The following is a 115,343-nucleotide window of genomic DNA, read 5'->3' as shown; positions in this document are numbered from 1 at the left end:
GGCGGACAGTTTGAGGTAATCCGTCCAGGCTTCAGTGCCAATACCGTAGCGACTGTTTTCTCCGGTGATGTCGTAGTCATAGAAACTGTTCACACCAAGCATCCAGTTACCCGTGAAGCCGCGCACTCCAAGGCCGATATTGGAGGTCGTGCGTTTATCATCCGTATCCCGGCGGATCCCGCCCTGGGTAAAAATCAGGTAATCAGGGGTATCAAGCATCGGGAATAACAGATCGAGATCGCCACCGCCCGGGAAGGATAAATTTACCCGCGCATGCCCGTACTGATTCAGCCAGGTTTCCATACGCTGGTTGGCAATCCCGGCGGCAATTCCGGCGGCGGCACTACGTCCCTGAGCTGCAGGATCATCACTGCCCAAAACCTGCCACAGGCGCGTAGCTGCGGTCTTACCTGAATCAATCATCTGCAACTCAGGATCGGCGACAGAGGAGGTTTTCCCCGCTTCTGGTTCTGAAGCTAAGGCAGGCAATTCCGCAGATTTAGTCGGCTGTGAGGAGAAAAAACCGGATGATTCCTGAGACGTCTTTTTGACATTTAGCTCAACAGAAGAGGAAGACCATATTTTATCGTTCTCTTCCGGAGGGGAGTCGGGGACAGCAGAGAGAAGCGCTGAGTTACGCATGGTGGTCATGGACTGACTGAATTGCTGTTCTGACGGTGAAGCGGCCACAGCCACAGAAACCCATGAGAATGAAAGCAGGACAGGCATGACAATTTGCAGAAATATATTCAGTAACGCAATTGTCTGAATTAAACGTGCGCTAAAGCGCCTGTCCGGCCTGGCATGCATGTTATTAGATACTCGGTAGATTTAGCATTAATAATTCGCCCTATAATATTTTATTTTTAAGGCAAGAAAAATTACTGTGTTAGTCCAAAAATGGAATATTCTATTTATGCAATGGAAAACAGGTATCTATTATTATATTTACAGGGAATCGATAATAAAAATCATTTACTAAAGTAAGGCCGCCATTATCTAAAACGGTTCATAGTTTATGCTGTTCACCTGCATTTTTATTAATTATTGCCTTCCTGATGCTCCTTAGGAGGTAATCGCTTCGTTTGTTCTGGCAAAACTTTGAGCGATATCCTCACCTTGCAAAGATGATCGAGTAAGCCAAATCTGGCAATGTAATAAGATGTAACATTGGTTTGCTATAACTATGGGCAATAAAATCCTATTCAGCAAGCATCTTTATAAAATTTTTCTGACTTTTTAATTCACACATAACTCATTGGAAAAAGACACTATTAGCCTGGACTTCACTCAGCGAGGGCGAAGTTTCAATAAAAAAGAAAGAAAGAAACGGTGCCGAGGTGATCACCTTATATTGGTAATTGACATTTTATGCATTTTAATCATCTTTACCGCGTTGAACAGCGCGAGAAAAACACGCCATGCCAGCTCTTCACTACTGTCAGTACATTTCTGGAGGAGTAAAAGAACAGTTCTGACTAAAAACCGCCCCTCCGGCTCTCTGGCAAACCAGCTCCCTTATCGATAAGGGATCGATAAAAAAGTATTGCCCGAGTGGTTATTTTTCCATTCGAAACAAGAAAAAACCATCTTTTTTAAGTTGTTACCTCAGCAAAATCCAGCAGACAGTGTTCGTTTGGTGTGCCTACGGTGAGAACAATCAAATGCATTAAGTACATTAACCACTTCCTGGCAAAAAACATCACTCATCTTTCGTGATCCGTTTAGTAATCCGAACACGACGTCCATTTTTGGTAAATGGCAACATTTCATTTACAAAAAAGATATATAAAACAAACCAGGAGAAACAAATAAGGAGTATTTATTATAATAACAGCACCACTTTTAATTTGCAGAACAATAATAACAAGAGTAACTAATTTGGTATATTTTTACCAACCAGGAGATGATAATCAATGTGACACCAGTAATATATCACTTCACAGAAACTTATTTCACGGCATTTATTAACGGTTAAAAATAAATACAAAAATCATATCAATCAAGAACTTATAATAATACCGCAAAAAATAAAAAACTCTCATTTAAATCACCAAAATTCCAATAATGGATTAAATAACAAAACAAATTGAACTCAAAATATAGAAATGATTATTCTATTTGCGAGATTTCGTGAGACAGCACAAGCACCAGAAGAAGTATGTCGTATATCTGTGCACGCGGAATTTTAAATAACTACGGTGACTACATGATGTTTATCTGAAGAGATAGATAGGGGATTTTACTATCCGTCCTCTCTGCCCTCTGAATTATATCTCGAATATATAGTGTTGCCGAGAGCATTCTTTTTTGCATAACAGGAGTTTTAGATTGAAAAGTTGTGGCAAGTTCCATAAAACACGAATCGCCCTCGCGTGCTCTTTAGCTGTAGCATTTCAAGCTTCGGCAACAGACATTTCGAATGGCGTATGGGATACCTTCATTTACGATGGTACTTCAGGCGTAACTTATCAGGGATATGCGGACTGGAACGGCGCAGATGCCAATATTTACCCTGTCATCAATAACTCCGTCGTAAACGGTGTTATTTCGACAAATTACCTTGATGCAGATACAGCCAATCCAAATTCACTCTCCATCAGCAATACGACTGTACACGGAATGGTGACGTCTGCTTGCATGACTTCAGGTTGCACTGACGTCGAGCAGAACTATAACGATCCGCTGACATTGACCGTTAATAATTCAACTATTGATGACAGCTTTGAGCATTTTGATTATTACAACACCGATGGTACCTCTGCGGGTTCTTTACCAATCTATAATCTGGGTACAGCAATTACGCTTGATCAAGAAAGCAATATTGCCATTGAAAACAACTCTCACGTTGCTGGTATTACATTAGGCCAGGAAATTCAAGATTACGCCGACAGCGGTAGCACTGACAGCTTTGTAGACAATATTGTTGTCAATGATTCTTCCGTTACCTCTGGAGCCTGGACTGAGCTGGATACGTCAGGTTTCTACGGTCAGTCAGAAAAACCTTCTGATTACACCGGCGCACTGACAATGCAGGCTGATTTCGATGTGAATGGCGATGGTGTCATTAATAGCAATGATCAAACCATCAACATGAATGATGTTGCGATTGCGGCTATCGATAATCCGGATTCAACTGAATCCATGAAAACCAATGCAACATTCAACAATTCAACCTTAACGGGCGATGTGTTGTTCGTCAGTCGTTTCAATAACGGTTTTGCACCTGCAGGTGTTGATACCAATGCAGACGGCGTGATCGATTCTAACCTGGGTTATGCTGATGACAGCCTGAACCAGGACGAAATGAACCTGACGCTTGATAATGGAAGCAAGTGGGTCGGTGCGGCAATCTCTGACGTTGATGCAACAGCAACACTGTACGATATTGCAGCAAACAGCCTGATTCCTTCCTCAACTTATAACGCCGACACGGGATATGTTGATGGTGCAGCCGTCTTCCAGAGTGGGATCTTTAACGTAACGCTGGATCATGGTTCTGAGTGGGATACCCGTAAAGCTTCCGATGTAGATACCTTAACCGTGTCTAATGGCTCGCAGGTGAACGTAGAAAGTTCTGCGCTGCTGGCCGATACCATCAACCTGAATAGCTCTTCATCCATGAACATCGGTGATGATGGTCAGGTAGATACTAATGCCATGAATATTGATGGTAATAGTACGGTGAATCTGACAGAGGAAACGGCAAATTTATATGCTAATACCATTACTGTCAGCAATGGCGCAGCACTAAATATTGGCACGGGTGAAGTCGACACGCATAACCTTGTCCTGACCTCAGGTGGTCAGCTTGATGTGGGTAGCCGCGAATATGTCCTGAACAGTGACATGAACACGGGTTATACCAATGGTAATACCGATAACGCATCTGACTATGGTGTAGTCGATGTGAATTCTGATGGTCATCTGGCAGTCAATGGCGATGTCGCAGGTAACTATAAAGTTAGCGTGAATAATGCCACCGGCAAAGGCTCTGTTGCTGATTATAAAGGTCATGAGCTGATTCGCGTTTATGATGATAACACCGATACGCAGGCTTCCTTTACCGCAGCAAACAAAGCCGATCTGGGCGCTTATCAGTATGAAGCTCAGCAGAGCGGTGATTCTGTTGTACTGAAACAGGATGGCTTAACCGATTATGCCAATATTGCGCTGAGCATCCCGTCTGCTAACACCAATATCTGGAATCTGGAACAAGATGCACTGGCAAATCGTTTGGATAATGGCCGTGTAAATCAAAACAGTCAGGATACTGGCGGTGCATGGGCGACTTACATCGGCGGTCACTTCCAGGGAGATACCGATACACTAAGCTATGATCAAGATACCAGCGGCATCATGGTTGGTTTTGATAAAGCGATTGAAGGTAATGGTGCGAACTGGATTGTCGGTGCCGCTGCCAGCTTCATGAAAGGTGATATCGATGATCAAACCGGCCATGTCGATCAGGATAGCCAGTCTGCTCGTGTTTATACCTCTACGCGCTTTAACAACAATGTCTTCGTTGATAGCACATTGAGCTACAGCCACTTTGATAATGACCTGTCTGCGAGCATGAGCAATGGTAATTCAGTAAGCGGCAACGGTATCTCTTCTGACGCCTGGGGTCTGAATCTGAAAGCTGGTTATGACTGGAAATACAATCAGAATGGCTACGTTACTCCATACGCAAGCATTTCTGGTCTGTTCCAGGATGGTGACGGATACCAGCTCAGCAACAATATGAATGTTGATAGCCAGTCTTATGACAGCATGCGTTATGAAGCAGGCGTCAATACCGGCTATACCTTTAGCTTCGGCGAACAGTCATTCGTTCCGTATGCAAAAATCGCATATGTGTATGATGATTCAGATAATAACAGCGCAGATGTTAATGGCGATGATATTGATAATGGTGTGGGTGGTTCAGCAGTACGCGCCGGGTTGGGTGGTCAATTCAACTTTACTAAAAACTTTAGTGCATATGCCGGCGGTGATTATCTTGGCGGAGCTGATGTCGATCAAGACTGGTCAGCAAATGCTGGTGTGAAATATACCTGGTAATAAGTTAATGCAAAGGCCTGCTACTGCAGGCCTTTAATTATTAGGGGAGCGCTATTCCAATTGCATTAGTAAGATATTAAAAATCTCTTCAAGTATATTTTTGCACATCCCAATAATGCACCAGAATGCCTCCCATCATTAACTTCCGCCAAAAAATCAAGATATTAAAATCAATTCCAGACCATTAAATATCATCATATCAATTAACATCATGGATATTTATTATGAACAAGCAGTGGATGTGCTATTTTGTTGCTCTTATTATTCTCAGTGGTTGTGTTGATGCAACGCATCCAACAAACGATGTGACTAAAAATAAAGCTTCAACGGATGACTCACTTTTCTCAAACAGCGAGTGTATTAATAACTTCAACGTACTACGAAAAGTTGATCCTGATAAGTTTATGCTTTATCAAAAGCAGTTCACTGAAATCAATAAAAGCTATGATTTTTATGATAAAAACTCAACCATTCTGGATAAAGACCATAAAGAATTGATCGCTATGGAGGCCAATTCAAAGCTGCATTTAATCTGCGCTCGAGTTAAAAATGCCGCCTATGCCGGTATCGAAAAAAAAATGTACGCAATCAGCCAATTGTGATTTGAGTATCGACTACCAGCAAGTTCACTGAGTATGTAATAAATGGCATTTACAGCTTCATTCTTCGCCGGATAACGCTTATACGTGTCCGGCCAACAAAGAACATGATGTCCAATCAACTTTCCAATACCACCCTTAATATTTCCAGTAGCCTGACATCTTTCATCGCAACCAACAGCATCTGTTATTTTTCGACACAATTATCGCCGTCAACTTACGCGACACACGTCACTGAATTTGTCGATGTGCCATTGCTATTCTTTCCCCCGAATCAGGAAACATCCTGAATACCTCGATATTCACTGCGTAATAATTGAGCGAAACGGGCACTTTATTTTGTCCAGAAGACTTCAACCTACCAATGGATATTAGGAGAAAACGTGGGCAGGGGCGTTTATCTCTCTGGCGAGCAATGTCTGAGCGTTCGGACGTTATCGCATTTCAGCAAACAGTGTGTTTCCGGTGTATTTATGGCGTACTTATGAGGGATATTTAATGTTTACGTTTAAAAAGTGCCTGATTGCACTTTCTATAAATTTGGCTGTTGTTTCATCAGGCTTTGCTTGTACGACCCTGCTGGTCGGCAATGAAGCGTCGGCGGATGGATCCATGTTGGTAGCCCGCAGTGCAGACAGCGATGCCCTGAAAGCACAGCATTTTGTCATTCATCCGGCAAAACAGAATCAGACCGGTGTGTACAGCACCAAAGCGCATAATGGCGCGAATGATTTTACCTGGCCGCTGCCAAAAAATTCCCTGCGTTACACCACCGTTCCAAACTGGAAAACGCAACTGCATGGCGCAACCGGTTTTAACGAACTGGGCGTCGGCGTGAGCGGTACAGAATCTATTTTTGCTTCGCCAAAAGCGCTGGCCGTCGACCCATATGTTGAAGACAAAGGCATCACCGAAGACGATATTCCGGATATCCTGCTGTCACAGAGCAAAACAGCCCGTGAAGCGGTGGCGTTGCTGGGACATATCGTTGAAACCGCCGGAGCTGGCGAAGGCTTTGGCGTTGCCGTGGTGGACGATAACGAAATCTGGTATCTGGAAACCGGTAGCGGCCACCAGTGGATGGCACAGCGTTTACCGAATAATCAATATTTTGCCACTGGTAATCAGGGACGCTTACAGGATTACGATCCTAAGAACCCTAATATGATGGCGTCAAAAAACCTGGTTGAGTTCGCGACCGAAAAAGGTCTTTACGATCAGGCAAAAGATGGCAAATTCAACTTTTCCAAAGTCTATACTCGTGACGATGAGCGTGACCGCACATATAACGATCCCCGCGTCTGGACTATTCAGAAAGAGTTCAATCCTTCCGTAAAACAGGATATGGCCGCAGGTCGTGAATTCCCGGTATTCATGACGCCAGAGAAGAAAATGACGCTGGACGATGTGAAATCGGTGTTGCGTAACCACTATGAAGGCACCAAACATGACCCTTACACCAACGGCCTGAACGGTAAAGAGCCGTGGCGTCCGGTCAGTGTCTTCCGTACCTACGAAGCGCACGTTATGCAGGTACGTCCGTGGTTGCCAAAAGAGATTGGTGAAACAACTTATATTGGTCTGGGTATGGCCGATCTTACCGCCTTTGTTCCCTACTATAGCGGCCTGAAAGCGTATCCGGCCAACTATACGATGGGCACGAACAACGCTGACGATCAATCCATTTACTGGAAGTATCGCAAATTACAGACGCTGACCATGACGGACTATCCGAAGCTCGCCCCTATCGTCAAAAAAGCCTACAAAGCGTGGGAAGACAAAGTGGCGAAGGAGCAAAAAGAGGTTGAGGCAGAATATCTGAAGATGGCAAAAACCGATAAACCCGCCGCCGATAAGATGCTGAATGACTTCAACCTGCGCATCATGGCCGATGCCGAGAAGCTGACCGAAGACCTGACTAATCAGTTGTTCACCATCCGCACCAAAGACATTCAGTCTGATATTTTCTTTGCTAACGCCAGCAAAAAAGACTGAGTGACCGCAGAGTAGAAAGCCAGGTTAAAGACCTGATGATTCTGGTGCAGAGCAAGAACGTTAGCTCTGCGCCAGCATTTCACACCGCGCCTTCACGGCATCGTGCAATAACCGTACCGCCGTTGAAAGCTGTTTACGATGTGGGCAAATCATATTCAACGGAACTTTTTCCCCCAGATACCCCGGCATCAGCAACTGCAAACGACCGTCACGCACATCTTCGCTCACATCCAGCCACGACTTATACGCAATCCCCTCACCGGCAATCGCCAGACGCCTTATCACTTCGGCATCATCGCTCATAATGGTGCTGTTGACCTGCACGCTACTGATTTCACCATTACGCGTAAACGTCCAGCGATCATGAAGCCGCCCGCGTAATACAAAGGTCATGGCGTTCAGCTGCGCTAAATCGCCAGGGTGTTGCGGCTCACCGTATTGTGCAATCCAGTCCGGAGAAGCCACCAGCACGCGGCGATTACCTGGCGCGACGGGCAACGCGATATAAGACGCGTCTTCGGTATTGCCATACCGAAACGCGACATCGACGGGATCTTTAAATATATCGGTCACCTGGTCGGAGAAAAAGACCCGCAGGCGCAGCGCAGGATAGCGACGACGAAACGACTGAAAGACCGGCAACAACAGATTCCGTCCGAGATCGGACGGCACCGCAATTTGCAGCATGCCTGAAATCTCATCTTCCGGCGTCTGGATTTTTTGCAATCCGGCGTGCATTACATCCAGCATCTGACGGGCATAGGGCAACCAGATCTCACCTTCCGGTGTGAGCCGCAGGCTACGTGTGGAGCGAGCGAACAGGCGAATCGCCAGCGTAGACTCCAGACGCTTGATGGCTGAACTGACCTGGGCGGGCTGGACGCCGACTTCGCGCGCCGCATCACTAAAACTGTTCAGCGCCGCGGCGCGGACAAACAACGTGAGATCTTCAAGCCGGAACATTTTCACTCCCCGAGTATAAGTCCTGTCGCCGTGAGGCTATTTTTCCCGTTCTGATGCCGGTTTACCATCGAATTATTCAACAGATATACCCTAAATAATTCGAGTTGCATGAAGGCGGCAAGGGAGTGAATCTCCTGGAACATAGCGAACTATGTGACTGGAGTGAGCGAGCGTAGCCAACGCACATGCAGCTTGAAGTATGACGGGTATAAATAGATTCCTGTAACCGGAGAGACTATGAAAGCTATCGCCATTACCCACGCCGCAACCAACGGCAGCAATATTGAATTTTTACAAGAAATTGACCTGCCGGTTCCGATCGCTACCGGACATGACCTTTTAGTTGAAGTGAAAGCTATTTCCGTCAACCCCGTCGATACCAAAGTACGCGAAGGTTTCAATGCCGACGTGCCGCGCGTGCTGGGCTGGGATGCGGTTGGCGTGGTGAAATCCGTGGGCGATGCGGTGACGCTGTTCGCGCCTGGCGACGAAGTCTGGTACGCCGGTGCGCTGGGTCGTGCTGGCAGTAACAGTGAATTTCAGCTGGTTGATGAACGCATTGTTGCGCTGAAGCCACAATCACTGGATAACGCTTCAGCGGCAGCCCTGCCGCTGACCGCCATCACTGCGTGGGAAATGCTGTTCGACCGCCTGGGCGTTGAGGAAAATGGCAATGAGAATGATGTTTTATTGATTGTCGGCGCTGCAGGCGGCGTTGGTTCTATCCTGACCCAACTAGCCAGTAAGCTGACCAAAATGACCGTTATCGGTACGGCATCGCGTCCGGAAAGCCAGAAATGGGTGCGTGAAGCGGGCGCTCATCATGTGATTGATCACAGTAAACCGCTGACAGAAGAGCTGGCACGAACAGGCATTAAACAGGTGACCCATGTCGCCAGCCTGAACAATACCGAGCAGCACTATCAGCAGATTATTGCCGCGCTGGCGCCACAGGGAAAACTGGCGCTAATTGACGATCCGCAATCCCTTGATGCGCGTCCGCTGAAAACTAAAAGCATTTCTCTGCACTGGGAATTTATGTTCACACGCTCGATGTTTGAAACACACGACATCATTGCCCAGCATCAGCTACTGACCCGCGTGGCGCAACTGATTGACAGCAAGGTTATCCATACCACGCTGGGCGAACATTTTGGTGCCATCACCGCGGCTAATTTGCAAAAAGCCCATGCCCAAATTGAAACCGGTCGTTCAGTGGGCAAGATTGTTCTGGAGGGATTTTAAATGCCTGACTCTACGGTGATTTCAATCATAGCGGTGCTAAAAGCCAAACCAGGGAAAATCAACGCACTGAAACAAGCGCTGCAAGCCCTTTTGCTACCCACTCGCCGGGAGCCGGGCAATATTGAGTATGCGCTGTTTCAGTTACGCGATACGCCGGATGTATTTTACGTGCGTGAATCCTGGCGAGGCCAGGCAGGTCTGGACGAACATATCGCCTTACCGCATTTCCAGACGTTTATTCTGCAAATGAACGACCTGCTGGCCGAGCCGCTGCGTCTGGATTATCTGACACCGATAGACGCTTAACATTATCCCAGAGCTCCCTGCCTGGCGGGGGGAGCTAAAGACAGTGCATGAGGTATTCCTGCTGTCAGAGTCATCTCTGCTATGATGTCTGCACACAAATAAGACAATACATTATGCAGAGGGAAAGATGAGTTCCACCAGAAGAGGGATGATGAACGTCCTGATAGCCGCCGTATTATGGGGAAGTTCAGGCGTTTGCGCGCAGTACATCATGGAGCAAAGTCAGATGTCGTCGCAGTTTCTGACCATGACACGTCTGATTTTCGCCGGGCTCATTCTGCTGATGCTCTCTTTTGTGCACGGTGACAAAGTCTTCTCCGTTATCAAAAACCGCAAAGACGCCATCAGCCTGCTGATTTTTTCTGTGGTCGGGGCTCTCACCGTACAACTGACCTTTCTGCTTACCATTGAAAAATCCAATGCCGCCACCGCAACGGTACTGCAATTTTTGTCACCGACAATTATCGTGGCGTGGTTTTCGGTGGTACGCAAAGCGCGACCGGGAATATTAGTGCTGACGGCGATCTTCACCTCGCTAATCGGCACATTCCTGCTGGTCACCCACGGCAACCCGACGTCGTTATCCATCTCGCCTGCCGCGCTGTTCTGGGGGATCGCTTCGGCATTTGCTGCCGCGTTCTATACGACATATCCCTCTGTGCTTATCGCGCGTTACGGTACGCTACCGATTGTCGGCTGGAGCATGTTGATAGGCGGCCTGATCCTGCTCCCATTCTATGCCGGGCAGGGAACGAACTTTGTGGTCAATGGCAGTTTGATTCTGGCATTTTTCTATCTGGTGGTGATCGGTACATCACTGACGTTTAGCCTGTACCTGAAAGGTGCGCAGATGATTGGTGGGCCGAAAGCGAGCATTTTGAGCTGTGCAGAGCCACTGAGCAGTGCCTTACTGTCCCTGCTCCTGTTAGGCATTACGTTCACTTTACCGGACTGGCTCGGTACGCTGCTGATCCTCTCTTCAGTGGTGCTGATTTCAATGGATTCCCGCCGCCGCGCCAGAACGGCATAACGCCAACCAGCGCGGTGACGGGCGAATATTACCAGCCCGGTACCGCGCCGCCGTTAAAAATTTTCTCGGCTGCTTTCGCCACTTCCGGTGACTGATAAGATTGCAGGAACTCTTTTACATTCTCTGCATCTTTGTTGTCTTCTCGCGCCACCAGAATATTCACGTACGGTGAGTTTTTGTCTTCAATAAATACGCTGTCATGTACCGGGGAAAGACCGGTTTGCTGAATGTAGGTGGTACTGATAATTGCCACATCCACTTTCTGATCGTCCAGTACACGCGGCAATTGCGCGCCTTCCAGCTCCATAATATTCAGATGGTGTGGGTTATCAGTAATATCCAGCGCCGTCGGCAACAGACCAGTGCCCTCTTTCAAGGTAATCAGTTTTTCTTTTTGCAACAGCAATAGCGCACGTCCGAGATTAGTTGGATCGTTAGGAATCGCAATTGTCGCGCCGTCTTTCAGCTCGGCAACGGTTTTGATTTTTTTCGAATAACCCGCCATCGGGAAGACAAAGGTATTGCCCACCGCCACCAGCTTAAAGTTATGCGCTTTATTATCCTGCTCCAGGAAAGGACGATGCTGGAAGACATTGGCATCCAGTTCACCATGATTGGTTGCATCGTTGGGTAGTAACGAACCGCTGAACCCTACCAGCTCAACATCCAAACCGTACTTCTCTTTGGCCACTTTCTTCGCAACCTCCGCCACATCCTGCTCTGCGCCGTTAATCACGCCGACTTTGATATGTTTCGCATCACTGCTTTGCTGATCGCAACCTGCCAGTAATATTCCCGCCAGCAATAATGCCGCCCCGGCCCCGAAATGAGGTATGTTCAGTTTCACGTTTTTATCCTTTTGAAATAACCGCCTGATGAGTAATGAATTGACTATAGCGGGAAGGCTGCTGCGGTTTAAAAAACGAAAAATTATCAGCAAGAAGAAAAAAGCATAACGAAGGAATATACAAAAAAATGCCCGGTGGCACGACGCTACCGGGCGACACGATTTCTCAACTCTCGGTGGATATTCAGCAAGCCATCCTTCCGGTCATCAAAATGATTTTGATAAATAATGGCGTGCTGCCCCTTTTTCCGGGAAGTCTTCGAGGGTCATTTGTAACTGGTAACCGTTCTTTTGATAAAACGGCAACGCCTGGAAACTCATGGTATCAACCAGCGCATGCAAACACCCTCTCTCGCGCGCAGTCTGTTCTGCCGCCTGCATCAGCTTTGTGCCATGACCGCCTTTACGCAGGGATTCATGCATCCATAAAAACTCAATACACAGCCACTCACCTTTGATTTTACCAATCAGCCCACCCAGTATCTCGTTACGCTCATCGCGCCAGTAGACCGCCAGATCGCCAAAATTGGACGTTTTCAGGAACTGGAGATTGTAAGCACGCAGGCCGGTGAGCAGCGCATTCTGATCATCTTCTGTAACCGTATCCGTAATCTGTATCTGCATTCTATCCTCCTGAAAAACTACAACTTCTGGCTGATTAATTTTTCTACACTAACACAGGCTGATGAGTGAGCCGTATGCCGACTACACTTACTCTTGAAATTATGCGCGTCGACAACAAGGATTATTAACATGAAACGAGCCGTTTTTCCGATCATTGCCATTCTTTTCACGCTGCCGGGTCTGGCGCAGGCCGACTCGGCTTACGGTTCGCTACAGTCAGTTCACGAAAAAAACACTGTGCTGAAGGATTTACGTAAGATTTGTACCCCACAGGGGTCGCCATCGGATGAGGTGTGGGAAAAAACGATTATGGCTGATTCACGTAATCAGCAGCATATTCGCGAAGCCATTTTGGCAATACAAAGAAGTCATCAGGACAACTACTGGGAAGCACTTAGTAAGGTTGAATGTCCGGATATCTAGGCGCGAAGCAGAGTGCTTAACGCCTGATTGATACCGTTACCGCTGAGGAATAATTAAATCTCCGCGCAGCACGTACGAACTCAGCACACTCTGCGTTTTTTCATTTAACCAGCTGACTATACGTGCGGCCATGGCATCCATTGAATATTCAATAGCCGGGATTGTCGGGATACCGGGCAGGTGCAGTGTACCGGCCAGGCTAAAGACCATAATGTCTTCCGGTACGGATTTATTAAATGCCTGCAACTGCGGGATCACACGCTGGGCCTGCTGTTCATCCGCCACCAGCAGCGCGTTAAAATTGAGCGTTGACGCGTTATTTAGCAATTCCTGCAAGGCCACTGATGATGACGTCGCTTCCATAAACACCAGATTGCGGTTAAAGGGCAGGAAATTTTTTTCCAATGCATGTTTGTAACCCAGGAGTACCTGGTCGGAGAAACCCATACCATCCGGGTGGATCAACGCAATCTGGCGGCGATGCTGGCTAATCAGGTAGTTACATGCCGTTTCGGTAGCGAATGCGTGATCAAACTGGATGCTGTTGACATCATCGCCAGACTCCAGGCAATCCACCAGAATGACATTATCCTGACTAATACTTAACGGGAAACGTGCGCCAATAATCAACACGTCATCGCACAAACCGCAGCTTAGCTCATCAAGGGCGCTCATCACTTCCGCTTTGGTATTGGCAAAGCGAAGGAGGAGGTGTTTTTGATGCTGGCTAAGATGCTTTTCCAGCGCGTAGAGATAGCCCGTTGTCTGATTGATGTTGTCCTGTGCGCATATCACGCCAATGCAGCCTGTAGACTGGCTCAGCAGCGACTGTGCAATCACATTCGGACGATAATTGAGTTCATCCACCGCCTTCAACACGGCGAGACGGCTGGCCTCTTTTACGCCACGTGATCCGCTCAACACGCGCGACACAGTAGCTTTAGATACGCCAGCCAAACGCGATACATCGTTGATAGTAGACATCATTCTCCCCTGACAGGACCCGCCTGGCCCTTTCCTTCCTGTATTTAACATTGGCTTAAATAATCGCCACTCGCAGTATATCTGTTTCCGTTTTTCATGGAAACCGATTTTCCATTTGCACTCAAAAAGAGTTCAAACCACCAAATTTCGTGAGCTGGATTCAAATAATCAGCCTTATACGCATCAGATCTTGATGGCCATCACAGTTCCGTTTGCTACGAATGGAAACCGGTTTCCGTATGATATCAAATCAAACTCGCAATATGTTTTTACATTTAAAGGATGGCTAACAATGTTCAGGATTATGCTGTGCTGCTCTGCAGGAATGTCCACCAGTTTACTAGTTCGCAAAATGGTTGAAGAGGCGGACATTCGTGGACTACCGGTGAAGATTGAGGCATACGGTGTTGCCGAATTTGACACACAGTTTCCAAATTACCAGGTGGTGCTACTTGGCCCCCAGGTAAAATATATGCTTAACACACTCTCAGAAAAGGCTGCCACCCAGGGTATACCCGTAAAAGCCATAGATATGATGGATTACGGTATGCAACGTGGTGACAAAGTGCTGGATTATGCTCTGTCGCTGATTGAAGCGGCACACTAGAAAGGTGTCAATATGAGTTCGTTATATCAGTCAATGGTTGCCGTCATTGAACAATCCATCACCCCCCTCGCCGGAAAGCTGGGACAGCAAAAGTATGTGATTGCGATTCGTGACGGTTTTACGGCGGCGCTGCCGTTTATGATCATCGGCTCCTTCATGCTGGTGTTTATTTTTCCTCCGTTCTCTGCCGAAACCACCAACAGCTTTGCCCGTGGCTGGCTTGATTTCTCTGCCACCTATCGCGAACAGTTGATGCTGCCGTTTAACCTCAGCATGGGTGTTATGACGTTCTTCATCTCCGTCGGCATTGGCGCCAGTCTGGGCCGACAGTTTAACCTCGACCCGGTAATGTCCGGTCTGCTGGCCTTTATGGCGTTTTTACTGGTTGCAGCCCCCTATGCCGACGGGAAAATCTCTACGCAATATCTCTCCGGTCAGGGGATCTTTACCGCGCTGATCACTGCTATCTATTCCACCCGCATGTATGCGTGGCTGAAGCAGAATAACGTGACCATTCGCCTGCCTAAAGAGGTGCCGACCGGCGTCGCCCGCTCATTTGAAATCCTGATTCCGGTTCTGGTCGTGATTGCGACCCTGCATCCGCTAAACCTGTTTATCGAAGCACAAACCGGAATGATCATTCCGCAGGCAATAATGCACCTGCTGGAACCGCTGGTTTCCGCTTCTGATTCCCTGCCCGCAATCCTGCTTTCCGTCCTGCTGTGCCAGATTTTCTGGTTCGCCGGGATCCACGGTTCACTGATTGTCACTGGCATTATGAATCCATTCTGGATGGCCAACTTATCTGCCAACCAGGCGGCTCTTGCCGCTGGCGCTGCATTACCACATGTTTATCTACAGGGCTTCTGGGATCACTACCTGCTCATTGGCGGCGTGGGATCGACATTACCACTGGCATTCCTGCTGCTGCGCAGCCGCGTCGCACACCTGCGGACCATCGGCAAAATGGGAATTGTGCCTAGTTTCTTTAACATCAATGAGCCTATTCTGTTTGGTGCGCCGATCATCATGAACCCGATGCTATTCATTCCATTCGTTTGCGTATCGCTGGTTAACGCTGTGCTGGCATATAGCGCCACAAAACTTGGCTGGCTGGCACAGGTTGTTTCACTGACACCGTGGACCACACCAGCACCAATTGGTGCTTCCTGGGCCGCGAACTGGGCATTAAGCCCGGTGGTGATGTGCTTTATCTGTATGGCGATGTCAGCGCTGATGTACCTCCCTTTCCTGCGCGCATACGAACGCTCTTTGATGAAAACTGAAGAGCAAAAAGCCCAGGATGCCGTCTCCGTGGCGAACGCTGCCCGTAGCAACTCATAATCGATCAAGGAGTCAGAACAATGAGATACCGTTTTCCTGAAAACTTCTGGTGGGGCAGTGCCTGTTCAGCGCTGCAAACCGAAGGGGATAGCCTGAACGGTGGCAAAAGCCAGACCACATGGGACGTATGGTTCGACCGTCAGCCAGGCCGTTTCCATCAGGGGGTTGGCCCGGCGAACACCTCGACATTTTATCAGCACTGGAAGCAAGACATCGCGCTGCTGAAGCAACTGAAGCACAACAGCTTCCGAACTTCCCTGAGCTGGTCGCGCCTGATCCCTGACGGTACGGGTGAAGTAAATCCTGAAGCCGTCGATTTCTATAACAATGTGATCAATGAGCTGCTGGCACAAGGCATCACGCCATTTATCACCCTGTTCCACTTTGACATGCCAATGGTGATGCAGGAAAAAGGCGGCTGGGAAAACCGGGAAGTGGTCGAGGCATTTGGTCGCTACGCACAAACATGCTTCGACTTGTTCGGCAATCGGGTTAAGCACTGGTTCACCTTTAATGAACCGATTGTCCCGGTCGAAGGCGGCTATCTGTATGACTTCCATTATCCAAACGTGGTGGATTTCAAACGTGCCGTAACCGTGGCGTACCACACTGTACTGGCACATTCGACGGCAGTTCGCGCGTATCGCGCCGGGAACTATGACGGTGAAATTGGCGTAGTGCTAAATTTAACGCCTTCCTATCCACGCTCACAAAATCCGGCGGATGTGAAAGCCGCACACCATGCGGATCTGCTCTTCAACCGCAGTTTTCTCGACCCGGTACTGAAAGGTGAATATCCTGCGGACCTGGTGGAACTGCTGAAAGAGTACGATCAGCTGCCCACGTGTAAGCCTGGCGATAGCCAGCTGATAGCCGATGGCAAAATCGACCTGTTGGGCATTAACTATTACCAGCCCCGACGGGTGAAATGTCGTGATAGCGCGGTCAATCCTGATGCACCGTTTATGCCTGAATGGTTGTTCGATTATTACGAAATGCCGGGACGCAAAATGAACCCTTACCGTGGCTGGGAAATTTATGAGCCAGGTATTTACGATATTATTACCAACCTGCGAGATAATTACGGTAACCCACGCTGTTATATTTCTGAAAATGGAATGGGGGTAGAAAACGAACAGCGATTCATTCAGCAGGATCAAATCAACGATGACTACCGTATTGAATTCGTTTCTGCACATCTTAAATGGCTGCATAAGGGAATAAGCGAAGGCTGTAATTGTCTTGGCTACCACATGTGGACCTTTATTGATAACTGGTCATGGCTCAACGGATATAAAAACCGCTATGGCTTTGTTCAGTTAGATTTAGAAACGCAAAAACGTACGGTGAAAAAGAGTGGCGAGTGGTTTGCCGATACCGCCGAAAACAATGGTTTTAATTGAGAACAGAAGATCATGATTGCATTAGAAGAAGCAGTAATGGAAATCATCGTTAATGCCGGCCAGTCCCGAAGCCTGTGCTTCGAAGCACTCCACGCTGCACGCGCCGGGAACATTGATGAAGCGAAAAGCCTGCTTCGTGAGGCTGATGGCTACGCACGTCAAGCTCACCACATGCAAACAAAATTGATCGAACAGGACGCCGGGGAAGCCCGGCAGCCTATGACATTAATTATGGTGCATGCGCAGGACCACTTAATGACATCGCTATTAGCCCGCGAACTGTCAGAAGAAATTATTCATCTGTATCAGCGCTAATATGAACTTACACTTTACGAACGGAGAGTTTATTACGATTAAATAAAATATTTCTGTACCCGTTAACAAAATAAACAGATCAACTTGTTTTGGTGATAGCAAATTAACCCAAGACGGGATGGTTATTATCTTAAAATAAATTAATACACACGCTTATTCGGAATGCCTATGGCAACCTGAAGGGTAAAGTGTAAATGAGATAACCATGAATTTAACTAAGAAACTTCCACTAGCCATGGCGGTCGTGGCCGCGCTTTGCCCAGTTTCTGTCCTCGCACAGGAATTTACTCAGGAACAAATCGACGCCATCGTCGCCAAAGCCGTAGATAAAGCACTTACGGAACGTCAGGCGAAAATGGACGCTGCTGTGGCGAAAAAAGCCGATGTGATTAATGAACCACAAAGTGCAGCACAATCCCCGGATATGGCGATTCCGTTCGGCGTGAAATTCAGCGGATATGCGCGCTACGGCGCACATTTCCAGAGCGGTGATCAGAAATACGTCGGCGTTGATGGTTCCTATAACGGTGCGTCGGCCATTGGCCGTCTGGGTAACGAAGGCAACGGCGGCGAATTCCAGCTCTCCAAAGCGTTCAAAAGCGACAACGGCGCCATCTGGGACATCAACGTGATGATCGACCACTGGGGCGACGAAGTTAACCTCAAAAAAGCCTACGCCGGCGTAACTAACGTGCTGGAATCCAATCCTAACGCTTATATCTGGGCGGGCCGCGACTTCCATCAGCGTCCACAACAAGGCATCAACGACTACTTCTGGATGAACCATGACGGTCAGGGAGCCGGGGTTAAAAACTTCGACATTGGCGGCGTGCAGTTTGATGTCGCCACTGTCGCCGCGGTTGAATCGTGCAGCCCGGAAGTGATGGAAGACGAAGCCAACCCATCACGCATTACCTGTACCGGCGGTTCTGGTACGGGCGATAAGGGTAACTACGCAATAACGTCCAAAATCCACAATATGAAGGTCGGTCCGCTGGATCTGGAGATTTACGCCAACTATGGCTTTGACTCTAAAGCCGTCGAGAGCGATGACCGCCTGAAAGCCTGGCAGGGTGCATTTGTGCTGAGTCACACTAACGACAGTGGTGTGAACAAGGTTATCGCCCGTTATTCTGATAATTCAGATAACAGCGTCTATAACAAAACCGACGATCTGACAGCGATATACGCCAGTTTTGAGGGGAACCACAAGTTCACCCAACAGGCGCAGGTCGAATACCTGCTGGCGTTCCATGATTACGACAACAGCACAGACAAGAGCGACAACCGTAAGAACTACGGCGCGATTATACGTCCGATGTATTTCTGGAACGATGTTCACTCCACCTGGCTGGAAGCAGGCTATCAGCGGGTTGATTATGATAACGGCGGGGATAACAACGGCTGGAAGTTAACGCTGTCGCAGAACATGTCGATCGCTATGGGTCCAGAATTCCGCCCAATGCTGCGCTTCTATGTCACCGGCGGCAAAGTTGATAATGACCGCACTGCTCGCGTCAACGGTACGAAGGATGAAACGCTGGATGACTTTAACCTCGGCGCAATGTGGGAGGCGTGGTTCTGATTAGTGAAAGGTGTAATGCCTGATGGCACTGCGTTTATCCGGCCTGTATTGCGATTGTAGGCCGGATGAGGCATTTACAACACCATACGGCAAATAGAACTGGCGATCACTGCATACCCTTTATGCGAACTTTCGCTGCCACCAGAAGCGCCGTCAGCAGCATCAGGCTGCCAGAGAGCATCAGGGGCGACAGCAGTCCGAGGTTATCGAGTGCATAGCCTCCAACCGCAGCCCCACAGGTATTGGCAAGCTGGATCACGGCGACCTGGACGGATCCGGCTTTTTCTGCCTGATCGGCAAGCGAGCGGGTGATCCACGTCGACCAGCCTACCGGTACCAGAGCGAACGCCAGTCCCCAGATAATCGCAATGCCTGCCGCCACAACTTTGTCACTCCCCCACAGGATCAATACCAGCGCACTGAGCGCCAGCACCAGCGGCGCACCTGCCAGTGCCAGTTTGACCGAACGTTTCAGAATCACAGAAGAGAGCGACGTGCCAACAAAGCTGGCAATACCAAAACTCAGCAGTACCAGCGTCAGGCCATCAACATCAAATCCCGCCAGATTCATATACACCGGGCGAATATAGGTAAAGAAGGCGAACTGCCCGGCAAAAGACATAAAGATGGCGATCATGCCGGCCATCACACCAGGACGTTGCAACAGGCTGAACATATTTTGTTTTTGGTGCGATGGCTCGCCAGGCAACGAAGGCAGCGATTTAACAACCCAAATAATACACAGCACCCCCATTACCGCTGCCGCGTTAAAAACGTTGCGCCAGCCGATGATACCGCCAAGGAAGCTGCCCAACGGAGCGGCGATCACCAGCGCGATAGAAACTGCGCCAAAGATAACCGACAGTGCTTTCGGTACCGTGCGGGCGGGCACCAGACGCATGGTCAGCGAGGCCGACATCGCCCAGAAACCGCCGAGCGCCAGCCCAAGGCAGGCACGACCAATCAGCAGCAGCGTAAAAGAGTTAGCAAATGAAACCAGCAGGCAGGAGAGCGTCAGCAGCACGGAGAACAGGATGACGATATAGCGGCGGTCGGTCGCCTGAATAATTTGGGTAATAAACAGGCTGGCAAACATGGCGACAAATGCCGTCACGGTCACCGATTGTCCGGCCACACCTTCTGAAATCCCCAGGTCCTGCGCCATAGGCGTCAACAAACTGACGGGCAGAAACTCAACGGTTATCAGGCAGGCAACACAGAACGCCACGGCGAATACCGCCGACCAGTTTGGTCGGGCATTTACCTCAGCGCGGGATTTTTGTTCAATAACGTCACTCATTTTGTAACCTGCGTGGTATTTCTGTAGAAAAGTCACGCAGTGTAACATTAAAAATGTGACGGATTTAACGTTTAGGCAACTTTCCAGGATTTGCAATAGCGCTGCGCGGCAGATCGCATAATAAAAACGACGCATTGATACGCCAAACAGGATATGACCAATATCAACAACCATGAACCCGCTGGATTTCGCGAGTTAGCCAGGCATTATGCGCTTCTCAACGACGATAAGATTACTGCGCTTGTGAGGCAAAATTATCGGTCGTACCTGGCAGATAGGTTTCCGGCCAGATAATCGCACTGTGTTGAGTCGCTTGTTTCATGATGCACCTCGTCGTGTAAGTGTAACGAGGGCCCCTGTGCGGGAGATAGATATAAATATTATGACGATTAAAAATAATCGTCATAAACAAGCATGATATCAGTGCAGCCAGTGCACCCCATCTTCAGGTTGAAAAAAGGCGTTATAGCGCATCTGAAACGCATTTATTTCCTGCATATCTGGCTCCATTTCTCGCAGAAAACCCAGCGCCAGGCGCACCTGTGCATCGGTAACCGGCGCTGCCAGGCGGACTTTTTGCAACAATCGATGCCACTGCAGCAAGTTCTGTTCACTACCGTCAACAATGACGATTTGCCAGATCAACAGCACCTGGGCGGCATTTTGCAAATGCGATTCGTCAGGCCGATGAAGATACTGTAAAAACGCTTCTCCCTGCACTTTTCCCATCTGATCGATCATCGATTCTACCGGCACGACGTCAATGCTCAACCGTTCGCTCAGGCGACGAATCGCGCGTCGTGATCCAGACGTCAGCACCCGAAAACCCACTACAAAAACAACAACCAACGTGGCCAGCATTATCCAGATCATGAGTTCTCCTGCGTTATCCGCGCTCATGATATCTGGAAACAGACTGCGAATACTAATCCACCAGGATGATTTTCAACGCAAACAGCAATGCCACGGCGACCACACAAAGATTCAGCTCACGCCAGCGCCCGGTAAACACTTTCATGATGCAATACGACATGAAACCCAGCGCAATTCCTTCGGTAATAGAAAAACTAAAGGGCATCATCACCGTCGTGATAAAGGCAGGCACTGACTCGGTTAAATCATCCCAGCTAACGCGCGCCAGGCTTGAGGTCATCAGCACACCCACAAAAATAAGCGCACCTGCTGTCGCATAGGCAGGCACCATACTGACCAGAGGTGAAAAAAACATCACCAGCAAGAATAGCGCACCAACCACCACGGCAGTCAGCCCCGAGCGTCCACCGACCGCCACGCCGGCCGTACTTTCAATGTACGCCGTTACGGAAGATGTGCCGATAAATGCCCCTGCAACAGAGCTGACACTATCCACGTACAACGCCTTATTCATATTGGGAAATTTACCGTCACGATCGATTAATCCGGCTTTATCTGTTACGCCAATTAATGTTCCTGATGAGTCAAAGAGATTAATTAACATAAACGAGAAGATAATACCGGCCAGATTCAACGACAACGCACCGCGTAAATCAACCTCACCAATCACTGCACTGATGTTAGGTGGTGCAGAATATATACCGAGGAACTGAACATCACCAAAAAACAATCCACAACATGACGTCACAACAATAGAAATCAATACTGCCGCATGGAAATTACGCGATGACAGGACCGTAATAATAAAGAACCCAAGAATACCTAACAATACGCTATGTGAGCTTAAATCACCGATCGCCACCAGCGTCTCTTTATTGGCAATAATAACGCCTGAATTTTTTAAACCCATCAACGCAATAAATAAACCGATACCGCTGGTAATGCCAATACGTAAGCTAGCGGGTATGTTTGAAATCATCCAGTAACGAATACGAAAAAGGGTAAGCAGAAATAATCCGACGGCACCCCAAAATATCGCCCCCATCCCCGTTTGCCAACTCACCCCCATCGCCCCCACGACGACAAAAGCAAAAAAGGCATTCAGCCCCATAGCAGGAGCCAGGGCTACCGGCAGATTGGCAATCAGTCCCATCGCAATACTGCCGATGCCCGCAATCAGGCAAGTGGTCACAAACACCACCTTCGGGTCCATTTGCGCAGCGCCCAGTATTTGCGGATTCACAAAAACGATATACACCATCGTTAAAAATGTCGTCATTCCCGCAATCATTTCTGTACGTACTGTGGTCTCGTGCTGTTGCAACTTAAATAATCTCGCAAGCCACCCTGAGCTCTCGTTTACATCATCACTGATTTCATTATTCATTTTTTTCATCCATTGATGAGAGTATAAATCCAGTCTCTTTTTAAAACAGATGGCATACTTAATTCAGTGATAGTTATCACATTGCAAACGCACGTTAATCGATAAACTTTAAATAATCACAGCTATTCTTAAATGATAAATAACAATCAAATTGATAAAATCAAAATGAGAAAAATATGAATAATACGATTAACGATAAATTTCATTACATTAGCCGTCAGCAAAGACAAAATTTGCTAGCTGTTTCTCGCGGTGACGCACCTGCCGATTATATTATTGATAATGTCAAAATTCTCGATCTGATCAACGGTGGAGAAATGCCAGGGCCAATCTTGATTAAAGGACGGCATATCGCCGGTATCGGTCCGGAATATTCTCATGCCAGTGCATTACGGCGTATTGATGCTCACGGCGCAACAGCAGTTCCCGGTTTTATCGACGCTCACCTGCATATTGAATCCAGCATGATGACACCTGTGGCCTTTGAAACCGCGACGCTTCCTCGCGGGCTCACTACCGTCATCTGCGACCCGCACGAAATCGTCAACGTGATGGGGGAAACTGGCCTTGCCTGGTTTATCCGCTGCGCCGAACAGGCAACACAAAATCAATATATTCAAATCAGTTCCTGCGTCCCGGCGCTGGCTGGCTGCGACATCAACGGTGCCAGCTTTACGCTTGAACAAATGCTCACCTGGCGGGATCATCCACACGTTGCCGGTCTGGCGGAGGTAATGGATTACCCTGGCGTCATTGCCGGGCAGGACGCACTTCTTGATAAAATGGATGCCTTTCGACATCTGACGCTGGACGGTCACAGCCCCGGCCTGCAAGGCAAAGCGTTGAACGCTTACATTGCCGCCGGAATTGAAAATTGCCATGAAAGCTACCTGCCAGAAGAAGGACGACGAAAGCTGCAGCTTGGAATGGCGTTGATGATTCGCGAAGGTTCTGCCGCCCGCAACCTCGACGCGCTGGCTCCGCTCATTAACGCGCTAAACAGCCCACAATGCATGCTGTGTACCGACGATCGTAACCCCTGGGAGATCGCCCACGAAGGGCATATTGACGCACTGATTAGACGCCTCATTACACAGCACCACGTACCGCTTCACATCGCTTACCGCGTCGCCAGCTGGTCTGCTGCGCAACATTTTGGCCTGCGCCATCTCGGCCTGCTGGCTCCTGGAAAACAGGCGGATATTGTCCTGCTCAGCGATGCCCACAACGTCACGGTGCAACAGGTCTTTATTAAAGGTGAACCACTCAATGCCGATGCGCTGAAAGCTGACGAATCGTACAGGCTGGCGCGCACAGCGCCTCCATACGGCAACACCGTGGCGCGGCAACTGGTCCGTGCCACGGATTTTCGGTTTCATTTCACCCCTGGAAAATGCTATCGGGTGATTGAAGTCATCCCCAACGAATTAATCACCCCCGCCAGCAAATGCTGTTACACGGAAGACGGCTTTGATCGTGATGATATTTGTTTTATCGCTGTTCTTGAGCGCTATGGCTATCAGCACCCACCTGCCTGTGGTTTATTAGGCGGGTTTGGGCTGAAGGAGGGGGCGCTGGCAGCAACCGTCAGCCACGACAGCCATAACATCGTGGTCATCGGTCACAGCGCTGAAGAGATGACGGTGGCGGTTAATCAGGTGATCGCCGACGGTGGTGGCTTATGCGTGGTTCGTCATGGGGAAGTTCAATGCCATTTAGCGCTACCAGTCGCCGGACTGATGAGCACTGATACGGCAGAATCGCTGGCCGAACAAATCGATTCACTGAAAGCAGCAGGCCGGGCGTGCGGCACGCTCCCCGATGAGCCCTTTATTCAGATGGCATTTCTCTCTTTGCCGGTGATCCCCACGCTAAAGCTCACCAGCCAGGGATTATTTGATGGCGAAGCATTTACGTTTACATCGCTGGAGATTGCTGACTCGCCGTAAGGAACAGCGAATCCGAAGCATAAAAAAAGCCCGCTATGAGAACTTTATTCATTGGGCGTTATCGGCGCAGACAGTTTGAACACGGACAGCGCACAGAAACCGGAATGTACAGATAGTACCTGAGGATTTCGAGCACTGCCCTGGTTCAAAATGACAAGCAAGATAGCCCTGATGAATAAGATTCAGAGGCGGGCAAAAGTTACCAATACACACTTAAGCGGTTTTTAACTGCTGGATCTTTTTCTCACGGCGAATTTTACGTTCTTCAAATACGGCGACGATAGCCATCAGGCAGATACAGCCGATAGCGGCGGTATCCAGCGCGGCGAAAGTCCCCGCCCAGCCGGTCAGACCAAAGACTGGCGTACCATCGGCAATCATCCCCAGACCCAGCTTGGCAAAGCTGTCGCCAATCAGATAAGCGAAAGTGCCTTTAATCCCATCAGCCGCACCGATCGCTTTTTTCGGTACGAAACCAACTGCCGCCACACCAATTAACAATTGCGGGCCAAACACCAGGAAGCCAAGGGCAAACAACGACGCCAGATAAACGTACTGGTTGCTGGCGTGCTGGTAGACACCCAGCGTGGCAATGATTAATGCCAACGCGACACAGGCCACCAGCGCACGACGGCCGTTTGCCAGGTCAGAGAGCCAACCCCACAGCAGCGTACCGACCAGCGCCCCGACTTCAAACAGGGTAAAGCCCTGAATCGCGACTTCTTTGGAGAGTTTCAGCTCCTGGAAGGCGTAGACAGTGGACCACTGATCGATACCGATGCGCACCACGTACAGGAAGATGTTGGAGAAGCACAGCAGCCAGATCACTTTGTTTTTCAGCACGTACTCAACAAAGATCTGCCACTTGGTCATGTCATTTTCTTCAGTCTCTTTGTCCTCTTCGCTGATCTCTTCCCCAAACAACTCTTCGGCTTTACCCAGACCATAAGATTCCGGGGAGTCGCTGCCATAGCGCAAGCCAATAAAGCCCACAATCAGGGCGATAATCGACGGGAAGATAAACATGCCGATCACGTGACCATCGAACAGCACATTAGCACCAAACAACGCCACGCCTGCCGCACCTGCACCACCGAGGTTGTGTGAGATATTCCACATCCCGAGATAAGAGCCACGTTTACGGCGCGGTGTCCATTTGGTGATCGTCGAATAGCTGCACGAGCCACCGGTACTCTGGAAAAAACCACTCAGCGCGTAGAAGGCAATCATCAGGAACAAGCTGGTTGAGCCTGCGCCCATGCTGGCGCTGAAGCCGAGCATACAGATAGCCGAGAGGATCAGCATAAACGGCAGGAACTGCTTGGTGTTTTTGCCATCCGCGTAATAGGAAACCAGCGTTTTACCTACACCGTAGGTGATGGAGAAGCCCAGGCCAATCATCCCCAGCTGTGTCATGCTCAGCCCGTAGGTGGAGATCATGTCGTTCTGCGCGATGTTAAAGTTTTTGCGGATCAGATACATGGTCAGGTAGCCGATGAAAACCACCAGGTAGGACTGCATGAATGGTTTGAACCACATTTTACGCCGCACATCGAGCGGCAAATCCAGGGTCGGCTTGCGCACCTGGTTTAGAAAGGCCAGCATAGGACACTCCCGAGCTAATTTTTATACCTGCGAATGGCAGGCATTGTAAAAATCAGCCCGGAGGCACGCCTGAGACAGCGTCCAGGTGAAACCGGGAAAATTTCTTAGTTTTGCCCCACTCGGGGCAAAAAAGTGAGGTGCATCACGCTTCACTAACTTCGCGCGGAGCCTGAGCATTCAAAAACGGCAGCAACAGCAGAGCAGAAATCCCTGCGGCAATGGCGATTACCACGAAAAAACCGGTCCAGTGCCAGACCTCCATCACCTTCGCCAACGGCCAGCCGGAAAGCGACGCGCCCAGATAAGCGAACAGCCCAACAAACCCGGTTGCCGCGCCCGCAGCATCTTTATGCGAACACTCCGCCGCCGCCATACCGATCAGCATCTGCGGGCCGAAGACAAAGAATCCGGTAGTGAAGAAGCACGCCGCCTGCATCACGTAACTGGCAAACGGCATCAGCCACAATGAACCCACAGAGAGTAATATTCCGGCGGCAAAAATCAGGTTCATCGGGCCACGGTTCCCGTTAAACAGTTTGTCCGAGCCCCACCCCGCAACCAGTGCACCGATAAACCCGCCCAGCTCGAACATGGTCACTGCGGTATTAGCGGTGACCAGGTCAACACCCAGCGTCTCGGACATATACAGATTGCCCCAGTCATTAATCGCAGCACGCACCACGTACACCAGCACATAACACAACGACAACAGCCAGATATACGGATTCAGCAGCACATATTTGGTGAGGATCTCTTTTCGGCTAAGCCCCGCACCTTCCTGCTGTTGGTCTATTTCCAGCTCATCGTGCCGCCAGTCGCCAATCGGCGGCAGACCAATCGCCTGTGGCCTGTCACGCAGTCGCCAGCAGAGGATCACGCCTACGACAATCGCCATCAGCCCGGCAATCATCATTCCCGCACGCCAACCATAGTGCAACGCGGTAGCAGCCATAACGATTGGGATCAGCGCCCCGCCGACGTTATGTGCGGTATTCCACAGCGCCCACCAGCCGCCGCGCTCGGTACGCGAATACCATGCGGTCAGTAATCGGGCGCATACGGGCGAACCCCATCCCTGAAAGAAGGCGTTCAGCGCCCACAGCACGGCAAACGCCCATAGCGAAGTAGAAAAACCAAACAGAATGTTCACTACTCCGGTGGCAATCAGCCCGATGCCCATAAAATAACGGGCATTAGAGCGGTCGCTGACGACACCGGAGACAAACTTTGACAACCCGTAGGTGATATAAAACAGCGTCGCCAGCAGGCCAATATCGCTGCGGGTCAGCACACCGCTGGCAAGGATTTCCGGCACGGCGGCGTTGAAGCTTTTGCGGGTGAAATAGAACAGCGCATAACCAAACCAGATGGTCAGCAGAATATGCCGCCGCCAGTAGCGGTAACGGGCATCGATCTCGTGTTTATCGGTAAGGCGCGGCGCGTTCGCCGGGGCTTTTAAAAACTGAAACATTGTCGCTCCTTACGCATAACGCTGAGGCAAAGACACGCTAACTCGCGTACCGTGCGTACAGGAAATAGCAAGCGAACCTCCGAGGGCAGTGATGCGCTCTCGCATCCCGGTCAGGCCAAATCCCTGCTGATTCACGCCCACCGGCAAGCCGCTGCCATCGTCCTCAATCACCAGCATTAATCGCTCGTCCTGAAGCCACCCCTGCAGCGTTACCGCGCTGGCGTTAGCGTGCTTCACTATGTTATTCAGACCTTCCTGACAGACGCGAAACAGCGTCACCCGCTGACTTTCGCTGAGCACGGCTTCATCTATCCGCCAGTCAAGATGACTGACGATACCGCGACTCTCCAGTTCCATTTCTCGCATCAAGGAGCGGATAGCCTGTTCCAGCGTCAAATCATCCAGTTGACGTGGACGTAAGCGCCCAAGCAGGCGGCGTACCGAATCATAGACACCCAGAGAGAGCTGCTCGATATGCGCCCCGCTCTGCTTGACGCCCGCATTTTCCGGGGCCAGCCGCTGTACGATGCCCGCCTGAGTGCGAATGGCGGTAATAGTCTGGCCGATGTCATCGTGTAGCTCACGCGCTACGTCGCGACGCACGCTCTCTTCGGTTTCCAGCAGGCGTTCTGCCAGGCGATGATTACGCGCCAGTTCGTTTTGCAACGACTGGTTTAATTCACGCAAACGCTGAATGCCTGCACCGAGCAGCAGTCCGGTCAGACTTTGCGCCAACAGTGAGAGCAGCAAATCAACCGGATGATCGTGCCAGGTCTGGCTGGCAATGAGTGCGATAGCGTTCATCAGCGTCGCAATCAACGCCCCCTGCCAGCCGTAGTGCCAGGCGAGCGCTATAATCGGCAGCGCCAGGCAGAACGGCGTAAAGCGTGACAACTCATCCGGCAACCCCAACTGGAGCCACAGGCTGACGCTGAACAGCAGCAGATACCACACCAGGTGCCGCCCGCGCCAGTTCACCGGCTGGGAAATCACCGCCGGACCAAGCGGCAGCCAGGTGGTACTGGTGAGATAGTGCCAGAACACCAGGCAGACAGGAGCCAGCGTCAATCCACCGGTTAACGTCAGCAGCAGGGCGTTCCACGCCTCGCCACCTTGCCCCAGCCACGGAGCTGACTGCAGCAGCGCCGCCGCGGTCAGCGCCGCGCCCTGTAACAGCAGAGTGCGCCAGTCGCGCTGATGGCGATAGCGAGAGATCAGTGCCACAGGGAGCAGCGTCAACAGGCTACCGATCATCAAAAGAGGTAGATGTGCCAGCGCAACTTCCTGCGCCAGCCAGAACAGGAGCAGCCATTCCGCCCCCAACAACACAGGCCAGTAGCCACGCGGACATTGCAGCATCAGTCCCAGACGCAAGCCGAACGGAAATAACAGTACCGCCAACTCAGGACGCTCTACGAGATGCAGGCTGACACTCCACAAACAGAACCATGCGGCGGAGAAGATAAAGAAACAGGCGACAACAGTGATTAAGCGGGAGAAAAAGGTGTTCATTGCCAGCCGTCAAACATCCGTCTCGCCAGTTCAACATCGTTACTGACGCCCAGCTTTTCCATCAGGTTAGCGCGATGTACGTGTACCGTTTTTGGCGACAGGCCCAGTTCGGCGGCAATCTCTTTCACCGCCATGCCCTGCGCCAGTTTTTCCGCCACCTGTCGTTCACGTTTGGTCAGTGGATCCTGACGCCCGGCAGCCAGCTTAACCGCAATATCCGGCGTTAAATAACAACCGCCCGTTGCGACGGTATGTACCGCTGCAATCAACTCGTCGGGACTACAGCGTTTGGAGAGAAAACCTCGCGCACCAGCGTTCAGCGCCTGTTCCACCAGCGCCGGACTGTCGTGAACGGAGAGCATGATGATCGCCATCCCTTTCGGCAACTGACTGAGTAACTCCAGCCCGGAAATATCCGGCATTGAGATATCACAGATGCACACCTGCACACCGCGTCCCGGCAACCCTGCCAGCGCCTCTCGCCCGGAGCCAAATTCGGCAACAACCTGCAAATCGGGTTCAAGCCCCAGCAACTGAGCAAAGCCGGAGCGGACGATAAGGTGATCGTCAATGAGGGCAACGGTGATCATGGTTTTGTCCTGGCGGGTATAAAAAACGCGCTTACCTTAACGATATACACTTCATCCTTCAAGCTGCGTCTTTTCACCCCAGGAGCTTACTGAAGAAAGCGCCTGGGGATTCTCAGTCTTACCGCCTTGATGCAACTTGAATAATTTTGTGTACCAGCGCGTTGCTATTCAAACCTTGAGCGCTCAGACGATACCAGTAGTGACCGTAAATGACCGGGTTTGCTGCGGTTGTACCTCAAGCAAAGTACCGTTTCGCCTGGCAGCCAGGAACCCTTCCGGCCGACAAGTCGCAGGCAGGGCGAATGCTGCCACCTGCTGATCGCCGTTATAAAGGATCCAGCGAGTCACGTAGTTGAGTTCGGAACTGGCAAAACAGGTAACAAACGTGGTGCCATCCGGGGCGATCATCCGGAATTCGGGTTTATCCGTGTATCTGTCCAGCTTGTCAGCAAAGAAGACGATTTCCGGATCGTAAAAGTCAGGTTCATTGAGCGTTGTCAGTGACGCTTCACCTTGTAAGATCCGTTGATTAAACGCCAGCCACTGTTCGGTGGGTTTCACATGTGCCGGAACAGATTCACGCAACTTCAGCGCTTCATCCGGGATATTCTGGCTAAAGGTAGCCTCCGGTACGTACGCATAATTCATGTGGCACATATACTGAAGTGGCATCGCGACAGATGCCAGGTTAGTGACGGCCATCTGAATGTCAAAAAGCGCACTTGCTTTACGCATCACCACCGCAGGCTGCGCCTGATAATGATGACCGAATCCCATCACATACTCACAGCGTCCGGTCACACGCAGGCTATCGCCTTCCAGTTCCAGCCAGGCCTCGTCCATCGCGGCACAGGCCATTTCACCGTGCAACGGGTGAACATCTTCTGGTGACGGACAGCCATTCGCCAGTAACCCGGAATGGAAGGCAAAACAGCCATAAGTCGCGACCACTTCCGTTGCAGGTTTCGGCTGGCTGAACATGTTGTGCATGGTCAGATCGTGACCATCAAACTGAGCATCCCAGATCATCTGCCCCATCCAGGGCAGAATAACCAGGTATCCACGACTGTTCTGGACCTTCAGCCCTTCCACACCGCTGGCATAGCGAAATGCGGTGACAGTGAAATCGCTGTTCTGCATTAGGGTTCGTGGATGTTCGCTAAAGAGCTCCCGCCACAGCGTGATTCGTGTTGTCATGATCGTTCTCCTCAGGATGCAGTTGCTTCAGCCAGACTGCGCACTTTGCTTTCGCGCCAGAAGTAGATCCCCACGTAAACAAAGCACAGCATGGAGACAAGGAAAGAGAGTTGCAGCGAGTGGAACATATCCGCGACATAGCCCTGAATCGCCGGTATCACGGCCGCGCCAACAATGGCCATCACAATCACCGCGCCAGCCATTTCAGTATGTTCGTTATCTACGGTATCCAGCGTGCCGGCATAGATAGTCGCCCAGCAGGGTCCAAACAGCACGCTCACCAGCACCGCAACGTAAACGGCACTAAAGCTCGGTGCCAGGGAGACATAGGCAAGGAACAATGCGCCGATGATAGAGTAAAGAATCAGCACCTTTTCCGGGTTAAAGCGGGTCATCAGAATATTGGCGATAAACTTGCCGATGAAGAAGCAGGCAAAACTGTAGACCATAAAGTTAGAGGCATCACGTTCGTTGATATCGCCCAACTCCAGCGCCAGACGAATAGTGAATGACCATACGGCTACCTGCATCCCCACATACAGGAACTGCGCCACAATGCCACGCCGGAAGCGGGCATTGCTCGCCAGATAGCGCAGCGTGTCCATCGCCGACGGGCGTTTATGGTTCGCGGTTTGCGCCACTTTGCAGGTCGGGAAACGGGTAAGTAGAAACAGCACCATCACGACCACAAGAACCATAATCATATACTTATACGGCTCAAGGGTGTTTTCCAGCATCAGCACTTTGAAGTTATGGATCTGCTCGGCATTCATCCCCGCCATCTGTTTTTCCAGACTATCGCCTTCGGAAAAGACCAGGTATTTACCCAACAAAATGCCGGATGCCGCACCAATCGGGTAAAAGGTCTGGCTGATATTCAGTCGCAACGTGGCATAGGCTTTTGGCCCAATCATCGAACTGTAGGTATTCGCTGCGGTTTCCAGGAAACTCAAACCGATCGCAATCGCGAAGATTGCCGCAAGGAACATGGTGTAGGTTGCCATGTGCGATGCCGGAAAAAAGAGCGTACAGCCAACAATGTATAGCGTCAGGCCAATTAATATCGCCACTTTATAGCTGGTCTTTTTAATCACCAGAGACGCTGGAATCGCAATTAAAAAATAGCCGCCATAAAAGGCGCTCTGAACTAATGCCGAGGCAAAGTTACTGAGTGAAAATACGCTTTTAAATTGCGTAATCAGAATATCATTTAATGCGGCTGCGCATCCCCATAACGGGAATAAACAGGATAACAAAATAAACTGGAACAGAGGGGTCTTATTCAGATACCCATCGGGCATCTGAATGATGTTTTTATCGTTCATAGTGCTACCTTTTACAATGCAGGAGTGTTATTCGTTTAGGGTAAGAAACTCATTAAATTGTTCGATACTCGGATAAGAAGATTGCGTACCTTTTCCGGTGACGCTAAACGCAGCAAAAAGGGCGGCTTTCTTCATGGCGGCTTCGACATCACCACTCTGGACATAATAATGGGCAAAACAACCAATAAAGGCGTCGCCTGCGCCGCTGGTATCGACGGCATTGACGCGAAACGCCGGGACATGTACTTCCTGGTCACGCGTCATCCATAGCGCGCCTTTTTCACCCATTGTCACAATAATATTGTTAAGTCCTTTATCCACCAGGGAACGGGCAGCTGCGCGAATATGGTCATAAGTATCAACCGGCATCCCCGTTAATATTTCAAGTTCGGTTTCATTCGGCACAAAGAAATCACATTTACAAGCGTAGGACATATCTAATTCACGTAATGCTGGTGCGGGATTTAATAACACTTCAATGCCATGCTTTTTACCAAATTCAATCGCGTGATAAACTGTTTCCAGTTGGACTTCCAGTTGCAGGACAATAAGCTGGCATTTTTTTAAATCTTCCGCTGCACGATCGATATCCTCCGGAGAGAGAAATTTGTTCGCCCCTTTAATAATAAGAATGCTGTTACTTGAGTTGGCATTCACAAAGATCGGTGCGACGCCGCTGCTGGTACATGGAACTTTTTCTACATAGGTGGTGTTAATACCCCAGGATTCGAGGTTACGAATGGTGTTATCGGCAAAAATATCATCACCGACTTTCGTCAGCATCAGCACTTTAGAATTGAGTTTCGCGGCCGCAACGGCCTGATTCGCCCCTTTGCCACCACAGCCGATTTTAAACGCCGGTGCTTCCAGGGTTTCCCCTTCTTTCGGCATCTGGTTGGTGTAGGTGATGAGATCCACCATGTTAGAGCCAATAACAGCGATATCCATTTTACTACCTCTCAGAAACAATCACACAACAATGATATTAAAATAACATTATCATGTTACTTTCGTATCATTTGTGATTACGATCGCGATTGGAGGATCATTTTTCTGTTTATTTATTAAACACGAGATTAGCAATTGATTAATCACCCCCTTCTCACAACAATTACAATCTACTGAAATTAAACTGTTTATAATCAAAAAAACGCGAATAAACGCGCTTTTAATTCCCGCCCGTCGGACGTATAGTAATGCAGCAATGTGATGTTCCTTACGACACAAAAATGTTACTAACGGAACATGCACAATATGAATCGCGGAGAAGGTGAATGGAAACCAAGCAAAAAGAACGTATTCGACGCCTGATGGAACTGTTGAAGAAGACCGACCGCATCCATCTGAAAGACGCCGCGCGGATGCTGGAAGTTTCCGTGATGACCATTCGCCGGGATCTCAGCCAGGATGACGAACCGTTACCCCTGACGCTGCTCGGCGGCTATATTGTGATGGTGAACAAACCCGCCACCATCGTTAACGCTCCGCTCCCCGCGCAAAAACCTTATCATCGCGACGATCTACCGGTTGCCATTCTGGCCGCAGGACTGGTGAGTGAAAACGATCTGGTCTTTTTTGATAATGGTGTGGAAATGCCGTTGGTGGTCAGCATGATCCCTGACGATATAACCTTTACCGGGATTTGCTACTCGCACCGGGTGTTTGTGGCGCTGAATGAAAAGCCTAATGCCACAGCGATCCTCTGCGGGGGGACCTATCGGGCGAAAAGTGACGCCTTCTACGACACCAGTAATCCTTCGCCGCTGGACTCACTGAATCCTCGAAAAGTCTTTATCTCCGCCAGCGGTGTACACGAGCACTTCGGCGTCAGTTGGTTTAACCCGGACGACCTCGCCACCAAACGCAAAGCAATGGAGCGCGGGCTCCGTAAAATTTTGCTGACCCGTCACGCCCTTTTTGATGAGGTCGCACCTGCCAGCATTGGTCCGCTTTCCACCTTTGATGTGCTGATCAGCGACCGTCCGTTACCGGCAGATTACGCCACCCACTGCCGGAACGGTTCCGTCAAAGTGATCACCCCCGATTCAGACGGCGACTAAGCTACTCAAAAAAGACGGTAATTTTATTAAACATTGAGGGATCGGACTGGTTACGTGCAACTTTCACTACATCTTCCAGCTTATCTATCTGGCTTATCATCTGTTCCAGACGCTGGTCGTCGTTGACCAATAGCCAGATACGACTCTGATCGCTGCCCTGAATCGGTAGACAGAGAATACCTTCCACGTTAAATGCCCGACGGGCGAACAGGCCGCAAACGTGGGTCATTACGCCGGGGTGGTTACGTACGGTGAGTTCCAGAATTACGTTGTCATGAGTCTGCTGTTGCATGGCTTATTCCCCCACCATTTCTGTGTTTGCCGCACCCGGCGGCACCATCGGGTACACTTTCTCTTCGGCGTCAATGCGCACGTGGATCAGTGCAGGTCCTGGACGATTGATAATCTCCTGCAGCGCCGCCTGTGGGTCTGCTTCGTTGTTCAAATCGCAGGTGTCGAGACCAAAACCGGCGGCAATCTGCATAAAGTTAATCATTCCAGGATAGGTAGCGGCAAAAACCCCCTGTTTGTAGAACAGGCTTTGTTGCTGATACACCAGCCCCAGCGCTTCGTTGTTCATCAGGATAATTTTAATATCCAGCTGATTTTCACTGGCGGTGGCCATTTCCTGAATATTCATCATCAGGCTGCCATCACCAGAGAAACACAGCACTTTTTTATCCGGATTCGCCAGTGCAGCACCAATTGCCGCTGGCAGTCCAAAGCCCATAGTCCCCAGGCCACCGGATGTCAGCCACTGACGCGGACGATTCAGTGGGTAAGCCTGCGCCGCCCACATCTGATGCTGACCCACATCGGTGGTGATGATCGCGCTGTCGTCCACACAGGCAGCAACGGCGTTAATCAGCCCGTAATGGGTGAGTGGGTCGCTTTCCTGCGGAATAGAGCAAGGGAATTCGCGCTGTAAATCGGCCACCATTTGATGCCACTCTTCACGCGGCTGCGCCTCAATCAGAGGGATCAGCTGCGCCAGCACCTCATCGACATCAGCCTGAATCGCCACGTGCGGTTGTTTAATTTTACCCAATTCGGCACGGTCGATATCCACATGAATAATTTTGGCATTCGGACAGAACTGTTCGGTTTTGCCAATCGCCCGGTCATCAAAACGTGCACCAAGAACAATCAACAAATCCGCTTCTTGCAGAATAAAGTTGGTACTGCGCGCACCGTGCATCCCCAGCATACCTAACGACAACGGATGCGCTTTTGGCAGCATGCCGAGCGCCATTAAGGTCATGGTGGTTGGCAACGTCGCTTTTTCTGCCAGCTCGCGCACCCGCGCAGGCGCATTGATGACGCCGCCCCCGAGGTATAACACAGGCCGCTTCGCCGCATTAATCATTGCTGCGGCATCACGGATGCTGTCCGCGTTAAAAGTAGGCGTGGACATTTTTTCGGCCGGTTCAGGCATCTCGTCCAGCTCAATCGTTGCTGTTTGTATGTCCTTAGGAATGTCTATCCACACCGGCCCCGGTCGTCCTGACTGCGCAATGCGGAATGCATCGCTCATAACCTGCGGTAGTTCATTGATATGTCGGACCAGATAGTTGTGTTTAGTGATGGGGATAGAGATGCCGTAGGTGTCGACTTCCTGAAAGGCGTCGGTACCGATCATTGAGGCCGGAACCTGCCCGGTGATACACACCAGCGGGATGGAATCCAGACGCGCATCGGCAATAGCGGTCACCAGGTTGGTTGCGCCTGGCCCACTACAGGCCATACACACAGCGGGTTTACCATCGGTTCTCGCCATTCCCTGGGCGATAAACCCCGCACCCTGCTCGTGGCGCGCCAGGATATGACGGATTTGCGTGCTTTGGCTTAAGGCGTCGTAGACGGGGAGAATCGAACCGCCAGGAATACCGGTGACCACCTTGATACCCTGGCGCTCCAGAAAATGAACGATAAATTCTGCGCCCGTAAAACGCGTACGTTTGGATGTTATGCCCGAACTTGCCATGCTCCAGTCCTTTTTATTCTGGGCCGACTTTACGCGTCGTATTTCAAGTTGCTGGTGCGTTGGCTGCTCGCGTTCCCCTCAGTCACGTACCGATGTACGCTCCTGGAGATTCGCTCACTTGCCGCCTTCCTGCAACCCGAATTACTTAGCGTATCCGGGGAGGTCTCTTAAACGAAAAACCCCGCCCGGTTTGCGCCGGCGGGGTTTTGGAATCGTGTGTTGTTCCGGACCCTACGGCGCATTGCCGACGACCACCACCACACGCACGACGACCGCTGCGCGAGATGGCGCAGTTTTTAGTAGGGTCGCAGTCAGCATGGAAGGGTTCATTAGGGACCTTGTCTGTTTGTTGGTTAACAGGATTCATACAAACACAGCTTTTTCGGCGTGACAATGGAAAATTTTTCATCTGCACAAAAATGCGTCAAAGATCACACTTCACTATATGTGACGCAAAAAACAAAAAACCCCGCCGGAGCGAGGTTTTTTCAGCGTTGTGCGGTTGGTGGCCGCAAAGCACACTGTGTTATGTCAACGGTAAAAGTATACGCGTTCCGCGAAGAACACGCAATTTCGGCACGAATTTTGATGTTTTTGAGTATGGCTTAACGATGGCAGAACGTCCACATAATACTGTTAATTTATACAGTATTTATCTATAATGTCACCGTACGCAATGTGTTATGCGGGGGCCGCATCGTAAACCGGCGCAACAAAGTCCTGGCTGAAACGGGTGGTGCCGTCAGCGCCTGAACCCCGTGTGAGCACACTGTGTTATGTCAACAAAGGTGCTGGTAACAGGCAGCGGCAAGGTACGCCAGCACCGTGCTCCTTGTACCAAAAGGAGAGCGTATGAGCCTCGTGGATATCGCTATTCTTATCCTCAAACTCATTGTTGCAGCACTGCAACTACTTGATGCCGTTCTGAAATACATTAAGTGATTCAGATTCAAGTCGCACCTAAGAGGAGCGGGAAACCGCTCCTCTTTCACTTCTCCCTGGTGCTTGCACCGCGCCAATATGTTACGTTTTTATGACATTCTCAGGGAAGAATACCGCCATGACCCTTTCTGTTTTCTGCATTTTGCTGTTTGCCGCGCTGCTTCATGCCAGCTGGAATGCCATTGTAAAAGCAGGAAACGACAAACTTTACTCAGCCATCAGCGTCAGTGGCTCGGCGGCTGTTATGGCGCTGGTATGTTTACCTTTTGCACCACATCCCTCTGTCGCCAGCCTGCCATATTTAGCGATCTCAACCGCGTTACAGGTGGTGTATACCGTACTGGTTGCTAAAACTTATCAGGTCTCGGACATGAGCCAGACCTATCCCTTAATGCGCGGCACAGCCCCACTGCTGGTCGCTATCATTAGCGTCCTGTTTCTCGGCGATAGCCTGTCGATGCTTGCGTGGGTAGGTATTGCTACGATCTGTCTGGCAATCCTCGGGATGGCATTTAACGGTCGCAGCAGTTCGCAGCGTGGAATTATCCTGGCATTAATCAATGCCTGCTTTATTGCCGGATATACACTGGTGGATGGCACCGGTGTGAGATTATCAGATACCGCGCTGGGCTATACGCTTTGGACGTTCTTTCTGAACGGCTCATGCCTGCTGAGCTGGGCGATGATTGCCCGACGCCGGGAAGCATCGCGCTATCTGGTACAACAGTGGAAAAAAGGGATTCTGGGCGGTATTGGCACCATGGGCTCTTACGGACTGGCGCTGTGGGCGATGACGCAGGCCCCGCTGGCTGTCGTCGCCGCGCTGCGCGAAACGTCTATTCTGTTTGGCGCCCTGCTCGCCTGGCTACTGCTTAAGGAAAAAGTCGCCGGAATACGTCTTATCGCCGCGGGGGGAATTGCTTTGGGGGCAATTTTATTGCGTTTATCCTGATTGCCGGATGGCGGCTACGCCTTACCTATCCTGTCATCGCCATCACCATTCATTCCGGCAACATTTATTGCCGCTTTTTGTTTACATTTCCTGCCGTTCACCTCCCGTTCATTGCAGTTCTGAATATGGTCTTCTTTTTTTAATGTGGTAGATTCCACGCGCATTTACGGGAATTAGCAGCACCTTATTCTTATTTTTTCTGTTTTTGAAAAGTAATCAGCGAAATGAAAAGGCATAGAAGCGTCAATTTGTTGTTGATGTTGGTACTACTGGTGGCGGTCGGACAAATGGCGCAAACCATTTATATCCCCGCTATTGCCGATATGGCGCGTGAACTGAACGTTCGTGAAGGGGCAGTGCAAAGCGTAATGGCCGCTTACCTGCTGACCTACGGCGTGTCACAACTGTTTTACGGCCCTCTTTCTGACCGCGTAGGGCGTCGCCCGGTTATCCTCACCGGGATGTCCATTTTTATGCTGGCAACGCTGGTAGCCATTACAACCCACAGCCTGACGATACTGATTATCGCCAGCGCTATACAGGGAATGGGAACAGGGGTCGGCGGTGTAATGGCGCGAACTTTACCGCGAGATCTGTATGAAGGCACTCAGTTGCGTCATGCCAACAGCTTGTTAAATATGGGGATCCTCGTCAGCCCACTGTTGGCACCGCTGATTGGCGGCATGTTGGATACCCTGTGGAACTGGCGCGCCTGCTATATTTTCCTGTTGATTCTGTGCGCGGGCGTTACCTTTAGCATGGCACGCTGGATGCCTGAAACGCGACCTGCGGGTGCACCTCGCCCACGGCTTATCGCCAGCTACAAAACCTTGTTTGGCAACGGTGCATTCACTTGTTACGTGCTGATGCTGATTGGCGGTCTGGCGGGCGTTGCGGTCTTCGAAGCCTGCTCCGGGGTATTAATGGGCGCTGTTTTAGGCTTAAGCAGCATGGCGGTCAGTATTCTGTTTATTCTGCCTATTCCTGCGGCGTTTTTCGGCGCGTGGTTCGCCGGTCGCCCAAACAAGCGCTTCTCGACGCTGATGTGGCAGTCCGTTACCTGCTGTCTGGTAGCCGGGCTGATGATGTGGATCCCTGGCCTGTTTGACGTGATGAACGTCTGGACACTGCTGGTTCCCGCCGCATTGTTTTTCTTTGGTGCCGGAATGCTGTTCCCGCTGGCAACCAGCGGCGCAATGGAGCCTTTCCCGTTTCTGGCAGGTACAGCCGGAGCGCTGGTCGGCGGTTTACAAAACATTGGTTCCGGCGTGCTGGCATGGCTCTCCGCGATGCTGCCGCAAACCGGACAGGCCAGTCTTGGCCTGCTGATGACCCTTATGGGGCTACTGATTTTTGTGTGCTGGTTGCCGCTGGCATCACGTGTGTCTCATCAGGGGCAGGCGGTTTAAGCGAATGATGGCCCGGTTTATCGCCGGGCTTTTCACACTCCGGCATGATCATCATCTTCATTAACGGTTCCAGCGCCGGACGCCAGGCTCCTTCCTCGCCATCATAAAACTGTGTATTGGTATTGATGGCATAGGGAATTTTCGCTTTCTTCAATTCACATGCCATAAATCTGGCAAACGCGTACTGCGCAGCGGAAGGCGCGTTTTTGATCGTTTCACCGGGTGCCCAGCCACCGACCCAACTGACATGACCCGTTTTCTGCTGCCAGTGAATAGCACTGTTAATTCGGGCACGAATGGCAGCCTTTTCCGCCGTTGTACCCGATGTCCAAGGGTATTTCCCGTTATTTTTTAGCGGCCCCCACGGAAAAATATGCCATTCAGCCAGAACGTAACTCTGACTTTGCGGCGGTAGCTTCAGGTTTGGTAAATCTTCCGGCGCGGCGCGCAGGCGTGGTGCGACAAAAATCATACGCTGCGGGTCGATGGCATGAATCATGCGAATCGTTTTGTCATACACCCGATTGAGGGATGCCTGATTATGATTTAATTTATCGGCAGGTTCATAGATCAGGTCAAAACCCAATAGCGGTGAGCTTTGACCAAAGTAATGCGCCACGGCCACCCACCAGTTAACGACCTCTTTTTCATTTCCGGTAGAAGGGTCTTTTTTGTACTCATCCGCCTGATAAGCAATTATCGGGATCACGCCATATTGCTCACAGGCTTCCACCAGCTTACGCAGATGGATAAGCCTGGCCTCTGTTGGCTCGCCCGCAACGCGAATCCGCACATGAGTTAGCTCCTGCGCCCGAAAATCCCGCACCACCAGCGGATCGAACTCACGGATCCCCCTTTCAGTGCGCGCCCAGTCGACGTCCATTCCTACTCCAAGCTGTTGCGCGTAGTGTTCAGCCGTTAACGGCGGTTCAGCCGCATACACAGCGGCACTGGACAGCAACATGAGAGAAATGAGCGGCTTTAACACGGTTGTCCTCAGGCATTAACCGGGAGTGATATCACGTATTTAGCACAATCTCTGGTATCAGGTGTAGAGCGAAAACGTAATAATTATCATCATACCTGTTCTTGCAGCCAGCCGATAAACGCCTCGATTTTTGGCCACTGTCTGCCTGGCAGCGTGGTGATGTAATAATGCTGGTGACATTTCAGCGCCATATCACCAAAAGGGGCGATCAGCTCACCGCTGTCGAGACGTTTTTGCACCAGCCTCTTTCTCCCCATTGCCACACCAATGTGGTTCATTGCCGCAATCACCGCTAAATCAGAACGATCAAAGCCAATACCAGACGATGTCGGCAAATTCACTGAAAAATGCTGCGCCCAACTGTGCCACTCATCGGTACCCGAGTCGTTGCTCCACGCCTGCCTGTCGTGCAGCAGCGTGCAATGTGGCAGGTTCACCAAAGACCCTGCCAGCTCATAGCGGCGAGCATAGTCCGGGCTGCATACCGGTACTATTGCTTCATCCATCAGAAAATGGTGAGTGAGTTGCGCGGAAGGTGCATCGTCAAAATAGATGGCCAGATCGATCCCGGCTCGTTGCAAATTGACGTTGTCATTCCCGGTCAATATCGTCAGTGAAATCGATGGATAGCGGCGGGTAAAGTCACCGAGAGCCGGAACCAGCCAACACTGGGCAATGGAGGGGCGTGAATAAACGGTGAGCGTCCCTGACAGCTCCTGATTCTTGATATCGAGAATTTCCTGATTGAGTGTATCCAGCGATGATTTCAGCGCCCAGAACACTCGCTTACCTTCATGAGTGAGTTCCACTTTGCGATGTGAACGAACAAACAACTGGATACCCAACTCCTCTTCGAGCTGATTAATACGATGGCTGACGGCGCTCGGGCTTAACGACAGTTCGTCTGCCGCCAGCGCAAAAGACTGATGTCTGGCCGCCACCTCAAAGGTATAGAGTTTTGATAGCTGCCAGCCATTGAGCAGACGATTTCTGACATCACGCAGGGGATCCATATTTACCTCCGTCATCCTGAATTTTTAGCCGGAGTGTAAAAAAACGCGCTGAAAAAATCAGCACAAAGATGATTCAAAGTGAAGCATGTCGCATAAACCAGCCATAATAAGACCTAAATCACCCTTTTGATTCAATTTGGCTCATGTGAAAGGCCAATTTTATCGTTTGTCAGCCCATGCCGTTTTTTTGTCCAATGTAACCTATGTTAATCACAGGGCAAGGTGAGATATGCACTCTCAAATCTGGGTTGTGAGCACGCTGCTGATAAGCATCGTGTTGATCGTTTTGACCATCGTGAAGTTTAAATTCCATCCGTTTCTGGCGCTGCTGTTAGCCAGTTTCTTCGTGGGTACGATGATGGGCATGGGGCCGCTGGATATGGTCAATGCCATTGAGAGTGGCATCGGTGGCACACTGGGATTCCTCGCCGCGGTTATCGGTCTGGGAACCATTCTTGGTAAAATGATGGAGGTTTCTGGCGCAGCGGAACGCATCGGCCTGACGCTTCAACGCTGCCGCTGGCTTTCTGCTGACGTCATTATGGTGCTGGTTGGGCTGATTTGCGGTATTACGCTGTTTGTTGAAGTCGGCGTGGTGCTTCTGATTCCTCTGGCATTTTCAATTGCCAAAAAAACGAATACCTCATTACTGAAGCTGGCTATTCCGCTGTGTACTGCACTGATGGCGGTGCATTGTGTAGTACCGCCACACCCGGCAGCCTTGTTTGTGGCGAATAAACTGGGCGCGGATCTAGGTACTGTTATCGTTTATGGTTTACTTGTTGGACTGATGGCATCCCTGATTGGTGGGCCGCTGTACCTCAAATTCCTCGGTAACCGCCTGCCGTTTAAACCAGTACCAGCCGAGTTTTCCGACCTCAAGGTACGAGACGAAAACACGCTGCCATCACTGAGTGCAACGCTGTTTACCGTACTGCTGCCAATTGGTCTGATGCTGGTGAAAACAGTCGCTGAACTGAACATGGCGAAAGGCAGTACGGTATATACGCTGCTGGAGTTTATCGGTAATCCGATCACAGCAATGTTTATCGCCGTCTTCGTGGCCTATTACATTCTCGGCCTGCGCCAGCATATCGGCATGAGCACACTGCTGACCCATACTGAGAACGGGTTTGGCTCAATTGCCAACATTCTGCTGATTATCGGTGCCGGTGGCGCATTCAACGCTATCCTCAAAAGCAGCGGCCTGGCGGATACCCTGGCACTGATCCTCTCCAACATGCATATGCACCCGATTCTGCTGGCCTGGCTGGTGGCATTGATCCTGCATGCCGCAGTGGGTTCAGCTACGGTAGCGATGATGGGCGCAACGGCGATTGTTGCTCCGATGCTACCGCTCTACCCCAACGTCAGCCCGGAGATCATCACTATTGCCATCGGTTCTGGCGCAATTGGCTGCACAATCGTCACAGATTCTCTCTTCTGGCTGGTGAAGCAGTACTGCGGCGCTACCCTGAATGAGACGTTTAAATACTATACGACCGCGACATTTATCGCGTCGGTGATTGCACTAGCGTGCACATTCCTGCTTTCCTTTATCATCTAAGCGCAAAGAGACGTACTATGGAAAACATGCAAAAACTCATCGCCCAGTATCCTTTAGTGGAGGATCTGGTCGCACTCAAAGAAACGACCTGGTTTAACCCGGGCACCACCTCTCTTGCGGAAGGTTTACCCTACGTGGGTCTGACGGAGCACGATGTGCAGGATGCTCACGCCCGTCTGGCTCGTTTTGCACCGTATTTGGCGAAAGCATTCCCGGAAACCGCTGCAACCGGCGGCATCATCGAGTCTGAGCTAGCCGCTATTCCTGCGATGCAAAAACGTCTGGAAAAAGAGTACGGCCAGAGTATTTGCGGCGAAATACTGCTGAAAAAAGACAGCCACCTGCCAATTTCCGGCTCGATTAAAGCCCGTGGCGGTATTTATGAAGTGCTGACTCACGCCGAAAAACTGGCGCTGGAAGCTGGTCTGCTAACCACCGACGATGATTACAGCATCCTGCTATCTCCTGAGTTCAAACAGTTTTTCAGCCAGTACAGCATCGCGGTAGGCTCAACCGGTAACCTGGGAATGTCGATCGGCATTATGAGCGCCTGCATTGGCTTTAAGGTAACTGTACATATGTCTGCTGACGCCCGTGCATGGAAAAAAGCCAAACTGCGCAGCCACGGAGTAACGGTAGTTGAGTACGAAGAAGATTACGGCGTGGCTGTTGAACAGGGTCGCAAGGCGGCAGAATCCGATCCCAACTGCTTCTTTATCGATGACGAAAACTCCCGCACATTGTTCCTGGGCTATGCGGTTGCCGGACAACGTCTGAAGGCACAGTTTGCACAGCAAGGTCGCGTGGTGGATGCCGAACATCCGTTATTTGTCTATCTACCGTGCGGTGTGGGCGGCGGACCTGGCGGCGTGGCGTTTGGCCTGAAATTAGCGTTCGGCGATAACGTGCACTGCTTCTTTGCTGAGCCAACCCATTCACCGTGCATGCTGCTGGGAGTTTACACCGGGTTGCACGATACGATTTCCGTTCAGGAGATTGGTATCGACAACCTGACCGCGGCAGATGGTCTGGCAGTCGGTCGCGCTTCGGGTTTTGTAGGCCGCGCAATGGAGCGTCTGCTTGATGGCCTGTACACTCTTGATGACCAGACTATGTACGATATGCTGGGCTGGCTGGCACAGGAGGAAGGTATTCGCCTGGAGCCTTCAGCTCTGGCGGGCATGGCCGGTCCTCAGCGCGTATGCAATTCTGCTGACTATCAGCAGATGCACGGATTCAGCGCAGAGCAGCTCAATAACGCCACCCATCTGGTCTGGGCCACCGGCGGCGGTATGGTGCCGGATGAAGAAATGGCGCAGTACCTCGCTAAAGGACGTTAAACGCCGTTGACCTTAACGCAGCATCGCCATCAGTTCCATCGGTGAGCGATGCTGTTTAAGCAAGTCGCGCATGACGCGCATATGCGGGGCGGTGTGGTCAAAGAACGCTTGATAACCTGCGCACAGTCCCCCCTTCCCATCATCACAATATGCCGGGCAATCGCCACGATAGAATTGCAGCAAGGAACATGACTGACAGCGCGTACTCAGCAGCGAAATCGTCTGTCGATCGGCTTGTCCCGTCCGACCACACCACCGATTCAGCGTGTTATCGAACAGTGGAATGGATATTCGAGTAATATCCTCACGAACCCATATATCAAATACCGTATTTAAAAACCGTCCCCAGTCTTCTGAAGAAACAGATTCAGCTGTCAGGTTGCCTTTTTCATCACGTTCAACCAGGGGAATAAACTGCACAGAACGAACGCCGTCTTTCTGTAAGTTTCGATATAAATCAATAGGGTACTGACATTTCTGGTGATCCACCACCACCATCTTAATCCCCCCCTCACTAACATCCATGTCCTCACACCCCGTCATGCAAAATCCCCGATAAATACGATAAGTTGGCGAACGTGTGTTACAGCAAACAATATTGCGAGAGATAACACCGCGAGAGAGATCATAAATTTGTCACGCACCGCACGAGATTCAGAAAAATCGTTATGTGCAACGTCCATCAGATTACGACTGCGGGTATAGCGCCAGAGAATTATCGCCACGATCGCCAGTACACCGAGAGAAACCCAGAAGAGAAATCCCACCTGATGCCAGTTATGCTTCAACGCCAGCGCCATTAATGCGCCGTAGCCAAGAAGAGTTCGAAGCCAGGCAAGCGATGTACGCTCCGGTTGCAGCCCGGGATCGGCAATACGCCGCGATTTACGGCTATCCGGCATACAATACCAGCCCCATCACAATCACCGCGACAAACATCAAAATCAGGCTGATTATCAAAAGGCTATGGGTGTACGGCAAGTCCTCTTTCAGACGCATTGCCTTTTCATTACGCAGCCAGCGCAAGTAACCATAAATCGCCAGACCGCCCGCAAACAAGCACAGCAGCAGAGCCAACAGTTCTCGAATGACCGGCGTGGCGAAATCCGGTGCCAGTTGGTCCAGGCCGACACCCGCGGCCAGAAACCCCAGCGCGGTACGGATCCACGCCAGAAAAGTACGCTCATTTGCCAGCGAGAAACGGTAATCCGGCGCTTCTCCGAGGAGGGAAATCTTCATCACAACTCCTTCAATGTTGTTATCTGGTCGTTATACCGGAACAGTAAAGGAGTATGAACCCGATTCTCAAACGTTAGGCTGCGTAATGTGATTCAGACAAAGGAAAGGCCTACAAAATAGATCTTGTAGGCCTGATAAGAGCAATATCTTCAGTGAGTTAAAATACTTATCCCATTCCCCAGAAAATCACTGCCAGCAGCTGTGGAGTAATAATACGCAGGAACATCACCAGTGGATAAACCGTGGCATAAGAGAGCGCTGCCGCACCGCTGGTAGCATGGAGGTTGTTGGCAAACGCCAGCGCAGGTGGATCGGTCATGGAACCAGCCAGCATTCCGCACAGCGTCAGGTAGTTCATTTTGGCAAAGATACGCGCCAGTATCCCGACGGTAATCAGCGGAATAGCGGTGATAAAGATGCCATAGCCAACCCAACTCAGACCATCTCCCTGCATCAACGTATCGACAAAATCACCACCTGACTTCAGGCCAACTACCGCCAGAAAGAGCACAATACCTAACTCACGCAGCGCCAGGTTGGCGCTCGGCGGCATAAACCAGTACAGCTTGCCGATGCTGCCAATACGTCCAAGTATCAGCGCCATAATCAGCGGACCACCGGCCAGACCTAGCTTTAACGCCACCGGGAAGCCCGGGATAAACAACGGAATGGACCCCAACAAAACCCCAAGCCCGATGCCGATAAACACTGGCAACATCTGCACCTGTTGCAGTTTTTGCTGCGCGTTGCCCACGACATTGGCAACGGCATCGATGGACGAGGGGCGTCCAACCAGATTGAGAATATCCCCAAACTGCAAGCTGGCATCACTGCTGGCGACCAACTCAACGCCCGCACGGTTCAGTCGAGAGATCACCACGTCGTAGCGCTCTTTAAAGTGCAGGTCACGGATCCGTTTACCAAGTACCTGCTCGTTAGTCACCACCACGCGCTCAACGCGCAAATCCGTTCCCCGCGTCGACAGAGAGGTATCCACTTCCTGCCCAATCACGACCTGCGCGTTGTGCAGGTCGGCAGGCTGCCCAACCAGATGTAACAAGTCGCCCAATTGGATAATCGTCCCCGGCGACGGCACCATCAACGTCTCTTCACGTTTCAGGCGTGAGCAGATGATTTTATCGCTATTCAGAATAGGCACATCCTGAATCGCCATATTGTTGAGGTTCGGGTTCTCAACACGAATGTTCATCGTCTGAATCAGCGCATGTCCGTTAGTAAGCGTTGATTCATGCTGCTTAGCCTCTGCCTCAACATTGACGCGAAAAATAAGACGCATCAGCCACATAGTGAGCAAGATACCGCAAATACCGAAAGGATAAGCCATGGCATAGCTCATCCCCATCTGATCTACGATATCAACAGGTGTACCCAAATCGCGCAGAATTTGCTGCCCCGCGCCCAGCGCCGGGGTATTGGTGACCGCACCGGAGAATATTCCCAGCACGACAGGAAGAGGAATGGCAAAAATCTTATGCAGAAGAGCGGTGACCAGCCCCCCCATAATGACGATCAGGACGGCGAAAAGATTCAGGCGTAAGCCCGAAACCCGCAGAGAAGCAAAGAAGCCCGGCCCCACCTGAATTCCGATGGTATACACAAACAGTATCAGGCCAAACTCCTGAATAAAATGCAGCATGTCACCGCTCAGAGTCATCCCTGCCTGATCGACAAAATGCCCGACAATGATACCGCCGAACAGCACGCCCCCGATGCCAAAACCAACACCGCGTATTTTGATGTTGCCGATCCATAACCCGACAACCGCCACCAATGCCAGAACGCTGACCGTCAATGCTATATCACTCATTATCCTGTTCCCTGTGAATAACATCATTAAGTAAATGGATTCTGGCAGAGTACAGGCGCAAAGTATGGGTGGTAAAGCACAAAAAAAGCCCCGTCATTTCTGGCGGGGCAAAGGCAAGGAGCTAATTAGCTATTTAATGCGGGACGTTCGCTAATGGCAATCCGCTGCGGCGGAATAGTTTCTGGCTCATTGCGAATTAAATCGATGTGCAGCAAGCCATTAGTGAAGCTTGCGCCGGAGACTTCCATATTTTCTGCCAGAGTAAAACTCAGGCTAAAGGACTGAGTTACCAGCCCCTGGTGCAGCCATTTGGTCTCTTTATCCGGCTGCTGCGGCGTGCCTTTCACGGTCAGGCGAGTGCCTTCCAGTTGAATATCCAGATCTTCCTGGCGGAAACCAGCTAACGCAAGGGTAATGCGGTAGTGGTTATCATCGCTCTTTTCGATGTTATAGGGTGGGAAGCTCTGGCTTTCACCGCTGTTTTGCAAAGCATTGGCCAGTTTGTCAAAACCAATCCATTGACGCAGCAGTGGGGATAAGTCGTAATTACGCATAGTCATTTCTCCTTCTAAGAAGCGAGTAAGTACCTGCGAATCCAAGGATTCGCATATGCTCCCTGACGGCGAGCATGGGATAGCAGGCCGCCTGACGCGGCCCAACAGAATTAGTTGATTTCGATACGGCGCGGTTTGTTCGCTTCCGGGATCACGCGCTCAAGCTCGATATACAGCAGACCGTTCACCAGGTTTGCACCACGAACATGAATGTTCTCAGCCAACTGGAACTTGCGTTCAAAGTTGCGCTCGGCAATACCCTGATACAGGTAAGTACGTTCTTTTTGCTCGTCCGCATGAGCGCCTTTTACCACCAGCAAATTATCCTGGGCGGTAATCTCCAGCTCGCTTTCAGCAAAGCCCGCAACGGCAATCGCAATGCGATAATGGTTTTCGTCTACCAGCTCAACGTTATACGGAGGGTAGCCACCATTGCTCTGGCTCTGATTGCTTTCCAGAAGGTTAAACAGACGATCAAAACCAATTGCAGAACGGTACAGTGGGGATAAGTCAAAGTTACGCATAATCAATAGCTCCTGAAATCAGCGAGAATGTTAGACCTTCCATCATGGACAGGTCAGGTAGCCAGGACACCCATCAGGCGTGCCCTTCATGTGTCTACATCCTAAAAATGGGTCTTAATACAAACTTTTCAAGCGTATTCATCTGACTTTTTTTGCAGTTTGTTGTCTATTGCATACACTGGGTGGACAGTCGTTGTCGTTAGAGTGCGATAGCCGCCGTAGTGCGACATGATGGTGACGTTATTTTTCGCAATGGATCGCGATAACTCATCAGGCAAATACCGATGATTAACAGATGAATAAATGATGATAAAAAAAATGTTGTTAACAGTGATAATGTACAGCGCGATGGTCTTAGTGAGTGGCTGCTCCAGCGTAATGTCGCATACCGGGGGCAAAGAGGGGACCTATCCTGGCACTCGCGCCAGCGCTACGATGATAAGCGAAAGCGATACAAACTGGGGAACAAAGTCGCTGGCCATTCTGGATATGCCATTTACCGCTGTCCTGGATACGATACTACTCCCGTGGGATCTTTTCCGTTCAGATAACTCAGTCAGATCACGCGTAGAAAGGAGTGAGGAGAGAACGCAAGTCACCAACTCCGTTATCCCCCCGGCGAGTATGCCCGCCCCTTAAGTTACCGCCCGGTTTCCGCCACCCATAGCTGACGGAAACCCTCGACATCCTCCATCCACGCGACCTGTTGACCATCAGGTGAGAACACGATCGCATCTGCGGAAGGTGGATTACCGTGACGCTCGGTTAAATAATCAATTTTTCCGGTCTGCGCATCACAGCAGACAATTCGATTTTCCAGCACAAATCCCAGCCATTTTCCCGACGGATGCCAGTTGAACGCTGACTGAATATCCGTAGTACATCGCGTAAGCTGACGAGGTACACCGCCCTGTGGTGAGATCAGCCACAGCTGCACAACACCGCTATCATCACGCATCAGAAACGCAATTTCAGACGCCTTTGGATTACTGCGCACCCAATGGCGGGGCTGATTCACCAGCCCAGGAAAGGCGCGGTTATGTGTAAACGTCAGGCGACGCTGAGCCACACCAGATGGCGGTGCTGGCATTGTCGATTCAGTCCCTTCCAGAGGCGCATAACCTGGCTGTTTCCAGCCGCCTTCATTCCTCGGTGTATCAACGATGAACAGCTCCGGAACTTTCTCGCCATTTACAGACAACGTGTCACCAATAAACGCCAGCGTATGATTTCCCACCCAACCTTCTTCGTAGGCGCGGTTTATCTCATCGCTGCCCGGCCGTGGCGCAAACGTAGTCTGGCTCACCAGTACGCACCAGTAGCTACCGCTGTACTCACGCGGGTGCTGTGCGGACACATTCACCGGCCCATAAGGTGCAGCCACCCCAACGTTACGTAAATCCAGCGCCGGATCGCGTTCATGCAATACATGGTCGTTGTAGGTGAAGCTGACAAACTCTCCGTTCGGGCTGAAGACATGGACATGACTACCGCCGCGCAACGCTCCTGGCGTGTACGGCGAGGTAATATCCATAGCATCCAGATTAACCACCCCACGCGGTCCAGCAATCACGCCACGGCGATGATGGAAATCGTAACGCCAGTGTTCATCTGGATTCTCAGGCCCATGAATAAAAACATATTTTTCCGATTTTGGATGAACGGTCACTACGCCGACATGCGCCCCCTGCGTAGCGCGATAAACCACCTCAAGCTCGCCGGTTTGAATATTAACGCGTTCAATCGTCTCGCCGGTAAACGATGCGCCGGAAGGACGAACATCAAAAACCAGCCACTGGCTGTCCGGGGTCCAGGTGTTGATATTGGTAAGCTGATGATTACGCGGCGTAAAGGTGATTTGCTTCATGAAGAGCCCTGATACAAGACGATTTAAGCAATCATACTTCACAAGGACTTCACTTTCAGGCTTTAGCGTATCGCTATCTTAATTATTGCGGACAGAAAGATGGAACATTTTGACGTAGCGATTATCGGCTTAGGCCCGGCAGGTGCAACGCTGGCGCGACAGTTGAGCGGAAAAATGCGTGTGATTGCACTGGATAAAAAACGCCAGTGTGGAAATGAAGGATTTACCAAACCTTGCGGTGGTTTGCTTGCTCCTGATGCCCAGAGATCGTTTATCCGCGACGGAATTACGCTACCCGTTGATGTCATCGCCAACCCGCAGATTTTTAGTGTTAAAACGATCGATACAGCGGCATCACTAACGCGCAATTACCAGCGTAGCTACATCAACATTAACCGACATGCTTTTGATTTATGGCTGAAATCTCTTATTCCTGATGATGTGAGAATTTACCACGACAGCCTGTGTCGAAAAATCTGGCACGAGGACGGTAAATGGCATGTGATATTCCGCGCAGACGGTTGGGAACAGCAGATTACAGCCCGTTATCTGGTCGGTGCCGACGGAGCGAATTCACTGGTGCGCCGTCATCTCTACCCACAACATCAAATCCGTAAATATGTCGCCATTCAGCAGTGGTTTGCTGAACAACATCCCGTACCGTTTTACTCGTGTATTTTTGATAACGATGCTACGGACTGTTATTCCTGGAGTATCAGCAAAGACGGATTTTTTATCTTCGGTGGCGCATACCCAATGAAGGATGGTCAGGCACGCTTTGAAGCGCTGAAAACAAAGATGGAGACGTTCCATTTTCAGTTCGGTAAACCGGTAAAAAGCGAGAAATGCACGGTGCTGTTCCCATCACGCTGGTCGGACTTTGTCTGCGGTGAAAAAAACGCATTTCTGATTGGTGAAGCTGCCGGATTTATCAGCGCCAGCTCGCTGGAGGGAATTAGCTATGCGCTGGACAGCGCGGAGATCCTGAAATGCGTACTCCTGCAGGGAGCGCCAGATATCAATAACGCTTACCGCAAAGCCACCCGCAAACTGCGTATCAAGCTGTATGGCAAGATCCTTAAGAGTCGGGCATTAACATCAGCACAAGCACGTAAATGGATAATGCAAAGCGGCGTTGCACATATCCCGTCAGGTCAGGAAGAGCAGCCCACCGTGACACCCGGCGGGCTGATTGAAGAGCATTAACCTACGCGTTTCACATCACCAACCAGCAGGATGTATGACATCGCGCCAATCAGGGCAACAGCGGAGATATAGACCAGCGCGGGCTGTAAATAAAAGTGGCTGACTTATTTCAGCGCAAACTTCTCAATGGCATACGCCACGCCGTCTTCAAGGTTGGATTTCGTCACGAAGTTGGCAATCTCTTTCACAGACGGAATGGCGTTGTCCATTGCAACACCCATACCTGCGTACTCGAGCATCGCGATGTCATTTTCCTGATCGCCTATCGCCATGACCTCTTCGGCTTTGATTCCCAGCGCATCCGCCAGTGATTTTACACCGGTGCCTTTATTGACACGTTTATCCAGAATTTCGAGGAAGTACGGCGCACTTTTCAGCACGGTATACTTTTCTTTCACTTCAGCCGGAATACGCGCTATCGCTTTATCGAGGATCTCTGGCTCGTCAATCATCATCACTTTCAGGAACTGGGTTGCCGGATCCATCTTCTCTGCTTCGCAGAACACCAGCGGAATGGTCGCGACAAAAGATTCATGCACCGTATAGTAACTAATATCGCGGTTAGCCGTATAAAGCGTGTTGCGATCGAGTGCGTGGAAGTGTGACCCCACTTCACGAGACAGCTGTTCCAGGTAACGATAATCATCATAGCTCAGCGCCGTTTGTGCAACGGTACTGCCATCCCCCGCTTTCTGCACCAGCGCACCGTTGTAGGTAATGCAGTAGTCACCGGGTTGTTCCATGTGAAGTTCTTTCAGGTAGCTATGGACGCCGGCATACGGGCGACCCGTGGTCAGCACCACGTTTATACCACGCGCGCGCGCAGCGGCAATCGCCGTTTTGACCGCAGGTGAAATGGTGTGATCGGGCAGCAGAAGTGTGCCATCCATATCGATAGCAATAAGTTTGATAGCCATGAGTTCCCCGGATTAAATGAGTCCATCCTCATGCTAACGCGATTCCGCTCAAAAAACAGCAACGAAAAAGGGATAGGAAGAGGAACCAGGATTCCCCTTTTGTGGGCAAAAAAATACCCGATTGCACAACACAACCGGGTAGATTCATCCAGGATAACGATTAGATATCGATGTTTGCCGCTTTCAGGGCGTTCTCTTCGATAAACGCACGACGCGGTTCAACGGCGTCACCCATCAACGTAGTGAACAACTGGTCAGCAGCAATCGCGTCTTTCACCGTCACGCGCAGCATGCGGCGGCTTTCCGGATCCATGGTGGTTTCCCACAGCTGTTCCGGGTTCATTTCACCCAGACCTTTATAACGCTGAATAGACAAACCACGACGGGACTCTTTCACCAGCCAGTCCAGTGCCTGCTCGAAGCTGGCAACAGGCTGACGACGCTCACCACGTTCGATAAACGCATCGTCTTCGATCAGGCCGCGCAGTTTCTCACCCAACGTGCAAAGACGACGGTATTCACCACCAGTCACAAACTCATGCTCCAGCGGGTAATCGGTATCAACACCGTGAGTACGTACGCGGATCACCGGTTCGAACAGGTTCAGTTCAGCGTCCTTACGCACGATGCTATTCCAGGTGCTACCGTGCATTTCATTTTCATTCAGCACGTTAACCAGCTGAGAAACCCAGGCCGTTACTTTAGCTTCATCAGCCAGATCGGCTTCAGCCAGCGTCGGTTGGTACACCAGTTCCTTCAGCAGTGAGCGAGGATAGCGACGCTCCATGCGACCAATCATTTTCTGCGTAGCATTGTACTCAGAGACCAGTTTTTCCAGTGCTTCACCTGCCAGCGCCGGAGCGTGGGCATTTGTATGCAACGTAGCACCATCAAGGGCGATAGAGATCTGGTATTGATCCATCGCTTCATCATCTTTGATGTACTGTTCCTGCTTCCCTTTCTTCACTTTGTACAGCGGCGGCTGGGCAATGTAGACGTGGCCACGCTCTACGATTTCCGGCATCTGACGATAGAAGAAGGTCAACAGCAGCGTACGGATGTGCGAGCCGTCGACGTCCGCATCGGTCATGATGATAATGCTGTGGTAGCGCAGTTTATCCGGGTTGTACTCGTCGCGACCGATGCCGCAACCGAGCGCAGTAATCAGCGTCGCCACTTCCTGAGAAGAGAGCATCTTGTCGAAGCGTGCCTTCTCAACGTTGAGGATTTTACCTTTCAGCGGCAGAATCGCCTGGTTCTTACGGTTACGCCCCTGCTTCGCAGAGCCGCCCGCGGAGTCCCCTTCCACCAGGTACAGTTCAGAGTGGGCCGGGTCACGCTCCTGACAGTCTGCCAGTTTGCCCGGCAGACCCGCTAAGTCCAGCGCGCCTTTACGGCGAGTCATTTCACGAGCACGACGTGCAGCTTCGCGCGCGCGCGCAGCGTCGATGATTTTGCCAACGACGATTTTCGCGTCCGACGGATTTTCCAGCAGGTATTCGCTCAGCAGTTCGTTCATCTGCTGTTCTACCGCTGATTTAACCTCGGAGGAGACCAGCTTGTCTTTGGTCTGCGAAGAGAATTTCGGATCCGGCACTTTTACGGAAACAACGGCAATCAAACCTTCACGGGCATCGTCACCAGTGGCACTGACTTTCGCTTTTTTGCTGTAGCCTTCTTTGTCCATGTAGGCGTTCAGAGTACGGGTCATCGCCGCACGGAAGCCTGCAAGGTGAGTACCGCCATCACGCTGCGGAATGTTGTTGGTGAAGCAGTAGATGTTTTCCTGGAAACCATCATTCCACTGCAGCGCAACTTCAACGCCGATACCGTCTTTTTCAGTAGAGAAGTAGAAGATATTCGGGTGGATCGGCGTTTTATTTTTGTTGAGGTATTCAACAAACGCCTTAATGCCGCCTTCGTAGTGGAAATGGTCTTCTTTGCCGTCGCGCTTATCACGCAGGCGGATGGATACGCCGGAGTTCAGGAATGACAGCTCGCGCAGGCGTTTCGCCAGAATATCGTATTCAAATTCAACGACATTGGTGAAAGTTTCATGGCTTGGCCAGAAACGTACCTGGGTACCCGTAGCTTCGGTCTCACCGGTTACCGCCAGCGGCGCTTGCGGCACGCCGTGCACGTAAGTTTGCTGATGCACTTTGCCTTCACGACGAATCACCAGCTCCAGTTTCTGCGACAGGGCGTTAACCACGGAAACACCTACGCCGTGCAGACCGCCGGACACTTTATAAGAGTTATCATCGAATTTACCGCCTGCGTGCAGAACGGTCATGATAACTTCTGCCGCCGAAACGCCCTCTTCAGGGTGAATCCCGGTTGGGATACCACGGCCATCATCGGTAACGGACACGGAGTTGTCAGCGTGAATCGTCACGACGATATCTTTACAGTGACCCGCGAGCGCTTCGTCGATAGCGTTATCTACCACCTCGAATACCATGTGGTGCAGACCGGTGCCGTCATCCGTGTCGCCGATATACATACCCGGGCGCTTACGCACCGCATCCAGTCCTTTCAGGACTTTGATACTGGAGGAGTCATAAGAATTCGACATCAACGTTTCTCGCTCATTTTATCTTGGGTTAATCCGTTATTTTACCCTTTTCCACGGTGAACATCTTCGAATTTTTGTCCGACATGTCCAGAACGTGTTCAGCGCTAATTGCGCTGACAAAGACCTGAGATTGCGTGGCTTTTAAGCGACTGGCAAGCAGTCCGCGACGCGCATCATCCAGTTCAGAGGCAAAATCATCTATCAGGTACAGGCAGCGCCGTCCGCTTTCACGGGTCAGGAACTCCCCTTGCGCCAGACGCAAGGCGCACATCAGCAGCTTTAACTGTCCACGAGACAACGTATCTTCCACCGGCGCACCGTCAGCGCGTATACGGAAATCCGCTTTATGCGGACCGTGCGCGGTGTAAGTCAACATGCGGTCACGTTCAAAACTGCGTTCCAGCACCTCTGCGTAATCAGTCTCTTTCTCCCAGCCACGCTGGAAAGAGAAAGAGAGAGAGAACTCGGGAAGAAACTGCTGGCAGGTATCCGCCATATCCTGCGCGATACCGGCGCTGTACTCCGCGCGCCAGGTACTGATTTGTTCCGCCAGCGGGATCAGTTCTTTATCCCACGGACGTAGTTGCTCATAACGACTCACCTGGCGCAGCGCCGCATTGCGCTGCTTGAGCAGACGCTTAAGGTTGCTCCAGGCGGTGAAAAATCCGGCTTCATTGTGAAAGCACCCCCAGTCAAGGAATGCTCTCCTGTATTTGGGGCCGCCGTTGAGTAAAGTAAACCCCTCAGGCGTGATCAACTGCATCGGCATCAAGTGCGCCAGTTCAGCAACCTTGTGACCGTCGGTGCCGTCAATACGCACTTTGCTGTCACCCAGCTTATCTTTTGTCAGGCCAATCGACGTTTCACGCTCCGTACCCTGCAAACGCCCGTGTAATACAAACGACTCCTGCTCGTGACGAATGACACGACCAATCTGCAAACTGCGAAACGCCCGACCGTGGCCCAGCGTATAGATAGCTTCCAGCACGCTGGTTTTGCCGCTGCCGTTAGCTCCTACCAGGAAGTTAAAGCCAGGAGATAAAGCAAGATCCGCGCTTTCAATATTGCGGAAATCTTTAATGAGAAGGCGCGTTAGTGACATATCAGGGTTTCTTCAGGCCAGGGCGATCGGCGCAGCCAGCTTCAACGCGGCCTGCGCACAGCCCCTGGAGCGTACACGAAGTACGTGACAGGGGCGAGCACAGCCCAGGTTGAAAATGGCAAGTAAGATAGCCCGCTATTTTCCACTACAGTCTCATTGGCATAACAACATAGGCAGCCGACTGTGATGCGGCATCTTCAATCTGCACGCTGGAAACAGAGTCGGTCAGCATAATACGGACGTTTTCGCACTTCAGCGCGTTCAGTACATCCAGCACGTAGCTAACGTTGAAGCCGATTTCCATTTCAGTCCCTGGGTAGGTGACGTCGAGGATCTCTTCCGCTTCTTCCTGTTCCGGGTTGTTCGCCGTGATTTTGAGCTGATTCTCACTGACGTACAGACGCACGCCGCGGAACTTCTCATTAGAGAGGATCGCCGCACGGGCAAATGCCTGCTTGAGAATATCGCAGCCTGCTTCCAGGTGTTTGTCCGGGTTCTTCGGTAGCACGCGGCGATAATCCGGGAAACGACCGTCAACCAGCTTGGAAGTGAAAATAAAGTCACCGACGTGTGCTCGGATGTTGTTGCTGCCAATTTGCACTCGCAGCGGGTTGTCGCCGCCGTCAAGCATACGCATCAGCTCAATAACACCTTTACGCGGCACAATCACCGAATGGTTGGGCAGAGATTGTCCAACCGGCATAGAGCAGACTGCCAGACGGTGACCATCGGTCGCCACGGTACGCAACTCTTCACCTTCGGTTTCAAACAGCATGCCGTTTAAGTAATAGCGCACGTCCTGATGAGCCATTGAAAACTGCGTGGCCTCAATCAGGCGCTTCATTGTGGCCTGCGGTAGGGTGAATTCAACTTCGCTCTGCCAGTCATCCAGATTCGGAAAGTCGGCGGCAGGTAGCGTGGAAAGTGAGAAACGGCTGCGGCCAGAACGCACCAGCATGCGGTCGCCTTCCAGTTGAACGGCGATTTCAGCCCCTTCCGGCAGCCCACGACAAATGTCGAAAAATTTACGTGCCGGAACGGTAGTCGCACCTGGTTCATGAGGCTGAATCAGCGCAACGCGTGCCACCATTTCCATTTCAAGATCGGTACCGGTCAGAGAAAGCGTACCATCCGCAACCTGTAGCAACAGATTTCCGAGAATCGGCAGTGTAGGACGACCACCCAGCGGGCCGCTGACCTGCTGAAGCGGTTTTAATAAATGTTCACGTTCAACGGTAAATTTCATAGCGTCACGAAGATAATGTTCTGATTAAATTGGAGAAATCTTCTTTAATATCATGGCTTTCTTCACGCAACTGCTCAATCTTGCGGCAGGCATGAAGCACGGTAGTATGGTCACGCCCACCAAACGCGTCGCCAATTTCCGGCAGACTGTGGTTGGTGAGTTCTTTTGCCAGCGCCATCGCCATCTGACGCGGGCGAGCTACCGAGCGAGATCGACGCTTAGAAAGCAGATCCGCAATTTTGATTTTGTAGTACTCCGCCACCGTCTTTTGGATATTGTCGATGGTGACCAGTTTTTCCTGCAATGCCAGCAGATCGCGCAGCGCTTCACGCACAAAGTCGATAGTGATCGCCCGGCCGGTAAAGTTGGCGTTGGCAATCACTCGGTTCAGTGCGCCTTCCAGTTCACGCACGTTAGAGCGTAGACGCTTGGCAATAAAGAACGCCACCTCGCCCGGCAGACGAATGTCGTTTTCGTCCGCTTTCTTCATCAGGATCGCCACTCGCGTTTCCAGCTCTGGCGGTTCGATCGCGACAGTCAATCCCCAGCCGAAGCGAGATTTCAGACGATCTTCAACACCGTTGATCTCTTTCGGATAGCGATCCGATGTCAGGATGATCTGCTGATTACCTTCCAGTAGGGCATTGAAGGTGTGGAAAAACTCTTCCTGAGATCGTTCTTTGTTGGCAAAGAATTGAATATCGTCAATCAGCAACGCATCAACAGAACGGTAGTAGCGTTTAAACTCTTCGATCGCATTGTTTTGCAGGGCCTTAACCATGTCCTGGACAAAACGCTCGGAGTGCATATACACCACTTTCGCATTCGGCTTGCGTGCCATGATCCCGTTACCGACGGCATGCAACAGGTGGGTTTTACCCAGGCCAGTACCGCCATACAGGAATAAAGGATTGTAGGCACCGCCAGGATTGTCCGCCACCTGACGTGCCGCCGCGCGCGCCAGTTGGTTAGATTTACCTTCAACGAAGTTATCAAACGTATGTTTGACGTTAACGTTAGAGCGATAGGTGTGTTCTGCCGGAGCGGGGACGTTATCCCAGCCCGGGCGCGCCGCCGGTGCGGCACGTTGCGGCTGTACTTGTTGCGCGACATACGCAGGCGCCACAACGTTATTAACCGGCGTCTTCAGCGTTTGCGTGACGGGTTTTGTACCGACTTCAAAACGCAGCTGCGGGGCATCCGCACCACAGAAGCTATTCAGTAATCCATTGATGTTGTTAAGGTATTTATCCCTTACCCAATCGAGCACAAAACGGTTTGGCGCATACAAAGCCAGCGTGTTATCGCTCAGTTCCGCCTGCAACGGGCGTATCCACATACTGAATTCTGTGGCTGGTAACTCATCCTGCAATCGGGCAAGACACTGCTGCCAAAGCGAAAGTGACACGGCGGACTCCACTCGAACAAAAGTCGATAAATGACAAAGGCTGAAACATTCATGATTGTTGGCGCACGTCGAAAAGACCCTGCAAGAGGGTGACGCACGAACCGCTGTCTGCGGTTATATGCCCGATCAGGATCCAATGAAACGATCAGGACCGCGGATCATAGCCTAAACTGCGCGAGAGATCTTCTGTTTCTCACAGATTCTTCCCGATTTATCCACAGGATGATCCAGAATCGGCTAAGTGTAAACGATCCTGGAGAAGTGCTGCAGGTTTTCGCGCGCATATTGAAAAAATTAATGAGCAAAGCGGCTTTTTTGCTTAAACGATCTAATAAAGATCCCGGGCGATCCTTGCGCTTTATCCGCCAGCCCGTATAATTCTTACCCCCAGCGAGTAACGGTCGCCTCACGGCGTCAACGCTGCCTGTTTTATACGCGAAACCATGCGGAAAAAAGCGGGAAATAAGGAAAGAGAATTGACTCCGGAGTGTACAATTATTACAATCCGGCCTCTTTAATCACCCACACTGTGGCGTAAGTCGTTCGATATTCGTTCGGGTATACGCAAAAGTCAGTGAATTTATTCAAGTTTAGGTAGAAATCGCCATGAAACGCACTTTTCAACCGTCTGTACTGAAGCGCAACCGTTCTCACGGCTTCCGTGCTCGTATGGCTAATAAAAATGGTCGTCAGGTTCTGGCACGTCGTCGTGCTAAAGGCCGTTCTCGTCTGACCGTTTCTAAGTAATAAAAGCTAGCCCCTGAGTGGTTAAGCTCGCATTTCCCAGGGAGTTACGTTTGTTAACTCCCACTCATTTCACATTCGTCTTCCAGCAGCCACAACGGGCTGGCACGCCGCAAATCACCATCCTCGGCCGCCTGAATTCGCTGGGGCATCCCCGTATCGGTCTTACAGTCGCCAAGAAAAACGTTCGACGCGCACATGAACGCAATCGGATTAAACGTCTGACGCGTGAAAGTTTTCGTCTTCGTCAGCACGAACTTCCAGCAATGGATTTCGTGGTGGTGGCTAAAAAAGGGGTTGCTGACCTCGATAACCGTGCTCTCTCGGAAGCGTTGGAAAAATTATGGCGTCGCCATTGTCGCCTGGCTCGCGGGTCCTGATAGCCCTCATTCGGGTCTATCAACGCCTTATCAGTCCGCTGCTTGGGCCGCATTGCCGTTTCACTCCAACCTGTTCGAGCTACGGAATTGAGGCATTGCGCAGGTTTGGAGTGATAAAAGGCAGTTGGTTGACGGTGAAACGCGTATTAAAATGCCACCCTTTACACCCTGGTGGTGACGATCCCGTCCCGCCCGGACCATTTGATACCAGAGAACACTAACGATGGATTCGCAACGCAATCTTTTAGTCATCGCTTTGCTGTTCGTGTCTTTCATGATCTGGCAAGCCTGGGAGCAGGATAAAAATCCTCAGCCTCAAGCTCAACAGACCACGCAGACAACGACCACCGCAGCGGGTAGCGCCGCCGACCAGGGCGTACCGGCCAGTGGCCAGGGGAAACTGATTACGGTTAAGACTGACGTGCTTGATCTGACCATCAACACCCGTGGTGGTGATGTGGAACAGGCCTCGCTGCCAGCTTACCCGAAAGAACTCGGTTCTACCGAGCCGTTCCAGTTACTGGAAACCACGCCACAGTTCATCTATCAGGCGCAAAGTGGCCTGACAGGTCGCGATGGCCCGGATAACCCGGCTAACGGCCCGCGTCCGCTGTACAACGTCGAAAAAGACGCCTTTGTACTGGCTGATGGTCAGAACGAACTGCAGATCCCGATGACCTATACTGACGCAGCGGGCAACACATTCACTAAAACGTTTGTCCTCAAGCGTGGTGAATATGCTGTCAACGTTAACTACAGCGTGCAGAACGCCAGCGAGAAACCGCTGGAAGTCTCCACCTTTGGTCAGCTGAAGCAATCCATCAATCTGCCATCTCATCGTGACACTGGTAGCAGCAACTTTGCGCTGCACACCTTCCGTGGCGCAGCGTACTCCACGCCTGATGAGAAGTATGAAAAATACAAGTTCGACACCATTGCTGAAAACGAAAACCTGAACGTCAATGCTAAAGACGGCTGGGTAGCAATGCTGCAACAGTATTTTGCAACGGCATGGGTTCCGCGTAACGACGGCACCAATAACTTCTACACCGCTAATCTGGGTAACGGCATTGCCGCTATCGGCTATAAATCTCAGCCGGTACTGGTACAGCCTGGCCAGACTGGTGCGATGACCAGCACCCTGTGGGTTGGTCCGGAAATTCAGGATAAAATGGCGGCAGTTGCTCCGCACCTGGATCTGACCGTGGATTACGGCTGGCTGTGGTTCATCTCCCAACCTCTGTTCAAACTGCTGAAGTTCATCCACAGCTTCCTGGGTAACTGGGGCTTCTCCATCATCGTTATCACCTTTATCGTTCGTGGCATCATGTACCCGCTGACCAAAGCGCAGTACACCTCCATGGCGAAGATGCGTATGCTGCAGCCGAAGATTCAGGCAATGCGTGAGCGTCTGGGCGATGACAAACAGCGTCAGAGCCAGGAAATGATGGCACTGTACAAAGCTGAGAAGGTTAACCCACTGGGTGGCTGTTTCCCTCTGATCATCCAGATGCCAATCTTCCTGGCGTTGTACTACATGCTGATGGGCTCCATTGAACTGCGTCATGCGCCGTTCGCTCTGTGGATCCATGACCTGTCTGCACAGGACCCGTACTACATCCTGCCGATCCTGATGGGCGTGACGATGTTCTTCATTCAGAAGATGTCGCCGACCACTGTGACCGACCCGATGCAGCAGAAGATCATGACCTTTATGCCGGTCATCTTCACCGTGTTCTTCCTGTGGTTCCCGTCAGGTCTGGTGCTGTACTATATCGTCAGCAACCTGGTAACCATTATTCAGCAGCAGTTGATTTACCGTGGTCTGGAGAAGCGTGGCCTGCATAGCCGCGAGAAGAAAAACTCCTGATTCGGTGAGTTAACGCTAAAATAAGGGCGGTCAGATGACCGCCTTTTTTATTTGTATTCAGCGAGACATATCATGAGCCATAACGACACCATCGTCGCTCAGGCAACCCCACCGGGACGTGGTGGTGTGGGTATTCTGCGTATCTCCGGCCTTAAAGCGCGCGAAGTCGCCGAAACCCTACTGGGCAAACTGCCAAAACCGCGTTATGCAGACTATCTGCCATTTAAAGACGCAGATGGCAGTGCGCTGGATCAGGGGATTGCCCTGTGGTTTCCCGGACCGAACTCCTTTACTGGTGAAGATGTTTTAGAGCTTCAGGGTCACGGCGGACCGGTCATTCTCGATCTGCTGTTAAAACGCATTCTGACGATTCCAGGCCTGCGCATTGCCAGACCCGGCGAGTTCTCTGAGCGTGCATTTCTTAACGATAAGCTTGATTTAGCTCAGGCAGAGGCCATTGCCGACCTGATTGATGCCAGCTCGGAACAAGCTGCACGCTCGGCGCTAAACTCGTTGCAAGGTGCATTTTCTTCCCGCGTGAACCACCTTGTGGAAGCACTCACTCACCTGCGCATCTATGTGGAAGCAGCGATTGATTTCCCGGACGAGGAAATAGACTTTCTTTCCGACGGCAAAATTGAAGCGCAGCTCAATAGCGTCATCAGTGATCTTGATGCTGTTCGTGCCGAAGCGCGTCAGGGCAGCCTGTTGCGTGAAGGGATGAAAGTAGTCATTGCCGGACGTCCTAACGCAGGCAAATCAAGCCTGTTGAACGCACTGGCGGGTCGTGAAGCAGCGATCGTGACCGATATTGCCGGAACCACCCGCGACGTACTGCGCGAGCACATTCATATCGACGGTATGCCGCTGCATATCATCGATACCGCAGGTCTGCGCGATGCAAACGATGAAGTTGAGCGTATTGGTATCGAACGCGCCTGGCAGGAAATAGAACAAGCCGACCGCGTGCTGTTTATGGTTGATGGCACCACCACGAACGCAGTAGATCCAGCAGAAATATGGCCTGACTTTATTGCACGTCTGCCTGCGAAGCTACCGATTACGGTCGTGCGTAACAAAGCGGATATCACTGGCGAAACACTGGGTCTTAGCGAAGTAAATGGCCACTCACTGGTTCGCCTCTCTGCGCGTACCGGCGAAGGCGTGGACGTACTGCGCAACCATCTCAAGCAGAGCATGGGTTTTGAAACAAATATGGAAGGCGGCTTCCTGGCGCGTCGTCGTCATCTGCAAGCCCTGGCTGAAGCGGCAGAGCATCTCCAGCAAGGGAAAGCTCAGTTGCTGGGTGCGTGGGCTGGAGAGTTGCTGGCGGAAGAACTGCGACTGGCGCAACAAAACCTCAGTGAGATAACCGGAGAGTTTACTTCCGACGATCTGCTGGGCAGGATTTTCTCCAGTTTCTGTATTGGTAAGTAAGCGCTAATTTTGGCTTTTAATTTGAGAGAGTGCTTTTGTCGAGAAATTGAAAGCTAGGCGCAAGAAGGTGGAGAACCCATGCTTACCGGGTTCTCCGCCGATCCAAATTATCAGCATTCCATGGCGTCGGGTTCACACTCGTCAGTGAGAGCACGAATTTTATGCTCAGAAATTAACGAGCGCTCACCTGCCAGAAACGATAATTTTTTGTATGACTCAACATCTACTGCAGTTAACGGTGACGGCAATTCAACATTGCGCTCATTCAAGTCATCATTAATTGCACTGGCGATAGTGCCGTCGCTAAAGCCAGCGTGAGTTAATCGGTTGATTTTTTGATAGTTCCACTCACGTAAACCTGCCGCAACAATACCCATAATTAATGCCTCCAAATAATGTGTTAATAAGTTGATGAAGATTTGGCAATACTGCCGGATGTACTGCCGCCAATCACAGCCCCCACAGTTGTTACAACAGCCTTCCCTCCAGCCATACCTAGTCCACCAGAAGCCAAGCTCCCTCCTCCCAACGCAGCGAGCCCCGCTGAAGAGGCTGCGGCACCGCTTAAGGTCCCCCCGGCCACGCCCAATCCCGCAGCACTGACCGCTGCGCCAATAGCCGGGGCCATGGCCGCCGCCGCCCCGCCTGTCGCGAGAGTTGCCGCTACGACAGCAAGAGATTTGAAAGGATTTTCACTAATATAATCAAAGAGATCGCTAAACATACTTATCACCTTTATCAAAGTAACAGGCACATGCCTCGTTGAAATCAATGATATTCAACACATTAAATAAATCAAAATATTAAAAAAAATACATAAATTGATAAAAAAAATAAAATATTATGAAAATAAATCATGACTAAAATCTACTTGATATTTAATCTTCAATTAATATTTTTTGAAGTGGATTTTATTTGATATTTTGATGCATACAAAAGACATAGAAGACTTTTCAATCAGTTCCGGAAAATATCATGATTGAGCTTACCGGGTTCTTTCATTTCCCGGCATGACATTTATAAAATTTCGCAGGTTGATTTTGTGATAGAAATCACAAAAAATGGAGAATCAATGGCCCTTTCCGATCATCAAAAACAGGTTTTCCGCACTTTTCTCTCTGGCGAACGCCACCCGTTCCCGGATATATACGATGCGATAAGCGAGCAAATACTCCTTCTTATTTTTAAAGCTCGCCACCTTTATACGCTTCCCGAATGCCGCCATTGGTTTGAAGAACAACATCGCGTCATCACTGCGCTGCAAGATCAAAGCGCTAAAATCAGTGAGATTTATAAATCAGATAACTATGCCGTGGGTGCTGAAGAAGAAAAAGAGGATCCTCTTCTGAACACTCTCGCGTTTATGAGAACACTGTATGAAGGGTTCGATAAAGGTAACGTAAGCCTGAAAACTTGGGGGGAGATGAATCATCCGCCTGAACAACGCCGAGGGCGCTACCAACATCTGATGTCCCTTCATGAGGAATTTATTCGCGACGATCTGTTTGCCATTTTAACTAGCAGTCAAACAGGTTGCCCAGCTATTCCCGTAGAAAAACGGAAAGGCTACTGCCATCAGGATCTTTCAATAGCACATTCACATGGCGACCTGCTATTAGAAAAATTAGATAAGTATTTTTCTATCAATAGATTAGATATTTTATCCGAGACAGTGTTCCATCTCATCGCGGATTATCGGCAAAAACACAGTGCACTCCCCCAATGGCTGACACCATTCGCGGATACCTTCAGCGGATTCGCCATCAGAGGAATACGTGAAAGTCATGATTTTAAAGCCATCAAGGAAGATCTTGAAAAACAAGGTTGCGAACAACTAATTGACAGCGTGCTCACTCAAGGGTCAGAGCACGATGCTCAGCGTATCCTGAACGTTTATATCGGCGTTTATGCTACTGATATTCACCACTGGCTTTTTGACATCCTGCGTTATCTGAAGACACCTCAATCAACGCCCTATCGCTGGAAATTTACAACAATCTCACCTGATAGAACCCAAAAAAACGAAGAAAAAAAAGAACACGAATCTATCAGTTGGGATAGCGAATTTTGCCAAATAACCATAGATCGCAATAACCTATTGGAACTCATTCAAACACACACCCTTTATGATGCGGTGCTCACGCTTGCCGATCGGCTGCTGCATATCTATCGCCCAGCTGCAGAGCAAGAATTACAGAAAAAAGATAGCGTGGCCTCCCTCACTGAGAATGAACAAAAAATCCACAACTCCAATAGTTTTCTGTTTCCTAAATCAAATAGACGTTCGTATGAAGAAAACGTGGGTAATGTGCAAATGTTTGAGGCCTGGCATCAACGAAATACAGTGCTGCTGATCAGCAAAAATATCAAGCGAACGGAAAAAATCACCGTTGCCGAGCGGATTGCAGGACTAAAGAGCTATGATCTCAAAATTGGCGTCCCCTCCGGCAGCAAAATGAAGGTCAAAGACGGTGTTTACGATAAAGTCAAAAGTTACAGCTTTCTGAAATTACCCGATAAATTAAGCCAGGTTTCACTACAGCGATATCACTCCAAAGCGAAAGCTATCATCAATGCGGAGATCGATATGCTATTGCACGCTCAACAAAATAAAAACGCAGAATTTCCCTTCAACGGTGCGACGCATGCCATTAAACCCCTTTGGGCAAAATGCGATTACGCCAATAATACCGAGAAGAGTGAATTGTAATTGAATCGACAACAGTGTTTTCCTATCAGGAAATCACTGTTGTCCAAATGGCAACTCGCACTACTGAGTCTCTCCCCGTATTCTTAGCGCCACATTCCTCATGAGGTCGCTATGACACGCTTTCTAATCTGCAGCTTTGCCCTTGTTTTACTCTATCCGGCCGGAATTGATATGTATCTGGTGGGATTACCGCGAATTGCCGCCGATCTGAATGCCAGCGAGGCGCAACTGCACATCGCATTCTCCGTTTATCTTGCCGGGATGGCGACAGCAATGTTATTCGCGGGTAAGGTAGCGGACCAGTCAGGGCGAAAACCAGTGGCTATAGTCGGTGCCCTGATATTCATTTTCGCCTCTGCCCTGTGCTCCTTTGCCGAAAGTGGCACGCCATTCCTGGTAGGGCGTTTCATTCAGGGCGTTGGTGCGGGCTGCTGCTATGTAGTGGCGTTTGCGATACTGCGCGATACGCTGGACGATCGCCGTCGGGCGAAGGTGCTGTCATTGTTGAACGGTATCACCTGTATCGTGCCAGTTCTGGCTCCGGTGATGGGGCACCTGATCATGATCAAATACCCCTGGCAGAGCCTGTTCTATACGATGATGGGCATGGGCGTAGTCGTTTGTCTGCTCTCAGTGTTTATCCTGCGGGAATCGCGCCCGGCAACGCATTCAACATCTGCGGAAACCAACCAAATCGCAGAGTCGCTAGTGAACCGCTTTTTCCTCAGCCGACTGGCTATTACCACCCTCAGCGTATCTGTGATCCTGACCTTTGTGAATACTTCTCCGGTGCTACTGATGGAAGTAATGGGCTTCGACCGTGGTGAATACGCCACCACGATGGCAATGACTGCGGGTATCAGTATGGCAGTATCGTTCTCCACACCGTTCGCCCTGAGCCTGTTTAAACCTCGAACTCTGATGCTAACCTCGCAAGGGCTCTTTCTCGCTGCAGGCATCGTGTTAACGCTCGCCAATACGCATGCGCTCACTCTGTTTGGGCTGACTTTAATCTGTGCGGGATTCTCGGTGGGCTTCGGTGTCGCCATGAGCCAGGCGCTGGGGCCATTCTCGCTGCGTGCAGGCGTGGCCAGCTCGACATTAGGCATTGCCCAGGTTTGTGGTTCATCAGTGTGGATTTGGCTGGCCGCTATCCTCGGCCTCGATGCGCTGAATATGCTGATCGGGATTCTGATTGGTTGTAGCATAGTAAGTATCATGCTGATTATCACTGTTGCTCCAGACCGGTCCGCGCCAACTCATGAAGAAATCCCTCAGCAGTCTCGATCTTAATTTACTGCTCTGTCTGCAGCTCCTGATGCAGGAGCGCAGCGTTACCAAAACCGCTAAGCGGATGAGCGTCACGCCCTCGGCGGTCAGTAAATCGTTGTCGAAACTGAGAGCCTGGTTTGACGATCCGTTGTTTGTAAACACCCCACTGGGGCTGACGCCAACGCCGCTGATGGTCAGCATGGAGCAAAACCTGGCGGAGTGGATGCAGATGAGTAACCAACTGCTTGATAAGCCAAACCACGAATCGCCGCGCGGATTGAAGTTTGATCTGGTGGCCGAAACACCGCTGGTGATGATCATGTTCAACACGCTCTCACAGCAGATCTATCAGCGTTATCCACAGGCCACGATCAAAGTGCGCAACTGGGACTACGATTCGCTGGACGCGATTATTCGTGGCGAGGTAGATATCGGTTTTACCGGCCGCGAAAGCCATCCGCGATCGCGCGAACTACTCAGCCTGCTTCCTTTGTCGATCGATTATGAGGTGTTGTTTTCCGATCTCCCGTGCGTCTGGTTGCGCGAGGATCATCCGGCATTGCGGGAAGAGTGGAATCTGGAAACTTTTCTGCGCTATCCCCATATCAGCATTAGCTGGGAGCAGAGCGATACCTGGGCGCTGGACGATGTGCTCCAGGAGATGGGACGCGAACGAAATATCGCATTGTGTCTGCCTGGTTTTGAGCAGTCACTGTTTATGGCCGCGCAACCGGATCACGCGTTGATAGCTACGGCCCCAGTCTACTGTAAGCGCTATAACCAACTTCACCAGTTGCCGCTTGTGGCGCGTCCGATGCCTTTTGATGCTGCGCAGCTTGAGAAGATGCGCGTACCGTTCACCCTCCTTTGGCATAAACGCAACAGCCACAACCCTAAGATCGTCTGGTTAAAAGAGACGATCAAGGCTCTTTATCGCGATATGACCTGACGATCCGCCTCCGATGTTGTTGCAAAATTAACCACGCTGGCTACAGAAATGTAAATGTCGCGTAATGTATTTCGTTTCCGTCTACTTTTTGGGCAGCAAAGCCTGCCTATAAGCCGTGTAAATGTTACTCTGGTAATAATCACGGACCATTAATCACGGAGCGAAAAATGGCGACACATTTTGCCAGAGGGATTCTTACGGAGGGACACCTGGTTTCAGTTCGTCTCCCTTCTCCATGCCACATCGAAGCAAGCAATTTACCGACTCACCGCCGGACACGCTTTCTGGCCTCCAGAAGCCTGCTCGCCGAACTGATGTTTATGCTTTACGGCACAAGCACACTGCCCGACATTGTTATTGAAGCCAAAGGTAAGCCCGTCTTTCGCGATAAAAATCTGCCTGGCTTTTCAATTTCTTATGCCGGAAATATGGTTGGTGTCGCACTGACAACAGAAGGTGCATGTGGTCTGGATATGGAGCTTCAGCGGACGAACAGAGGGTTTAATAATCCACATTCAACCGAAACCTACCATTTCTCCAGTAACGAAAACCTGTGGATCAACAACCAAAGCGATCCGAATGAAGCACGCGCACAACTTATTACTCTGCGCCAGAGCGTACTCAAACTCACCGGTGATGTGTGCAATGACGACCCGCGTGAGCTCCAGCTATTACCCGGTGCCGGGCGTCTGAAATGTGCCCATGCTGCGCAGATCGAAGCCATCTGCGATGCGGAAGATGTATTGGTATGGTCAGTCGCGGTCACGCCGGCCATTGAAAAACTCAAGGTTTGGGAGTTTGATGGTAAACAGGATTGGAAATGTTTGCCTGATATCCAGACTCGCGCTAATGAGCCGACGGGTCGCCTGATCCGGTTTTCACAATTATCCGCAGCAAAGAGCTATACGCTTAACTGATTTAACCTTCATGATGAAACAGGAGTAACCATGTCTGAAACATTGAATGTTGTTACGTTACTGGGGAGCCTGCGCAAAGGTTCATTTAATGGAATGGTTGCCCGTACGCTGCCAAAAATTGCTCCTGCGGGGATGGAAATCAACGCATTACCCTCTATCGGTGATTTTCCTCTGTATGACGCCGATCTGCAGCAAGAAGAGGGTTTTCCAGCAAGCGTAGAAGCACTGGCAGAACAAATCAGGAAAGCCGATGGCGTGGTTATTGTTACGCCGGAATATAACTATTCTGTTCCTGGCGGACTGAAAAATGCCATCGACTGGCTGTCTCGCCTGCCCGATCAACCTCTGGCGGGGAAACCGGTTCTGATTCAGACCAGTTCAATGGGCGGCATCGGCGGTGCACGCTGTCAGTACCATCTGCGCCAGATTCTGGTATTTCTCGACGCTATGGTTATGAACAAGCCGGAATTTATGGGTGGCGTCATTCAGAACAAAGTTGATCCACAAACCGGAGAAGTGGTTGATCAAAGTACGTTGGATCATCTCACCGGCCAGCTGACTGCTTTTAGCGAATATATTCAGAGAGTTAAAGCATAAAAGAGTTCGCATAATATTCGCAGATGATTGTAGATAATCCAGAAAGAGCCTAATCTTTCTGGATTATCTTATTTCCTGTTATTTATGACTCTGCTCCAGAATTATCCCCTCCTCTGTTTTCTCTCCTGGCAATTTATGGCATAGTTATACCAACTGTTACGGTTGTAATAATATTATTTATAAATATATCTACTCTTTTTTTCCCGACATCTTGTCACTCGTGAACAATGGATATGCCATGGACAGGACTTTGTCACATTTGCGGACAGCAGTATGTAGCAGTACACAGCTGGAGAAATCCATGTATGCCTGCCTGCAGGCGATACCAGATTCTATAGAATGTGATGGTATTTTTTTTAACTACTATCGTAGTGACATCCGCTGTATTCAGTTTTTAGCACTGGCGACACATAAAACGGCACGACTGAAACGGGATGTCATCCCTATTCCTGAAAACATTGCCCGACAATTCGATTATTCGGATAATTTCTCCACTCAACTTATTGATAATCTGAGTCAGTGCCCGCTGACTCAATATGTTGTAAATACCTGCTTTCGTAATATCAAATCCCTTATACTGATGCGCATGCATCTGGACGGCGTGCGTTTGGGTGCAATGGGGGTGTTTAGTTACCATACAAATGCCTTTACACCGCAGCATACGGCGTTGTTTGAATCAGTACGAGGAGAGCTCTCCTTGCTTGCCTTCATTGCCCTGTCACGGCATAACCTCTTACTGAAAAATATCCCCCCTCTTATACCAGGACTTCCTGCATCAGAAGAAGATGAGCAATTCGTTGTCAGCCCGTCCAATATCCCACTGTACCAGCTTTATAATTCGTTAGATGAACTGGCAAATAGTAAACAACCCATTCTGATGTTGGGTGAAGAGGGCGTCGGAAAAAAAACCTTTGTAGCTGCTTTACGACAGCGCAATTCTAACGGCATTCATTATTATGGAATACTTGATGCCTCCGCCCGGCAATTGATAATCATAAAAAATGGAAAAGTGGACAAAACGGTGGTTATCGATTTTGCTCTGCCACCGAACATTGCTTTATTTCTGGAATTGCATCAGGGGTCTTTGCAGATAAATGAAATAAGGTTATTACCCGAGCGCTGGCAAAATTTTCTGCTGGGGTTGCATTCAAACTACCGAGAATATTGCCAGATACAGGTTATAGCCATTCAGACCCTACCATTTTCAGCTACTCAAATACCCAGTAACAGTGAAAATCACAGCATTCATCAGCATAATATAACAAGCCAACGGTACGCCAACATTCTCTGTCAGGTTATTACGCTACCTCCGCTCCGTTATCGACATAACGATATTCCGCTTCTGTTGATACACTATCTGAGATACCTGTCGAAACAGCATAAACAGGCCTCCTTACCTGTTTTAGGCGAAGACTCTCTTCGCCTGCTTTGGGAGTACAACTGGCCAGGCAATATTACTGAATTAATTGGTTTGTTAGAAAACGCCTTTTTTCGCGGCACTCTCAATGAGCTCAACATCATGCTGCCTGGCGAGATGAATACCAATGCCATTGCGCCACTTGATGAAGCGATGCGTCAACATATTCAACTGGCGCTGCGCCAGACGCGGGGGAAAATTTCAGGGAAAGGTGGGGCAGCGGAACTGCTTGGTGTGAATAGCAATACCCTGTACAGCAAAATAAAGAAACTCGGTATTGCAGTGAAAGATAAATAGTAGCACTCCCCTTTCATTATGAGGGAAAGGGGAGCAACGCCTTTATTTACGCGTCCTGGTACGATGAAAACCGTCAATCATTCCTTTAATCAGCGCACCTGGCGTATCACCAGTACTGCACAAATACAGATGTATGATGATAAATGCCACCATCGTGACAGCAAGACCATAGTGGAGATATGCAACGACTTGCTTACCCGGCAATGTGAAGAGGGTTTCCGGCGTATAACCGGGGTACATCATCAATAACCCGGTGATAATCAGTAGCGGTAACAACAGAAACATCACGACGATATAACCCAGTTGTTGCAGGATATTAAATTTAGCCGCAGACGAAGCATGTTCCGGGTGAGGTTCTCCGCGGAAAATACTATACAAATAATAACGAGTCTGACGTACCAGGCGCCCAATAATTCCCTGCCAACGAACCCGATAGTGATGTCCGTTACCGCAGCAGGCCAGCAGAATAAAGCCCAACCAGATAACACACAAAAGCACGCCAGTAATATTATGTACATCGACCCAAAGAGAGAATCGAGAACTTACCCAGTGCAATGCGCAACCACTGATAATAAGTACGGCAAAACAAAGTGCATTTAGCCAGTGCCAGCAGCGAACGGGCAACGTATAGAGATAACGTTTTTCTATCTTTCCGCCTGTTGCCTGATGAGATATCACAAGTCGCCCCAAACCATGGCAAATAAGCAGAATAACGAATCCACACAGAACGTATGCAAACAAACGATCGACTCGCCCACTCCCGTTATTGCCGATCATATAGGTATCGGTAAACAGGGCACCATCAACCTGACGAACAACAGGGGCTGAGACCGCGACCGCCGCCAGTTTATTTCTGAGCGCAAGGTCGTCAAATAATCCTTTCCCCAACTTACTGCCAGCAATGGTGTTTTCATCAGGGGCAAACGTTTTGTGGCGAGCACTAAGCAGCGATCCGTCACCATGACACTGCTCACATCCGATCGTTTGTGAGGCCGGTAATATCCGGTGCAACGTTGTATCCGTGACATCAGCATGACAATCAATACACCGCAGGCTACTGAGGTGTTGTGTGGCATAAGGTAGCGCTGAATGCGCCATATCCTGAGATTTAGAAGCCTTTCCCCCGGATAACTGCGAAAATACACCTGCCCGAGAATGGCAATTGGTGCACATCAGATTACCATCTGCGATTTGTTTTTTATCTGGATGATTAATCTCCCTGGCCGTCATCGTGTGCGCATTATGGCAGGAGGTACAGGAAAACAGCCCTTTCGCAATCTTTTGATTATGTACGCTTTGCTGCATGGCATGCACGGTATCGCGCATCACAACGCCGTGGCAGCTCTCACAAACCTTATCGCCAATGGGTTTTAGCACATGCGGGGTGGCTGAAAACCCCTCACTTTCCGGCTGACTCTGATGGCAAGCGATACATGGCACATTGCCATGTACGCTGTCGTGATATTTATCCATTGAGACGAATAAATTAGCCTGCACTTTATCGGTTGATATTCCCTGAATGTCACTGTCAGCATGGCATTCCTGGCAGGGTTGATTGAGCTGCGCTGTCGGGATCGGAGCGGAATACCCCGACAGCGATATCAATCCTGATACCAGACAAAACAAACCTCTCTTTAAGAGCCCACACATAATATCCCTCATGGCTTCATATCCGGATATTTAAAGAGGTGGCAGTTGTTGCAGTAGATAACCGAAGGTTTGTGCTCGTTATGGCAGGCAGTGCAGGGAACATCTTTGCCGTAATGCATCGAATCATGCGGATTAGGCTCGGCATTCTTTTTATGTGGATCTGGCTGCGTTAATCCCGCAATCTGATCCCGCGTTCCATGACAACTCAGGCATGCTTTATCATTTGGAGCGGCGACTGGCGTGCTGGCGCCATGACACAATTGGCATGATGTATCGCGCCCGGTGGCTTCCAGAGAATGATGATAAGGCTTAACAGCCATCGTATTCAGTTGCTGGTGAAAGGCGGCTTCGTTATCTGCTGCAACACCAAGTTGAGAAAAACTGCCAGTCAACAGCAGTAACAAGGCCATGCAAAATTTCGCCATGTTAAATTCCCCCAACATCAAATGAATCATCCGCCGCGGTTGCAGAGGCGGCGCTGAGACCGGCTATACGACCAAAGACCAGACAGTCTGCAACGGCGCAACTACCGAGGCGGCTACCACCATGTGACCCCGCGGTTGCTTCTCCGGCAGCATATAACCCAGCGATCGGTTGACTATCCGCCGCATTGAGTACCTCCGCGCGCATGCTGATTTGTACCCCACCCATGACATAGTGCACTTTGGGCCACACGCGCACCGCGACAAACGGCCCCTTCTCCAGCGGCACAGCACGACTGACATCTTTCTTCATCCGATCACCGCCTTTGCGTGCAACAGCGGCATTGTAGGCATCTACCTCATCCTGCAGCGTGGCGTAAGGGATACCAAAATGAGCCGCAAGTTGTTCCAGCGAGTCAAACTGCCAGGCTACGCCATAGTGCAATGCATGCCCCAGACTCTGGGCCAGTTTTGCACCTTCCAGCGTTGTGAAGCAGATGGGATAAAGTGGATTACCTTTTTCATCTACCTGCGCCAAAATACCCTCTTCACGCTCTTTGCGATCGGCAAGTTCGTTTGTGAAACGGTGACCTGTACGCGGGTTGACCATGATCCCGTTGGGAAAACCGGAGATAGTATTGAACTGCGACACATAGCCGAAGCCTCGTTCGTCCGGCGATGACCAGGGACCTAGCTGGATTAGATCTAGCTGTACGGGTGTTGCGCCAATACGCAGCATGTGTACCAGGCATTCCGCCGTGGCACCAGGATGGTTGGTGGAGTCTACTCGCTCATCCAGCATGGGGTTTTGCAGTTTGCGGAAACGCAAATCATTAGAAAAACCACCAGAACACATCACTACGCCATAACGTGCGCCGTAATGACGAATCTGCCCGGTTTGTTCGTCAGGGAATCGATAGCCATCGCGAACCGTCAGACCAATCACACGCCCTTGCGCGTTTTGCAGGAAAGATTCCAGCTTGCATTGAGAACGGAAAACCACGCCCATTTTCGCGGCGGATTCTTTCAATGGACGGGTGATCCCCGCACCGGAACTCTCCACGGTTTGCAGCGTACGAGGGACTGAATGGCCGCCAAAGTGTTGTACAAACGGTTTGTACTTTACGCCGTGTTTAAGCGTGAATTCATACGCCGCGTTCGTATTCTCAACCAGAATTTTCAGCTGCTCTTTATCATTCAGGCCGCGTCCGGCCTTAAGCATGTCCTTGTACATCAGCTCAGGTGAATCGACGATCCCCTCTTTTCGCTGCGGGGGAGAATCGGCAACGGCGACCGCACCGCCGTTAATCGCCGAGTTACCGCCAAAAACAGGCATTTTATCAATAACCAGAACACTGCGACCGGCCTGCACCGCTTCAAGTGCGGCGGCCAAACCGGCAAAACCACTCCCGACCACGATCACATCGTAAATTTTATGGTAGCGAACACCCTGAACCTGGGCGCAGCTCTCCTGCGCCCATGCCGTTCCCGTCAGCGTCGCCAGTGCGCCGCCTGTCGCCAGGATTGTGCTTTGGGTTAGAAAAGCTCGCCGCGACACATCGCTGTTTTTTTTCATTGCCGTCATTTGCTCCCTGTCTTCATGCTGACCAGTGAGCTGGCAGGGAATGACGCCACCATCGCAGAAGAGTCCGCAATGTTGTCACTGAAAATCCGATCCTGGGTAACAAACGGAACCTTTTCACGATAAGTAGCAAAGAGTTTTCCTGTCAGTTCGCCCAGCTTCAGATCTGGGTTTTTCTGCTTGCGTAAATCGATAGCCTGACTGGCGTGCAACAGCTCCAGACCATAGATATTGCACATATCATCGGCAATTTGACTCAGTCGTTTGGAGGCTCGCAGGTTATTGGTATAAGTATCCTCAATGGTTCCCGCCATCGGTTGACCATCGAGAGAGACCGGGTTAACCAAATCGCGAATATCCGCCAGCAACGCTACCTGAGGTTTCTGGATAGCACCGAAAGCGTGTCCTTTCTGATTGGTATCAGATGCGAGAAAGCGGCTTAGACCGGTGAAATGATCATCAGACAGGTGTAACGTGCGTTGAACGCTGTTATGCGCCAGATGCCCCATTGCTAAAGACAAGTTCTGAATCGCCAGCGCCAGCGGGAGGGGTTCAAAATTAGAGGTAGGGAAAATCGCGCCGCTTATGGTTTCACCGTTAGCATCTTTCGCACTAACAAAGTACTGCTCAACCTGACTGTTCTCCGCCAACGAGTGGTCTGCATCCACAATCACCGCAGGATTATCGTCGGAGCTGTTTAGTTGAATTTCCAGCATCTGCCAGGCTTCGTTCCATTCACGACGCGCTTCATTCAGCACAAATACCGTCGTACGGAAAGAAAGGGGATCCTGCAAAGGGCGCCCGTCCTGATGCTGCCAGAGATAAGATCCGCTTAGCGCATTACGAATGCTTCCCCCGGTATCCTGCACACCGGGGAAAGGTCGCACACTTAAGCTTTGGTACAAGAATGGTGCAACGTTGCCATCCAGCGCTTCCAGAGACAAACCAAACACCGCTGGCGTAATGTTGATAATCTGCCTGGACTCCAGCAACGCTTTGGCTGAATACGCGGCGGAAATTGCATTTGAAGAGAGGATAGAGAGCGCGTCCTTACCGAGCGGTTCGAGTTTCGCGATGCCGGCTTGTTGTAGCGCTTTTGCGGAAGCCATCTCGGTGCCGTTCACACGCACACGCCATTCACCAATCATTACATCACCAATATGGGACGCGAGGGTAATATCAGCTTCACCAACAGAACCGCGCGACGGTATCACAGGGGTGATATGTTTGTTGAGTAGCTGCTGGTACATCCTGGCAACCTGCGGTTGAGCGCCAGTATTCCCCGTCAGCATCGTGTTAAGACGGATCACCATCGCCAGACGCACCAGTTCGTCAGGCATATCAGGACCAACACCTGCAGCATGTGCATGCAGTGCATTGATATTAAATTCACGCGACGCCTGGATAACTTCCGGAGTTAATTTCCCGTGCGCATCAAACAGTGATTTGTCTTTGTTCAAACCAACACCAACGGTTAGCCCATAAACCGGGACACCTTTTCCCGCAGCGATCATCAATAGTTTGTTGGCTTTATCGACGCGATTCATGGCGGTTGACGCAATATCGACTTGTTTTTGTCCCTGTGCGATAGCCCAGGCTTCATCCAGCGTTAACGAGTGCCCATCCAGCGTTACGCTGGATGCCGACGCGAACAATGGAAAAAGCAGAGAAACACAAAGTATCCCAGTGGTCGTCTTTTTCATTTCTGAATTCCTTTTTATAGAGATAAGAAACAGTAACGAAAAAAACGCATGCGAAACTTGAAATGCACCCTGCATTTATCAAGGCTATTTTTGATATTTCAAAAATAATGAAATTTAAACATTTCAATTTATTAACAGAGTGTTTAACTAATTGAAACCGCAACCGAGGCCAGCACCACTGCGTCATAGGATGAACCGTGACGATTTCTGGGAAACGGGTGTGCAATTTTGCTATTTACCTTGTTATGACCAAACAGATATTTAGCCTTGGTTATTATTCATAATTATTTTTAATCAATTACAGTCTATTTTTATTCAGAAAAAGATAATTAGCAGGGGGAGGAATAATGCAGGATAACCAGAGGAGCCGCTTCAGCTTCATAATGTGAAGCTGAAGCGGCTGGTAAATCAATGTGCGTCAATAAACACAATCTTTAGTACAAACAGCAGCGCGACAACAATGACGCACGGGCTGAGGTCACGGAAGCGCCCGGTACCGATTTTCATTACGCAGTAGGAAATAAAGCCCAGCGCAATACCTTCGGTAATGGAGAAGCTAAACGGCATCATTACCGCAGTAATAAACGCCGGAACGGCTTCTGTCAGGTCATCCCACTTCACACGTGACAGGCTGGACGTCATCAGAACACCAACGTAAATCAGCGCACCGGCTGCCGCATATCCCGGAACCATTCCCGCCAACGGCGAAAGGAAGATAACCAGCAGGAACAGCAAACCAACAACAACCGCTGTCAGGCCAGTACGCCCGCCGACCGAAACCCCGGAAGAGGATTCAATATACGCGGTTACAGAAGATGTACCGATAAACGCACCGGTAACAGACGAAACGCTATCCACAAACAGCGCCTGCTTCATGCGCGGGAACTTGCCCTTTGCGTCCGCCAGGCCGGCTTTATCCGTGACGCCAATCAGCGTACCAGAGGAGTCAAACAGGTTGACCAGCATGAAAGAGAAAATAACGCCCGCCAGACCAATGTTAAATGAACCGGCCAGATCAACATGCCCGATGACGGACATAACGCTCGGCGGCGCAGATACAATACCGTTGTAGTGGACATCGCCCAGCAACCAGCCCAACAGAGTGGTAACAATGATCGAGACCAGTACCGCCGCATGAATGTTGCGTGATGCCAGAATCGCGATAATAAAGAAGCCCAGAACGCCCAGCAGCACGCTGTGGGAAGTCAGGTTGCCGATAGAAACCAGCGTATCTTTATTCGCCACGATAACGCCGGCATTTTTCAGCCCCATCATGCCGATAAACAGGCCGATACCGCTGGTGATCCCCACGCGCAGGCTGACCGGAATATTGGCGATCATCCAGTAACGCACACGGAAAATTGTCAGCAGCAGCAGACCAACCGCGCCCCAGAAGATAGCGCCCATACCAATCTGCCATGACAGCCCCATCGCACCGACGACTACAAAGGCAAAAAATGCGTTCAGCCCCATCGCAGGTGCAAGCGCCACCGGCAGGTTGGCAAACAGTCCCATCAGGATGCTACCAAATGCAGCAATCAGACAGGTGGTGACAAAGACTGCACTGGTATCCATACCCGCAACGCCAAGAATTTGCGGGTTAACAAAAACGATATACACCATCGTCAGGAAAGTAGTGAAACCGGCAATCACTTCGGTCCGCGCCGTCGTGCCATGTTCGCGCAGCTTGAACACGCGTTCCAGCATCCCCTGGCCAGAAGCCTGGGTTGTGTGTTGTTGACTCATTATCAATTTCCGAACAAGGAGGGAAAATTCGTCGCTATCCTATACCAAAATGCGACAATAGGGTTGGGTTATGAGCAACTTTTTTCATTGAATTTGCTTATACGGCAACGATTGCGTCACCCCATTATGCATTACGTAAACGTTAAACTTGTTAAAATGGAAATGACATGTCCCAGATAGAAGCCGTATTTTTTGACTGTGACGGTACCCTTGTCGACAGTGAAGTAATTTGTTCTCGCGCGTATGTCAGCATGTTCCAGGCGTTCGGCATTACGCTCGATCTTGAAGAGATTTTTAAGCGCTTCAAGGGGGTAAAGCTCTACGAGATCATCGACATTATCAACGAAGAACACGGTGTCGAACTGGCGAAAGCCGATTTAGAACCCGTTTACCGCGCTGAGGTCGCACGCCTGTTCGATACCGAACTGGAGGTGATTGCAGGGGCTAATTCATTGCTGGACAGCATGGCTGTGCCCATATGCGTGGTGTCTAACGGTCCGGTCAGCAAAATGCAGCATTCTCTGGGTAAGCTGGGTATGTTGCATCATTTCCCTGATTTATTGTTCAGTGGCTATGATATTCAGCGCTGGAAGCCCGATCCGGCCCTGATGTTTCATGCGGCAAAAGCAATGAACGTCAACGCAGAAAACTGCATTCTGGTGGATGATTCCAGTGCAGGTGCGCAGTCGGGAATCGATGCGGGAATGGAGGTTTTCTACTTCTGTGCCGATCCACACAACAAGCCGATCGATCATCCAAAAGTAACGACCTTTACCGATCTGGCGCAGTTACCTGAGTTGTGGAAGGCTCGTGGGTGGAATTTGACGCGCTAATGATGTCGGAATGGTTATTGTATTGTAGGCCGGATAAGCATTAGCGCCATCCGGCGAACTGCCCGGAGGCGCAAGCTTACCGGGCCTGCGGATCACACAACTATTACTCTTTCGGATCTTTACCCGCCAGCAGCTTATCCAGCTCATCGCCGCCCACGTGACGGAAATCCTGCCCCTTCACGAAGTAGAAGATGTATTCGCAAATATTCTGGCAACGGTCACCGATACGCTCGATAGAGCGCGCACAGAACAGCGCGGTAAGTACGCTTGGAATAGTGCGCGGGTCTTCCATCATGTAAGTCATCAGTTGACGCACGATACCTTCATATTCCTGGTCAACTTTCTTGTCTTCACGGTAGATACGTACCGCTTCGTCCAGATCCATACGCGCAAAGGCATCCAGCACATCATGCAGCATTTGCACGGTGTGGCGACCCAGTGATTCCAGGCTTACCAGCAGCGGCTGATGCTGCTGAGAGAATTTTTCCAGCGCGGTGCGGCAAATTTTGTCGGCCACATCACCAATACGTTCCAGTTCAGCGATGGTTTTGATAATCGCCATAACCAGTCGCAGGTCGCTCGCCGTCGGCTGACGCTTGGCGATGATACGCACACAAGCTTCATCAATCGCCACCTCCATCATGTTGACGTTCTTGTCGCCTTCAATGACGCGCTTCGCCAGCTCGCTGTCTTGATTATGCATGGCGGTAATCGCATCAGAAAGCTGCTGTTCTACCATGCCGCCCATGGTCATCACCTGGGTACGAATACTCTCCAGTTCTGCATTGAACTGGCCGGAAATATGTTTATTAAGATTTAAATTGTCCATCATTTCTCCAGATGTCCAAAAGATTTCGAGCGAGAACAAGGCGGCAACTGCGCGAGTCCCCGGGAGCGTAGCCTACTACGTGACTGGGGTGAGCAAAGGCAGCCAACGCGGTTATCGCTTGAAAGCTGAAGGGCATATCAACCGTAGCGACCGGTAATGTAGTCTTCAGTTTGTTTCTTCGCGGGCTTGGTGAACAGATCGTCCGTGTTGCTGAACTCAATCAATTCGCCCAGGTACATAAACGCCGTGTGGTCTGAACAACGTGCAGCCTGCTGCATGTTGTGGGTGACGATAACAACGGTGTAATCCTCTTTAAGCTCGGTGATCAGCTCTTCGATACGCCCGGTGGAGATCGGGTCGAGCGCTGAGCATGGCTCATCCAGCAGCAGTACTTCCGGGCGAATGGCGATACCACGCGCAATGCATAAACGCTGCTGCTGACCACCGGAGAGAGAGTACCCGCTCTGGTGCAGTTTATCTTTGGTTTCGTTCCATAATGCGGCCTTGGTCAACGCCCACTGCACACGCTCATCCATATCCGCACGGGAGAGCTTTTCAAACAGGCGTACACCAAATGCGATGTTGTCATAAATGGACATCGGGAATGGCGTCGGTTTCTGGAACACCATCCCCACTTTGGCACGAAGCAGTGCGATATCCTGGGTGTTGGTAAGTATATTGTCGCCATCCAGCAGGATTTCACCTTCTGCACGCTGCTCCGGGTACAGTTCAAACATTTTGTTAAATGTACGCAGCAACGTTGATTTACCGCAACCTGACGGGCCGATAAACGCAGTTACCTGGTTTTTAGCGATATCCAGGTTGATGTTCTTCAGGGCATGGAATTTGCCGTAGTAGAAGTTCAGGTCACGTACTGAAATTTTACCCGGAGTCGTGTTAACCATACTCATCTCAATCTCTTCCTCATTCAGCGCCGCCGTCGTTGGCCGCGCCGTAAATAATTAACCGTGTTTCTTCTTCGCGAAAATCACGCGCGCCAGAATATTCAGCAACAGTACGCACAGGGTAATAATCAACACCCCGGCCCAGGCCAGTTGCTGCCATTCAGCAAATGGGCTCATCGCAAACTTAAATATCGTTACCGGCAGGTTGGCAATGGGTTGCATCATGTCGGTGCTCCAGAACTGATTGGAGAGCGACGTAAACAACAGCGGGGCGGTTTCACCCGCAATACGCGCAATCGCCAGCAGAACGCCTGTAATAATGCCGGAGACAGACGCTTTCAGGGTGATAGCAGAAATCATCTTCCACTTCGGCGTACCCAGCGCATATGCCGCTTCACGCAGGCTGTCCGGCACCAGTTTGAGCATGTTCTCGGTGGTGCGGATAACGATAGGCACCTGCAGCAGTGCCAGCGCGATAACACCCGCCCAGCCGGAGAAGTGCTCCATCTTCGCCACCACAATGGTGTAAACAAACAGACCAACAACAATTGATGGTGCAGAAAGCAGAATATCGTTGATAAAACGGATCACCTCAGCCAGCCAGGACTTACGCCCGTACTCGGCCAGATAGATGCCCGCCATAATACCGAGCGGTGTACCAAACACGGTCGCCCACAGAATCAACAGTCCGCTACCGGCCAGAGCGTTCGCCAGACCACCACCAGCGGTATTTGGCGGAGGCGTCATTTCGGTGAACAGTGCCAGCGACATGCCATCAATACCACGGGTAACTGTGGACATCAGGATCCAGATAAGCCAGAACAGACCGAATGCCATCGTCGCCATAGAGAGCGTCAGCGCGATGCGGTTTTTCATACGGCGACGCGCCTGCATCTTACGGCGAGATTCCGCCAGCGCGGCTGTGTTTTGCATTTCAAGCGTAGCCATTAGCGTGCCCCCTCGTTTTTCGCAAGGCGCATGATCATGAACTTAGATGCCGCCAGCACGATGAAGGTGATCACAAACAGGATCAGCCCCAGTTCCATCAGCGCAGCAACATGCAAGCCAGATTCCGCTTCGGCAAACTCATTCGCCAGCGCAGAGGTAATGCTGTTGCCCGGCATGTACAGCGACGCACTGTCGAGCTGGTAGGTGTTACCGATAATAAAGGTTACCGCCATGGTTTCACCCAACGCGCGCCCAAGGCCCAGCATCACGCCACCAATCACACCATTTTTGGTGAACGGCAGGACGATACGCCAGATAACTTCCCAGGTAGTGCAACCGATACCATAGGCTGACTCTTTCATCAGCACCGGCGTTTGTTCGAACACATCGCGCATAACGGCTGCAATGTACGGGATGATCATGATGGCAAGGATCACGCCAGCGGCCAGAATACCAATGCCAAATGCCGGACCGGAGAACAGGGCACCAACAAACGGGATATTGGAAAGAATGTTACCGACTGGCTCCTGGAAGTAGGTTGCGAACAGCGGAGCAAAGATAAACAAGCCCCACATGCCGTAAACGATACTCGGGATCGCCGCCAGCAGTTCGATAGCGATACCCAGCGGGCGACGCAGCCAGCCAGGCGCTAATTCCGTCAGAAACAACGCAATGCCGAAGCTCACAGGAACAGCAATCAGCAGTGCAATAAGAGAGGTGACCAACGTACCGTAAATTGGTACCAGCGCACCGTAAATATCGTTTGGCGCATCCCATTCTTTGGTCCACAGGAACGAGAAACCAAATTTCTGGATGCTTGGCCAGGAGGAGATGACCAGAGAGACAATAATGCCACCCAACATCAATAGCACAATCAGCGCAGCCAGTTTTACCAGCGCACTGAATATCATGTCACCCTTTTTACCCGGAGGGTTAAAAGCAGGCTTGGTTGCAGCCATAAATTACTCTTTCCATTAAACACGTTTTACGAAGTTGCCCAAACCGGATGGCGCTACGCTTATCCGGTCTATACATTGGGCCTACAGTCTGAACCGTAGGGCGGATAAGCGTAGCGCCATCCGCCAATTCGTCAAAGATATTCTGTTAATACAGCGCTTTACCACTGCTGTCTTTCACGTTGGTCTTCCATGCAGCACGAATCTGCTCAACCACGCTGTCCGGCAGGCTGGCGTAATCCAGGTCATTGGCCTGCTTGCCGCCATTTTTGTATGCCCAGTCAAAGAATTTCAGCACCTCAGCGCCTTGCTCAGGTTTCTTCTGCTCTTTATGAACCAGAATGAAGGTTGTAGACGTGATTGGCCACGCCTCGTCACCTTTCTGGTTAGTCAGATCCTGGGCAAAAGTTTTGCTCCAGTCAGCGCCTTTAGCCGCATTAGCGAAACTTTCTTCGGTCGGACTTACCGGTTTGCCGTCAGCAGTAACCAGTTTGGTATAGGCCAGGTTGTTCTGCTTAGCATAAGCATATTCAACGTAGCCGATAGAGCCTGGCAGACGCTGTACGAACGCGGCGATACCGTCGTTGCCTTTACCACCCAGACCGGTTGGCCAGTTAACGGTAGAGCCTGAACCAATTTTTGATTTCCACTCTTCATTCACTTTTGCCAGATAGCTGGTGAATACGAAGGAAGTACCGGAACCATCAGCACGACGAACAACTGCGATATTCTGAGAAGGCAGTTTCAGACCCGGGTTCAGTTTGGTGATGGCTTCATCATCCCACTTCTTAATTTTGCCGAGATAGATGTCACCCAGCGTTTTACCGTCAAGCACCAGCTCACCGGATTTCAGGCCTGGGATATTCACCGCCAGCACCACACCGCCGATCACTGTTGGGAACTGGAAAAGACCTTCCTGTGCCAGTTTCTCATCAGACAATGGTGCATCAGATGCACCGAAATCAACGGTATTTGCAGTAATTTGTTTTACACCACCGGAGGAGCCGATACCCTGGTAGTTTACTTTGCTACCGGTCTCTTTCTGATAGGTATCAGCCCATTTGGCATACACCGGCGCAGGAAAAGTTGCACCTGCACCTGTCAGGCTTGCTGCTGCGAATACAGAGAAAGCACTCATCGATAAGGTCGCGGCGACAACAGTTGCGACAGTGGTACGCATAACTTTCATAATGTCTCCTGCACGATTTTCGTAAATCATTGTTAAGTGGCTACGATGAGCAAAATAGGATAAACAGGTGACAGTTAAATGTACGAAATATGACAGTTTTATGACAACGAAATAAATCAGACAAAACAAATAAAAAAAACCAATAAAAACAATCAGTTGAAATAACACATGACGGTAATATTTCGCATAAAATTTCTTTTTATGACACTGAAAACAGTAGCTGAAGATGACGGTTTGTCACATAAAAAAAGCGGGATAGTTGATTAAAAACAGAACAACGCATAAAAAAAGCCCCGCCAAAAGCGGGGCATTTTCACTATGACCGACTTACTCTACAGTAACCGATTTAGCCAGGTTACGCGGCTGATCCACATCGGTGCCTTTAATCAGCGCCACGTGATAAGCCAGCAACTGCAGCGGAACAGTGTAGAAGATCGGTGCAATGACCTCTTCCACATGCGGCATCTCAATGATGTGCATGTTTTCGCTGCTAGTGAACCCAGCATCCTGATCGGCGAAGACGTATAACTGGCCGCCGCGGGCACGAACTTCTTCAATGTTGGATTTCAGTTTTTCCAACAGTTCGTTGTTCGGTGCAACCACGATAACCGGCATATCGGCATCAATCAGCGCCAGCGGGCCGTGTTTCAGTTCGCCAGCGGCATAAGCTTCAGCGTGAATATAAGAGATCTCTTTTAACTTCAGCGCACCTTCCAGCGCAATCGGATACTGATCGCCACGGCCAAGGAACAGCGCATGATGTTTGTCAGAGAAATCTTCCGCCAGAGCTGCGATACGTTTGTCCTGAGACAGCATCTGTTCAATGCGGCTCGGCAATGCCTGCAGACCGTGAACGATCTCCTGTTCGATTGACGCATCCAGGCCTTTCAGACGAGACAGTTTCGCCACCAGCATCAACAGAACTGTCAACTGAGTGGTAAATGCTTTCGTCGAAGCCACGCCTATTTCAGTCCCGGCATTGGTCATTATCGCCAGGTCTGATTCACGCACCAGAGAAGATCCCGGTACGTTACAGATAGCCAGCGATCCCAGATAGCCCAGATCTTTAGACAAGCGCAGACCCGCCAGGGTATCCGCCGTTTCACCAGACTGGGAAAGAGTGATCATCAGGCTGTTACGACGCACAGCTGATTTGCGATAGCGGAACTCGGAAGCGATTTCCACATCACAGGAAATACCTGCCAGCGACTCGAACCAGTAGCGTGATACCATACCTGAGTTGTACGAGGTACCACAGGCGATAATCTGGATATGCTCCACCTGAGACAGCAGCTCGTTGGCATTCGGACCCAGCTCGCTTAAATCCACTTCACCATGGCTGATACGCCCGGTAAGGGTGTTTTTAATCGCGTTCGGCTGTTCGTAAATCTCTTTCTGCATGTAGTGGCGGTAAATACCTTTTTCGCCAGCATCATATTGCAGACTGGATTCGATATCCTGACGTGTCACTTCTTCGCCAGATTTATCGAAAATAGAGACCGAACGGCGGGTCACTTCCGCAATATCGCCTTCTTCAAGGAAGATAAAGCGACGGGTAACCGGCAGCAGCGCCAGCTGATCGGAAGCGATAAAGTTCTCACCCATCCCCAAGCCAATAACCAGCGGGCTACCAGAACGTGCCGCCAGCAGGACTTCCGGGTTACGGGTGTCCATGATCACCGTGCCGTATGCACCGCGCAGTTGCGGGATAGTCCGCAGCACAGCTTCACGTAGGGTTCCGCCCTGTTCCAGCTCCCAATGCACCAGGTGAGCAATCACTTCGGTGTCGGTTTCAGAAACAAAGGTGTAACCACGCGCTTTCAGCATTTCGCGTAGTGGTTCATGGTTTTCGATGATGCCGTTATGCACCACCACAATATGTTCAGAAACATGCGGATGCGCGTTCGCTTCTGAAGGTTCACCATGGGTCGCCCAACGGGTATGAGCAATACCAGTGCCGCCATGCAACGGATGCTCTTCCGCAGCAGCGGTAAGCATCTGTACTTTACCCAGACGACGCAGACGGGTCATGTTGCCTTCAGCATCGACAACTGCCAGACCGGCAGAGTCATAGCCACGATATTCCAGACGACGTAAACCTTCGAGAAGGATTTCAGCTACATCACGCTGCGCGATAGCGCCAACAATTCCACACATATTTTATGATTCCGAATTTAGGCATTATGCCTGTCGTTGTCGGTCAACCTGTTTACCCTTCGTCTTTCACGCCGTTGCTGCGTTGGCTGCACTTGTTCACTCCGGTCACTTACCTCAGTAAGCTCCCGAAGATTCCCAGGTTTGCCGCCTTGCTAAGGCGCGAAATACTTTGGGCAATGCCCGTATTCCGGGCTCCCCGAGCCTTGTAGAGAGTGGGGTTATTTTTATAGTTACTGCTATTGGGAGGGAGATATATATTTACCTCCTCATCCCTCTGTCTGCCTGATGATGGCTACGCCTTATCAGGCCTACAAAACTAAAATTATTTTTTCTTCACCGGACGTTTCCAGCTCTGCTTATGGACCTGCGGCACGCGGCTTAAAACCAGTTCATTATCGGCGATATTTCGCGTAACGGTAGTTCCGGCTGCGATAGTCGCGCCCTTACCCACGGTAACAGGAGCCACCAGCTGAGTGTCTGAACCAACAAAAACATCGTCGCCAATAATGGTTTTAAACTTATTGGCACCATCGTAGTTACAGGTGATCGTACCCGCACCGATATTCACATTATCGCCAATTTCCGCATCGCCCAGATAAGTCAAATGACCGGCTTTAGAGCCTTTACCCAGACGCGCTTTTTTCATTTCGACGAAGTTCCCTACGTGCGCGCCTTCCTGCAGTTCGGCTCCCGGGCGCAGACGCGCGAAAGGTCCGATAGTGCAAGCAGCGTCCAGGCGTGCATCTTCAACCACACTGTACGGACTAAGCTCACAGTCATCACCAATCACGCTGTTTTTGATGATGCACCCTGCGCCTATCTTCACGCGGTTCCCGAGCGTTACGTTACCTTCAATGATAACGTTAGTATCAATTTCAACATCGCGCCCGTGAATAAGCGTACCGCGCAGATCAAAACGAGCCGGATCGCGCAGCATAACCCCCGCCAACAGCAGTTTTTCAGCCTGTTCAGACTGGTACACGCGCTCCAGACGGGATAGTTGTAAGCGGTTATTCACGCCTTCCACTTCACTGAGTCTGTCCGGATGAACGGCAGTGATCTCACGACCTTCCTGCCAGGCAAGCGCTATGATATCGGTGATGTAGTATTCACCCTGCGCATTGTTGTTAGTCAATTTTGACAGCCAGCGCTTCATGTCCGCGCCGTTGGCAATCAGAATACCGGTGTTGATTTCCTGGATCTGACGCTGCTCGTCGGTAGCATCTTTATGCTCTACGATACCGGTGACTTTACCGTCATCACGCGTAATGCGCCCATAACCGGTTGGGTCGTCCAGTTTTACCGTTAATAGGCCGATGCCACCCTGCGGTTTTGCATCACGCAAGCGTTGTAACGTAGTAGTGGAGATTAGCGGGACATCGCCATAGAGCATTAAAATGTCTTCGTCATCACCAAAGAATGGCGCTGCCTGCTGCATCGCATGGCCGGTTCCCAGCTGCTCTGCCTGCAGAACCCAGTTAAGGTTGCCTTCTTTCAGTGTCTGCTTAAGCAAATCACCACCGTGTCCATAGACCAGGTGTACATGAGTTGCCCCTAATTCATTAGCAGCATCAATGACATGCTGGACCATCGCCTTTCCCGCGAGAGTGTGCAGCACTTTAGGGAGATCGGAATACATGCGTGTACCTTTGCCAGCGGCAAGGATCACGACGCTCATAGCACTATTCAACATACACGTCCTGACTTAAATTTGAGAACGAATTTATACCGTTTCACATTGAAATTACTACATTTTTTTCATCGTGAAATGGGCCGAAGATAAAACGTTCAATAGGAGAAAATACCTACCTGTTAATCAACTATTTTCATCTATATCGGCGTCTTTTGTCTCCCCGAAACCAGGAGTCTGTACCTATTAAAGCCTTAGGTTAATGTTTTTGCTATTTTTTTGCCTAATGAATAAAGAATTTAGTACATAGCACGCGATTTTATCGCTCAAATTCAGCCGGCAGCAGCAAAGTACCAGCGAGTCATGATTTCAGACTATGCAGACAAAAATAGATAAGACAACTTGCTGTATTGAAGGGGAAAAGTACGAGAACAGGGAGTGAGACGACTGACGGCGCTTGCTTACAAACCACATTAAGCACAGCGCCACATTGCAGGCAGGGTATTACAGATTGAACATGCCGAAAGAAACGTTCATGTTGCTGAAAAGGGCGATGATTTTGTTGATCAATTTCATGTTGGTATCCTGTTTTTATCTGAGTTAATTATGTGACACTCATCACAAAAACAAGTCTACGCTTCATTTTTTAATCGATCAATATTTACGTGATGCAGATCACATAAATATTAAAATAGCTTTTCAGCTTATATAACTTAAAGCACAGGCATAAAAAAACCAGCCTGAAATCAGACTGGTTTTTGTGTTTTCAAGCCGGTGTTACATCGCTTTTTTGGTCAACTCGATAACGCGCAATTTCGCGATCGCTTTGGCCAGTTCCGCAGATGCCTGAGCGTAATCCACGTCACCGTGAGAGCTCTTAATGTGCTCTTCAGCCTTACGTTTCGCTTCCAGGGCTCTCGCTTCATCGAGATCCTGCCCGCGAATCGCGGTATCAGCCAGTACGGTCACGTTGCCAGGCTGCACTTCAAGAATGCCGCCGGACAGGTAGATAAACTCTTCATGACCGAACTGTTTAACGATGCGGATCATACCAGGCTTAATGGCGGTGAGCAGCGGGGCATGCCCTGGGAAAATACCCAGTTCACCTTCACTACCCGTTACCTGGATTTTTTCGACCAGACCAGAGAACATTTGTTGCTCTGCGCTGACGACGTCCAGGTGGTAAGTCATTGCCATATCACCCTCCGATTAAGGCGTTAAAGTTTTTTGGCTTTTTCCACGGCTTCGTCGATAGAACCAACCATGTAGAACGCCTGCTCTGGCAGGTGATCGTATTCGCCTTCCATGATGCCTTTAAAGCCACGGATGGTGTCTTTCAGGGAAACATATTTACCTGGGGAACCGGTAAATACTTCCGCGACGAAGAACGGCTGGGACAGGAAGCGCTGGATCTTACGCGCACGTGCTACCACCAGTTTATCTTCTTCAGACAATTCATCCATACCCAGGATGGCGATGATGTCTTTCAGTTCCTGATAACGCTGCAGCAGGGACTGTACGCCACGCGCAGTGTCGTAGTGTTCCTGACCAACAACCAGCGGATCCAACTGACGGCTGGTTGAATCCAGCGGGTCAACTGCCGGGTAGATACCCAGAGATGCGATCTGACGGCTCAGTACCACGGTTGCATCCAAGTGAGCAAAGGTGGTTGCTGGGGATGGGTCAGTCAAGTCATCCGCAGGTACGTATACCGCCTGAACGGAGGTGATAGAACCGGTTTTAGTAGAGGTGATACGTTCCTGAAGAACACCCATCTCTTCCGCCAGGGTCGGCTGGTAGCCTACCGCTGAAGGCATACGACCCAGCAGAGCAGATACTTCCGTACCGGCCAGGGTGTAACGATAGATGTTATCAACGAACAACAGAACGTCACGACCTTCGTCACGGAACTTCTCAGCCATAGTCAGACCGGTCAGAGCAACGCGCAGACGGTTTCCCGGCGGCTCGTTCATCTGGCCATAAACCAGGGATACTTTATCCAGAACGTTAGAGTCGGTCATTTCGTGGTAGAAGTCGTTACCCTCACGAGTACGCTCACCAACACCTGCAAACACGGAGTAACCGGAGTGTTCGATCGCGATGTTACGGATCAGCTCCATCATGTTTACGGTTTTACCTACACCCGCACCACCGAACAGACCAACTTTACCGCCCTTCGCGAACGGACACATCAGGTCGATAACTTTGATACCGGTTTCCAGCAGTTCCTGAGAGCTGGACAGCTCTTCATAGGACGGTGCTGCGCGGTGGATAGCCCAACGCTCTTCTTCACCGATATCGCCTTTCATGTCGATCGGGTGACCCAGAACGTTCATGATACGACCCAGGGTTGCTTTACCTACCGGGACTTCGATCGGGTGTTCGAGGTCTTTAACTTCCAGACCACGACGCAGACCGTCGGAAGAACCCATGGCGATGGTACGCACGATACCGCCGCCGAGCTGCTGCTGAACTTCCAGCACCAGGCTCTCATTACCATTCATAACCTCAAGAGCATCGTACACGCGCGGTACGGCATCCTGAGGGAATTCGACGTCAACCACGGCGCCGATTACCTGGACAATTTTTCCAGTAGCCATCTTGAATCCTCTACGAATTAACCTGGTTATACCGCGGATGCACCACCGACGATTTCGGTGAGTTCCTGAGTAATGCTGGCCTGACGAGCTTTGTTGTATACCAACTGCAGCTCTTTAATCAGGCTGCCGCCATTGTCGGTCGCGGCTTTCATCGCCACCATACGTGCGGCCTGCTCGCTGGCCAGGTTTTCTACCACACCCTGATAAACCTGAGATTCAACGTAACGACGCAGCAGAGTATCCAGCAGCGGTTTCGGGTCTGGTTCATACAGGTAATCCCAGGCTTTTTGTTTTAACTCTTCATCTTCTGATGCCGGTAACGGCAACAGTTGGGTAAGAGTTGGCACCTGAGACATGGTGTTAATAAATTTGTTGCTGACAACGTACAGTCTGTCCAGACGGCCTTCATCGTAGGCCTGCAGCATCACTTTAACCGGACCGATCAGTTCGGACAGGGAAGGGTTATCCCCCATACCGGTTACCTGAGCAACCACGTTACCGCCAACGGAGTTAAAGAAAGACACGCCCTTAGAGCCGATCATTGCGATGTCGCACTGAACGCCTTTATCGGACCATGTTTTCATATCTGCCAGCAGTTTTTTGAACAGGTTAATGTTCAAGCCGCCACACAGACCACGATCGGTCGACACCACCAGGTAGCCCACGCGTTTAACGTCGCGTTCTTCCAGGTAAGGGTGCTTATATTCCAGATTACCATTCGCAAGGTGACCAATCACTTTGCGCATGGTCTCTGCATAAGGACGGCTGGCCGCCATGCGATCCTGCGATTTACGCATTTTGGAAGCGGCGACCATCTCCATCGCTTTAGTGATCTTCTGCGTGTTCTGGACGCTTGCGATCTTACTACGTATCTCTTTTGCGCCGGCCATGAGCTTCTCCTCAATGCCTTGCGGTCCGTCCTAGGACAGACCGCCAGACGTTACCAGGACTGGGTTGCTTTGAAGGAATCGAGGATAGCTTTCAGCTTGCCTTCGATTTCATCGTTATAGCCACCGGACTGGTTAATCTCTTGCATCAGCGGAGCGTGGTCACGGTCGACGTAAGCCAGCAGAGCAGCTTCGAAACTACCGATTTTCGCCAGTTCCACATCTTCGAGGTAACCGCGTTCAGCCGCAAACAGCACCACACCCTGCTGTGCTACAGACATTGGGGCATACTGTTTCTGCTTCAGCAGTTCAGTTACTTTCTGACCGTGGCTCAGCTGCTTACGCGTAGCTTCATCCAGGTCGGAAGCGAACTGAGAAAACGCTGCCAGTTCACGATACTGTGCCAGTGCGGTACGAATACCACCGGACAGTTTCTTAATGATCTTGGTCTGCGCTGCGCCACCTACACGAGATACGGAGATACCCGGGTTAACTGCCGGACGAATACCGGAGTTAAACAGGTTGGTTTCCAGGAAGATCTGACCATCGGTAATGGAAATTACGTTGGTCGGAACGAACGCAGAAACGTCACCCGCCTGGGTTTCGATAATCGGCAGAGCGGTCAGGGAGCCGGTTTTACCTTTAACTTCACCATTGGTGAACTTCTCAACGTATTCCGCGTTAACGCGGGATGCGCGTTCCAGCAGACGGGAGTGGAGGTAAAATACGTCGCCCGGGAATGCTTCACGTCCTGGCGGACGACGGAGCAGCAGGGAAACCTGACGGTAAGCAACGGCCTGTTTGGACAGGTCATCATAAACGATCAGTGCATCTTCGCCACGGTCACGGAAGTATTCGCCCATTGCGCAACCGGCATATGGCGCCAGGTATTGCAGTGCAGCGGATTCAGACGCGGTTGCCACAACAACGATGGTGTTGGACAGTGCGCCGTGTTCTTCCAGTTTACGAACCACGTTAGAAATAGTGGACGCTTTCTGGCCAATAGCCACGTACACACATTTGATGCCGGAATCGCGCTGGTTGATGATCGCATCGATTGCCATCGCGGTTTTACCGGTCTGACGGTCACCGATGATCAATTCACGCTGACCACGACCGATTGGGATCATAGCATCAACGGATTTATAACCGGTCTGTACCGGCTGATCGACGGACTGACGTTCGATTACGCCCGGAGCGATAACTTCGATTGGCGAGAAGCCATCGTTATCAACCGGACCTTTACCGTCGATTGGGGAACCCAGAGTGTTCACCACACGACCCAGCAGGCCACGGCCAACCGGAACTTCCAGAATACGACCCGTACACTTAACCTTCATGCCTTCGGCGAGGTCAGCGTATGGACCCATCACAACTGCACCTACGGAGTCGCGCTCCAGGTTCAGTGCGATTGCGTAACGGTTACCCGGCAGGGAAATCATCTCACCCTGCATACAGTCGGCAAGGCCGTGGATGCGGATAACACCGTCACTTACAGAAACAATAGTACCTTCGTTGTGAGCTTCGCTCACAACACTGAACTGAGCAATGCGCTGCTTGATCAGTTCGCTGATTTCGGTGGAATTCAGTTGCATGCTCCAGTCCCCTTAAGACTGCAAGACGTCTGCAAGGCGTTCAAGACGGCCGCGTACGCTGCCATCAATGACCATATCACCCGCACGGATGATTACGCCTGCCATTACAGACTTATCGATTTTGCAATTCAGCTTAACTTTGCGTGACAGACGTTTTTCCATCGCTGCACTAATCTTCGTAAGCTGTTCATCACTCAGTGCATTGGCAGAAGTAACTTCTACCTCAGAGATCGCCTCACTGGCTGCACGCAGGTGAATAAACTGCTCAAGAACATCCGGGAGCGCATTCAGACGGTTATTTTCAGCCATCACCTTAATCAGGTTTTGGCCGTTTTCGTCCAGCTGCTCACCGCAGACTGCGATAAACGACTCAGCGAGCGTTTCCGGCGCCAGCGCGCCAGAGAGAAGCTCTGCCATTTGTTCGTTTTTCGTCACCTCAGCGGCAAACATCAGCATATCTTGCCAACGGTCAACGCTTTGGTGCTCAACGGCAAAGTCAAAAGCTGCTTTGGCGTAGGGGCGAGCTACCGTAATAAATTCAGACATCAGCCCCTCCCTCCTTACAGTTCAGCGACAAGTTTGTCCACGATGTCGCTGTTAGCAGCTTCATCCACGGAACGTTCGATGATCTTCTCGGCGCCAGCAACAGCCAGGATAGCAACTTGCTTACGCAGCTCTTCGCGAGCACGTTTACGCTCGGCTTCAATTTCCGCCTGCGCTTGTGCCACGATTTTAGTACGTTCCTGCTCTGCTTCAGTTTTGGCTTCGTCCAGGATCTGAGCGCGACGTTTGTTCGCCTGCTCGATGATTACCTGAGCTTCCGCTTTAGCCTTTTTCAGCTGGTCGGTCGCGCTGGCCTTTGCAAGGTCAAGATCCTTATGTGCTCGTTCTGCAGAAGCAAGACCGTCAGCAATTTCTTTTTGACGTTTTTCGATGGCAGCCATTAACGGCGGCCATACGTACTTCATGCAGAACAGAACGAACAGGACAAACGCGATGGCCTGGCCGAGGATTGTTGCGTTAAGATTCACAGCACAATGCCTCTATCTAGTTAACGTTCTGATATTGCTTTTAATTCAAGCAACGCTTACTACGCGACAGCGAACATCACGTACAGACCCAGACCTACAGCGATCATCGGGATAGCATCCACCAGACCCATAACGATAAAGAACTGAGTACGCAGCAGAGGAATCAGATCAGGTTGACGCGCTGCGCCTTCCAGGAATTTACCCCCGAGGATGCCGATACCGATCGCAGCACCGATTGCCGCCAGACCCATCATCACAGCGGCAGCCATGTACAGCAGATCCATATTCAGGTTTTCCATGACAGTCTCCAGTTTGTTTCAGTTAAAACGTAGTAGTGTTGGTAAATTAATGCTCTTCAGACGCCATCGACAGATAGACAATCGTCAGAACCATGAAGATGAAGGCTTGCAGCGTGATAATCAGTATGTGGAAAATGGCCCATGGCACATTCAGGATCCACTGTGACCACCACGGCAACAGACCAGCAATCAGAATGAAAATCAGCTCACCAGCGTACATGTTGCCGAACAGTCGCAGACCAAGAGAAACTGGTTTGGACAGCAGGCTTACCCCTTCAAGGATTAAGTTGACAGGAATGAACGCCCAGTGATTGAACGGCTGCAGCGTCAACTCTTTCGTGAAGCCACCGATGCCTTTCATTTTGATGCTGTAGAACAGAATGAGGATAAATACGCCCAGCGCCATAGACAGGGTGATGTTCACGTCAGCAGACGGAACCACACGCAGAGCTGGCAGACCAAAGATATGCTCACCGATGTACGGCAGCAGGTCGATAGGCAGTAAGTCCATCATGTTCATCAGGAATACCCAGACGAAAATCGTCAGGGCCAGCGGAGCAATCAGCTTGCTTTTGCCATGGTACATGTCTTTCACGCTACCATTTACAAAGCCGATTACCAGCTCAATCGCGGTCTGAAATTTACCTGGTACGCCGCTGGTCGCCTTTTTGGCAACGCTACGGAACATAAGCAGGAACAACAGACCCAGAACCACCGAGAAAAACATGGAGTCAATATTGAGCGTCCAGAAGGTGGCTGGGGGGTTGTGCGGATCCACCAGCGAGAATGTACGCAGGTCCAACTGAAGGTTGTTCAGATGGTGTCCTATGTAATCCTGCGGCGTCATATTTTCTGAAGCCATGATGCCTTTACCCTTTGTTGTTAATTACAGCCGGCGCCAGTATCTGAACCACCAGCACCAAAACCCACGTAACGATCAGCGGTAAGAATACCGCCTTCAAAACCGCCAACGCCACCACCAGCAAAACCAGCATCGCTAACACCTTGAAGGCTTCGCCGAAGGCGAACGACCAGGCAACTCGGCCCTTTGCTGGTGTATGCGCCTGGTGACGCCAGGCAAATATCATAAACAACATATTCGGCAGTAACACTGCCAAACCCCCGCATAATGCGGAGATGCCCCAGAAAGGGTCTTTGAGGCTAAACAGCAATCCACTTGCTATTACCGCCAGAAGCTGTGTGAGCAAAAGCTTACGAGCAACGTTTCGACTCAAGAGCGACATAGACATCACGTTTTTACTCCTGCTCCCTTCGAGGTATGCCGCGTGTCGTATAAAACGTTCTTTATGGCTTAGAGTCAAGCATCAAAAAGCGGTCAAATTATACGGTGCGCCTTCGTGATTTCAAACAATAAGTAGCTAAAAAGTGAATAAATGTTTAAATATTTTTCTCTGGGCCTCATTTATTACTTTTCGGCAAACTGTGAACGATCATGCAAAACTGCAAATACCGCGTAAACACTGGCGATAAAGCGTGCACCAGATCACATATCGAACATATTCACCTTCGCATAATTTATTTACGTGGCAAATGATGCCTTTTCATCTTTTTGATATTTAAGCGTAAAAATCGTCACTGTTTTAGAAATAGCGCCTAACAACAAAAAAACCACTCATTGACATTTATAATAAAAAATTAACACAAAACGGTAATTCTTACGTTCTATTTTTAGCAGACTGATATTTTCACAGTTGACTTGTTTCGCATTTAACAAAAAACGGTACGTTATAGTTATGATGCAAAACAGTAAGGCACAGGTGAAATGTAACAACATTTAACCCCACTACACCCTCCAATTTTTAACACCTGAAGCACCGCTTTTTTTCTATTTTTTTTGACAAATATTAAATTTTGTTTGGCTTAATAACCACCAGATGGCGTTCACCGTCCAGCTGTGGAACCCGTAATTTTTCAACAGACTCGACGCTAAATTCAGCAGGTAGAGAGGCTATCTCATCTTCAGGCAACTGTCCCTTTAACGCGTAAAAACGCCCGTTTTGACCGGGTAAATGATGACACCAACTCACCATGTCGTTAAGCGACGCAAAAGCACGGCTTATCACCCCATCAAATGGAGGTTCAGAAGGAAACTCTTCAACCCGGCTCTGTACAGGGGTGATGTTAGTAAGCGCAAGCTCATGTTGCACCTGGCGCAGGAAGCGAACACGTTTCCCCAGGCTATCCAGCAGCGTAAAATGGGCGTCAGGACGAACTATGGAGAGCGGAATGCCCGGCAGACCAGGGCCAGTACCAACGTCAATAAAGCGCTCCCCCTGCAAATGAGGTGCGACTACGATGCTGTCCAGAATATGGCGCACCAGCATTTCATTGGGATCCCGCACCGATGTCAGATTGTACGCTTTGTTCCATTTGTGCAGCATATCGACATACGCAATCAGCTGATTTTTCTGGTGATCGGTAAGCGAAATACCAGCATCAGCCAGCAGACGAGAGAGTTTGTTGAGCACGGCAGTTACCTGTCTATAAAATTTGCCCGGTGGCGTTTTGCTTACCTGGCTAACGAATCGGTAGGGCGGGTAAACAAAACGCACCCGCCAAAATTGGCTTTACGCGCTGCGGCGCAGCATACCTTGTTTTTTCAGCCATACCAGCAGAATGGAGATGGCCGCAGGTGTCACACCAGAAATACGTGATGCCTGACCAATCGACACAGGTTTGTGATCATTAAGCTTGGCAATAACTTCATTCGATAAACCGGAAACCTGGCGATAGTCCAGAGTCGCAGGCAACAAAGTGTTTTCATTACGTTGCTGCCGGTCTATTTCATCCTGCTGACGGGCAATATACCCTTCGTATTTAACCTGAATCTCAACCTGTTCTGCGGCCTGTGCATCGTCAAGACCCGGGGCGAACGCAGACAAAGATGTCAGCTGTGCGTAGGTCATATCCGGGCGACGCAGAAGATCTTCACCACTGGCTTCACGTGACAGAGGAGTCGCAAGGTGAGCGTTCACTTCAGCGGCAGACTCAGCTAACGGGTTCACCCAGGTCGATTTAAGACGTTGACGTTCTTGTTCGATGCGCTCCAGTTTTTCATTGAAACGCGCCCAGCGTTCGTCATCCACCAGACCCAGCTCGCGGCCCATTTCTGTCAGACGGAGATCGGCGTTATCTTCACGCAACATCAAACGATATTCCGCACGTGAGGTAAACATACGGTACGGTTCTTTGGTACCCAGTGTACAAAGATCATCGACTAATACGCCAAGGTATGCCTGAGAACGTGCAGGAGCCCAGCCTTCTTTGTCAGCGGACAGACGGGCAGCGTTCAGGCCAGCAAGCAGACCCTGCGCCGCGGCTTCTTCATAACCTGTCGTGCCGTTGATTTGTCCGGCAAAGAACAATCCCTGGATAAATTTGCTTTCCAGAGTGGGTTTCAGATCGCGTGGGTCGAAGAAGTCATACTCAATAGCATAGCCGGGGCGAACGATTCTCGCGTTTTCCATCCCCTGCATAGAGCGAACAATCTGCATCTGTACATCGAATGGCAGGCTGGTGGAGATGCCGTTCGGGTAAATTTCGTTGGAAGTCAGTCCTTCTGGTTCGAGGAAGATCTGATGTTGGTTACGATCAGCAAAACGCATTACTTTGTCTTCGATCGATGGGCAGTAACGTGGACCAATGCCTTCGATCACACCAGCATACATTGGACTACGATCGAGGTTATTTCGGATCACGTCATGGGTTTTCTCGTTGGTATGCGTGATGTAGCAAGGTACCTGATTGGGATGCTGCGAGGCGCTACCCATAAACGAGAAAACTGGCATTGGGTTATCGCCGTGCTGCTGCGCCAGTACGCTGAAATCGATAGTACGGGCATCAATGCGCGGTGGTGTTCCGGTTTTGAGGCGGCTCACACGCAGCGGGAGTTCACGCAAGCGACGTGACAATGGAATAGACGACGGATCGCCAGCACGGCCACCGCTGTAGTTGTCCAGACCGATATGTATTTTACCATCGAGGAAGGTACCGACGGTCAGAACCACCGCTTTGGCGCGGAACTTCAAACCCATTTGAGTCACAGCACCAACAACACGATCGTTTTCAACAATCAGATCTTCAACCGCCTGCTGGAAGATCATCAGGTTTGGCTGATTCTCCAGCGCAGTGCGTACAGCCTGCCGATAGAGCACACGATCCGCCTGAGCACGGGTCGCTCGGACGGCCGGTCCTTTGCTCGCGTTTAGTATCCTAAACTGAATGCCGGCATGGTCGATCGCTTTGGCCATCAGCCCACCAAGCGCATCCACTTCTTTTACCAGGTGTCCCTTCCCAATGCCGCCAATGGCCGGGTTGCAACTCATCTGCCCCAGCGTGTCGATATTGTGTGTCAAAAGCAGAGTCTGCTGACCCATCCGCGCCGCTGCCATTGCGGCCTCGGTGCCTGCATGACCCCCGCCAATGATGATGACGTCAAAAGGATCCTGATAAAACATGGTAATTGCCTCGCATAACGCGGTGTGAAAATGGATTGAAGCCCGGGCCGTGGATTCTACTCAACTTTAGTCGATGGAGAAAGACCTGGGATCCTGGGTATTAAAAAGAAGATCTTTTTATTTAGAGATCTGTTTTATTGTGATCTCTTATTAGGATCGCGACTTTCTGTGGATAAGGGCGATCCTTTGAATAAGATCAACAGGTTGTTGAGGATCATTAGCTGTGAATGATCGGTGATCCTGGTCCGTATAAGCTGGGATCAGAATGAAGGGTTATACACAACTCAAAAACTGAACAACGGTTGTTCTTTGGATAACTACTGGTTAATCCAAGCTTACTACCAGAGTTATCCACACTCGATCGCACGATCTTTACACATTTTTGAGTAAATTAATCCAGGATCCCAGCCAAACTTCCGCTGGATCCTCCGGAATATCGTGTTCAAGGACATTGATCCTGAGTGTTTCGCCGATCTGTTTTGCACCAGACGATGTCAGTTCAGCCTGTAATTTGTCGATCGCGCCACAGAAGGTGTCATATTCGCGGCTGCCAATACCAATTGCACCGAAACGAACCTGAGAAAGGTCTGTTTTCTGAGACTGAAGATCTTTATAGAAAGGAAGCAGGTTATCCGGGATGTCTCCAGCTCCGTGTGTTGAGCTGATCACCAACCAAATACCAGAGGTAGGGAGCTCCTCTACTTGCGGTCCGTGCAGTGTTTCGGTTGAAAAACCTGCATCTTCCAGCTTTTCAGCCAGATGTTCCGCAACGTATTCGGCACCACCAAGGGTACTACCGCTGATAAGAGTAATGTCCGCCATATGAGCCCATCCTGATAAAGAGGGGCTATTGTACGCTGTGAGTGAGCTGGGATCTACCTGTGGAAAAGCAGGGAATTAAAAAAAACGATCATGGGCGGATTGTACGCATAATCGGGTTCTGCAGGACGATCAAGGTTTCAGTGGACTGAATTTCGTCAATTGTTTGGATCTTGTTGATAAGTACCTGCTGCAAGGCGTCAATGGAGCGGCACATTACCTTAATAAAGATACTGTAGTGGCCGGTGGTGTAATACGCCTCCGTCACTTCATCAAGACTTTCCAGTCTGGCCAGCGCAGACGGGTAGTCTTTCGCACTTTTCAGGATGATGCCGATAAAGCAGCCGACGTCATAACCCAACTGCTTGGGACTGACATCAATACGCGCGCCGGTAATTATCCCGGCTTGCTTCATCTTCTCTACGCGCACATGGATCGTACCGGGGCTGACGCCAAATTGTTTGGCCAGTTCTGCGTATGCGGTGCGGGCGTTTTCCATCAGGGCGTCAAGAATGCCGCGGTCCAGATTGTCGATCTGATAATTTTCCATAGGTTTTTCTTATGTAGATTAATGATTCCATCTATTTTAGCGGTTATTTTTAACGAATCAAAATCGAACGTGGCTTTTTGTTTGTTGATTATTGAATATTGCCCTCATTCTGTTGCTTAATCATAGGCAACAGGACACAGGAGTAAAAATAATGAAAACCGCTTACATTGCCAAACAACGTCAAATTAGCTTCGTGAAATCTCATTTTTCTCGTCAGCTGGAGGAGCGTTTAGGTCTGATCGAAGTACAGGCCCCGATCCTCAGTCGTGTAGGAGATGGCACGCAGGATAACTTGTCGGGCTGTGAAAAAGCGGTGCAGGTAAAAGTAAAAGCATTGCCTGACGCCCAGTTCGAAGTGGTTCATTCACTGGCGAAGTGGAAACGTCAAACACTGGGACAACACGACTTCAGCGCGGGCGAAGGGCTGTACACGCACATGAAAGCCCTGCGCCCCGATGAAGATCGCCTCTCTCCGCTCCATTCTGTTTACGTCGATCAGTGGGACTGGGAGCGCGTAATGGGCGACGGTGAGCGTCAATTCTCCACCCTGAAAAGCACGGTAGAGGCTATTTGGGCGGGAATTAAGGCAACTGAAGCTGCGGTGAGCAAAGAATTTGGTCTGGCACCGTTCCTGCCAGAGCAGATCCACTTTGTTCACAGCCAGGAGCTGTTATCCCGTTATCCGGGGCTTGATGCAAAAGGTCGTGAGCGTGCGATTGCTAAAGAGCTGGGCGCTGTATTCCTGGTGGGGATCGGCGGCAAGCTCAGCGACGGTCATCGCCATGACGTTCGTGCGCCGGACTATGATGACTGGAGCTCAGCTTCCGAACTGGGCTACGCTGGTCTGAACGGTGATATCCTGGTGTGGAACCCGGTGCTGGAAGATGCGTTTGAACTTTCTTCTATGGGGATCCGCGTGGATGCTGATGCGCTTAAGCACCAGCTTGCTCTGACTGGTGATGAAGATCGCCTGAGTCTGGAGTGGCACCAGGCGCTGTTGCGTGGCGAAATGCCGCAGACCATTGGCGGGGGTATTGGTCAGTCACGCCTGACTATGCTGTTGCTGCAGTTGCCGCACATTGGTCAGGTACAGTGCGGCGTATGGCCGACACAGGTACGTGAAAGCGTTGCCTCTCTGCTGTAAGTACTAACGCTGCCAGCGTCTGAGCAGGCGGCTTCGCATCCCGGTATCAAAGCGCCAGATATGATCGAAAATGCGCATGATACCGGGTTTGCCATGGGCAGACATTGCGACCGCATGAAAACGGTGCTGGTGTACCCGCTGTAGCTCTCCCACTTTATTGATGACCTCATCAGGCAATCGCTGAGCGATAAAATCCGAAATAACTACCGCATCGGCATCAAACCATTCTCGCCCCTGCATCCTTTCTATAATGGCGCGAAAACAGCTGGCAATATCTGTGCCGCCGCGAAAACGCTGGCTTAGAAAACGGATCGCTTGCTCAATGCCTTGCGCTCCGGACAGCTCATAGCGCACGACTTCAGTTGAAAATAGCATAATGAAGCAGCGGCGGTTATCGGCGAGGGCAACGCGCATCAGCGCCAGGCAAAAGGCTTTTGCGCACTGTTCGTTAAATCCCCCCATTGACCCTGAGGTATCCACGCAGACAATAAAAGGCCCGCGTGGCTGTTCATCAAAGTCCTGATGTACAACCGGACGCTCTGTCACTTTCTCGCGCCATGCTTCACCATGAAGGCGGTAGGTCAGTAGCTGTTTTTCCACCAGCCGACGGTAGAATTCATATTCCAGTTCAGTGATGCCGAGTGTGGCTAATTCTGGCGGCAACAGGCGCAGAATATCGTCACTTTGCTGAATGCCATCAACCTGTTCGGGGACGGTTGCAGGTTCCCGCACCAGGGTACGGAATGTTTCCATCGGCGCATCTTTTCGCGGTACAGATTTCGCTTCCCTGGAGCGCCCCAGTTGCTCGGCCAGACGCTGGAGTTCGGGTTGTTGTGTCAGGAAATCGCCGTATTTCACAATCAGCTGATAATCGCCACGTTTGATTTGACCTGCGCTCATATCCCACAAACGGCCTGCGGCATTGTCATTTTCCGCCAGCACTGGATCCAGTTGTCCACTGAGAGTCATCCTCTCCTGTACTTCACTGAGCAGTTGTTCGCGCTCTTCTTCCAGTAGTTGCTGATTCAGCGTTGTGGTTTGAATCACCAGGCTTAAGCGCCAGCGCTGTAGAAAAAGCGTGTGCAGCGCGGGCGTAAACGTACTATTGCTATCGACCAGTTGCTGGGCTTGTCCAGCGTAGGGGGAATGTAGCCGGTGTAACAGCGTTAATATTTGCGGTAACTGGACGATAAACTGCGGGGTGGATAGAAGTTGACTTTGTTGGTAACACATCACCTCTTCTGTCAGTTCCGGCGGTACGCGAGTGTCTTTAAGACGGTTGCGTAATGCCTCTCGCCAGCGGGGAAGATCGTTAGCAATGGCTTTCTTTAACCGGGGGAATTTTTCAAAAAATACCGCCAGTTGTGGAGAGGCCAGCAGAGCGAGGATCATCTCTTCGATCATCCCTTCTTCGCTTACTGCCAGCATGATATTTAGCGTATCAAGGGTTAGCATTGTTGCGCCTGTCGGATCTGCTCTCCAACTTCCTGCAGGCTGGCCTCAATACGACCTAACCAGTCACTATGGATAAACAGACATTTTTGCTGTTCGCTAAACCCGCTATGCTGTTGGTGCCACTCGTTATCGAGCGCTTCAAGCTGCTGTTTTATCTCGTTGGGCATACTCTCTTCAGATGACCCAGGCAGCGCCAGACGGGAGCCTTGTAAACTGACGTCGCGAACCACCAGGTGTTGGGCGCTGTCGACCTCCATATTTAGCGTCTGTGCAAACCCGATCCCGTTTAGTTTTCCACGGATCTCACCGCCTTTCGTAAGCCACTGTTCCAGGGCGCTACGTTCAAACGAAATATGGATCACCTCCATATCGTGCAGTTTTAAGGGTTTTTGTAGCAGTAACGTCAATACGGATGCAGTGACTTCTGGGGGAAGATCATAGTGAGGACGACGGCTGAACATTCCACCCTGACGAATGACGGTGAAGGCAGTTTTATCGCTTTGCTGCTGCTGAAGCTGGATTCGACGCTGCATAATAGCCCCAAGGCGCGTCAGCATCGCCTGTTGTTGCCAGGCGTGTCCGGTCATCAAAACTTCCAGCTGTTGCTGCATCAGATTCAGGCTTTGTGCGTCGTACCACAGGCAATCTTTCAACAGAATGAGATCGATAGGAGCGACTGCATCGCGTCCGCTAAAGAAGGCGCTTGCCTGGAGTAAGCGGATCGCTTTCTTCCAGCGACGGTCAGACACGTAAGGGGCGTTTGGTATCGCGTCCAGTTGTTGGCGCAGCGTAAAAATAAGTTCGAATACACGATCAGGAAGCTGGATCGCACCAATGTCTTTTTGCCACTGGTAATACTCTTCATCCGTCACCTGTAACGTCGCTGGGACCGGATTGTCGCTTTCATCTTGTTGGCTTAACAGCATTGAGCGGAAGTTGGCCTTTTCCTGCACCTTATCCAGCCACAAGCGAATCAGCATACGGTCGTACAAGGCTTCCAGACTACTGTCTGCTTCAGGCAGTTCGTTGGAAGCCGCCACCAGCAGACGCATCGGGATTTTTTCTTCGTGCGCACCGTTACGGAAATGGCGTTCGTTAATGGCGGTAAGCAGGGTATTAAGAATGGCCGGGCCTGCTTTCCAGATTTCATCCAGAAAGACGATTTCAGCTTCAGGAAGATAGCCTGCCGTTAAGCGCTCATAGCGTCCTTCATCCTTCAGGGCCTGAATGGACAGGGGACCAAAAACCTCTTCTGGTGTAGAGAAGCGCGTCATCAGGTATTCGAAAGCGCGTGCGTTTTTAAAAGCAAACTTCAATCGGCGAGCTATTAAGCTTTTAGCGATCCCTGGAGGGCCTAATAAGAAAACGCTCTCGCCGCTCAGTGCAGCCAGCAGACAAAGACGGATGGCGTGGCTACGTTCATAAAGTCCCTTTTCCAGCGCATTGCTCAGACGGGAAATTCTTTCCGCTAATAAATGTGGGTGAGCCATAATGAAGTGGCGTCCTTTCGCCAAATGTACTGCGTGAACAGCGAGTATAGCTGTTTCACACCAGGGCAATAATAGACTTAAGGTGCGTTTAATTTTCTTTGAGCCAGATTAATCTGGTCTCATTTAGGGGTACGATTTTGCGATTAATCGTGCATACTGTGCGCCTTTTTGTGGGCCAAGGGACTACGCACACATTTCATATATATATACACTAAATCATTCAGGCTGCATCAAGGCGGCAAAGGAGTGAACCTTCTGAGCTTACATTTGTAAGTTACCGGGGGGAGTGCTGCCAACGCGGAGTAGTTTGAAGGATGACGTGTATAAACGAAAGACTAGTCTATGAGCACTGATAATAAGCAATCATTGTCTGCGATTACTCTCGCAGCCATTGGGGTTGTCTACGGTGATATCGGTACCAGCCCGCTTTATACACTTCGTGAATGTTTGTCCGGCCAGTTCGGCTTTGGTGTTGAACGTGATGCCGTGTTTGGTTTTCTCTCGCTGATTTTCTGGCTACTGATCTTTGTTGTCTCTATTAAGTATCTGACGTTTGTCATGCGTGCGGATAATGCCGGTGAAGGTGGGATCCTGACATTGATGTCGTTGGCCGGGCGCAATACGTCGGCGCGAACAACGTCAATGCTGGTCATTATGGGGTTGATTGGTGGCAGCTTCTTCTATGGTGAGGTGGTGATTACCCCGGCCATTTCGGTGATGTCGGCGATTGAAGGCCTGGAAATCATAGCCCCACAGCTTGATACCTGGATAGTCCCGCTATCCATTATCGTACTTACCCTGCTGTTTTTAATTCAAAAACACGGTACCGGGATGGTGGGTAAGCTGTTTGCTCCCATTATGCTGCTTTGGTTCCTGGTTCTGGCCGTATTAGGCGTGCGCAGTATTATTGCGAACCCGGAAGTACTGCAAGCGCTGAATCCTTACTGGGCAGTGCATTTTTTCCTGGAATTCAAAACGTTGTCATTCATCGCATTGGGCGCTGTGGTTCTGTCAATCACCGGTGTTGAAGCGCTGTATGCCGATATGGGCCACTTTGGTAAGTTGCCTATTCGTCTGGCCTGGTTCTCGGTCGTTTTGCCTTCGCTGGTGCTAAACTATTTTGGTCAGGGAGCGTTGCTGTTAAAACATCCTGAAGCGATCAAAAACCCGTTCTTCCTGTTGGCGCCTGACTGGGCGTTAATTCCACTGTTGATCCTTGCTGCATTGGCAACGGTTATCGCCTCACAGGCGGTCATTTCCGGCGTATTCTCTCTGACACGTCAGGCCGTACGTTTGGGATATTTATCACCTATGCGCATTATCCATACCTCCGAAATGGAATCGGGTCAGATCTATATTCCTTTTGTAAACTGGATGCTCTACTTTGCGGTGGTGATTGTCATTGTGAGCTTTGAGCATTCCAGTAATTTGGCTGCCGCGTACGGTATTGCGGTAACGGGAACGATGGTACTGACTTCTATTCTGTCGACCACCGTGGCGCGTAAAAACTGGCACTGGAATAAATACTTCGTTTTCCTGATTCTGGTGGCGTTCCTGTGCATCGATATTCCGCTGTTCTCTGCGAACCTCGATAAACTGATTTCTGGCGGCTGGCTGCCACTTTCGCTCGGTCTGGTGATGTTCACCATTATGACGACCTGGAAGAGTGAACGCTTCCGTCTGTTACGTCGCATGCATGAACACGGTAACTCTCTGGAAGCGATGATTGCTTCCCTGGAGAAATCACCACCGGTACGTGTGCCGGGAACGGCCGTGTATATGTCGCGAGCGCTAAATGTTATCCCGTTTGCGCTTCTACATAACTTAAAACATAACAAAGTGCTGCATGAGCGTGTGATCCTGCTGACGCTACGAACGGAAGATGCGCCGTATGTTCATAATGTGCGTAGGGTGCAAATTGAGCAGCTGTCGCCCACCTTCTGGCGCGTGGTTGCCAGTTATGGCTGGCGTGAAACGCCTAATGTAGAAGAAGTATTCCATCGCTGTGGTCTGGAAGGACTTAGCTGTCGGATGATGGAAACATCTTTCTTTATGTCGCACGAGTCGCTAATCGTGGGTAAACGGCCTTGGTATTTACGCCTGCGCGGTAAGTTGTATCTTCTGCTGCAACGCAATGCGCTACGCGCACCAGACCAGTTTGAAATCCCGCCGAACCGGGTTATTGAACTCGGTACTCAGGTCGAGATTTAATGCAACTGACCCCCTCTTTCATTATGAAAGAGGGGGTTTTGTTTTCATCATCGCAATTTTCTTTTCGTCAAATGATACGGCTTGCGAAACGTTTCGATGGCGATCACATTTTCGTAACGTCGTGGTGGTTTTCTGTGCATCCTTCAGACTAAAATTATTCTCAGCGAAACGTTTCGCTAGTGGGGAAAGAAAATGAAGAAAGGCGCAGTACTCAACTCTGAAATTTCATCGGTGATCTCCCGTCTGGGGCATACCGATACGCTGGTAGTATGTGATGCAGGTTTACCCATTCCGAACAGCACAACGCGTATTGATATGGCATTAACCCAGGGCGTACCTTCTTTTATGCAGGTACTGGATGTGGTTACTCGTGAAATGCAGGTCGAGGCGGCCATTCTCGCGACGGAAATTAAACAACATAATCCGCAACTCCACGAAACGTTGCTCAACCACATTGAGCAACTGCAACAACACCAGGGAAATACCATTGAAATTCGTTACACCACGCATGAACAATTCAAAAAACAGACCGCAGACAGTCAGGCGGTAATTCGCAGCGGAGAATGTTCTCCGTATGCGAATATCATTCTTTGTGCTGGCGTCACGTTCTGAGGCCATCATGAACGCATTACTGCAACTCAAAGGGATCGATAAAGCGTTCCCGGGCGTCAAAGCGCTATCCGGCGCCGCGTTAAATGTCTACCCAGGCCGCGTCATGGCTCTGGTGGGAGAAAACGGCGCGGGTAAATCCACCATGATGAAAGTCCTGACCGGTATCTATACCCGTGATGCCGGTTCTTTATTATGGCTGGGTAAAGAAACCACCTTTAACGGTCCTAAATCCTCTCAGGAGGCCGGGATTGGCATCATTCACCAGGAGCTAAACCTGATCCCACAACTCACTATTGCTGAGAACATTTTTCTTGGCCGTGAGTTTGTAAATCGCTTTGGCAAAATTGACTGGAAGAAGATGTACGCCGAAGCCGACCTGCTGCTAGCCAAACTCAATCTGCGTTTTAAAAGCGACAGGCTGGTGGGGGAGTTGTCAATTGGCGATCAGCAGATGGTAGAAATTGCCAAAGTGCTGAGCTTTGAATCCAGAGTCATCATTATGGATGAACCGACGGATGCGCTGACCGATACCGAAACTGAGTCTTTGTTCCGCGTGATCCGCGAGCTTAAGTCGCAGGGGCGCGGCATTGTCTATATCTCCCACCGCATGAAAGAGATCTTCGAGATCTGCGATGACGTGACCGTTTTTCGCGATGGACAGTTTATTGCTGAACGTGAAGTTGCAACGCTTACTGAAGACTCGCTGATTGAAATGATGGTGGGGCGTAAGCTGGAAGATCAGTATCCACGTCTGGATAAAGCACCAGGCGATGTGCGTCTGAAGGTCGATAATCTGTGCGGTCCTGGGGTTAATGACGTTTCATTCACTCTGCGTAAAGGAGAGATCCTTGGCGTATCAGGACTGATGGGCGCTGGGCGTACCGAACTGATGAAAGTGCTGTACGGCGCGTTACCTCGCTCCAGCGGTTATGTCACGCTTGACGGACATGAGGTTGTCACCCGTTCTCCGCAGGATGGGCTGGCTAACGGTATCGTCTATATTTCTGAAGACCGTAAGCGCGATGGCTTAGTGCTGGGTATGTCGGTTAAAGAGAACATGTCGCTGACGGCGCTGCGTTATTTCAGTCGCGCGGGCGGAAGCCTGAAACATAAAGATGAGCAGCAGGCGGTGGATGATTTTATCCGTCTGTTCAATGTGAAAACGCCATCAATGGAACAGGCCATTGGTCTGCTCTCCGGCGGCAATCAGCAGAAAGTAGCGATTGCGCGCGGGTTGATGACCCGGCCAAAAGTGCTGATCCTCGATGAACCAACGCGTGGCGTGGATGTCGGGGCTAAGAAAGAGATTTATCAGCTTATCAATCAGTTTAAGGCTGATGGGCTAAGTATCATTCTGGTCTCCTCGGAGATGCCAGAAGTATTGGGCATGAGCGATCGAATTATCGTCATGCATGAAGGGCATCTTGGCGGTGAGTTCACTCGCGAGCAGGCCACTCAGGAAGTATTAATGGCTGCCGCTGTAGGCAAGCTTAATCGCGTGAATCAGGAGTAAAAAAGATGACTACCCAGGCTGTTTCTGGTCGCCGTTATTTCACCAAAGCATGGCTTCTGGAGCAAAAGTCGCTCATCGCTCTGTTGGTGCTGATCGCGATTGTTTCCACTATGAGTCCCAACTTTTTTACCGTAAATAACCTGTTTAACATTCTCCAGCAAACGTCAGTTAACGCCATTATGGCTGTCGGCATGACGTTGGTGATCTTGACGTCGGGTATCGATCTGTCAGTCGGTTCCCTGCTGGCGCTTACCGGTGCGGTTGCTGCTTCCATTGTCGGGATTGAGGTTAACGCGCTGGTGGCTGTTGCGGCTGCTCTGGCGTTAGGTGCTGCTATTGGTGCGGTGACCGGAGTGATTGTCGCGAAAGGCCGCGTACAGGCGTTCATCGCTACGTTGGTGATGATGTTGCTGCTGCGCGGTGTGACCATGGTGTATACCAACGGTAGCCCCGTTAATACCGGATTTACCGATAATGCCGATGTCTTCGGTTGGTTTGGTATTGGCCGTCCTCTGGGGATCCCAACGCCAGTGTGGATTATGGGGATTGTCTTCCTCGCTGCGTGGTACATGCTTCATCATACTCGCCTTGGTCGCTATATCTATGCGCTGGGCGGTAACGAAGCGGCGACGCGCCTGTCAGGCATCAGCGTCAGTAAAATCAAAATTATTGTTTATTCACTTTGTGGGCTGCTGGCATCGCTGGCGGGCATCATCGAAGTTGCGCGTCTTTCATCTGCTCAACCAACGGCAGGAACTGGTTATGAGCTGGATGCTATCGCCGCGGTCGTATTAGGCGGTACCAGCCTGGCTGGCGGTAAAGGACGCATTGTTGGGACGCTGATCGGCGCATTAATTCTTGGCTTCCTCAATAATGGTTTGAATTTGTTAGGTGTTTCCTCCTATTACCAGATGATCGTCAAAGCTGTGGTGATTTTGCTGGCGGTACTGGTAGACAACAAAAAGCAGTAATAACGACTACAGGACATCTTAAATATGAACATGAAAAAACTGGCTACCCTGGTTTCTGCTGTCGCGCTGAGCGCCACTGTGAGTGCGAATGCGATGGCAAAAGATACCATTGCGCTGGTGGTCTCCACGCTCAACAACCCGTTCTTTGTCTCTCTGAAGGATGGGGCGCAAAAAGAAGCGGATAAACTGGGCTACAACCTGGTGATTCTGGATTCGCAGAATAACCCGGCGAAAGAGCTGGCGAACGTTCAGGATTTAACAGTTCGCGGTACTAAAATTCTGCTGATTAACCCGACTGACTCCGATGCCGTCGGTAACGCCGTGAAGATGGCTAACCAGGCGAAAATCCCGGTAATTACCCTGGACCGCGTAGCGTCTAAAGGTGAGGTTGTGAGCCACATTGCGTCAGACAACGTGCTGGGCGGTAAAATTGCTGGCGATTACATCGCGAAAAAAGCGGGTGAAGGCGCGAAAGTTATTGAACTGCAGGGTATTGCCGGAACTTCTGCGGCCCGTGAGCGTGGCGAAGGTTTCCAGCAGGCCGTTGCGGCACACAAATTTAATGTACTGGCCAGCCAGCCGGCAGACTTCGACCGTACCAAAGGTCTGAACGTTATGCAGAACCTGCTGACTGCTCACCCTGATGTGCAGGCTGTATTTGCCCAGAACGATGAAATGGCACTTGGCGCGCTGCGTGCACTGCAAACTGCCGGTAAATCTGATGTGATGGTGGTTGGATTTGACGGCACGCCAGATGGCGAAAAAGCGGTAAATGATGGCAAACTGGCTGCGACTATCGCTCAGTTACCGGATCAGATTGGCGCGAAAGGCGTTGAAACTGCGGATAAAGTACTGAAAGGCGAGAAAGTTCAGGCTAAATATCCGGTTGACCTGAAGCTGGTCATCAAGCAGTAATAGCGATTCAGGTCGCTCTCGGCCTGATGGCGACATAAATACGCCATCCTCATCAATTTGAAGATGAAAGCGTAAAAAGAAAAGCAGGGCACGCGCCACCCTAACCCGGTGGCGCACTTTGACTTGGAATTCCGAACATGAAAACCGCAGGCAACCTCGTTGTTCTTGGCAGTATTAATGCCGATCACATCCTTAACCTTAAATCCTTCCCCACTCCTGGTGAAACCGTAACCGGTAGCCATTATCAGGTGGCATTTGGTGGAAAAGGCGCGAATCAGGCAGTTGCTGCGGGTCGTAGTGGCGCGAATATCGCGTTTATTGCCTGTACAGGTGACGACGATATTGGTGAAAGTGTTCGCAAGCAATTAGCCAGTGATAACATCGATATTGCTCCCATTAGCGTGATTCAGGGGGAATCGACCGGCGTGGCGCTGATTTTTGTTAATGGTGAAGGTGAGAACGTCATCGGTATTCATGCCGGAGCGAATGCTGCGCTTTCGCCTGCGCTGGTGGAAGCTCAGCGTGATCGCATTGCCCAGGCATCGGCACTACTGATGCAATTAGAGTCGCCGATCGAAAGTGTGCTGACCGCAGCAAAGATTGCGCATCAAAACAATACGACGGTAGCGCTTAACCCGGCTCCGGCGCGTGAACTTTCTGACGAGTTGCTGGCGCTGGTGGACATCATTACCCCAAATGAAACCGAGGCTGAAAAGCTGACAGGGATCCGTGTAGAAAATGATGATGATGCGGCTAAAGCAGCGCAGGCGTTGCATGCAAAGGGTATTCACACCGTACTGATTACCTTAGGTAGTCGTGGTGTATGGGCCAGCGTGAACGGTAAAGGTAGTCGAGTTCCCGGTTTCAAAGTGGATGCAGTAGATACCATCGCGGCCGGAGACACTTTTAACGGCGCGTTAATCACAGCCTTACTGGAAGAGACTCCGTTGCCAGAAGCGATTCGCTTTGCGCATGCGGCTGCGGCGATTGCGGTAACGCGTAAAGGCGCACAGCCTTCCGTTCCGTGGCGCGAAGAAATAGAGGCGTTTTTACAGCAGAGGTAACGCTTGGCTACAATGAAGGACGTTGCCCGCCTTGCGGGTGTTTCCACGTCGACGGTTTCTCACGTCATCAATAAAGATCGCTTTGTCAGTGAGGCTATCACCGATAAAGTTGACGCTGCGATTAAAGAGCTTAACTACGCGCCTTCCGCGCTGGCGCGTAGCCTCAAGTTAAATCAGACCCACACCATAGGCATGTTAATCACCGCCAGTACCAATCCCTTTTATTCTGAACTGGTTCGCGGTGTTGAACGCAGCTGTTTTGAGCGGGGCTACAGTCTGGTGTTGTGCAATACCGAAGGTGATGAACAGCGTATGAATCGTAATCTGGAAACGTTGATGCAAAAGCGGGTGGACGGTTTACTGCTGCTCTGCACGGAAACACATCAGCCATCCAGAGAGATCATGCAGCGTTATCCTTCTATTCCTACTGTGATGATGGACTGGTCCCCCTTTGATGGTGAAAGTGACCTGATTCAGGATAATTCCTTGTTGGGCGGGGATTTAGCCACGCAGCATCTTATCGAAAAAGGGTTTACACGCATTGCCTGTATTACCGGACCTCTGGATAAAACACCGGCGCGTTTGCGTCTGGAAGGGTATCGGGCAGCAATGCAGCGAGCAGGATTAGCTATCCCGGAAGGTTATGAGATTACCGGCGATTTCGAGTTTGGCGGTGGATTTTCAGCCATGCAAACGCTGCTGTCGCATAAACAACGACCGCAGGCCGTTTTCACGGGAAATGATGCGATGGCAGTCGGTGCGTATCAGGCCCTGTATCAATCAGGATTGCGTATCCCGCAGGATATGGCGGTGGTGGGTTATGATGATATTGAGCTGGCTCGCTATATGACGCCGCCGCTTACGACGATTCATCAACCTAAAGATGAATTGGGCGAACTGGCCATAGATGTGTTGATCCACCGTATGGCACAGCCCGCATTGCAGCAACAGCGATTGCAGCTTACTCCTGTTCTGATGGCGCGGGGCTCGGCTTAGGCTTATGCCGGTCTTTGATTAAATTGCGACCATCTTTGGCTTTTAGCAGCATAAACATCAGCGCCGAAACCACCGTGATAGCGCCCATGGTAATAAAGGTATAGTGGAACTGTTCGACCGTATTGGTTCCTTCAATGCCTTCATATATACGCAGCACGGCGGCGCTGATTGCCACTCCTAAACTGATCGACAATTGCTGAGTGACGGCTAACACGCTGTTTCCGCTACTGGCATTATCATCGGTCAGGTCCGCGAGGGTAATCGTATTCATCGAGGTAAACTGGGTGGACATCGCCATGCCTAAAATGAACAATGGCAGGATCAGCATCCATACTGGCATTGCTGGGGATTGCAATGAGAACTGCGCAATCATCAGGCCGATAAACACCGTAATGCCGACCAGTGTAGTTCTGTAGCCAAGGCGACGCAGTACCTGCGTCACCATCGATTTAGCCAGAATTGATCCCAGCGCCGTCGGCGCCATCATGCAACCGGCAATCAGCGCCGGATAACCAAATCCTACCTGCAACATCAGCGGCATTAAGAAGGGAACGCATCCTGTACCCAGACGAGTCGCCAGGTTTCCCGCGATACCGACGGAAAAGGTTCGCGTCTTAAAGATTGGCAGCGATATTAGAGGTGTCGGATGACGGCGCGCGTGGCGAATGTAGGCGAGCAGTAACAAAATGCTGCCGAGAATAATACTTAGGGCAATCCAGCTGGCGACCAGCTTCTCACCGAACAGCTCAACGCCGCTGGAAAACAGCACCAGACTCAGGCCAAAGAGAAGGAAACCGGTCATATCAAAACCGCGGCGCGGCGTGGTGAAGTTAGGCATATATTTGCGGGCATAAAAGATACCTGCTATGCCAATGGGAATATTAATCAGGAAGATCCAGTGCCAGCTGGCCCACGTGACCAGCACGCCACCCAGTACTGGACCTAAAATCGGCCCCACAAGTCCAGGCATGGTCACGAAGTTAAGGACGGGAAGAAGTTCACTACGTGGATAGGCACGAAGCAGTGCCAGGCGGGCAACAGGCATCATCATTGCGCCACCAATGCCTTGTATAACACGAAATATCACCAGTTCGGTTAATGAACCAGATAGCGCACAGGCAAGTGAACCCAGGGTAAAGAGACTAACGGCGATCATAAATACGCGCCGGGTGCCGAAGCGGTCTGCCAGCCATCCACTCACTGGGATCAACATCGCAACAGTCAGGGTATAACTGATAATGGCAGACTGCATGGCAAGTGGGGAGCGGTTCAGGCTTTGTGCTATTGCGGGTAAGGCGGTATTGAGGATGGTGGCGTCTAATGCCTGCATAAAAAAGGCCATGGCTGCTATCCATGGCAACCCGGCCATACTGCGCGATTTCTTTTCTGCCATAGATTATTTATCCGGGAGTTCGTTCGGCGCTATCAGTAATGCCTGACAGGCAGTGAAGGCGCGATCGCCATCACTATCCTCTATTGCATCGACAATGGCCTGATGCAAATCCAGCTTTACCACATCGTTATAGGTAATAGAGGTAAAATAGGTCTGGTAGACAGAATGGAACAACGATGCAAAGGATATCAGGAATGGATTCGCACTCATCTCATAGATGTGCTCATGCCAGGCGATATCAACTTCAATCCAGCGTTCACGCTTAAAGTTTCTTTTCAGCTCGACCATCTCTTCCATTAATGTATTCAGATGTGCCTTCTGTTCTGCCGTACCTATGGTTGCAGCTAGTAAACAGGCCTGGGGCTCCAGGCTAATGCGCATCACCAGAAAATGTTTGATGACCTGAGGGAAATTATCTTCCGTCATCCACCAGGTAAGCAGCTCCTGGTCGAGGAAATTCCAGTTTGCCTGCGGCATCACTCGTGTGCCAATCCGGGGGCGTGGTAATACCATACCTTTTGCCGTTAATGTTTTTACCGCTTCTCTTACCGCCGTGCGACTCACGCCAAACTGGTCACCCAGCTCAATTTCGCCTGGTAGGATTGCACCCGGTGCGTACTGACCTTTTAATATTCGTTGAGCCAGCTTTTCAGCCAGAACATAGGAAAGGTTCTTCTGTGCAGCTAACTGTTGGGCATTTAAAGGCATGAATGTTCTTCCTTAAGTCTTTCTCTTATTCATTAGTATGCCATCAGGAAGTGTGATTGCGGTTGCAAAAACGGCAAATTGCTTATTTTATGGCATGTTAATGACGGTTTTGGTGAAAAAACACGCACTCAGAAAGTTATTTTAAATTTCCCCTTGTCAGCCTGAAATAACTCCCTATAATGCGCCTCCACTGACACGGAACAACGGA

105 protein-coding genes, 2 pseudogenes and 1 other annotated feature (1 of these 108 running past the window's edge) are annotated in these 115,343 nt (G+C 50.5%); of the genes and pseudogenes, 43 read left to right on the top strand and 64 right to left on the bottom strand.

Annotated elements, in window-relative coordinates:
- Positions 1 to 810, bottom strand: partial view of an Ig-like domain-containing protein gene (locus tag OGY01_RS09410; protein ID WP_286492956.1) — the 5' portion only. The gene continues 4,614 nt to the left of window position 1, outside the view; only the first 810 of its 5,424 coding nucleotides appear in the window; it begins with the start codon at positions 808 to 810; its stop codon lies off the left edge, out of view.
- A 1,521-nt stretch (positions 811 to 2,331) separates the two neighbouring features.
- On the opposite strand from OGY01_RS09410, the gene OGY01_RS09405 reads away from it, so the two are divergent.
- The 3 genes from OGY01_RS09405 (at position 2,332) to OGY01_RS09395 (ending at position 7,658) form a co-directional block, all read left to right on the top strand.
- Positions 2,332 to 5,064 (top strand): autotransporter YaiT-related protein, encoded by a 2,733-nt coding sequence (locus OGY01_RS09405; RefSeq protein ID WP_048223145.1) that lies wholly within the window; start codon positions 2,332 to 2,334, stop codon positions 5,062 to 5,064.
- Between the two features lie 224 nt (positions 5,065 to 5,288).
- Complete coding sequence (locus OGY01_RS09400; protein ID WP_286492953.1) at positions 5,289 to 5,666, top strand: YuaE family lipoprotein; 378 nt, start codon at positions 5,289 to 5,291, stop codon at positions 5,664 to 5,666.
- A gap of 495 nt (positions 5,667 to 6,161) precedes the next feature.
- Positions 6,162 to 7,658, top strand: coding sequence for a C69 family dipeptidase (locus OGY01_RS09395; RefSeq protein ID WP_225761335.1), 1,497 nt, complete (start codon positions 6,162 to 6,164; stop codon positions 7,656 to 7,658).
- A gap of 60 nt (positions 7,659 to 7,718) precedes the next feature.
- Here OGY01_RS09395 and OGY01_RS09390 read toward each other — a convergent pair whose 3' ends face one another.
- Entirely contained in the window at positions 7,719 to 8,621 is a 903-nt protein-coding gene (locus OGY01_RS09390) for a LysR family transcriptional regulator (protein WP_286492951.1), read from the bottom strand.
- A 237-nt stretch (positions 8,622 to 8,858) separates the two neighbouring features.
- Between OGY01_RS09390 and OGY01_RS09385 the strand changes: the two genes are divergently transcribed.
- The 3 genes from OGY01_RS09385 to OGY01_RS09375 all read left to right on the top strand — a co-directional run bounded on the left by OGY01_RS09385 (position 8,859) and on the right by OGY01_RS09375 (position 11,202).
- On the top strand, positions 8,859 to 9,866 hold the full coding sequence (locus tag OGY01_RS09385) for a zinc-binding alcohol dehydrogenase family protein (RefSeq protein ID WP_286492950.1): 1,008 nt from the start codon (positions 8,859 to 8,861) through the stop codon (positions 9,864 to 9,866).
- Positions 9,867 to 10,172, top strand: coding sequence for a putative quinol monooxygenase (locus OGY01_RS09380; protein WP_045448872.1), 306 nt, complete (start codon positions 9,867 to 9,869; stop codon positions 10,170 to 10,172).
- 127 nt (positions 10,173 to 10,299) lie between these two features.
- On the top strand, positions 10,300 to 11,202 hold the full coding sequence (locus tag OGY01_RS09375) for a carboxylate/amino acid/amine transporter (protein WP_045448874.1): 903 nt from the start codon (positions 10,300 to 10,302) through the stop codon (positions 11,200 to 11,202).
- Positions 11,203 to 11,230: 28 nt separating this feature from the next.
- Here the strand turns inward: OGY01_RS09375 and nlpA are convergent, their stop codons facing one another.
- Together nlpA and OGY01_RS09365 are read right to left on the bottom strand one after the other, a co-directional pair.
- Positions 11,231 to 12,049 carry a lipoprotein NlpA gene (nlpA, locus tag OGY01_RS09370; protein WP_045448875.1) on the bottom strand — a complete coding sequence of 273 codons (819 nt, stop codon included), beginning with the start codon at positions 12,047 to 12,049 and terminating at the stop codon, positions 11,231 to 11,233.
- A 207-nt stretch (positions 12,050 to 12,256) separates the two neighbouring features.
- On the bottom strand, positions 12,257 to 12,673 hold the full coding sequence (locus OGY01_RS09365; RefSeq protein WP_200011156.1) for a GNAT family N-acetyltransferase: 417 nt from the start codon (positions 12,671 to 12,673) through the stop codon (positions 12,257 to 12,259).
- A 129-nt stretch (positions 12,674 to 12,802) separates the two neighbouring features.
- Between OGY01_RS09365 and OGY01_RS09360 the strand changes: the two genes are divergently transcribed.
- On the top strand, positions 12,803 to 13,096 hold the full coding sequence (locus tag OGY01_RS09360; protein WP_045448878.1) for a YicS family protein: 294 nt from the start codon (positions 12,803 to 12,805) through the stop codon (positions 13,094 to 13,096).
- A 36-nt stretch (positions 13,097 to 13,132) separates the two neighbouring features.
- Here OGY01_RS09360 and OGY01_RS09355 read toward each other — a convergent pair whose 3' ends face one another.
- Entirely contained in the window at positions 13,133 to 14,080 is a 948-nt protein-coding gene (locus tag OGY01_RS09355; RefSeq protein WP_045448881.1) for a LacI family DNA-binding transcriptional regulator, read from the bottom strand.
- 292 nt (positions 14,081 to 14,372) lie between these two features.
- Here OGY01_RS09355 and OGY01_RS09350 point away from each other — a divergent pair, with 292 nt between their 5' ends.
- The 5 genes from OGY01_RS09350 (at position 14,373) to OGY01_RS09330 (ending at position 19,334) form a co-directional block, all read left to right on the top strand.
- A complete protein-coding gene (locus OGY01_RS09350) occupies positions 14,373 to 14,687 on the top strand; it encodes a PTS sugar transporter subunit IIB (RefSeq protein WP_045448882.1) in 315 nt (104 codons plus the stop codon).
- A 12-nt stretch (positions 14,688 to 14,699) separates the two neighbouring features.
- Positions 14,700 to 16,031 carry a PTS sugar transporter subunit IIC gene (locus OGY01_RS09345; RefSeq protein WP_286492948.1) on the top strand — a complete coding sequence of 444 codons (1,332 nt, stop codon included), beginning with the start codon at positions 14,700 to 14,702 and terminating at the stop codon, positions 16,029 to 16,031.
- Positions 16,032 to 16,051: 20 nt separating this feature from the next.
- A complete protein-coding gene (gmuD, locus tag OGY01_RS09340) occupies positions 16,052 to 17,434 on the top strand; it encodes a 6-phospho-beta-glucosidase GmuD (protein WP_286492946.1) in 1,383 nt (460 codons plus the stop codon).
- Between the two features lie 12 nt (positions 17,435 to 17,446).
- Positions 17,447 to 17,749 carry a PTS lactose/cellobiose transporter subunit IIA gene (locus OGY01_RS09335; protein ID WP_008786514.1) on the top strand — a complete coding sequence of 101 codons (303 nt, stop codon included), beginning with the start codon at positions 17,447 to 17,449 and terminating at the stop codon, positions 17,747 to 17,749.
- Between the two features lie 205 nt (positions 17,750 to 17,954).
- Positions 17,955 to 19,334 (top strand): carbohydrate porin, encoded by a 1,380-nt coding sequence (locus OGY01_RS09330; RefSeq protein ID WP_286492943.1) that lies wholly within the window; start codon positions 17,955 to 17,957, stop codon positions 19,332 to 19,334.
- A 106-nt stretch (positions 19,335 to 19,440) separates the two neighbouring features.
- On the opposite strand, the gene nepI is transcribed toward OGY01_RS09330, so the two are convergent.
- Positions 19,441 to 20,634, bottom strand: a complete 1,194-nt coding sequence (nepI, locus tag OGY01_RS09325; protein ID WP_048223494.1) for a purine ribonucleoside efflux pump NepI — start codon at positions 20,632 to 20,634, stop codon at positions 19,441 to 19,443.
- Between the two features lie 138 nt (positions 20,635 to 20,772).
- Here nepI and OGY01_RS09320 point away from each other — a divergent pair.
- Positions 20,773 to 20,928 (top strand): annotated as a pseudogene (locus OGY01_RS09320) (hypothetical protein); the annotation flags it as partial.
- Between the two features lie 126 nt (positions 20,929 to 21,054).
- Here the strand turns inward: OGY01_RS09320 and OGY01_RS09315 are convergent.
- Positions 21,055 to 21,507 (bottom strand): DUF1198 family protein, encoded by a 453-nt coding sequence (locus OGY01_RS09315; RefSeq protein WP_045448890.1) that lies wholly within the window; start codon positions 21,505 to 21,507, stop codon positions 21,055 to 21,057.
- Positions 21,508 to 21,559: 52 nt separating this feature from the next.
- The gene (locus OGY01_RS09310; protein WP_286492942.1) at positions 21,560 to 22,894 is read right to left on the bottom strand and encodes an NCS2 family permease; all 1,335 of its coding nucleotides are present in this window, start codon (positions 22,892 to 22,894) and stop codon (positions 21,560 to 21,562) included.
- 176 nt (positions 22,895 to 23,070) lie between these two features.
- On the opposite strand from OGY01_RS09310, the gene adeD reads away from it, so the two are divergent.
- Entirely contained in the window at positions 23,071 to 24,843 is a 1,773-nt protein-coding gene (adeD, locus tag OGY01_RS09305) for an adenine deaminase (RefSeq protein ID WP_286492941.1), read from the top strand.
- Positions 24,844 to 25,056: 213 nt separating this feature from the next.
- Here the strand turns inward: adeD and uhpT are convergent, their stop codons facing one another.
- The 7 genes from uhpT to rbsK (OGY01_RS09270) all read right to left on the bottom strand — a co-directional run bounded on the left by uhpT (position 25,057) and on the right by rbsK (OGY01_RS09270) (position 33,491).
- On the bottom strand, positions 25,057 to 26,448 hold the full coding sequence (gene uhpT / locus OGY01_RS09300; RefSeq protein ID WP_045448895.1) for a hexose-6-phosphate:phosphate antiporter UhpT: 1,392 nt from the start codon (positions 26,446 to 26,448) through the stop codon (positions 25,057 to 25,059).
- A 142-nt stretch (positions 26,449 to 26,590) separates the two neighbouring features.
- Positions 26,591 to 27,919, bottom strand: a complete 1,329-nt coding sequence (locus OGY01_RS09295; RefSeq protein WP_048223172.1) for an MFS transporter — start codon at positions 27,917 to 27,919, stop codon at positions 26,591 to 26,593.
- A 9-nt stretch (positions 27,920 to 27,928) separates the two neighbouring features.
- A complete protein-coding gene (uhpB, locus tag OGY01_RS09290; protein ID WP_286492938.1) occupies positions 27,929 to 29,431 on the bottom strand; it encodes a signal transduction histidine-protein kinase/phosphatase UhpB in 1,503 nt (500 codons plus the stop codon).
- Entirely contained in the window at positions 29,428 to 30,021 is a 594-nt protein-coding gene (gene uhpA / locus OGY01_RS09285) for a response regulator transcription factor UhpA (protein ID WP_045448904.1), read from the bottom strand. The genes uhpB and uhpA overlap by 4 nt, the downstream gene beginning before the upstream one ends.
- A 183-nt stretch (positions 30,022 to 30,204) precedes the next feature.
- Positions 30,205 to 31,218: an aldose 1-epimerase family protein gene (locus OGY01_RS09280; RefSeq protein WP_045448905.1), complete on the bottom strand. Its 1,014-nt coding sequence runs from the start codon at positions 31,216 to 31,218 to the stop codon at positions 30,205 to 30,207.
- Positions 31,219 to 31,229: 11 nt separating this feature from the next.
- Positions 31,230 to 32,543 carry an L-fucose:H+ symporter permease gene (fucP, locus tag OGY01_RS09275; RefSeq protein WP_045448907.1) on the bottom strand — a complete coding sequence of 438 codons (1,314 nt, stop codon included), beginning with the start codon at positions 32,541 to 32,543 and terminating at the stop codon, positions 31,230 to 31,232.
- A gap of 27 nt (positions 32,544 to 32,570) precedes the next feature.
- Positions 32,571 to 33,491, bottom strand: coding sequence for a ribokinase (gene rbsK / locus OGY01_RS09270; RefSeq protein WP_045448909.1), 921 nt, complete (start codon positions 33,489 to 33,491; stop codon positions 32,571 to 32,573).
- 326 nt (positions 33,492 to 33,817) lie between these two features.
- Between rbsK (OGY01_RS09270) and OGY01_RS09265 the strand changes: the two genes are divergently transcribed.
- On the top strand, positions 33,818 to 34,603 hold the full coding sequence (locus OGY01_RS09265; RefSeq protein ID WP_200042392.1) for a DeoR family transcriptional regulator: 786 nt from the start codon (positions 33,818 to 33,820) through the stop codon (positions 34,601 to 34,603).
- A 1-nt stretch (position 34,604) separates the two neighbouring features.
- Here OGY01_RS09265 and ilvN read toward each other — a convergent pair whose 3' ends face one another.
- From ilvN to ivbL, 3 genes are all read right to left on the bottom strand, one after another.
- The gene (gene ilvN / locus OGY01_RS09260; RefSeq protein ID WP_045448917.1) at positions 34,605 to 34,895 is read right to left on the bottom strand and encodes an acetolactate synthase small subunit; all 291 of its coding nucleotides are present in this window, start codon (positions 34,893 to 34,895) and stop codon (positions 34,605 to 34,607) included.
- A 3-nt stretch (positions 34,896 to 34,898) separates the two neighbouring features.
- Positions 34,899 to 36,587, bottom strand: a complete 1,689-nt coding sequence (gene ilvB / locus OGY01_RS09255; RefSeq protein ID WP_048223182.1) for an acetolactate synthase large subunit — start codon at positions 36,585 to 36,587, stop codon at positions 34,899 to 34,901.
- Positions 36,588 to 36,818: 231 nt separating this feature from the next.
- The gene (gene ivbL, locus OGY01_RS09250) at positions 36,819 to 36,917 is read right to left on the bottom strand and encodes an ilvB operon leader peptide IvbL (RefSeq protein WP_003827118.1); all 99 of its coding nucleotides are present in this window, start codon (positions 36,915 to 36,917) and stop codon (positions 36,819 to 36,821) included.
- Positions 36,918 to 37,439: 522 nt separating this feature from the next.
- Here ivbL and tisB point away from each other — a divergent pair.
- The 3 genes from tisB to emrD all read left to right on the top strand — a co-directional run bounded on the left by tisB (position 37,440) and on the right by emrD (position 39,890).
- Positions 37,440 to 37,529 (top strand): type I toxin-antitoxin system toxin TisB, encoded by a 90-nt coding sequence (gene tisB / locus OGY01_RS09245; protein ID WP_003840643.1) that lies wholly within the window; start codon positions 37,440 to 37,442, stop codon positions 37,527 to 37,529.
- Positions 37,530 to 37,647: 118 nt separating this feature from the next.
- On the top strand, positions 37,648 to 38,481 hold the full coding sequence (locus OGY01_RS09240) for an EamA family transporter (RefSeq protein WP_048223184.1): 834 nt from the start codon (positions 37,648 to 37,650) through the stop codon (positions 38,479 to 38,481).
- A 224-nt stretch (positions 38,482 to 38,705) separates the two neighbouring features.
- Entirely contained in the window at positions 38,706 to 39,890 is a 1,185-nt protein-coding gene (emrD, locus tag OGY01_RS09235; RefSeq protein ID WP_045448926.1) for a multidrug efflux MFS transporter EmrD, read from the top strand.
- Here the strand turns inward: emrD and OGY01_RS09230 are convergent.
- Together OGY01_RS09230 and dsdC are read right to left on the bottom strand one after the other, a co-directional pair.
- A complete protein-coding gene (locus OGY01_RS09230) occupies positions 39,817 to 40,878 on the bottom strand; it encodes a cellulase family glycosylhydrolase (RefSeq protein ID WP_048223187.1) in 1,062 nt (353 codons plus the stop codon). The two genes, emrD and OGY01_RS09230, sit on opposite strands and share 74 nt — an antisense overlap.
- 89 nt (positions 40,879 to 40,967) lie before the next feature.
- A complete protein-coding gene (gene dsdC, locus OGY01_RS09225; protein WP_045448930.1) occupies positions 40,968 to 41,891 on the bottom strand; it encodes a DNA-binding transcriptional regulator DsdC in 924 nt (307 codons plus the stop codon).
- 229 nt (positions 41,892 to 42,120) lie between these two features.
- Between dsdC and dsdX the strand changes: the two genes are divergently transcribed.
- Positions 42,121 to 43,458 carry a D-serine transporter DsdX gene (dsdX, locus tag OGY01_RS09220; RefSeq protein ID WP_286492937.1) on the top strand — a complete coding sequence of 446 codons (1,338 nt, stop codon included), beginning with the start codon at positions 42,121 to 42,123 and terminating at the stop codon, positions 43,456 to 43,458.
- Between the two features lie 17 nt (positions 43,459 to 43,475).
- A complete protein-coding gene (gene dsdA, locus OGY01_RS09215) occupies positions 43,476 to 44,798 on the top strand; it encodes a D-serine ammonia-lyase (RefSeq protein WP_045448935.1) in 1,323 nt (440 codons plus the stop codon).
- Between the two features lie 12 nt (positions 44,799 to 44,810).
- On the opposite strand, the gene OGY01_RS09210 is transcribed toward dsdA, so the two are convergent.
- The 6 genes from OGY01_RS09210 to ibpA all read right to left on the bottom strand — a co-directional run bounded on the left by OGY01_RS09210 (position 44,811) and on the right by ibpA (position 48,943).
- Positions 44,811 to 45,341, bottom strand: coding sequence for a radical SAM protein (locus OGY01_RS09210; protein ID WP_225761327.1), 531 nt, complete (start codon positions 45,339 to 45,341; stop codon positions 44,811 to 44,813).
- A complete protein-coding gene (locus tag OGY01_RS09205; protein WP_045448937.1) occupies positions 45,338 to 45,700 on the bottom strand; it encodes a DUF202 domain-containing protein in 363 nt (120 codons plus the stop codon). Before OGY01_RS09205 ends, OGY01_RS09210 begins: the two co-directional genes overlap by 4 nt.
- The gene (locus OGY01_RS09200) at positions 45,690 to 46,037 is read right to left on the bottom strand and encodes a YidH family protein (RefSeq protein WP_045448938.1); all 348 of its coding nucleotides are present in this window, start codon (positions 46,035 to 46,037) and stop codon (positions 45,690 to 45,692) included. Before OGY01_RS09200 ends, OGY01_RS09205 begins: the two co-directional genes overlap by 11 nt.
- Positions 46,038 to 46,203: 166 nt before the next feature.
- The gene (locus OGY01_RS09195; protein WP_045448941.1) at positions 46,204 to 47,865 is read right to left on the bottom strand and encodes a putative transporter; all 1,662 of its coding nucleotides are present in this window, start codon (positions 47,863 to 47,865) and stop codon (positions 46,204 to 46,206) included.
- Positions 47,866 to 47,990: 125 nt separating this feature from the next.
- Positions 47,991 to 48,419, bottom strand: a complete 429-nt coding sequence (ibpB, locus tag OGY01_RS09190; RefSeq protein WP_045448943.1) for a small heat shock chaperone IbpB — start codon at positions 48,417 to 48,419, stop codon at positions 47,991 to 47,993.
- A gap of 110 nt (positions 48,420 to 48,529) precedes the next feature.
- Positions 48,530 to 48,943, bottom strand: a complete 414-nt coding sequence (ibpA, locus tag OGY01_RS09185) for a small heat shock chaperone IbpA (RefSeq protein WP_045448945.1) — start codon at positions 48,941 to 48,943, stop codon at positions 48,530 to 48,532.
- Positions 48,937 to 49,009 (bottom strand) — a sequence feature (ROSE (Repression Of Heat Shock gene Expression) occurs in the 5'-region of heat shock genes and acts as an RNA thermometer to modulate expression.). (Overlaps the previous gene by 7 nt.)
- Positions 49,010 to 49,249: 240 nt before the next feature.
- Here ibpA and OGY01_RS09180 point away from each other — a divergent pair.
- Positions 49,250 to 49,582, top strand: coding sequence for a YceK/YidQ family lipoprotein (locus OGY01_RS09180; RefSeq protein WP_190284582.1), 333 nt, complete (start codon positions 49,250 to 49,252; stop codon positions 49,580 to 49,582).
- A 1-nt stretch (position 49,583) separates the two neighbouring features.
- Here the strand turns inward: OGY01_RS09180 and OGY01_RS09175 are convergent, their stop codons facing one another.
- Positions 49,584 to 50,810, bottom strand: coding sequence for a YidR family protein (locus OGY01_RS09175; RefSeq protein ID WP_286492936.1), 1,227 nt, complete (start codon positions 50,808 to 50,810; stop codon positions 49,584 to 49,586).
- A gap of 99 nt (positions 50,811 to 50,909) precedes the next feature.
- Between OGY01_RS09175 and cbrA the strand changes: the two genes are divergently transcribed.
- Positions 50,910 to 52,016 (top strand): colicin M resistance lipid reductase CbrA, encoded by a 1,107-nt coding sequence (gene cbrA, locus OGY01_RS09170; protein ID WP_200011127.1) that lies wholly within the window; start codon positions 50,910 to 50,912, stop codon positions 52,014 to 52,016.
- Here cbrA and OGY01_RS09165 read toward each other — a convergent pair.
- The 6 genes and pseudogenes from OGY01_RS09165 to dnaA all read right to left on the bottom strand — a co-directional run.
- A pseudogene (locus OGY01_RS09165) lies at positions 52,013 to 52,099 on the bottom strand (hypothetical protein); the annotation flags it as partial. The gene cbrA and the pseudogene OGY01_RS09165 overlap by 4 nt on opposite strands.
- A 21-nt stretch (positions 52,100 to 52,120) precedes the next feature.
- The gene (gene yidA / locus OGY01_RS09160; RefSeq protein WP_045448953.1) at positions 52,121 to 52,933 is read right to left on the bottom strand and encodes a sugar-phosphatase; all 813 of its coding nucleotides are present in this window, start codon (positions 52,931 to 52,933) and stop codon (positions 52,121 to 52,123) included.
- A gap of 160 nt (positions 52,934 to 53,093) precedes the next feature.
- Positions 53,094 to 55,508 carry a DNA topoisomerase (ATP-hydrolyzing) subunit B gene (gene gyrB / locus OGY01_RS09155; RefSeq protein ID WP_045448955.1) on the bottom strand — a complete coding sequence of 805 codons (2,415 nt, stop codon included), beginning with the start codon at positions 55,506 to 55,508 and terminating at the stop codon, positions 53,094 to 53,096.
- 28 nt (positions 55,509 to 55,536) lie between these two features.
- Entirely contained in the window at positions 55,537 to 56,610 is a 1,074-nt protein-coding gene (gene recF / locus OGY01_RS09150; RefSeq protein ID WP_045448956.1) for a DNA replication/repair protein RecF, read from the bottom strand.
- 145 nt (positions 56,611 to 56,755) lie between these two features.
- Positions 56,756 to 57,856 carry a DNA polymerase III subunit beta gene (gene dnaN / locus OGY01_RS09145; protein ID WP_045448958.1) on the bottom strand — a complete coding sequence of 367 codons (1,101 nt, stop codon included), beginning with the start codon at positions 57,854 to 57,856 and terminating at the stop codon, positions 56,756 to 56,758.
- Between the two features lie 4 nt (positions 57,857 to 57,860).
- The gene (gene dnaA / locus OGY01_RS09140; RefSeq protein ID WP_045448960.1) at positions 57,861 to 59,264 is read right to left on the bottom strand and encodes a chromosomal replication initiator protein DnaA; all 1,404 of its coding nucleotides are present in this window, start codon (positions 59,262 to 59,264) and stop codon (positions 57,861 to 57,863) included.
- 222 nt (positions 59,265 to 59,486) lie between these two features.
- Between dnaA and OGY01_RS23795 the strand changes: the two genes are divergently transcribed.
- The 6 genes from OGY01_RS23795 to mnmE all read left to right on the top strand — a co-directional run bounded on the left by OGY01_RS23795 (position 59,487) and on the right by mnmE (position 63,695).
- On the top strand, positions 59,487 to 59,642 hold the full coding sequence (locus OGY01_RS23795; RefSeq protein WP_420808582.1) for a hypothetical protein: 156 nt from the start codon (positions 59,487 to 59,489) through the stop codon (positions 59,640 to 59,642).
- Positions 59,643 to 59,870: 228 nt separating this feature from the next.
- Positions 59,871 to 60,011 carry a 50S ribosomal protein L34 gene (gene rpmH, locus OGY01_RS09135; protein WP_003023858.1) on the top strand — a complete coding sequence of 47 codons (141 nt, stop codon included), beginning with the start codon at positions 59,871 to 59,873 and terminating at the stop codon, positions 60,009 to 60,011.
- Positions 60,012 to 60,028: 17 nt separating this feature from the next.
- Positions 60,029 to 60,388 carry a ribonuclease P protein component gene (gene rnpA, locus OGY01_RS09130; RefSeq protein ID WP_045448963.1) on the top strand — a complete coding sequence of 120 codons (360 nt, stop codon included), beginning with the start codon at positions 60,029 to 60,031 and terminating at the stop codon, positions 60,386 to 60,388.
- A complete protein-coding gene (yidD, locus tag OGY01_RS09125) occupies positions 60,352 to 60,609 on the top strand; it encodes a membrane protein insertion efficiency factor YidD (protein ID WP_003023846.1) in 258 nt (85 codons plus the stop codon). Before rnpA ends, yidD begins: the two co-directional genes overlap by 37 nt.
- Before the next feature lie 2 nt (positions 60,610 to 60,611).
- Positions 60,612 to 62,258: a membrane protein insertase YidC gene (yidC, locus tag OGY01_RS09120; protein ID WP_045448966.1), complete on the top strand. Its 1,647-nt coding sequence runs from the start codon at positions 60,612 to 60,614 to the stop codon at positions 62,256 to 62,258.
- Positions 62,259 to 62,330: 72 nt separating this feature from the next.
- Positions 62,331 to 63,695 (top strand): tRNA uridine-5-carboxymethylaminomethyl(34) synthesis GTPase MnmE, encoded by a 1,365-nt coding sequence (gene mnmE, locus OGY01_RS09115; RefSeq protein ID WP_048223198.1) that lies wholly within the window; start codon positions 62,331 to 62,333, stop codon positions 63,693 to 63,695.
- 110 nt (positions 63,696 to 63,805) lie between these two features.
- On the opposite strand, the gene OGY01_RS09110 is transcribed toward mnmE, so the two are convergent.
- Both OGY01_RS09110 and OGY01_RS09105 read right to left on the bottom strand, forming a co-directional pair.
- The gene (locus OGY01_RS09110; protein WP_045448970.1) at positions 63,806 to 64,072 is read right to left on the bottom strand and encodes a hypothetical protein; all 267 of its coding nucleotides are present in this window, start codon (positions 64,070 to 64,072) and stop codon (positions 63,806 to 63,808) included.
- A 23-nt stretch (positions 64,073 to 64,095) separates the two neighbouring features.
- Positions 64,096 to 64,419 (bottom strand): hypothetical protein, encoded by a 324-nt coding sequence (locus OGY01_RS09105; RefSeq protein ID WP_052369298.1) that lies wholly within the window; start codon positions 64,417 to 64,419, stop codon positions 64,096 to 64,098.
- A 348-nt stretch (positions 64,420 to 64,767) separates the two neighbouring features.
- On the opposite strand from OGY01_RS09105, the gene OGY01_RS09100 reads away from it, so the two are divergent.
- From OGY01_RS09100 to OGY01_RS09075, 6 genes are all read left to right on the top strand, one after another.
- Complete coding sequence (locus tag OGY01_RS09100) at positions 64,768 to 66,405, top strand: hypothetical protein (protein WP_200011121.1); 1,638 nt, start codon at positions 64,768 to 64,770, stop codon at positions 66,403 to 66,405.
- Positions 66,406 to 66,516: 111 nt separating this feature from the next.
- Positions 66,517 to 67,698 (top strand): MFS transporter, encoded by a 1,182-nt coding sequence (locus OGY01_RS09095; RefSeq protein WP_286492935.1) that lies wholly within the window; start codon positions 66,517 to 66,519, stop codon positions 67,696 to 67,698.
- The gene (gene yidZ, locus OGY01_RS09090; RefSeq protein ID WP_045448976.1) at positions 67,667 to 68,626 is read left to right on the top strand and encodes an HTH-type transcriptional regulator YidZ; all 960 of its coding nucleotides are present in this window, start codon (positions 67,667 to 67,669) and stop codon (positions 68,624 to 68,626) included. Before OGY01_RS09095 ends, yidZ begins: the two co-directional genes overlap by 32 nt.
- Positions 68,627 to 68,793: 167 nt before the next feature.
- Positions 68,794 to 69,543: a 4'-phosphopantetheinyl transferase family protein gene (locus tag OGY01_RS09085; protein WP_045448977.1), complete on the top strand. Its 750-nt coding sequence runs from the start codon at positions 68,794 to 68,796 to the stop codon at positions 69,541 to 69,543.
- 30 nt (positions 69,544 to 69,573) lie between these two features.
- Entirely contained in the window at positions 69,574 to 70,140 is a 567-nt protein-coding gene (locus tag OGY01_RS09080; protein ID WP_045448979.1) for an NADPH-dependent FMN reductase, read from the top strand.
- A gap of 301 nt (positions 70,141 to 70,441) precedes the next feature.
- Entirely contained in the window at positions 70,442 to 71,854 is a 1,413-nt protein-coding gene (locus OGY01_RS09075) for an AAA-type ATPase lid domain-containing protein (protein WP_200011119.1), read from the top strand.
- Between the two features lie 42 nt (positions 71,855 to 71,896).
- Here OGY01_RS09075 and phsC read toward each other — a convergent pair whose 3' ends face one another.
- The 5 genes from phsC to adeP form a co-directional block, all read right to left on the bottom strand.
- Positions 71,897 to 73,504, bottom strand: coding sequence for a thiosulfate reductase cytochrome B subunit (gene phsC, locus OGY01_RS09070; RefSeq protein WP_286492934.1), 1,608 nt, complete (start codon positions 73,502 to 73,504; stop codon positions 71,897 to 71,899).
- Between the two features lie 8 nt (positions 73,505 to 73,512).
- Complete coding sequence (locus OGY01_RS09065) at positions 73,513 to 73,929, bottom strand: cytochrome c3 family protein (RefSeq protein ID WP_052369300.1); 417 nt, start codon at positions 73,927 to 73,929, stop codon at positions 73,513 to 73,515.
- Between the two features lies 1 nt (position 73,930).
- Complete coding sequence (locus OGY01_RS09060) at positions 73,931 to 75,511, bottom strand: flavocytochrome c (protein ID WP_286492932.1); 1,581 nt, start codon at positions 75,509 to 75,511, stop codon at positions 73,931 to 73,933.
- Positions 75,508 to 77,211, bottom strand: a complete 1,704-nt coding sequence (locus OGY01_RS09055; protein ID WP_045448982.1) for an HAL/PAL/TAL family ammonia-lyase — start codon at positions 77,209 to 77,211, stop codon at positions 75,508 to 75,510. Before OGY01_RS09055 ends, OGY01_RS09060 begins: the two co-directional genes overlap by 4 nt.
- A 408-nt stretch (positions 77,212 to 77,619) precedes the next feature.
- On the bottom strand, positions 77,620 to 78,957 hold the full coding sequence (adeP, locus tag OGY01_RS09050; protein WP_045448984.1) for an adenine permease AdeP: 1,338 nt from the start codon (positions 78,955 to 78,957) through the stop codon (positions 77,620 to 77,622).
- Between the two features lie 167 nt (positions 78,958 to 79,124).
- Between adeP and yieH the strand changes: the two genes are divergently transcribed.
- A complete protein-coding gene (yieH, locus tag OGY01_RS09045; protein WP_045448986.1) occupies positions 79,125 to 79,790 on the top strand; it encodes a 6-phosphogluconate phosphatase in 666 nt (221 codons plus the stop codon).
- 103 nt (positions 79,791 to 79,893) lie between these two features.
- On the opposite strand, the gene phoU is transcribed toward yieH, so the two are convergent.
- The 20 genes from phoU to asnC all read right to left on the bottom strand — a co-directional run bounded on the left by phoU (position 79,894) and on the right by asnC (position 100,663).
- Positions 79,894 to 80,619 carry a phosphate signaling complex protein PhoU gene (gene phoU / locus OGY01_RS09040; RefSeq protein ID WP_003023824.1) on the bottom strand — a complete coding sequence of 242 codons (726 nt, stop codon included), beginning with the start codon at positions 80,617 to 80,619 and terminating at the stop codon, positions 79,894 to 79,896.
- Positions 80,620 to 80,756: 137 nt separating this feature from the next.
- Positions 80,757 to 81,530, bottom strand: coding sequence for a phosphate ABC transporter ATP-binding protein PstB (gene pstB, locus OGY01_RS09035; protein WP_045448988.1), 774 nt, complete (start codon positions 81,528 to 81,530; stop codon positions 80,757 to 80,759).
- Between the two features lie 51 nt (positions 81,531 to 81,581).
- Entirely contained in the window at positions 81,582 to 82,472 is an 891-nt protein-coding gene (gene pstA / locus OGY01_RS09030) for a phosphate ABC transporter permease PstA (RefSeq protein WP_045448990.1), read from the bottom strand.
- Entirely contained in the window at positions 82,472 to 83,431 is a 960-nt protein-coding gene (gene pstC, locus OGY01_RS09025; protein WP_045448992.1) for a phosphate ABC transporter permease PstC, read from the bottom strand. The genes pstA and pstC overlap by 1 nt, the downstream gene beginning before the upstream one ends.
- A 145-nt stretch (positions 83,432 to 83,576) precedes the next feature.
- Positions 83,577 to 84,617, bottom strand: coding sequence for a phosphate ABC transporter substrate-binding protein PstS (gene pstS / locus OGY01_RS09020; protein ID WP_045449847.1), 1,041 nt, complete (start codon positions 84,615 to 84,617; stop codon positions 83,577 to 83,579).
- Between the two features lie 327 nt (positions 84,618 to 84,944).
- The gene (glmS, locus tag OGY01_RS09015) at positions 84,945 to 86,774 is read right to left on the bottom strand and encodes a glutamine--fructose-6-phosphate transaminase (isomerizing) (protein WP_045448994.1); all 1,830 of its coding nucleotides are present in this window, start codon (positions 86,772 to 86,774) and stop codon (positions 84,945 to 84,947) included.
- A 322-nt stretch (positions 86,775 to 87,096) separates the two neighbouring features.
- Positions 87,097 to 88,467: a bifunctional UDP-N-acetylglucosamine diphosphorylase/glucosamine-1-phosphate N-acetyltransferase GlmU gene (gene glmU, locus OGY01_RS09010; protein WP_286492931.1), complete on the bottom strand. Its 1,371-nt coding sequence runs from the start codon at positions 88,465 to 88,467 to the stop codon at positions 87,097 to 87,099.
- A gap of 714 nt (positions 88,468 to 89,181) precedes the next feature.
- Complete coding sequence (locus OGY01_RS09005; protein ID WP_005121460.1) at positions 89,182 to 89,601, bottom strand: F0F1 ATP synthase subunit epsilon; 420 nt, start codon at positions 89,599 to 89,601, stop codon at positions 89,182 to 89,184.
- A 20-nt stretch (positions 89,602 to 89,621) separates the two neighbouring features.
- Positions 89,622 to 91,004 (bottom strand): F0F1 ATP synthase subunit beta, encoded by a 1,383-nt coding sequence (gene atpD / locus OGY01_RS09000; RefSeq protein WP_045448998.1) that lies wholly within the window; start codon positions 91,002 to 91,004, stop codon positions 89,622 to 89,624.
- A 26-nt stretch (positions 91,005 to 91,030) separates the two neighbouring features.
- On the bottom strand, positions 91,031 to 91,894 hold the full coding sequence (gene atpG / locus OGY01_RS08995; protein WP_005121458.1) for a F0F1 ATP synthase subunit gamma: 864 nt from the start codon (positions 91,892 to 91,894) through the stop codon (positions 91,031 to 91,033).
- A 50-nt stretch (positions 91,895 to 91,944) separates the two neighbouring features.
- Entirely contained in the window at positions 91,945 to 93,486 is a 1,542-nt protein-coding gene (gene atpA / locus OGY01_RS08990) for a F0F1 ATP synthase subunit alpha (protein WP_003827026.1), read from the bottom strand.
- Positions 93,487 to 93,498: 12 nt separating this feature from the next.
- A complete protein-coding gene (gene atpH / locus OGY01_RS08985; RefSeq protein ID WP_045449001.1) occupies positions 93,499 to 94,032 on the bottom strand; it encodes a F0F1 ATP synthase subunit delta in 534 nt (177 codons plus the stop codon).
- Between the two features lie 14 nt (positions 94,033 to 94,046).
- The gene (gene atpF, locus OGY01_RS08980; protein WP_003023796.1) at positions 94,047 to 94,517 is read right to left on the bottom strand and encodes a F0F1 ATP synthase subunit B; all 471 of its coding nucleotides are present in this window, start codon (positions 94,515 to 94,517) and stop codon (positions 94,047 to 94,049) included.
- 59 nt (positions 94,518 to 94,576) lie between these two features.
- On the bottom strand, positions 94,577 to 94,816 hold the full coding sequence (gene atpE, locus OGY01_RS08975) for a F0F1 ATP synthase subunit C (protein ID WP_000429386.1): 240 nt from the start codon (positions 94,814 to 94,816) through the stop codon (positions 94,577 to 94,579).
- A gap of 46 nt (positions 94,817 to 94,862) precedes the next feature.
- The gene (gene atpB, locus OGY01_RS08970) at positions 94,863 to 95,678 is read right to left on the bottom strand and encodes a F0F1 ATP synthase subunit A (RefSeq protein ID WP_045449004.1); all 816 of its coding nucleotides are present in this window, start codon (positions 95,676 to 95,678) and stop codon (positions 94,863 to 94,865) included.
- 7 nt (positions 95,679 to 95,685) lie between these two features.
- On the bottom strand, positions 95,686 to 96,066 hold the full coding sequence (atpI, locus tag OGY01_RS08965; RefSeq protein WP_045449005.1) for a F0F1 ATP synthase subunit I: 381 nt from the start codon (positions 96,064 to 96,066) through the stop codon (positions 95,686 to 95,688).
- A 615-nt stretch (positions 96,067 to 96,681) separates the two neighbouring features.
- Positions 96,682 to 97,305, bottom strand: coding sequence for a 16S rRNA (guanine(527)-N(7))-methyltransferase RsmG (rsmG, locus tag OGY01_RS08960; protein WP_045449007.1), 624 nt, complete (start codon positions 97,303 to 97,305; stop codon positions 96,682 to 96,684).
- A 99-nt stretch (positions 97,306 to 97,404) separates the two neighbouring features.
- Complete coding sequence (gene mnmG / locus OGY01_RS08955) at positions 97,405 to 99,294, bottom strand: tRNA uridine-5-carboxymethylaminomethyl(34) synthesis enzyme MnmG (protein ID WP_286492929.1); 1,890 nt, start codon at positions 99,292 to 99,294, stop codon at positions 97,405 to 97,407.
- Positions 99,295 to 99,666: 372 nt separating this feature from the next.
- Positions 99,667 to 100,116, bottom strand: a complete 450-nt coding sequence (gene mioC, locus OGY01_RS08950) for an FMN-binding protein MioC (RefSeq protein WP_045449011.1) — start codon at positions 100,114 to 100,116, stop codon at positions 99,667 to 99,669.
- Positions 100,117 to 100,204: 88 nt separating this feature from the next.
- Positions 100,205 to 100,663: a transcriptional regulator AsnC gene (gene asnC / locus OGY01_RS08945; RefSeq protein ID WP_045449013.1), complete on the bottom strand. Its 459-nt coding sequence runs from the start codon at positions 100,661 to 100,663 to the stop codon at positions 100,205 to 100,207.
- A gap of 151 nt (positions 100,664 to 100,814) precedes the next feature.
- On the opposite strand from asnC, the gene asnA reads away from it, so the two are divergent.
- Entirely contained in the window at positions 100,815 to 101,807 is a 993-nt protein-coding gene (gene asnA, locus OGY01_RS08940; RefSeq protein ID WP_045449015.1) for an aspartate--ammonia ligase, read from the top strand.
- Positions 101,808 to 101,810: 3 nt separating this feature from the next.
- On the opposite strand, the gene viaA is transcribed toward asnA, so the two are convergent.
- Together viaA and ravA are read right to left on the bottom strand one after the other, a co-directional pair.
- Entirely contained in the window at positions 101,811 to 103,262 is a 1,452-nt protein-coding gene (viaA, locus tag OGY01_RS08935) for an ATPase RavA stimulator ViaA (protein ID WP_286492928.1), read from the bottom strand.
- A complete protein-coding gene (gene ravA / locus OGY01_RS08930) occupies positions 103,256 to 104,752 on the bottom strand; it encodes an ATPase RavA (protein WP_286492927.1) in 1,497 nt (498 codons plus the stop codon). The genes viaA and ravA overlap by 7 nt, the downstream gene beginning before the upstream one ends.
- A gap of 342 nt (positions 104,753 to 105,094) precedes the next feature.
- Here ravA and kup point away from each other — a divergent pair, with 342 nt between their 5' ends.
- The 7 genes from kup to rbsR all read left to right on the top strand — a co-directional run bounded on the left by kup (position 105,095) and on the right by rbsR (position 113,034).
- Positions 105,095 to 106,963 (top strand): low affinity potassium transporter Kup, encoded by a 1,869-nt coding sequence (gene kup, locus OGY01_RS08925; protein WP_048223237.1) that lies wholly within the window; start codon positions 105,095 to 105,097, stop codon positions 106,961 to 106,963.
- A 192-nt stretch (positions 106,964 to 107,155) separates the two neighbouring features.
- The gene (gene rbsD / locus OGY01_RS08920; RefSeq protein WP_045449025.1) at positions 107,156 to 107,575 is read left to right on the top strand and encodes a D-ribose pyranase; all 420 of its coding nucleotides are present in this window, start codon (positions 107,156 to 107,158) and stop codon (positions 107,573 to 107,575) included.
- A gap of 7 nt (positions 107,576 to 107,582) precedes the next feature.
- Entirely contained in the window at positions 107,583 to 109,088 is a 1,506-nt protein-coding gene (rbsA, locus tag OGY01_RS08915) for a ribose ABC transporter ATP-binding protein RbsA (protein WP_045449026.1), read from the top strand.
- 5 nt (positions 109,089 to 109,093) lie between these two features.
- Entirely contained in the window at positions 109,094 to 110,059 is a 966-nt protein-coding gene (gene rbsC, locus OGY01_RS08910; protein ID WP_045449027.1) for a ribose ABC transporter permease, read from the top strand.
- 24 nt (positions 110,060 to 110,083) lie between these two features.
- Positions 110,084 to 110,974 carry a ribose ABC transporter substrate-binding protein RbsB gene (rbsB, locus tag OGY01_RS08905; RefSeq protein WP_003023760.1) on the top strand — a complete coding sequence of 297 codons (891 nt, stop codon included), beginning with the start codon at positions 110,084 to 110,086 and terminating at the stop codon, positions 110,972 to 110,974.
- Positions 110,975 to 111,111: 137 nt separating this feature from the next.
- Positions 111,112 to 112,038, top strand: coding sequence for a ribokinase (gene rbsK / locus OGY01_RS08900; RefSeq protein ID WP_048223241.1), 927 nt, complete (start codon positions 111,112 to 111,114; stop codon positions 112,036 to 112,038).
- Between the two features lie 3 nt (positions 112,039 to 112,041).
- Positions 112,042 to 113,034, top strand: coding sequence for a ribose operon transcriptional repressor RbsR (gene rbsR, locus OGY01_RS08895; protein ID WP_136345351.1), 993 nt, complete (start codon positions 112,042 to 112,044; stop codon positions 113,032 to 113,034).
- Here the strand turns inward: rbsR and mdtD are convergent.
- Entirely contained in the window at positions 113,000 to 114,427 is a 1,428-nt protein-coding gene (gene mdtD, locus OGY01_RS08890) for a multidrug transporter subunit MdtD (protein ID WP_045449036.1), read from the bottom strand. The genes rbsR and mdtD overlap by 35 nt on opposite strands.
- A gap of 3 nt (positions 114,428 to 114,430) precedes the next feature.
- Positions 114,431 to 115,135, bottom strand: a complete 705-nt coding sequence (locus OGY01_RS08885; RefSeq protein WP_045449039.1) for a FadR/GntR family transcriptional regulator — start codon at positions 115,133 to 115,135, stop codon at positions 114,431 to 114,433.
- Between the last annotated feature and the right edge of the window lie 208 nt (positions 115,136 to 115,343).

The organism is Citrobacter sp. Cm038 (genome assembly GCF_030333105.1).
GTDB lineage: Bacteria > Pseudomonadota > Gammaproteobacteria > Enterobacterales > Enterobacteriaceae > Citrobacter > Citrobacter murliniae.
This window is presented reverse-complemented; position numbering and strand designations above follow the sequence as displayed.

Coding starts and splice junctions, on each gene's coding strand:
- OGY01_RS09400 (WP_286492953.1), top strand. CDS start 5,289: ATGAACAAGCAGTGGATGTGCTATTTTGTTGCTCTTATTATTCTCAGT.
- OGY01_RS09395 (WP_225761335.1), top strand. CDS start 6,162: ATGTTTACGTTTAAAAAGTGCCTGATTGCACTTTCTATAAATTTGGCT.
- OGY01_RS09390 (WP_286492951.1), bottom strand. CDS start 8,621: ATGTTCCGGCTTGAAGATCTCACGTTGTTTGTCCGCGCCGCGGCGCTG.
- OGY01_RS09385 (WP_286492950.1), top strand. CDS start 8,859: ATGAAAGCTATCGCCATTACCCACGCCGCAACCAACGGCAGCAATATT.
- OGY01_RS09380 (WP_045448872.1), top strand. CDS start 9,867: ATGCCTGACTCTACGGTGATTTCAATCATAGCGGTGCTAAAAGCCAAA.
- OGY01_RS09375 (WP_045448874.1), top strand. CDS start 10,300: ATGAGTTCCACCAGAAGAGGGATGATGAACGTCCTGATAGCCGCCGTA.
- OGY01_RS09365 (WP_200011156.1), bottom strand. CDS start 12,673: ATGCAGATACAGATTACGGATACGGTTACAGAAGATGATCAGAATGCG.
- OGY01_RS09360 (WP_045448878.1), top strand. CDS start 12,803: ATGAAACGAGCCGTTTTTCCGATCATTGCCATTCTTTTCACGCTGCCG.
- OGY01_RS09355 (WP_045448881.1), bottom strand. CDS start 14,080: ATGTCTACTATCAACGATGTATCGCGTTTGGCTGGCGTATCTAAAGCT.
- OGY01_RS09350 (WP_045448882.1), top strand. CDS start 14,373: ATGTTCAGGATTATGCTGTGCTGCTCTGCAGGAATGTCCACCAGTTTA.
- OGY01_RS09345 (WP_286492948.1), top strand. CDS start 14,700: ATGAGTTCGTTATATCAGTCAATGGTTGCCGTCATTGAACAATCCATC.
- gmuD (WP_286492946.1), top strand. CDS start 16,052: ATGAGATACCGTTTTCCTGAAAACTTCTGGTGGGGCAGTGCCTGTTCA.
- OGY01_RS09335 (WP_008786514.1), top strand. CDS start 17,447: ATGATTGCATTAGAAGAAGCAGTAATGGAAATCATCGTTAATGCCGGC.
- OGY01_RS09330 (WP_286492943.1), top strand. CDS start 17,955: ATGAATTTAACTAAGAAACTTCCACTAGCCATGGCGGTCGTGGCCGCG.
- nepI (WP_048223494.1), bottom strand. CDS start 20,634: ATGAGTGACGTTATTGAACAAAAATCCCGCGCTGAGGTAAATGCCCGA.
- OGY01_RS09315 (WP_045448890.1), bottom strand. CDS start 21,507: ATGATCTGGATAATGCTGGCCACGTTGGTTGTTGTTTTTGTAGTGGGT.
- OGY01_RS09310 (WP_286492942.1), bottom strand. CDS start 22,894: ATGAATAATGAAATCAGTGATGATGTAAACGAGAGCTCAGGGTGGCTT.
- adeD (WP_286492941.1), top strand. CDS start 23,071: ATGAATAATACGATTAACGATAAATTTCATTACATTAGCCGTCAGCAA.
- uhpT (WP_045448895.1), bottom strand. CDS start 26,448: ATGCTGGCCTTTCTAAACCAGGTGCGCAAGCCGACCCTGGATTTGCCG.
- OGY01_RS09295 (WP_048223172.1), bottom strand. CDS start 27,919: ATGTTTCAGTTTTTAAAAGCCCCGGCGAACGCGCCGCGCCTTACCGAT.
- uhpB (WP_286492938.1), bottom strand. CDS start 29,431: ATGAACACCTTTTTCTCCCGCTTAATCACTGTTGTCGCCTGTTTCTTT.
- uhpA (WP_045448904.1), bottom strand. CDS start 30,021: ATGATCACCGTTGCCCTCATTGACGATCACCTTATCGTCCGCTCCGGC.
- OGY01_RS09280 (WP_045448905.1), bottom strand. CDS start 31,218: ATGACAACACGAATCACGCTGTGGCGGGAGCTCTTTAGCGAACATCCA.
- fucP (WP_045448907.1), bottom strand. CDS start 32,543: ATGAACGATAAAAACATCATTCAGATGCCCGATGGGTATCTGAATAAG.
- rbsK (WP_045448909.1), bottom strand. CDS start 33,491: ATGGATATCGCTGTTATTGGCTCTAACATGGTGGATCTCATCACCTAC.
- OGY01_RS09265 (WP_200042392.1), top strand. CDS start 33,818: ATGGAAACCAAGCAAAAAGAACGTATTCGACGCCTGATGGAACTGTTG.
- ilvN (WP_045448917.1), bottom strand. CDS start 34,895: ATGCAACAGCAGACTCATGACAACGTAATTCTGGAACTCACCGTACGT.
- ilvB (WP_048223182.1), bottom strand. CDS start 36,587: ATGGCAAGTTCGGGCATAACATCCAAACGTACGCGTTTTACGGGCGCA.
- ivbL (WP_003827118.1), bottom strand. CDS start 36,917: ATGAACCCTTCCATGCTGACTGCGACCCTACTAAAAACTGCGCCATCT.
- tisB (WP_003840643.1), top strand. CDS start 37,440: ATGAGCCTCGTGGATATCGCTATTCTTATCCTCAAACTCATTGTTGCA.
- OGY01_RS09240 (WP_048223184.1), top strand. CDS start 37,648: ATGACCCTTTCTGTTTTCTGCATTTTGCTGTTTGCCGCGCTGCTTCAT.
- emrD (WP_045448926.1), top strand. CDS start 38,706: ATGAAAAGGCATAGAAGCGTCAATTTGTTGTTGATGTTGGTACTACTG.
- dsdC (WP_045448930.1), bottom strand. CDS start 41,891: ATGGATCCCCTGCGTGATGTCAGAAATCGTCTGCTCAATGGCTGGCAG.
- dsdX (WP_286492937.1), top strand. CDS start 42,121: ATGCACTCTCAAATCTGGGTTGTGAGCACGCTGCTGATAAGCATCGTG.
- dsdA (WP_045448935.1), top strand. CDS start 43,476: ATGGAAAACATGCAAAAACTCATCGCCCAGTATCCTTTAGTGGAGGAT.
- OGY01_RS09210 (WP_225761327.1), bottom strand. CDS start 45,341: ATGACGGGGTGTGAGGACATGGATGTTAGTGAGGGGGGGATTAAGATG.
- OGY01_RS09205 (WP_045448937.1), bottom strand. CDS start 45,700: ATGCCGGATAGCCGTAAATCGCGGCGTATTGCCGATCCCGGGCTGCAA.
- OGY01_RS09200 (WP_045448938.1), bottom strand. CDS start 46,037: ATGAAGATTTCCCTCCTCGGAGAAGCGCCGGATTACCGTTTCTCGCTG.
- OGY01_RS09195 (WP_045448941.1), bottom strand. CDS start 47,865: ATGAGTGATATAGCATTGACGGTCAGCGTTCTGGCATTGGTGGCGGTT.
- ibpB (WP_045448943.1), bottom strand. CDS start 48,419: ATGCGTAATTACGACTTATCCCCACTGCTGCGTCAATGGATTGGTTTT.
- ibpA (WP_045448945.1), bottom strand. CDS start 48,943: ATGCGTAACTTTGACTTATCCCCACTGTACCGTTCTGCAATTGGTTTT.
- OGY01_RS09180 (WP_190284582.1), top strand. CDS start 49,250: ATGATAAAAAAAATGTTGTTAACAGTGATAATGTACAGCGCGATGGTC.
- OGY01_RS09175 (WP_286492936.1), bottom strand. CDS start 50,810: ATGAAGCAAATCACCTTTACGCCGCGTAATCATCAGCTTACCAATATC.
- cbrA (WP_200011127.1), top strand. CDS start 50,910: ATGGAACATTTTGACGTAGCGATTATCGGCTTAGGCCCGGCAGGTGCA.
- yidA (WP_045448953.1), bottom strand. CDS start 52,933: ATGGCTATCAAACTTATTGCTATCGATATGGATGGCACACTTCTGCTG.
- gyrB (WP_045448955.1), bottom strand. CDS start 55,508: ATGTCGAATTCTTATGACTCCTCCAGTATCAAAGTCCTGAAAGGACTG.
- recF (WP_045448956.1), bottom strand. CDS start 56,610: ATGTCACTAACGCGCCTTCTCATTAAAGATTTCCGCAATATTGAAAGC.
- dnaN (WP_045448958.1), bottom strand. CDS start 57,856: ATGAAATTTACCGTTGAACGTGAACATTTATTAAAACCGCTTCAGCAG.
- OGY01_RS23795 (WP_420808582.1), top strand. CDS start 59,487: ATGATCCAGAATCGGCTAAGTGTAAACGATCCTGGAGAAGTGCTGCAG.
- rpmH (WP_003023858.1), top strand. CDS start 59,871: ATGAAACGCACTTTTCAACCGTCTGTACTGAAGCGCAACCGTTCTCAC.
- yidD (WP_003023846.1), top strand. CDS start 60,352: ATGGCGTCGCCATTGTCGCCTGGCTCGCGGGTCCTGATAGCCCTCATT.
- yidC (WP_045448966.1), top strand. CDS start 60,612: ATGGATTCGCAACGCAATCTTTTAGTCATCGCTTTGCTGTTCGTGTCT.
- mnmE (WP_048223198.1), top strand. CDS start 62,331: ATGAGCCATAACGACACCATCGTCGCTCAGGCAACCCCACCGGGACGT.
- OGY01_RS09110 (WP_045448970.1), bottom strand. CDS start 64,072: ATGGGTATTGTTGCGGCAGGTTTACGTGAGTGGAACTATCAAAAAATC.
- OGY01_RS09105 (WP_052369298.1), bottom strand. CDS start 64,419: ATGTTTAGCGATCTCTTTGATTATATTAGTGAAAATCCTTTCAAATCT.
- OGY01_RS09100 (WP_200011121.1), top strand. CDS start 64,768: ATGGCCCTTTCCGATCATCAAAAACAGGTTTTCCGCACTTTTCTCTCT.
- OGY01_RS09095 (WP_286492935.1), top strand. CDS start 66,517: ATGACACGCTTTCTAATCTGCAGCTTTGCCCTTGTTTTACTCTATCCG.
- yidZ (WP_045448976.1), top strand. CDS start 67,667: ATGAAGAAATCCCTCAGCAGTCTCGATCTTAATTTACTGCTCTGTCTG.
- OGY01_RS09085 (WP_045448977.1), top strand. CDS start 68,794: ATGGCGACACATTTTGCCAGAGGGATTCTTACGGAGGGACACCTGGTT.
- OGY01_RS09080 (WP_045448979.1), top strand. CDS start 69,574: ATGTCTGAAACATTGAATGTTGTTACGTTACTGGGGAGCCTGCGCAAA.
- OGY01_RS09075 (WP_200011119.1), top strand. CDS start 70,442: ATGTATGCCTGCCTGCAGGCGATACCAGATTCTATAGAATGTGATGGT.
- phsC (WP_286492934.1), bottom strand. CDS start 73,504: ATGTGTGGGCTCTTAAAGAGAGGTTTGTTTTGTCTGGTATCAGGATTG.
- OGY01_RS09065 (WP_052369300.1), bottom strand. CDS start 73,929: ATGGCGAAATTTTGCATGGCCTTGTTACTGCTGTTGACTGGCAGTTTT.
- OGY01_RS09060 (WP_286492932.1), bottom strand. CDS start 75,511: ATGACGGCAATGAAAAAAAACAGCGATGTGTCGCGGCGAGCTTTTCTA.
- OGY01_RS09055 (WP_045448982.1), bottom strand. CDS start 77,211: ATGAAAAAGACGACCACTGGGATACTTTGTGTTTCTCTGCTTTTTCCA.
- adeP (WP_045448984.1), bottom strand. CDS start 78,957: ATGAGTCAACAACACACAACCCAGGCTTCTGGCCAGGGGATGCTGGAA.
- yieH (WP_045448986.1), top strand. CDS start 79,125: ATGTCCCAGATAGAAGCCGTATTTTTTGACTGTGACGGTACCCTTGTC.
- phoU (WP_003023824.1), bottom strand. CDS start 80,619: ATGGACAATTTAAATCTTAATAAACATATTTCCGGCCAGTTCAATGCA.
- pstB (WP_045448988.1), bottom strand. CDS start 81,530: ATGAGTATGGTTAACACGACTCCGGGTAAAATTTCAGTACGTGACCTG.
- pstA (WP_045448990.1), bottom strand. CDS start 82,472: ATGGCTACGCTTGAAATGCAAAACACAGCCGCGCTGGCGGAATCTCGC.
- pstC (WP_045448992.1), bottom strand. CDS start 83,431: ATGGCTGCAACCAAGCCTGCTTTTAACCCTCCGGGTAAAAAGGGTGAC.
- pstS (WP_045449847.1), bottom strand. CDS start 84,617: ATGAAAGTTATGCGTACCACTGTCGCAACTGTTGTCGCCGCGACCTTA.
- glmS (WP_045448994.1), bottom strand. CDS start 86,774: ATGTGTGGAATTGTTGGCGCTATCGCGCAGCGTGATGTAGCTGAAATC.
- glmU (WP_286492931.1), bottom strand. CDS start 88,467: ATGTTGAATAGTGCTATGAGCGTCGTGATCCTTGCCGCTGGCAAAGGT.
- OGY01_RS09005 (WP_005121460.1), bottom strand. CDS start 89,601: ATGGCAATGACTTACCACCTGGACGTCGTCAGCGCAGAGCAACAAATG.
- atpD (WP_045448998.1), bottom strand. CDS start 91,004: ATGGCTACTGGAAAAATTGTCCAGGTAATCGGCGCCGTGGTTGACGTC.
- atpG (WP_005121458.1), bottom strand. CDS start 91,894: ATGGCCGGCGCAAAAGAGATACGTAGTAAGATCGCAAGCGTCCAGAAC.
- atpA (WP_003827026.1), bottom strand. CDS start 93,486: ATGCAACTGAATTCCACCGAAATCAGCGAACTGATCAAGCAGCGCATT.
- atpH (WP_045449001.1), bottom strand. CDS start 94,032: ATGTCTGAATTTATTACGGTAGCTCGCCCCTACGCCAAAGCAGCTTTT.
- atpE (WP_000429386.1), bottom strand. CDS start 94,816: ATGGAAAACCTGAATATGGATCTGCTGTACATGGCTGCCGCTGTGATG.
- atpB (WP_045449004.1), bottom strand. CDS start 95,678: ATGGCTTCAGAAAATATGACGCCGCAGGATTACATAGGACACCATCTG.
- atpI (WP_045449005.1), bottom strand. CDS start 96,066: ATGTCTATGTCGCTCTTGAGTCGAAACGTTGCTCGTAAGCTTTTGCTC.
- mnmG (WP_286492929.1), bottom strand. CDS start 99,294: ATGTTTTATCAGGATCCTTTTGACGTCATCATCATTGGCGGGGGTCAT.
- mioC (WP_045449011.1), bottom strand. CDS start 100,116: ATGGCGGACATTACTCTTATCAGCGGTAGTACCCTTGGTGGTGCCGAA.
- asnC (WP_045449013.1), bottom strand. CDS start 100,663: ATGGAAAATTATCAGATCGACAATCTGGACCGCGGCATTCTTGACGCC.
- asnA (WP_045449015.1), top strand. CDS start 100,815: ATGAAAACCGCTTACATTGCCAAACAACGTCAAATTAGCTTCGTGAAA.
- viaA (WP_286492928.1), bottom strand. CDS start 103,262: ATGCTAACCCTTGATACGCTAAATATCATGCTGGCAGTAAGCGAAGAA.
- ravA (WP_286492927.1), bottom strand. CDS start 104,752: ATGGCTCACCCACATTTATTAGCGGAAAGAATTTCCCGTCTGAGCAAT.
- kup (WP_048223237.1), top strand. CDS start 105,095: ATGAGCACTGATAATAAGCAATCATTGTCTGCGATTACTCTCGCAGCC.
- rbsD (WP_045449025.1), top strand. CDS start 107,156: ATGAAGAAAGGCGCAGTACTCAACTCTGAAATTTCATCGGTGATCTCC.
- rbsA (WP_045449026.1), top strand. CDS start 107,583: ATGAACGCATTACTGCAACTCAAAGGGATCGATAAAGCGTTCCCGGGC.
- rbsC (WP_045449027.1), top strand. CDS start 109,094: ATGACTACCCAGGCTGTTTCTGGTCGCCGTTATTTCACCAAAGCATGG.
- rbsB (WP_003023760.1), top strand. CDS start 110,084: ATGAACATGAAAAAACTGGCTACCCTGGTTTCTGCTGTCGCGCTGAGC.
- rbsK (WP_048223241.1), top strand. CDS start 111,112: ATGAAAACCGCAGGCAACCTCGTTGTTCTTGGCAGTATTAATGCCGAT.
- mdtD (WP_045449036.1), bottom strand. CDS start 114,427: ATGGCAGAAAAGAAATCGCGCAGTATGGCCGGGTTGCCATGGATAGCA.
- OGY01_RS08885 (WP_045449039.1), bottom strand. CDS start 115,135: ATGCCTTTAAATGCCCAACAGTTAGCTGCACAGAAGAACCTTTCCTAT.